114 protein-coding genes and 2 pseudogenes (1 of these 116 only partly in view) are annotated in these 110676 nt (G+C 68.3%); 58 read left to right on the forward strand and 58 right to left on the reverse strand.

All coding sequences use genetic code 11. The annotated features are described in order from the left end of the window. The 5 genes and pseudogenes from ACGF7Y_RS16220 to kstR all read right to left on the reverse strand — a co-directional run bounded on the left by ACGF7Y_RS16220 (position 1) and on the right by kstR (position 6847). Positions 1-837: a metal ABC transporter permease gene (locus tag ACGF7Y_RS16220; RefSeq protein WP_393234666.1), complete on the reverse strand. Its 837-nt coding sequence runs from the start codon at positions 835-837 to the stop codon at positions 1-3. Positions 838-1454: 617 nt separating this feature from the next. Beyond that, positions 1455-2318 (reverse strand): annotated as a pseudogene (locus tag ACGF7Y_RS16225) (metal ABC transporter ATP-binding protein); the annotation flags it as partial. A 4-nt stretch (positions 2319-2322) separates the two neighbouring features. Further along, on the reverse strand, positions 2323-3204 hold the full coding sequence (locus ACGF7Y_RS16230; protein ID WP_393234268.1) for a metal ABC transporter solute-binding protein, Zn/Mn family: 882 nt from the start codon (positions 3202-3204) through the stop codon (positions 2323-2325). Positions 3205-3366: 162 nt separating this feature from the next. Further along, complete coding sequence (gene otsB / locus ACGF7Y_RS16235; protein ID WP_393234270.1) at positions 3367-5940, reverse strand: trehalose-phosphatase; 2574 nt, start codon at positions 5938-5940, stop codon at positions 3367-3369. Between the two features lie 256 nt (positions 5941-6196). Next, a complete protein-coding gene (gene kstR / locus ACGF7Y_RS16240; RefSeq protein WP_040864563.1) occupies positions 6197-6847 on the reverse strand; it encodes a cholesterol catabolism transcriptional regulator KstR in 651 nt (216 codons plus the stop codon). 144 nt (positions 6848-6991) lie between these two features. Here kstR and ACGF7Y_RS16245 point away from each other — a divergent pair, with 144 nt between their 5' ends. The 7 genes from ACGF7Y_RS16245 (at position 6992) to ACGF7Y_RS16275 (ending at position 14546) form a co-directional block, all read left to right on the forward strand. Continuing rightward, on the forward strand, positions 6992-9142 hold the full coding sequence (locus ACGF7Y_RS16245; protein WP_393234272.1) for an acyl-CoA dehydrogenase family protein: 2151 nt from the start codon (positions 6992-6994) through the stop codon (positions 9140-9142). Next, the gene (locus tag ACGF7Y_RS16250; protein WP_393234275.1) at positions 9126-10232 is read left to right on the forward strand and encodes an acyl-CoA dehydrogenase family protein; all 1107 of its coding nucleotides are present in this window, start codon (positions 9126-9128) and stop codon (positions 10230-10232) included. The genes ACGF7Y_RS16245 and ACGF7Y_RS16250 overlap by 17 nt, the downstream gene beginning before the upstream one ends. Further along, positions 10217-11455: an acyl-CoA dehydrogenase family protein gene (locus ACGF7Y_RS16255; RefSeq protein ID WP_393234278.1), complete on the forward strand. Its 1239-nt coding sequence runs from the start codon at positions 10217-10219 to the stop codon at positions 11453-11455. Before ACGF7Y_RS16250 ends, ACGF7Y_RS16255 begins: the two co-directional genes overlap by 16 nt. A gap of 18 nt (positions 11456-11473) precedes the next feature. Next, positions 11474-12409 (forward strand): OB-fold domain-containing protein, encoded by a 936-nt coding sequence (locus ACGF7Y_RS16260; RefSeq protein ID WP_357038203.1) that lies wholly within the window; start codon positions 11474-11476, stop codon positions 12407-12409. Then, entirely contained in the window at positions 12406-12825 is a 420-nt protein-coding gene (locus ACGF7Y_RS16265) for a MaoC family dehydratase (protein WP_393234280.1), read from the forward strand. Before ACGF7Y_RS16260 ends, ACGF7Y_RS16265 begins: the two co-directional genes overlap by 4 nt. Next, positions 12818-13996 carry a lipid-transfer protein gene (locus tag ACGF7Y_RS16270; RefSeq protein ID WP_393234283.1) on the forward strand — a complete coding sequence of 393 codons (1179 nt, stop codon included), beginning with the start codon at positions 12818-12820 and terminating at the stop codon, positions 13994-13996. Before ACGF7Y_RS16265 ends, ACGF7Y_RS16270 begins: the two co-directional genes overlap by 8 nt. Before the next feature lie 112 nt (positions 13997-14108). Beyond that, a complete protein-coding gene (locus tag ACGF7Y_RS16275) occupies positions 14109-14546 on the forward strand; it encodes an NUDIX domain-containing protein (RefSeq protein WP_393234285.1) in 438 nt (145 codons plus the stop codon). A 10-nt stretch (positions 14547-14556) separates the two neighbouring features. On the opposite strand, the gene ACGF7Y_RS16280 is transcribed toward ACGF7Y_RS16275, so the two are convergent. Then, complete coding sequence (locus tag ACGF7Y_RS16280; RefSeq protein ID WP_393234287.1) at positions 14557-15135, reverse strand: TetR/AcrR family transcriptional regulator; 579 nt, start codon at positions 15133-15135, stop codon at positions 14557-14559. Positions 15136-15197: 62 nt separating this feature from the next. Here ACGF7Y_RS16280 and zapE point away from each other — a divergent pair, with 62 nt between their 5' ends. The 6 genes from zapE (at position 15198) to ACGF7Y_RS16310 (ending at position 20554) form a co-directional block, all read left to right on the forward strand. Beyond that, positions 15198-16214, forward strand: a complete 1017-nt coding sequence (gene zapE, locus ACGF7Y_RS16285) for a cell division protein ZapE (RefSeq protein WP_393234290.1) — start codon at positions 15198-15200, stop codon at positions 16212-16214. A gap of 178 nt (positions 16215-16392) precedes the next feature. Continuing rightward, entirely contained in the window at positions 16393-17313 is a 921-nt protein-coding gene (locus tag ACGF7Y_RS16290; RefSeq protein ID WP_393234293.1) for a DUF4129 domain-containing protein, read from the forward strand. Between the two features lie 34 nt (positions 17314-17347). Beyond that, entirely contained in the window at positions 17348-17833 is a 486-nt protein-coding gene (locus ACGF7Y_RS16295; RefSeq protein WP_063049362.1) for a hypothetical protein, read from the forward strand. Positions 17834-17862: 29 nt separating this feature from the next. Beyond that, positions 17863-18825, forward strand: a complete 963-nt coding sequence (locus tag ACGF7Y_RS16300; protein ID WP_063049361.1) for a MoxR family ATPase — start codon at positions 17863-17865, stop codon at positions 18823-18825. Next, entirely contained in the window at positions 18822-20096 is a 1275-nt protein-coding gene (locus tag ACGF7Y_RS16305; RefSeq protein ID WP_393234296.1) for a DUF58 domain-containing protein, read from the forward strand. Before ACGF7Y_RS16300 ends, ACGF7Y_RS16305 begins: the two co-directional genes overlap by 4 nt. Further along, positions 20093-20554 carry a hypothetical protein gene (locus ACGF7Y_RS16310; RefSeq protein ID WP_393234298.1) on the forward strand — a complete coding sequence of 154 codons (462 nt, stop codon included), beginning with the start codon at positions 20093-20095 and terminating at the stop codon, positions 20552-20554. The genes ACGF7Y_RS16305 and ACGF7Y_RS16310 overlap by 4 nt, the downstream gene beginning before the upstream one ends. A gap of 155 nt (positions 20555-20709) precedes the next feature. Here ACGF7Y_RS16310 and ACGF7Y_RS16315 read toward each other — a convergent pair whose 3' ends face one another. Further along, positions 20710-20952, reverse strand: coding sequence for a hypothetical protein (locus ACGF7Y_RS16315; RefSeq protein WP_393234300.1), 243 nt, complete (start codon positions 20950-20952; stop codon positions 20710-20712). Between ACGF7Y_RS16315 and ACGF7Y_RS16320 the strand changes: the two genes are divergently transcribed. Further along, positions 20951-21823 (forward strand): SDR family NAD(P)-dependent oxidoreductase, encoded by an 873-nt coding sequence (locus ACGF7Y_RS16320; protein WP_393234303.1) that lies wholly within the window; start codon positions 20951-20953, stop codon positions 21821-21823. The two genes, ACGF7Y_RS16315 and ACGF7Y_RS16320, sit on opposite strands and share 2 nt — an antisense overlap. A 19-nt stretch (positions 21824-21842) precedes the next feature. Continuing rightward, positions 21843-22316 carry a MerR family transcriptional regulator gene (locus ACGF7Y_RS16325; RefSeq protein WP_393234306.1) on the forward strand — a complete coding sequence of 158 codons (474 nt, stop codon included), beginning with the start codon at positions 21843-21845 and terminating at the stop codon, positions 22314-22316. Positions 22317-22538: 222 nt separating this feature from the next. Here ACGF7Y_RS16325 and ACGF7Y_RS16330 read toward each other — a convergent pair whose 3' ends face one another. The 4 genes from ACGF7Y_RS16330 to kstD form a co-directional block, all read right to left on the reverse strand. After that, complete coding sequence (locus ACGF7Y_RS16330) at positions 22539-23012, reverse strand: NUDIX domain-containing protein (protein ID WP_393234309.1); 474 nt, start codon at positions 23010-23012, stop codon at positions 22539-22541. Beyond that, the gene (locus ACGF7Y_RS16335; RefSeq protein WP_393234311.1) at positions 22996-23763 is read right to left on the reverse strand and encodes an XRE family transcriptional regulator; all 768 of its coding nucleotides are present in this window, start codon (positions 23761-23763) and stop codon (positions 22996-22998) included. The genes ACGF7Y_RS16330 and ACGF7Y_RS16335 overlap by 17 nt, the downstream gene beginning before the upstream one ends. Positions 23764-24772: 1009 nt before the next feature. Beyond that, a complete protein-coding gene (locus tag ACGF7Y_RS16340) occupies positions 24773-25642 on the reverse strand; it encodes a MaoC/PaaZ C-terminal domain-containing protein (protein WP_393234314.1) in 870 nt (289 codons plus the stop codon). Positions 25643-25885: 243 nt separating this feature from the next. Next, positions 25886-27592: a 3-oxosteroid 1-dehydrogenase gene (kstD, locus tag ACGF7Y_RS16345; RefSeq protein ID WP_195066623.1), complete on the reverse strand. Its 1707-nt coding sequence runs from the start codon at positions 27590-27592 to the stop codon at positions 25886-25888. Between the two features lie 105 nt (positions 27593-27697). Here kstD and ACGF7Y_RS16350 point away from each other — a divergent pair, with 105 nt between their 5' ends. The 4 genes from ACGF7Y_RS16350 to dmpG are packed head-to-tail and all read left to right on the forward strand — an operon-like array spanning position 27698 to position 32076. Then, positions 27698-29320 carry an FAD-binding protein gene (locus tag ACGF7Y_RS16350; protein ID WP_393234668.1) on the forward strand — a complete coding sequence of 541 codons (1623 nt, stop codon included), beginning with the start codon at positions 27698-27700 and terminating at the stop codon, positions 29318-29320. Between the two features lies 1 nt (position 29321). Then, positions 29322-30107, forward strand: coding sequence for a 2-keto-4-pentenoate hydratase (locus tag ACGF7Y_RS16355; RefSeq protein WP_393234317.1), 786 nt, complete (start codon positions 29322-29324; stop codon positions 30105-30107). Between the two features lie 10 nt (positions 30108-30117). Further along, the gene (locus ACGF7Y_RS16360) at positions 30118-31026 is read left to right on the forward strand and encodes an acetaldehyde dehydrogenase (acetylating) (protein ID WP_393234320.1); all 909 of its coding nucleotides are present in this window, start codon (positions 30118-30120) and stop codon (positions 31024-31026) included. A 12-nt stretch (positions 31027-31038) separates the two neighbouring features. Further along, complete coding sequence (gene dmpG, locus ACGF7Y_RS16365) at positions 31039-32076, forward strand: 4-hydroxy-2-oxovalerate aldolase (protein WP_393234322.1); 1038 nt, start codon at positions 31039-31041, stop codon at positions 32074-32076. A gap of 147 nt (positions 32077-32223) precedes the next feature. On the opposite strand, the gene ACGF7Y_RS16370 is transcribed toward dmpG, so the two are convergent. Both ACGF7Y_RS16370 and ACGF7Y_RS16375 read right to left on the reverse strand, forming a co-directional pair. Beyond that, positions 32224-32667: a hypothetical protein gene (locus ACGF7Y_RS16370; protein WP_393234323.1), complete on the reverse strand. Its 444-nt coding sequence runs from the start codon at positions 32665-32667 to the stop codon at positions 32224-32226. Between the two features lie 22 nt (positions 32668-32689). Next, positions 32690-33271: a hypothetical protein gene (locus ACGF7Y_RS16375; RefSeq protein ID WP_393234325.1), complete on the reverse strand. Its 582-nt coding sequence runs from the start codon at positions 33269-33271 to the stop codon at positions 32690-32692. A gap of 169 nt (positions 33272-33440) precedes the next feature. On the opposite strand from ACGF7Y_RS16375, the pseudogene ACGF7Y_RS16380 reads away from it, so the two are divergent. Further along, positions 33441-33575, forward strand: a pseudogene (locus tag ACGF7Y_RS16380) (4-hydroxy-2-oxovalerate aldolase); the annotation flags it as partial. Positions 33576-33642: 67 nt separating this feature from the next. Here ACGF7Y_RS16380 and ACGF7Y_RS16385 read toward each other — a convergent pair. Further along, a complete protein-coding gene (locus ACGF7Y_RS16385) occupies positions 33643-34818 on the reverse strand; it encodes a lipase family protein (RefSeq protein WP_393234327.1) in 1176 nt (391 codons plus the stop codon). A gap of 184 nt (positions 34819-35002) precedes the next feature. Next, entirely contained in the window at positions 35003-35566 is a 564-nt protein-coding gene (locus tag ACGF7Y_RS16390; RefSeq protein WP_393234329.1) for a YdeI family protein, read from the reverse strand. A 559-nt stretch (positions 35567-36125) separates the two neighbouring features. On the opposite strand from ACGF7Y_RS16390, the gene ACGF7Y_RS16395 reads away from it, so the two are divergent. Beyond that, on the forward strand, positions 36126-36983 hold the full coding sequence (locus ACGF7Y_RS16395) for a 3-hydroxyacyl-CoA dehydrogenase (protein ID WP_393234331.1): 858 nt from the start codon (positions 36126-36128) through the stop codon (positions 36981-36983). Positions 36984-37015: 32 nt separating this feature from the next. On the opposite strand, the gene ACGF7Y_RS16400 is transcribed toward ACGF7Y_RS16395, so the two are convergent. The 6 genes from ACGF7Y_RS16400 to hsaA are packed head-to-tail and all read right to left on the reverse strand — an operon-like array spanning position 37016 to position 41293. Beyond that, the gene (locus tag ACGF7Y_RS16400; protein WP_393234334.1) at positions 37016-37420 is read right to left on the reverse strand and encodes a type II toxin-antitoxin system VapC family toxin; all 405 of its coding nucleotides are present in this window, start codon (positions 37418-37420) and stop codon (positions 37016-37018) included. Beyond that, positions 37417-37692, reverse strand: a complete 276-nt coding sequence (locus tag ACGF7Y_RS16405; RefSeq protein ID WP_393234337.1) for a type II toxin-antitoxin system Phd/YefM family antitoxin — start codon at positions 37690-37692, stop codon at positions 37417-37419. The genes ACGF7Y_RS16400 and ACGF7Y_RS16405 overlap by 4 nt, the downstream gene beginning before the upstream one ends. Positions 37693-37743: 51 nt before the next feature. Continuing rightward, entirely contained in the window at positions 37744-38316 is a 573-nt protein-coding gene (gene hsaB, locus ACGF7Y_RS16410) for a 3-hydroxy-9,10-secoandrosta-1,3,5(10)-triene-9,17-dione monooxygenase reductase subunit (protein WP_040864689.1), read from the reverse strand. Positions 38317-38336: 20 nt separating this feature from the next. Continuing rightward, entirely contained in the window at positions 38337-39242 is a 906-nt protein-coding gene (gene hsaC, locus ACGF7Y_RS16415; protein WP_357119877.1) for an iron-dependent extradiol dioxygenase HsaC, read from the reverse strand. Beyond that, positions 39242-40120: a 4,5:9,10-diseco-3-hydroxy-5,9,17-trioxoandrosta-1(10),2-diene-4-oate hydrolase gene (gene hsaD, locus ACGF7Y_RS16420; protein WP_062968805.1), complete on the reverse strand. Its 879-nt coding sequence runs from the start codon at positions 40118-40120 to the stop codon at positions 39242-39244. The genes hsaC and hsaD overlap by 1 nt, the downstream gene beginning before the upstream one ends. A 9-nt stretch (positions 40121-40129) precedes the next feature. Next, positions 40130-41293: a 3-hydroxy-9,10-secoandrosta-1,3,5(10)-triene-9,17-dione monooxygenase oxygenase subunit gene (hsaA, locus tag ACGF7Y_RS16425; protein WP_063049346.1), complete on the reverse strand. Its 1164-nt coding sequence runs from the start codon at positions 41291-41293 to the stop codon at positions 40130-40132. A gap of 198 nt (positions 41294-41491) precedes the next feature. Between hsaA and ACGF7Y_RS16430 the strand changes: the two genes are divergently transcribed. The 3 genes from ACGF7Y_RS16430 to ACGF7Y_RS16440 all read left to right on the forward strand — a co-directional run bounded on the left by ACGF7Y_RS16430 (position 41492) and on the right by ACGF7Y_RS16440 (position 44012). Beyond that, positions 41492-42691, forward strand: a complete 1200-nt coding sequence (locus ACGF7Y_RS16430; RefSeq protein WP_393234342.1) for a Rieske 2Fe-2S domain-containing protein — start codon at positions 41492-41494, stop codon at positions 42689-42691. Beyond that, a complete protein-coding gene (locus ACGF7Y_RS16435; protein ID WP_393234345.1) occupies positions 42691-43023 on the forward strand; it encodes a hypothetical protein in 333 nt (110 codons plus the stop codon). Before ACGF7Y_RS16430 ends, ACGF7Y_RS16435 begins: the two co-directional genes overlap by 1 nt. A gap of 170 nt (positions 43024-43193) precedes the next feature. Continuing rightward, a complete protein-coding gene (locus ACGF7Y_RS16440) occupies positions 43194-44012 on the forward strand; it encodes an MBL fold metallo-hydrolase (RefSeq protein WP_357038300.1) in 819 nt (272 codons plus the stop codon). Between the two features lie 6 nt (positions 44013-44018). Here the strand turns inward: ACGF7Y_RS16440 and ACGF7Y_RS16445 are convergent, their stop codons facing one another. Together ACGF7Y_RS16445 and ACGF7Y_RS16450 are read right to left on the reverse strand one after the other, a co-directional pair. Further along, entirely contained in the window at positions 44019-44429 is a 411-nt protein-coding gene (locus ACGF7Y_RS16445) for a cupin domain-containing protein (protein WP_393234347.1), read from the reverse strand. Between the two features lie 7 nt (positions 44430-44436). Further along, complete coding sequence (locus tag ACGF7Y_RS16450) at positions 44437-45507, reverse strand: saccharopine dehydrogenase NADP-binding domain-containing protein (RefSeq protein ID WP_393234349.1); 1071 nt, start codon at positions 45505-45507, stop codon at positions 44437-44439. Positions 45508-45603: 96 nt separating this feature from the next. On the opposite strand from ACGF7Y_RS16450, the gene ACGF7Y_RS16455 reads away from it, so the two are divergent. Beyond that, positions 45604-46521, forward strand: a complete 918-nt coding sequence (locus tag ACGF7Y_RS16455; protein ID WP_393234352.1) for an AraC family transcriptional regulator — start codon at positions 45604-45606, stop codon at positions 46519-46521. A gap of 136 nt (positions 46522-46657) precedes the next feature. Here ACGF7Y_RS16455 and ACGF7Y_RS16460 read toward each other — a convergent pair whose 3' ends face one another. The 4 genes from ACGF7Y_RS16460 to ACGF7Y_RS16475 all read right to left on the reverse strand — a co-directional run bounded on the left by ACGF7Y_RS16460 (position 46658) and on the right by ACGF7Y_RS16475 (position 49842). Continuing rightward, positions 46658-47410 carry a DUF427 domain-containing protein gene (locus ACGF7Y_RS16460; RefSeq protein ID WP_393234354.1) on the reverse strand — a complete coding sequence of 251 codons (753 nt, stop codon included), beginning with the start codon at positions 47408-47410 and terminating at the stop codon, positions 46658-46660. A gap of 91 nt (positions 47411-47501) precedes the next feature. Then, a complete protein-coding gene (locus ACGF7Y_RS16465) occupies positions 47502-48749 on the reverse strand; it encodes an MFS transporter (protein WP_393234357.1) in 1248 nt (415 codons plus the stop codon). Continuing rightward, positions 48749-49204: a MarR family winged helix-turn-helix transcriptional regulator gene (locus tag ACGF7Y_RS16470; protein ID WP_393234360.1), complete on the reverse strand. Its 456-nt coding sequence runs from the start codon at positions 49202-49204 to the stop codon at positions 48749-48751. The genes ACGF7Y_RS16465 and ACGF7Y_RS16470 overlap by 1 nt, the downstream gene beginning before the upstream one ends. A gap of 173 nt (positions 49205-49377) precedes the next feature. Further along, positions 49378-49842: a cupin domain-containing protein gene (locus ACGF7Y_RS16475; protein WP_393234363.1), complete on the reverse strand. Its 465-nt coding sequence runs from the start codon at positions 49840-49842 to the stop codon at positions 49378-49380. A gap of 77 nt (positions 49843-49919) precedes the next feature. On the opposite strand from ACGF7Y_RS16475, the gene ACGF7Y_RS16480 reads away from it, so the two are divergent. After that, complete coding sequence (locus tag ACGF7Y_RS16480) at positions 49920-50513, forward strand: TetR/AcrR family transcriptional regulator (RefSeq protein ID WP_393234366.1); 594 nt, start codon at positions 49920-49922, stop codon at positions 50511-50513. A 1-nt stretch (position 50514) separates the two neighbouring features. Here ACGF7Y_RS16480 and ACGF7Y_RS16485 read toward each other — a convergent pair whose 3' ends face one another. The 6 genes from ACGF7Y_RS16485 to ACGF7Y_RS16510 form a co-directional block, all read right to left on the reverse strand. Continuing rightward, entirely contained in the window at positions 50515-51912 is a 1398-nt protein-coding gene (locus tag ACGF7Y_RS16485) for an FAD-binding oxidoreductase (RefSeq protein ID WP_393234369.1), read from the reverse strand. A gap of 212 nt (positions 51913-52124) precedes the next feature. Next, positions 52125-53180: an acyl-CoA dehydrogenase family protein gene (locus tag ACGF7Y_RS16490; RefSeq protein ID WP_393234372.1), complete on the reverse strand. Its 1056-nt coding sequence runs from the start codon at positions 53178-53180 to the stop codon at positions 52125-52127. Between the two features lie 124 nt (positions 53181-53304). After that, on the reverse strand, positions 53305-54333 hold the full coding sequence (locus ACGF7Y_RS16495; protein ID WP_393234375.1) for an acyl-CoA dehydrogenase family protein: 1029 nt from the start codon (positions 54331-54333) through the stop codon (positions 53305-53307). Next, complete coding sequence (locus ACGF7Y_RS16500) at positions 54330-55472, reverse strand: acyl-CoA dehydrogenase family protein (protein ID WP_393234377.1); 1143 nt, start codon at positions 55470-55472, stop codon at positions 54330-54332. Before ACGF7Y_RS16500 ends, ACGF7Y_RS16495 begins: the two co-directional genes overlap by 4 nt. After that, positions 55472-56377, reverse strand: a complete 906-nt coding sequence (locus ACGF7Y_RS16505; protein WP_051174824.1) for an enoyl-CoA hydratase — start codon at positions 56375-56377, stop codon at positions 55472-55474. The genes ACGF7Y_RS16500 and ACGF7Y_RS16505 overlap by 1 nt, the downstream gene beginning before the upstream one ends. Then, positions 56377-57930 carry a FadD3 family acyl-CoA ligase gene (locus tag ACGF7Y_RS16510; protein WP_393234380.1) on the reverse strand — a complete coding sequence of 518 codons (1554 nt, stop codon included), beginning with the start codon at positions 57928-57930 and terminating at the stop codon, positions 56377-56379. The genes ACGF7Y_RS16505 and ACGF7Y_RS16510 overlap by 1 nt, the downstream gene beginning before the upstream one ends. Positions 57931-58005: 75 nt before the next feature. On the opposite strand from ACGF7Y_RS16510, the gene ACGF7Y_RS16515 reads away from it, so the two are divergent. The 5 genes from ACGF7Y_RS16515 to ACGF7Y_RS16535 all read left to right on the forward strand — a co-directional run bounded on the left by ACGF7Y_RS16515 (position 58006) and on the right by ACGF7Y_RS16535 (position 62848). Further along, positions 58006-59223 carry an acyl-CoA dehydrogenase family protein gene (locus ACGF7Y_RS16515; protein ID WP_393234383.1) on the forward strand — a complete coding sequence of 406 codons (1218 nt, stop codon included), beginning with the start codon at positions 58006-58008 and terminating at the stop codon, positions 59221-59223. Beyond that, on the forward strand, positions 59220-60017 hold the full coding sequence (locus ACGF7Y_RS16520; RefSeq protein WP_393234386.1) for an SDR family oxidoreductase: 798 nt from the start codon (positions 59220-59222) through the stop codon (positions 60015-60017). Before ACGF7Y_RS16515 ends, ACGF7Y_RS16520 begins: the two co-directional genes overlap by 4 nt. Positions 60018-60216: 199 nt before the next feature. Then, a complete protein-coding gene (locus ACGF7Y_RS16525; protein WP_393234388.1) occupies positions 60217-60990 on the forward strand; it encodes a hypothetical protein in 774 nt (257 codons plus the stop codon). A gap of 45 nt (positions 60991-61035) precedes the next feature. Then, positions 61036-61644 carry a TetR/AcrR family transcriptional regulator gene (locus ACGF7Y_RS16530; protein WP_040864602.1) on the forward strand — a complete coding sequence of 203 codons (609 nt, stop codon included), beginning with the start codon at positions 61036-61038 and terminating at the stop codon, positions 61642-61644. A gap of 10 nt (positions 61645-61654) precedes the next feature. Continuing rightward, positions 61655-62848, forward strand: a complete 1194-nt coding sequence (locus ACGF7Y_RS16535; RefSeq protein ID WP_373283843.1) for an acetyl-CoA C-acetyltransferase — start codon at positions 61655-61657, stop codon at positions 62846-62848. A gap of 128 nt (positions 62849-62976) precedes the next feature. On the opposite strand, the gene ACGF7Y_RS16540 is transcribed toward ACGF7Y_RS16535, so the two are convergent. The 7 genes from ACGF7Y_RS16540 to ACGF7Y_RS16570 form a co-directional block, all read right to left on the reverse strand. Further along, positions 62977-63426 carry a hypothetical protein gene (locus ACGF7Y_RS16540; RefSeq protein WP_393234391.1) on the reverse strand — a complete coding sequence of 150 codons (450 nt, stop codon included), beginning with the start codon at positions 63424-63426 and terminating at the stop codon, positions 62977-62979. Positions 63427-63579: 153 nt separating this feature from the next. Beyond that, positions 63580-64359 carry an ESX secretion-associated protein EspG gene (locus ACGF7Y_RS16545; RefSeq protein ID WP_393234393.1) on the reverse strand — a complete coding sequence of 260 codons (780 nt, stop codon included), beginning with the start codon at positions 64357-64359 and terminating at the stop codon, positions 63580-63582. Continuing rightward, entirely contained in the window at positions 64352-65650 is a 1299-nt protein-coding gene (locus ACGF7Y_RS16550) for a hypothetical protein (RefSeq protein WP_393234396.1), read from the reverse strand. The genes ACGF7Y_RS16545 and ACGF7Y_RS16550 overlap by 8 nt, the downstream gene beginning before the upstream one ends. Continuing rightward, a complete protein-coding gene (locus ACGF7Y_RS16555; protein ID WP_393234398.1) occupies positions 65647-66027 on the reverse strand; it encodes a hypothetical protein in 381 nt (126 codons plus the stop codon). The genes ACGF7Y_RS16550 and ACGF7Y_RS16555 overlap by 4 nt, the downstream gene beginning before the upstream one ends. 9 nt (positions 66028-66036) lie before the next feature. Further along, positions 66037-66648 (reverse strand): DUF3558 domain-containing protein, encoded by a 612-nt coding sequence (locus ACGF7Y_RS16560; protein WP_393234400.1) that lies wholly within the window; start codon positions 66646-66648, stop codon positions 66037-66039. A gap of 336 nt (positions 66649-66984) precedes the next feature. After that, positions 66985-67335, reverse strand: a complete 351-nt coding sequence (locus ACGF7Y_RS16565) for a DUF4254 domain-containing protein (protein WP_393234403.1) — start codon at positions 67333-67335, stop codon at positions 66985-66987. Between the two features lie 77 nt (positions 67336-67412). Further along, positions 67413-67997: a DNA-directed RNA polymerase subunit beta gene (locus ACGF7Y_RS16570; RefSeq protein WP_393234405.1), complete on the reverse strand. Its 585-nt coding sequence runs from the start codon at positions 67995-67997 to the stop codon at positions 67413-67415. Positions 67998-68252: 255 nt separating this feature from the next. Here ACGF7Y_RS16570 and ACGF7Y_RS16575 point away from each other — a divergent pair, with 255 nt between their 5' ends. From ACGF7Y_RS16575 to ACGF7Y_RS16600, 6 genes are all read left to right on the forward strand, one after another. After that, the gene (locus tag ACGF7Y_RS16575) at positions 68253-69134 is read left to right on the forward strand and encodes a helix-turn-helix domain-containing protein (RefSeq protein WP_393234408.1); all 882 of its coding nucleotides are present in this window, start codon (positions 68253-68255) and stop codon (positions 69132-69134) included. Beyond that, positions 69131-69337: a DUF397 domain-containing protein gene (locus tag ACGF7Y_RS16580; RefSeq protein WP_393234411.1), complete on the forward strand. Its 207-nt coding sequence runs from the start codon at positions 69131-69133 to the stop codon at positions 69335-69337. The genes ACGF7Y_RS16575 and ACGF7Y_RS16580 overlap by 4 nt, the downstream gene beginning before the upstream one ends. Positions 69338-69392: 55 nt before the next feature. Continuing rightward, on the forward strand, positions 69393-69584 hold the full coding sequence (locus tag ACGF7Y_RS16585; RefSeq protein ID WP_393234671.1) for a DUF397 domain-containing protein: 192 nt from the start codon (positions 69393-69395) through the stop codon (positions 69582-69584). A gap of 382 nt (positions 69585-69966) precedes the next feature. Next, positions 69967-70785, forward strand: coding sequence for an alpha/beta fold hydrolase (locus ACGF7Y_RS16590; protein ID WP_393234413.1), 819 nt, complete (start codon positions 69967-69969; stop codon positions 70783-70785). A gap of 561 nt (positions 70786-71346) precedes the next feature. After that, a complete protein-coding gene (locus ACGF7Y_RS16595) occupies positions 71347-72261 on the forward strand; it encodes a hypothetical protein (RefSeq protein WP_393234416.1) in 915 nt (304 codons plus the stop codon). Next, the gene (locus ACGF7Y_RS16600) at positions 72237-72461 is read left to right on the forward strand and encodes a hypothetical protein (RefSeq protein WP_393234418.1); all 225 of its coding nucleotides are present in this window, start codon (positions 72237-72239) and stop codon (positions 72459-72461) included. Before ACGF7Y_RS16595 ends, ACGF7Y_RS16600 begins: the two co-directional genes overlap by 25 nt. Positions 72462-72964: 503 nt before the next feature. Here the strand turns inward: ACGF7Y_RS16600 and ACGF7Y_RS16605 are convergent. From ACGF7Y_RS16605 to ACGF7Y_RS16625, 5 genes are all read right to left on the reverse strand, one after another. Further along, on the reverse strand, positions 72965-73429 hold the full coding sequence (locus tag ACGF7Y_RS16605; protein ID WP_393234421.1) for a YbhB/YbcL family Raf kinase inhibitor-like protein: 465 nt from the start codon (positions 73427-73429) through the stop codon (positions 72965-72967). A 469-nt stretch (positions 73430-73898) separates the two neighbouring features. After that, positions 73899-74993 (reverse strand): NAD(P)H-dependent flavin oxidoreductase, encoded by a 1095-nt coding sequence (locus ACGF7Y_RS16610; protein WP_393234424.1) that lies wholly within the window; start codon positions 74991-74993, stop codon positions 73899-73901. After that, on the reverse strand, positions 74990-75748 hold the full coding sequence (locus tag ACGF7Y_RS16615; RefSeq protein ID WP_393234426.1) for a CoA-transferase subunit beta: 759 nt from the start codon (positions 75746-75748) through the stop codon (positions 74990-74992). Before ACGF7Y_RS16615 ends, ACGF7Y_RS16610 begins: the two co-directional genes overlap by 4 nt. Then, positions 75748-76623 carry a CoA transferase subunit A gene (locus tag ACGF7Y_RS16620; RefSeq protein WP_393234429.1) on the reverse strand — a complete coding sequence of 292 codons (876 nt, stop codon included), beginning with the start codon at positions 76621-76623 and terminating at the stop codon, positions 75748-75750. The genes ACGF7Y_RS16615 and ACGF7Y_RS16620 overlap by 1 nt, the downstream gene beginning before the upstream one ends. A gap of 12 nt (positions 76624-76635) precedes the next feature. Next, entirely contained in the window at positions 76636-77400 is a 765-nt protein-coding gene (locus ACGF7Y_RS16625; protein ID WP_393234431.1) for an enoyl-CoA hydratase family protein, read from the reverse strand. 62 nt (positions 77401-77462) lie between these two features. On the opposite strand from ACGF7Y_RS16625, the gene ACGF7Y_RS16630 reads away from it, so the two are divergent. From ACGF7Y_RS16630 to ACGF7Y_RS16650, 5 genes are all read left to right on the forward strand, one after another. Next, a complete protein-coding gene (locus ACGF7Y_RS16630; protein ID WP_393234434.1) occupies positions 77463-78245 on the forward strand; it encodes an SDR family oxidoreductase in 783 nt (260 codons plus the stop codon). 161 nt (positions 78246-78406) lie between these two features. Further along, positions 78407-79318, forward strand: coding sequence for an SDR family oxidoreductase (locus tag ACGF7Y_RS16635; protein ID WP_393234437.1), 912 nt, complete (start codon positions 78407-78409; stop codon positions 79316-79318). A 134-nt stretch (positions 79319-79452) separates the two neighbouring features. Continuing rightward, the gene (locus tag ACGF7Y_RS16640) at positions 79453-80691 is read left to right on the forward strand and encodes a hypothetical protein (RefSeq protein ID WP_393234439.1); all 1239 of its coding nucleotides are present in this window, start codon (positions 79453-79455) and stop codon (positions 80689-80691) included. Positions 80692-80702: 11 nt separating this feature from the next. Then, positions 80703-81218, forward strand: coding sequence for an ImmA/IrrE family metallo-endopeptidase (locus tag ACGF7Y_RS16645; protein ID WP_393234442.1), 516 nt, complete (start codon positions 80703-80705; stop codon positions 81216-81218). Continuing rightward, positions 81215-82225: a hypothetical protein gene (locus ACGF7Y_RS16650; RefSeq protein ID WP_393234444.1), complete on the forward strand. Its 1011-nt coding sequence runs from the start codon at positions 81215-81217 to the stop codon at positions 82223-82225. The genes ACGF7Y_RS16645 and ACGF7Y_RS16650 overlap by 4 nt, the downstream gene beginning before the upstream one ends. Positions 82226-82517: 292 nt before the next feature. Here ACGF7Y_RS16650 and ACGF7Y_RS16655 read toward each other — a convergent pair whose 3' ends face one another. Further along, positions 82518-82934: a helix-turn-helix domain-containing protein gene (locus ACGF7Y_RS16655; RefSeq protein ID WP_011207048.1), complete on the reverse strand. Its 417-nt coding sequence runs from the start codon at positions 82932-82934 to the stop codon at positions 82518-82520. A 359-nt stretch (positions 82935-83293) separates the two neighbouring features. Continuing rightward, complete coding sequence (locus ACGF7Y_RS16660; protein WP_062968730.1) at positions 83294-84457, reverse strand: steroid 3-ketoacyl-CoA thiolase; 1164 nt, start codon at positions 84455-84457, stop codon at positions 83294-83296. Between the two features lie 102 nt (positions 84458-84559). Between ACGF7Y_RS16660 and ACGF7Y_RS16665 the strand changes: the two genes are divergently transcribed. Then, a complete protein-coding gene (locus ACGF7Y_RS16665; protein WP_393234450.1) occupies positions 84560-85861 on the forward strand; it encodes a cytochrome P450 in 1302 nt (433 codons plus the stop codon). Positions 85862-85915: 54 nt separating this feature from the next. Here ACGF7Y_RS16665 and ACGF7Y_RS16670 read toward each other — a convergent pair whose 3' ends face one another. From ACGF7Y_RS16670 to ACGF7Y_RS16690, 5 genes are read right to left on the reverse strand one after another with little or no spacing between them, the layout of a single operon-like run. Next, the gene (locus ACGF7Y_RS16670; protein WP_393234453.1) at positions 85916-86335 is read right to left on the reverse strand and encodes a nuclear transport factor 2 family protein; all 420 of its coding nucleotides are present in this window, start codon (positions 86333-86335) and stop codon (positions 85916-85918) included. Between the two features lie 25 nt (positions 86336-86360). After that, positions 86361-87245: a TIGR03619 family F420-dependent LLM class oxidoreductase gene (locus ACGF7Y_RS16675; RefSeq protein ID WP_393234673.1), complete on the reverse strand. Its 885-nt coding sequence runs from the start codon at positions 87243-87245 to the stop codon at positions 86361-86363. 5 nt (positions 87246-87250) lie between these two features. After that, positions 87251-88417: a thiolase domain-containing protein gene (locus tag ACGF7Y_RS16680; RefSeq protein WP_063049306.1), complete on the reverse strand. Its 1167-nt coding sequence runs from the start codon at positions 88415-88417 to the stop codon at positions 87251-87253. After that, positions 88414-89451 carry a thiolase domain-containing protein gene (locus ACGF7Y_RS16685; RefSeq protein ID WP_393234457.1) on the reverse strand — a complete coding sequence of 346 codons (1038 nt, stop codon included), beginning with the start codon at positions 89449-89451 and terminating at the stop codon, positions 88414-88416. Before ACGF7Y_RS16685 ends, ACGF7Y_RS16680 begins: the two co-directional genes overlap by 4 nt. 12 nt (positions 89452-89463) lie before the next feature. Beyond that, positions 89464-90414 (reverse strand): Zn-ribbon domain-containing OB-fold protein, encoded by a 951-nt coding sequence (locus tag ACGF7Y_RS16690; protein ID WP_393234460.1) that lies wholly within the window; start codon positions 90412-90414, stop codon positions 89464-89466. A gap of 130 nt (positions 90415-90544) precedes the next feature. Here ACGF7Y_RS16690 and ACGF7Y_RS16695 point away from each other — a divergent pair, with 130 nt between their 5' ends. Both ACGF7Y_RS16695 and ACGF7Y_RS16700 read left to right on the forward strand, forming a co-directional pair. Further along, positions 90545-91582: an LLM class F420-dependent oxidoreductase gene (locus ACGF7Y_RS16695; RefSeq protein WP_393234463.1), complete on the forward strand. Its 1038-nt coding sequence runs from the start codon at positions 90545-90547 to the stop codon at positions 91580-91582. Positions 91583-91664: 82 nt separating this feature from the next. Then, a complete protein-coding gene (locus tag ACGF7Y_RS16700; protein WP_393234466.1) occupies positions 91665-93203 on the forward strand; it encodes an acyl-CoA synthetase in 1539 nt (512 codons plus the stop codon). A gap of 155 nt (positions 93204-93358) precedes the next feature. Here the strand turns inward: ACGF7Y_RS16700 and ACGF7Y_RS16705 are convergent, their stop codons facing one another. Next, positions 93359-94357: a sigma-70 family RNA polymerase sigma factor gene (locus tag ACGF7Y_RS16705; RefSeq protein ID WP_040864632.1), complete on the reverse strand. Its 999-nt coding sequence runs from the start codon at positions 94355-94357 to the stop codon at positions 93359-93361. A gap of 183 nt (positions 94358-94540) precedes the next feature. On the opposite strand from ACGF7Y_RS16705, the gene ACGF7Y_RS16710 reads away from it, so the two are divergent. Further along, positions 94541-94960, forward strand: coding sequence for a VOC family protein (locus ACGF7Y_RS16710; protein WP_393234469.1), 420 nt, complete (start codon positions 94541-94543; stop codon positions 94958-94960). Positions 94961-95023: 63 nt separating this feature from the next. On the opposite strand, the gene ACGF7Y_RS16715 is transcribed toward ACGF7Y_RS16710, so the two are convergent. Continuing rightward, positions 95024-95806, reverse strand: coding sequence for a crotonase/enoyl-CoA hydratase family protein (locus tag ACGF7Y_RS16715; protein WP_393234472.1), 783 nt, complete (start codon positions 95804-95806; stop codon positions 95024-95026). A 60-nt stretch (positions 95807-95866) separates the two neighbouring features. Between ACGF7Y_RS16715 and ACGF7Y_RS16720 the strand changes: the two genes are divergently transcribed. Next, positions 95867-97516, forward strand: a complete 1650-nt coding sequence (locus ACGF7Y_RS16720; protein ID WP_357953320.1) for an acyl-CoA synthetase — start codon at positions 95867-95869, stop codon at positions 97514-97516. A gap of 57 nt (positions 97517-97573) precedes the next feature. Here the strand turns inward: ACGF7Y_RS16720 and ACGF7Y_RS16725 are convergent, their stop codons facing one another. Together ACGF7Y_RS16725 and ACGF7Y_RS16730 are read right to left on the reverse strand one after the other, a co-directional pair. Further along, positions 97574-97789 carry a hypothetical protein gene (locus ACGF7Y_RS16725; protein WP_393234475.1) on the reverse strand — a complete coding sequence of 72 codons (216 nt, stop codon included), beginning with the start codon at positions 97787-97789 and terminating at the stop codon, positions 97574-97576. A 206-nt stretch (positions 97790-97995) separates the two neighbouring features. Further along, a complete protein-coding gene (locus ACGF7Y_RS16730) occupies positions 97996-99183 on the reverse strand; it encodes an FAD-dependent monooxygenase (RefSeq protein ID WP_393234478.1) in 1188 nt (395 codons plus the stop codon). Between the two features lie 101 nt (positions 99184-99284). On the opposite strand from ACGF7Y_RS16730, the gene ACGF7Y_RS16735 reads away from it, so the two are divergent. Both ACGF7Y_RS16735 and ACGF7Y_RS16740 read left to right on the forward strand, forming a co-directional pair. Continuing rightward, positions 99285-99872 (forward strand): TetR/AcrR family transcriptional regulator, encoded by a 588-nt coding sequence (locus ACGF7Y_RS16735; protein WP_393234481.1) that lies wholly within the window; start codon positions 99285-99287, stop codon positions 99870-99872. Between the two features lie 20 nt (positions 99873-99892). Continuing rightward, positions 99893-100054 carry a hypothetical protein gene (locus ACGF7Y_RS16740; RefSeq protein ID WP_393234484.1) on the forward strand — a complete coding sequence of 54 codons (162 nt, stop codon included), beginning with the start codon at positions 99893-99895 and terminating at the stop codon, positions 100052-100054. A 61-nt stretch (positions 100055-100115) separates the two neighbouring features. Here the strand turns inward: ACGF7Y_RS16740 and ACGF7Y_RS16745 are convergent, their stop codons facing one another. Both ACGF7Y_RS16745 and ACGF7Y_RS16750 read right to left on the reverse strand, forming a co-directional pair. Next, the gene (locus ACGF7Y_RS16745; RefSeq protein WP_393234487.1) at positions 100116-101210 is read right to left on the reverse strand and encodes an acyl-CoA dehydrogenase family protein; all 1095 of its coding nucleotides are present in this window, start codon (positions 101208-101210) and stop codon (positions 100116-100118) included. A gap of 18 nt (positions 101211-101228) precedes the next feature. Continuing rightward, a complete protein-coding gene (locus tag ACGF7Y_RS16750; protein WP_393234490.1) occupies positions 101229-102422 on the reverse strand; it encodes an acyl-CoA dehydrogenase family protein in 1194 nt (397 codons plus the stop codon). A 174-nt stretch (positions 102423-102596) separates the two neighbouring features. Between ACGF7Y_RS16750 and ACGF7Y_RS16755 the strand changes: the two genes are divergently transcribed. From ACGF7Y_RS16755 to ACGF7Y_RS16795, 9 genes are all read left to right on the forward strand, one after another. Further along, positions 102597-102785, forward strand: a complete 189-nt coding sequence (locus ACGF7Y_RS16755; RefSeq protein ID WP_040864641.1) for a ferredoxin — start codon at positions 102597-102599, stop codon at positions 102783-102785. Positions 102786-102828: 43 nt separating this feature from the next. Next, on the forward strand, positions 102829-103731 hold the full coding sequence (locus ACGF7Y_RS16760) for a 3-oxoacyl-ACP reductase (protein WP_393234493.1): 903 nt from the start codon (positions 102829-102831) through the stop codon (positions 103729-103731). Between the two features lie 292 nt (positions 103732-104023). Beyond that, positions 104024-104788, forward strand: a complete 765-nt coding sequence (locus ACGF7Y_RS16765; RefSeq protein WP_040864643.1) for an ABC transporter permease — start codon at positions 104024-104026, stop codon at positions 104786-104788. 4 nt (positions 104789-104792) lie between these two features. Further along, a complete protein-coding gene (locus tag ACGF7Y_RS16770) occupies positions 104793-105644 on the forward strand; it encodes an ABC transporter permease (RefSeq protein ID WP_357119712.1) in 852 nt (283 codons plus the stop codon). Positions 105645-105648: 4 nt separating this feature from the next. Further along, positions 105649-106863 (forward strand): MCE family protein, encoded by a 1215-nt coding sequence (locus tag ACGF7Y_RS16775; protein WP_393234496.1) that lies wholly within the window; start codon positions 105649-105651, stop codon positions 106861-106863. After that, complete coding sequence (locus tag ACGF7Y_RS16780) at positions 106860-107888, forward strand: MCE family protein (RefSeq protein ID WP_393234499.1); 1029 nt, start codon at positions 106860-106862, stop codon at positions 107886-107888. The genes ACGF7Y_RS16775 and ACGF7Y_RS16780 overlap by 4 nt, the downstream gene beginning before the upstream one ends. Next, on the forward strand, positions 107885-108946 hold the full coding sequence (locus tag ACGF7Y_RS16785) for an MCE family protein (RefSeq protein ID WP_393234501.1): 1062 nt from the start codon (positions 107885-107887) through the stop codon (positions 108944-108946). Before ACGF7Y_RS16780 ends, ACGF7Y_RS16785 begins: the two co-directional genes overlap by 4 nt. 79 nt (positions 108947-109025) lie before the next feature. Beyond that, the gene (locus tag ACGF7Y_RS16790) at positions 109026-110297 is read left to right on the forward strand and encodes an MCE family protein (protein ID WP_393234504.1); all 1272 of its coding nucleotides are present in this window, start codon (positions 109026-109028) and stop codon (positions 110295-110297) included. Continuing rightward, positions 110294-110676, forward strand: the beginning of a protein-coding gene (locus ACGF7Y_RS16795) for an MCE family protein (protein WP_393234506.1). It continues 871 nt past the right edge of the window; only the first 383 of its 1254 coding nucleotides appear in the window; the start codon lies at positions 110294-110296; the stop codon falls past the right edge of the window. The genes ACGF7Y_RS16790 and ACGF7Y_RS16795 overlap by 4 nt, the downstream gene beginning before the upstream one ends.

Raw genomic sequence — 110676 nt, forward strand, 5'->3', positions numbered from 1 at the left:
TCAGCGGGCGCGGGCGAGCCTGCGGTTGCGGGCGCCGAGCAGGCGGCAGGCGAGGTAGATCAGAAACGAGATGGTGGTGACGAAGGTGGAGACGGGTACGCCCGGCGCGAGCGACAGCAGGATGCCGCCCACGGCGGCGATCTCCGCGAACAGCACGGCGAGCGCCGTCGCCCGGATCGGGTCCGCGGTGAGCTGGGCGGCCGCGGCGGCCGGAGTGATCAGCAGGGCGAGGACCAGCAGCGCACCGACGATCTGCACGCCGAACGCCGCCGTGATGCCGAGCAGCACGGCGAACACGATGGACAGCGCCCGCACCGGAACTCCGCGCGCTACCGCCACCTCCGGATCGGAACTGGCGAACAGCAGCGGCCGGTAGACGAACGCGAGCACCGCGATCACCCCGGCGGTACAGACGGCGAGCAGGCCGAGGCCGTTGTTGCCGACGCTGACCACCTGACCGGTCAGCAGCGAGAACTTCGATCCCGCGCGATCGGGGCCCAGCCACAGGAAAAGCACCGAGAGCCCCAGGCCGAACGAAAGCACCACCGCGATCACCGAATCGCGCTCGCGCGCACGGGTGCCGAGCAGGCCGAACAACACCGCCGCGACCACCGACCCCGCGATGGCCCCCAGGCCGACCCCCACACCGGCCAGCAGCGCGGCGGCGGCCCCGGTCAGGGACAGCTCACTGGTACCGTGCACGGCGAACGACATCTGCCTGCTGATGATCAGCGGGCCGATCACTCCCGACAGCAGGCCGAGCAGGGCTGCGGCGAGCAGCGCCTGCTGGACGAATCCGTAGGACAGCAGGTTCGCCGTGGTGCCGAAGTCCAGCATCTTGCCGAGGACGCTGGACAACTTGTCGGTCACGAGCGCACTCCACTCTCATCGGGATCCGCGGCCGACCGGTCGCCATTGCCGTTCACGAGGTCCGGTGGCGCGGGAGGCGCCGAGGATGTCGCGACCGAACTCTTGCCGTTGCCGGGAATGGTGCGGCTGGACGCCGAGTCGTCTGTGGCGGGGCGGCTGCCATCCGCGAGGTGCGCCGGAGTGCGAGGTGCCATCGCGGGGGTTGGCGCCGCGTCCTCCGGTGCCGCGGCGCGGGCGGTCGCGTTGCCGTAGCCGCTCGGCGGCCCAGCGGGCGATCGTTCTCCGGCGGCTGTGGAGATCGAGTGCGGAGCCGGTTGGGGCGAGGTCGGGTCACCGGCGTTCGTCAACTGGTCCGAGGCCGGATGAGCGGGCTCCGAAGCAGTCGCCGGGATTCGCTCGGCCGGTGCGGCCCCGTTCGTCGCCGGGTCGGCTGTCGACGATCGGTCGGCCTGTTCGCAGGCTTGCGAGCCGGCCGAGTCCGCGCGCCCCCTCTTCGCCGAGTCGTTCGCGTCGCTCGTCGCCGTCGACCCATCCTGCGCGGAGCCGCCGGGTGCGAACTCGTCGCCCGCGGGTCCGTGACAGTGACCGCCCGCGGTGCCCAGCGCGTCCATGGTGTCGCCGGTGCCGACGACCACCAGGCGGCCGCGGACCCGCAGCACGTCCACCTGGGTGCGGTACAGCTCCGACAGCACCGGCGAGGTCATCACTTCCTCCGGCGTCCCGATCCGGAACCGTCCGTCGACCAGGTACAGCACCCGGTCCACCAAGGGCAGGATCGGATTGATCTCGTGCGTTACGAAAAGCACCGCGGTGGCGTGGGTGCGCCGACGGCGATCGATCAGCTCGGCGACCAGTCGCTGGTTCGCCAGGTCGAGGCTGAGCAACGGCTCGTCGCACAGCAGTACCTTCGGATCACCGACCAGCGCCTGTGCCACCCGCAGGCGCTGCTGCTCGCCGCCGGACATGGATTCCAGCGGCGCGTGGGCGAAGTGCTCCGCTCCGACGTCGGCGATGGCCGCGGCCACCTTGCGTCTGCGTTCGCCGCGGGAGCGCAGACCGAGGCCCCAGCGATGCCCGTCCACGCCGAGTCCGACGAGGTCGACGCCGCGCAACTGCACCCCGGCATCGATCGTCTTCTGTTGCGGCACGTAGCCGATGTCGGGGTTGCCGGTACGCGCGGGAGAGCCCGCGATCCGGGCTGTGCCGGAGCTCAGGCCGACCTGGCCCAGCAACACTTTCAGCAGTGAGGTCTTGCCGGAGCCGTTCGGTCCGAGCACCGCGACGAATTCACCCCGTGCGACGGTGAGATCCAGCCCCTCCCAGAGGGTTCGGTCCCCGAACGACAAGCGGGCGGCCTCCAGTCGCACCGCGGCCGAGTCCGCACCGATGTTCGATCGCCGCCGTTCCACCGCGGCGGTGTGCTCGGTCAGCGCGGCTCCCTCGTTCATCTGCTCAGCCCAGCGCGGCGGCCAGCGCCTGCGCGTTCTTCGTCTGCCACTGAATGTAATCCACGCCCTCGGGCAGGGTCTCGGTCACCTCGACGACGGCGACGCCCGCGTTCTGCGCGGTGCCGCGCAGGTCCTTGGTGATCTTGTCCTCGGTCTGCACGTTGTAGATCAGGGCGCGGACCCGCTTACCGGTGAGCAGGTCCTGGGTCGCCGCGACGGCGGCGGGCGCCGGGTCGGTCTCCTGCTCGATGGCTTCCTGGAACTCGTGCGGAGTCAGGTCATCCGCTCCGGCGGCGGCCACGAGGTAGTGCGCGAGCGGCTCGGTCTGCAACACCGGAGTTCTCGGATGTTCGGCGGCGAGTTTGCCGGTGATGGCGGTGACCGCCGCGAGCCCGTTCTCGAACGTCGTCGCGCGCTCGGCGTAGGCCGCCGCCTTGTCCGGATCCAGTTCGCCGAGCTGGGCGGCGATCCGGTGGGCCACCACGCCGACGGTGCGCACGTCGTACCAGACGTGCTCGTTCTTGTCGCTCTGGTCCACCCGCGAGGCGAACGCGTCCACCGTGCGCTTGTTCGTGCCCGCCACCGCCTTCTCGGCGAACTCGTCGTAGCCGCCACCGTTGTAGACCACGAGGTCGGCATCGCTGAGTTCGGCCGACTCGACGGCGGAGGTCTCGTGCGAGTGCGGGTCGGCGGACGGGTCGGTGATCAGCGACCGGACGGCGGCGTCGGGGCCCGCGATGGCGGCGGCGATATCGCCCCACACGTCGGTGGAGGCTACGACGGACGGCCGTCCGTCGTCGGTCGAGCCGCCGCAGGCGGTCAGCGTCAGGGCGGAGGCGACCCCCACGGCGATGCCCGCGCAGGTGATGGCAAATCCGGTTCTCACGTGGGGGTACTCCTGGCAGTGCTCTAGATCATAATGGAAATCGTTCCCGTTTAACTCTAGCAGGCATCGCCGCAGGCTAGGATGCGAAGCCCTCGAAAAAAGCGAAATACGAAGGGCCCGTGAACGATTCCTCGTTCGCGGGCCCTCGGCGCGATGCGCGGGTCAGACCAGCGCGGCTTCCACCGGCTGGCCGAGCAGCTGCGCACAGCGCAACAGACCGAGATGGCTGTACGCCTGCGGGTGGTTACCCAGCGAGCGTTCGGCCACCGGGTCGTACTCCTCGCTGAGCAACCCCGTCGGGCCCGCGACGTCGACCAGCTGGGCGAACAGCGCCTCGGCGTCGGAGCGCTTCCCGATCAGCAGGTACGCCTCGACCAGCCAGGCCGCGCACAGGTGGAAGCCGCCCTCGCCGCCGGGCAGGCCGTCGTCGTGGTGGTACCGGTACACGGTCGACCCGCTGCGCAGCTCGGCCTCGGTCGCCACGACGGTCGCCGCGAAGCGCGGGTCGGACGGGTCGATCAGGCCGCTCAACCCGATGTGCAGGGTCGCCGCGTCCAGGTCGGTGCCGTCGTAGGCCGCGGTGTAGGACTGCACCTCGTCGTTCCAGCCCTTCGCCTTCACCTCGTCGGCGATGGTGTCGCGCAGCACCGGCCAGGCCGGGTCGATCTCGCGGTCGAATTTCTGCGCCAGGGTCAGCGCACGATCGACGGTCAGCCAGCCCATCACCTTCGAGTACACGTGGTGGCGGGGGTTGCCGCGGATCTCCCAGATGCCGTGGTCGGGCTCCTGCCAGCGCCGCTGCACCGCCGCGACCATGGCGCACACCAGGTCCCAGTCGGCGTCGGGCAGCACGTCCGCGGGAGCGGTGACGCCCCGCAGCTCCCTGGCGTGCGCCAGGGTGGCGATGAGGTCGACGATCGGGCCGAAGACGTCCAGCTGCACCTGCATGTTGGCCGCGTTGCCGACGCGCACCGGGCGCGAGCCCGCGTAGCCGGGCAGCTGGTCGATCGAGGCCTCCGGCGGCAGCGTCTCGCCGTAGAGCGTGTACAGCGGGTGCAGGCGCTCGGGGCCGGGCAACGTCTCCAGCACCCGGTGCACCCAGCCGAGGTAGTCCTCGGCCTCGGTGAGCGAGCCGAGCGAGACCAGCGCCTGCGCGGTGAGCGCCGCGTCGCGCAGCCAGCAGTAGCGGTAGTCCCAGTTGCGCACGCCGCCGATGTCCTCCGGCAGCGAGGTGGTCGCGGCCGCGAGGATCGAACCGGACGGGGCGTGCACCAGGCCGCGCAGGGTCAGCGCGGAACGCTTCATCAGGTCGGGCTTCAGCGGCGGCAGCGTGAGTTTCGAGGCCCATTCCGACCAGTACCGCTCAGCTTCCCGTCGCCGCTCCGTCTCACCCGCGGCGGCGGGATCGAGATCGGTGGTGCCGCAACGTAGTTCGAGCACGATGGGGCCCTTGGACGGGTCGACCACGGCCCGTGCCGATTCGTGGGTGCCGTCCGAGACGATCTCCCACCGCACGCCGGGGGAGCGCAGCACGATCGGATCGTTCGTGCCGTGCACGCGCAGCCCGCCCTCCTGCGCTTCGAGGTTCACCGGCACCTGGCCGAACTCGGGCCGGGGGGCGAAGGTGACCACGGCCTTCGCGTCACCGGTGATCACCCGGGTGAGGTCGGTGCGGTTGGACGCCACGTCGTGCGGCAGGTAGTCGGTGACCTGCAATTTCGCCCAGCGGGTTTCGACGGTCATCGTGCCGTCGACGTAGCGCTGCGAGAGCGGCAGGCCGGGGCGCTCCGGCTCGATGGTGAAGTGACCGCCCTGCGGGCCGCCGAGCAGGTGGGCGAACACCGCGGCGGAATCCGGCTCCGGGTGGCAGAACCAGGTGACCGTGGCGTCCGGGGTGAGCAGCGCGACCGAACGCGGGCTGGCCAGCATGGTCAGGCGCTCGATGCGCGGCGCGCTCGCGCCGGCCAGCCAGGTCCGACGCTCCTCCAGCAGGTAGGCCAGCGCCCAGGCGACGGCCTCGGTGCTGTCCACCCGGAACTTGGCCAGGCTCTCGCCCTCGCCGACCTTGATGCCGACGTCGGGACCCGACAGCACCCGGAACGCCTTCTCGTCGGTGACGTCGTCACCGAAGAACACCGCGGCCGAGGCCCCCGCCTGATGCCGGACGGTGTCCAGTGCCGTGCCCTTGTCGGTCTGCACCACGGCCAGCTCGATGACCGACTTGCCCTCGGTGACCTGCACGCCGAACCAGCACGCCGGACCGAGCCGGACCTGCGACAGCGCGCGATGACCGATCTCCGGGCTGGCGTTGCGCACGTGCAACGCGACGCTGGCCGGCTTGATCTCGACGGTGACCCCCGGATTGTCCGAGGCGACCTGGTTCAGCGCCGTCTGCACCTCTTGGAGCAGATGCTTGGCGTCGTTGTCGATCGCGTGCACGAAGCCCACGTCGAATTCCGAGCCGTGGCTGCCGATCAGTTGCACCTCGACGGGCAGTCGGGACAGCGCCGCGAGATCTCGCAGCGCGCGACCGGAGATCACGGCGGCCGTGGTCCCGGTCAGGCCGGCGAGGGCTCGTAACGCGCTCACCGATTCCCGATGGGGAAAGGCTTTGGCCGGGTCGGACACGATGGGCGCGAGTGTCCCGTCGTAGTCCGATGCGACCAGCAGCCGTGGCACGCGCGCGACCGTCGACAGTGCACGGCGAAGTTCCAGTGGCAGATCCTGTGCGCTCACGCATCCAACCTAGTGATCGGAGGATTTTTTCAGGGGGCGGGCAAAACAATACTGTGTTGAATTTGCCGCACAGAAGCGCGCCGGTCCGCGTGCGCACGATAACGCAGGTGCTGAACCGGTGTCCGGTGGATCTGCCCAGCTAACGGCGACGGGATCGGAGCGGGTGAGCTTCGTCCCAGCACAGGGGAGGTCTTCGGGCCCGGCGGGTGGCCGGGGCCGAATTCGCTCGATGTGCGCTGAGAGATCCCGACAGAGCTTACTGGTTGCGTTCGCCGAGCAGGAGGTCGACGGTCAGTTCGAGTCGTTCGGTGACGTCGGTGGCCGAGGCGCGCCGAGTCAGCCAAGCGACCAGATTCGACAACCACACATCGCTGATCACCCGCGCGATGGCCAGCTGCCGTTCGGTGGGCTCGCCGTCGTTCATGGCCCGCGCGAAGACGCGGTCCATCACCTTGCCCACGCGGTCCACCTCGGCGGCGGCGGAGGCGTCGGCGAACATGAACGCCCGGGTCATGGCCTCGGTGAGCAGTGGGTCGCGCTGCATCATCCGGGTGATCTGGGTGAGCAGCAGGTGCATGCGCTCCTGCGGGGACTGCCCGGCAAGCGGCTTGCGTTTGCCTTCGATCTGCTCGAATTCGCGCGACAGCGCCGAGACCAGCAGGTGCACCTTGGACGGGAAGTAGCGGTACAGCGTGCCGACGGCGACGTCGGCGCGCTCGGCCACCGCGCGCATCTGGACCGCGTCGTAACCGCCTTTGGACGCGAGTGCCAAGGTCGCGTCCAGGATCCGCTTGCGCCGTTCACGCTGCGCCGCCGAACTCAGCTCGTCCTCGCTGAGCGTGGTGACCGTGGCCGCGGGCCGGGCCGCGCTCGAGTCGGCTGGCTGCGATCGGGACGGACTGGCCATTGATGAAAGTCCTTTCCGGAAACGTCGTTTCGTCGGCTGCGTGCGCGGTGTCGCCGCGGCGGGATGGTCTCTTGACTTCCGCCCGGCTAGGATATTAGAACATGTTCTAGGTGTGGGAGTCACGCCGGAAAGGCGGTATGGAGTGTGACCATCGCCACCACTGACGAGCATAAAGCCGTTCAGGAGTCGATGCGCGGATGGGCGGCTTCGGTCCGTCCAATTGCAACAATGCGGACCGGCGCGGCCGACTTCTGGCGCGCCTACTGGCCCGCGCTGGCCGAGATCGGGATCTTCCGGGTCGCGGTGGCCGAGGACGCGGGCGGCGCGGGCGGGTCGGTCGCCGATCTGGCCGTGCTGGTGGAGCAGGCGGCCCACGACCTGGTCGGCGGCCCCGTGCTCGCAACGGCTCTGGCCAATCTGATCACCGCGGGCCGGCTCGATGAGGACCTGCCCTGCGGGGTCGCGCTCGACTTCGTCGTCGGTTCGACGGTGAGCGTACCCGCCGCAAGCGACGGCGTGTTGCTCACGGGTACCTGGGAATCCGTGCTCGGCGCCGCCCCCGGCACCGCCGTACTGCTGCCGATCGATCAGCCGCAGGGGCAGCGGTGGTGCCTGGTCCAGCCCGATGCCGTCGGCCTGCGGGTGGAGGCGCTCGCGCCGCTGGATCCGAGCACGCCGCTGGCCCGGGTGCACTGCGCCGATCTGCGCGTGCCCGGCGAACACGTGTTCGTCGCGCCGCACGCCGCCGGGGATCTCCTGATCGCGCTGGTCGCCGCCGAACTGTCCGGCCTGGCGGGCTGGTGCCTGGAGACCGCGGTCGAGTACGCCAAGGTGCGCGAGCAGTTCGGCCGCAAGATCGGTTCGTTCCAGGCGGTCAAGCACATCTGCGCCTGGATGCTGTGCCGCACCGAGCTCATCCGCGCCGTAGCGGCCGACACCGCGGCCGCCGTGGACGACGGCGGCGCGGAGTTGCCGATCGCCGCCGCCATCGCGGCCGCGATCGCCCTGGACGCCGCGGTCGAGACCGCCAAGGACTGCATCCAGGTGCTCGGTGGCATCGGCTTCACCTGGGAGCACGACGCGCACCTGTACCTGCGCCGGGCGACGGCGCTGCGGCAACTGCTCGGCGGCTCGGCGCGCTGGCGGGCCCGGGTCACCGAGTTGACCCGTCAGGGCCTGCGGCGCACCACCGGCGCCGACCGGGTCTTCGCCGAGGAGGGCGTGGCCGTGGACGGCGACAGCGCCCAGGAGCTGGCCGCCGAAGTCGCGCGGATCGCCGCCCTGCCCGCCGATCGGCAGCGCGACGCGTTGGTCGAGGCGGGTCTGGTCATGCCGCATTGGCCGCGGCCGTATGGACGCGCCGCGGACCCGATGACCGGTCTGGTGATCTCCGAGGAGCTGCGCCGCGCCGGGCTCACCGCGCCGGACCTGGCCATCGGCGGCTGGGCGATTCCGACGCTGTTGCAGCACGGGACCCCGGAGCAGATCGAGCGCTTCGCCTGGCCGACCTTGCGCGGCGAGGTGGTCTGGTGCCAGCTGTTCAGCGAACCCGAAGCGGGCTCCGATCTGGCGGCGTTGCGCACCACCGCGAAGAAGGCGGACGGCGGCTGGGTGCTGCGCGGCCAAAAGGTGTGGACTTCGCTGGGGGACAAGGCGAATTGGGCCATCTGCCTGGCGCGCACCGAACCGGATGCGCCCAAACACCGTGGCATCACGTACTTCTTGGTCGACATGCACAGCACCGGACTAGAGGTTCGGCCGCTGGTGCAGATCACCGGGGAGGCGCGTTTCAGCGAGGTGTTCCTCGACGACGTGTTCGTGCCGGACGACTGCGTGGTCGGGGCGCTGAACAACGGATGGAAGATCGCACGCTCCACCCTGTCGACGGAGCGCGTGGCCATGGGCGGCAACGGGATCGGGCCGGTGCTCGAGGAATTGATCGCGAAATCGCCCGCCACCGGCCCCGGCGCTGAGCTGGTGAACGACCGGCTGGGTGCATTCGTCGCCGAGGCGATCGCGGGCCTGCTGCTCGAGCAACGAGCCGCCGTGAAGATGCTGGCGGGCGGCGACCCCGGCGCGCAGAGCAGCGTGCGCAAGCTCGTCGGTGTGCGACACCGCCAAGCGGTCGCGGAGTTCGCCGCGGAGGCGGCGGGCCCGCTCGGCGCGCAGGACTCCGACGTGACCAAGGAGTTCCTGCTCACGCGTTGTTTGTCGATCGCGGGCGGAACCGAGCAGATCCTGCTCACCGTGGCCGGTGAGCGGATTCTGGGGCTGCCTCGTGACGCGGACAGCTAGCCGTACAGCCAATCGGGAGACAAGCGTGGACTTCACCAGGGACGAGGGCCAGGACGCCGTGGCCGAGGTCGTCGTGAGCTTGCTGGAACGCGAACCGGCGCGCGACATGCGGCTGTGGCCGAAGCTGACCGACTCCGGCTTGCTCGTCGTCGCGCTGCCGGAGCGGTTCGGCGGCGACGGAATGGGGCTGCTGGAGGTGTCGGCGCTGCTCACCGAGCTGGCGACCGACGCGGTGGCGGTGCCGGCACTGCCGACGCTCGGCTTCGGCGTACTACCGCTGGTGGCCTGCGCGCCGGAGCACATCCAGGCGCTCGTGCTGCCCGCGGTCGCCGAGGGCGCCGTGCTCACCGCGGCACTGAGCGAACCGGCGGCTCCCTTCGCGGTGAAGCCGGAGACGGCCGCGGTCGTCCGCGGCGACACGGTGCGCATCACCGGGCACAAGGTCGCCGTGCCGTACGCCGAGGAGGCCAGCTGGCTGCTCGTGCCGACCAACGCCGGTATCGCCGTGGTGGACGCGCAGGCAGACGGCCTGACCCGCACGGCAACCCCGGTCTCCGGCGGCATTCCCGAGTACACGGTCGGGTTGGACCAGGTGGAGATTCCCGCCGACCGACTGTTGCCCGTCGGTCTCGCCGATCTGCACCGGCTGGCGCTCGCTTCGATCGGCTCGGTAGCCGATGGATTGCTCAAAGGCGCGATCACCCTCACCGCCGAGCATCTGCGGACCCGTCACCAGTTCGGCAGGCCGCTGGCCGAGTTCCAAGCGGTGGCCCAGCAGATCGCGGATCTGTACGTCGTCTCGCGGACCCTGCACGTCGCCGCGGTCTCGGCGAACTGGGCGCTGGCGCAGGACGACTCGAGCCGGGACCATCGCGAGCGAACCGACGACGACCTGGAGATCCTGGCCTACACCGTCGCCGCCGAACTGCCCGCGGCCATGCAGAAGTGCCATCACCTGCACGGCGGACTCGGCGTGGACGTGACCCATCCGATGCACCGCTACTACTCACAAGCCAAGGACATCGCCCGCTGGCTCGGCGGCGCGTCGTTCCGGCTCGATCGATTGGGGGCCAGATGTTCATCGACCTGACCATCGAGCAACGTCGGCTGCGCGACGAACTGCGCGCCTACTTCGCCGATCTCGTGACTCCCGAGGAGGAGGCCGAGATGGCGGTGAACCGGCACGGCGACGCCTACCGCGCCGTGGTGCGCCGGATGGGGCGCGACGGTTGGCTCGGCGTCGGCTGGCCCAAGGAATACGGTGGCCAGGGTTTCGGGCCGGTCGAGCAGCAGATCTTCTTCAACGAGGCGGTCCGGGCCGACGTCCCGCTGCCGCTGGTGACGCTGCTGACCGTCGGCCCCACCTTGCAGCAGTTCGGCACCGACGAGCAGAAGCGGCGGTTTCTTCCGGGCATCCTGTCCGGCGACATCCATTTCGCGATCGGCTACTCCGAGCCGGAGGCGGGCACCGACCTGGCCTCGCTGCGCACGTCGGCGGTGCGCGACGAGTCCGGGGACTGGATCGTCAACGGGCAGAAGATCTTCACCACAGGCGCGCACGAGGCCGACTTCGTCTGGCTGGCCTGCCGCACCGGTTCGACCGAGTCACGCCACCGCGGCATCACGATCCTGATCGTGGACACCACCGATCCCGGCTACTCGTGGACGCCGATCATCACCTGCGACGGCGCGCACCACACCAACGCGACCTATTTCGACAACGTGCGCGTTCCGGCGAACATGCTGGTCGGTGAGGAGAACCGGGGCTGGAAGCTGATCACGACGCAGCTCAACCACGAGCGGGTGAGCCTGGGTCCGTCCGGCAAGATCGAGCAGCTCTACGACCGGGTACGCGACTGGGCGCAACCGCGCGGCGTGCTCGCCGAACCGGACGTGCGGCGCGCGCTGGGGCGCATCCACGCGATGGTGCGGCTTAACGAACTGCTGAACTGGCAGGTGGCCGCTGCGTCCGATGGGCGGCGTTCGCGGGGCCCTGCGGGGTCACGCTCCGCTACCGCTTCCGGGCCCGGTGCGCCCGCCGCCGGCGTCGACGGCGATCAGGCCCAGGTGATCGCCGACGCGTCGGCGACCAAGGTCTACTCCACCGAATCGCTTCAGGAGGCGGGCAGGCTCGCCGAGGAGATCATCGGCCGCTACGGCGACCCGGCCGACCCGGCCACCGGCGAACTGCTGACCTGGCTGGACCGCAGGACCAAGCAGAACCTGGTGGTCACCTTCGGCGGTGGCGTCAACGAGGTGATGCGCGAGCTGGTCGCCTCGTCCGGACTGCGGTTGCCGCGAGTACCCCGATAACGAGTGAAGGAGCCGCGCGTGCCGGAAACCACTACTCCGGAAGCGATCATCGCCGCCGCCGAGGCCATTCGGGCGGCGGGTGAGTGCGCGCCCCGTTTCGGGCGTGATCCGGTGAACCAGCCGATGATCAACAACTGGGTCGAGGCGCTCGGCGACGCCAATCCGATCTATGTCGACGAGGAGGCGGCGCGCGCGGCGGGTCATCCCGGCGTCGTCGCGCCGCCCGCCATGGCCCAGGTGTGGACCATGTTCGGGCTCAACGGTTCCCGCCCCGCCGACGACCCGATGGGCGCGGCCACCGAGCTGCTCGACGCGGCGGGTTACACCTCCGTGGTCGCCACGGATTGTCAGCAGACCTATCACCGCTACCTCGAAGTCGGCGAGCAGGTCTCGGTCACCAGCACGCTGTCGGATATCCGCGGCCCGAAGCGCACCGCGCTGGGCGAGGGATGGTTCGTCACCTTCCGGACCAGTTGGCGGGTCGGTGACGAGGTGGTCGCCGAGATGCTGTTCCGCCTGCTGAAATTCGCCCCCGGCACCGCGGCGCCGAAACCCGCCGCGGGTGAGCGGGTCAAGCCGCTGGTCTCCTGGGACACCGAATTCTTCTGGGAGGGAACGAAAGCGGGCGAACTGCGCATTCAGCGGCTGCCGGACGGATCTTTGCGGCATCCGCCCATTCCGGCCATCTGGCAGGACAAGTCGAAGCCGACCGACTACGTCGTCGCCTCCGGGCGCGGCACCGTGTTCAGTTACGTCGTGCACCACGCGCCGAAGGTGCCGGGACGGCAACTGCCGTTCGTGGTGGCGCTGGTCGAATTGGAGGAAGGCGTGCGCATGCTCGGTGAACTGCGCGGCATCGACCCCGCCGAGGTGCGGGTCGGCCTGCCGGTCGAGGTGGGCTTCGAGAAACTCGACGACGAGGCGAGCTTGCCGGTCTGGCAGGTGGTCTCATGACCGCGGCCGTGGAACCGGACGCCGTGCGCGTCGGCGCGGTGCTGCCGGAGCTGGTGATCCACGCCGACCCCACGTTCGTGATCAGCACCGCCCTGGCCACCAGGGACTTCCAGGACGTGCACCACGACCGGGACAAGGCTGTCGCTCGCGGCTCGAAGGACATCTTCGTCAACATCCTGACCGACACCGGTTTGGTGCAGCGTTTCGTCACCGACTGGGCGGGCCCGCGCGCCGTCGTCAAGTCGATCGCGCTGCGCCTGGGCGTGCCGTTGTACGCCGGGGACACGCTGACGCTCACCGGCACGGTGACCGCGCTGGAGGGCGACGACATCCACATCGACGTGGTCGGCAAGGACAGTCTCGGCGACCACATCACGGCCACGGCCGTCATCGCGTTGCGGAGGGCCGATGTCTGAGCAGACCATTTCCGGCCGCGCCGCCATCGTCGGCATCGGGGCCACCGACTTCTCCAAGGACTCCGGCCGCAGTGAACTGCGCCTGGCCGCCGAGGCGGTCACCGCCGCGCTGGCCGACGCGGGCCTGTCGCCCGCTGACGTGGACGGCCTGACCACGTTCACCATGGACACCAACACCCAGGCCGCCGTCGCCAGGGCGGTCGGCATTCCACAGCTGAAGTTCTTCAGCCACATCGGCTACGGCGGCGGCGCGGCCTGCGCCACCATCCAGCAGGCCGCCATGGCGGTGGCCACCGGAATCGCGGATGTGGTGGTGGCCTATCGCGCGTTCAACGAGCGGTCGGTGTCGCGGTTCGGGCAGTTCTCCACGGCGCTGGCCACCGCGCCTACCTCGTCGGGGATCGACGCGGGGTGGTCCTACCCGCAGGGGCTCGGCACGCCGGCCGCGCAGGTCGCGATGGTCGCCCGGCGATACATGCATGTCTACGGGGCCACCAGCGAGGACTTCGGCCGAGTGGCCGTGGCCGACCGCAAGCATGCCGCGGTGAACCCGGCCGCCTTCTTCTACGGCAAGCCGATCACGCTGGAGGAGCACCAGAATTCCCGCTGGATCGCCGAGCCGCTGCATCTGCTGGACTGCTGCCAGGAGTCCGACGGCGGCGTCGCGATCGTGGTCACCAGCGCCGAGCGGGCCCGCGATCTGCCGCAGCGTCCGGCTGTGATCGCCGCTGCCGCCCAGGGCTCTGGAGCCGACCAATACGTGATGACCAGCTACTACCGCGACGCCATGACCGGTCTCCCGGAGATGGGCCTGGTCGGTGACCAGCTGTGGGCGCAGAGCGGACTGCGCCCGGAGGACATGCAGGCCGCGATCCTCTACGACCACTTCACCCCGTTCGTCCTCATGCAACTGGAGGAGCTCGGGTTCTGCGGACGGGGCGAGGCGAAGGACTTCATCGCAGGCGGCGCCATCGAGGCCGGCGGCCGCCTGCCGCTCAACACCCACGGTGGCCAGCTCGGCGAGGCGTACATCCACGGTATGAACGGCATCGCCGAGGCCGTGCGCCAGATTCGCGGCACCTCGGTCAACCCGGTCTCCGACCTGACCAACGTCGTGGTCACCGCGGGCACCGGCGTCCCCACTTCCGGCCTGGTTCTCACCACCGGCTGATCCTCGCTTCGCGTACTCGGGTCTTGCTTCGCACCCGCTACGGCGGGTGCGAAGTGCTGACCGGGTGTCGGTACGCCTCGGGTGAGTCGCGGCGGCGCGTAGGTTGGGGCCGGTGGTGGTCCGGCATGTAGTGGACGTGCATGTGCTGTTGCTGCGCGGCGCGGAGTTGTTGCTGAGCAGGCGACGCAGCGCGGACGAGTTCGACGGGTTGTGGCACCTGCCCGCCGGGAAGTTGGAGGCGGGGGAGTCGGCGCTCGCCGCGGCGGTCCGCGAGGCGGGCGAGGAGGTCGGCGTGCTGATCGACCCGGCGGATCTGCGGCACGTCCATTCCGCGCATGTCGTCGATACCGGGCGAGAAGCCCGGATCGGGTTGTTCTTCGAGACTCGCCGCTGGGCGGGAGAGCCGGTCAACCGCGAGCCCGACAAGTCCTACGAACTGCGGTGGTTTCCGCTCGCGAAGCTGCCGGAGAATCTCATCCCGTATCCGGCCGCCGGTATCCGCGGCTACCTCACCGGCGAGACCTACAGTCAGCGGGGCTGGCCGCGCTGAGCGGCGGCGGTCACGCGCTCAGGTGTGCGGCGAGGATGCGGGCGAGCTGCCGCACGCTTTCCGGTGTGTCCGGGCGCAGGGCGGTGCGGTTGCCCGCGAAGCGGTCGAAGACGGCTCCCTCGACGACGGCGACGAAGTCGTCCGCCCGGGTGTCCGGGTCCGCCGCACCTATCGCGCGGAAGAGGTCTCGGGCCCGGTCGGTGGAGAACAGGCTGCGTACGAGCCGGGGATGCAGGTCGCGATCGTCCAGCAGATCGATGAGCAGAGCGTGCCGGGCGATCAGGTGCGCGCGCCGTTCGGTCAGTAGCCGGTCCAGCCATGCGGCGATGGCCACGGCGATCGATTCCGGCGCCATAGCACCGGGCGGCGCGAGCGCGGCGGCGGCGAAATCGTCGCGGGATCGGGTGGTGATCCGGTCCACGATGGCCTCGATGAGCGTGCGTTTGCTGCGGAAATAGTAGGAAGCCGATCCTGCGGGCAGACCCAGCTCCGCGTCCAGCGCGCGGTGCGTGAGCGCGCGCAGGCCCCTTGCCGCGATCAGTTCGATAGCCGTGTCGACGAGGAGCACGCGCCGGTCGCCTGTGGACATGATCACCCTTCCTGCCGCGGAGCGTCCTCGTCCTCTACAAATGTAGAGGACGAGGAGGTGTCATGGAACCCGAGATCAACCAGTGGGATTCCGATCAGGCGCGGGCGGCGGCGCAGTTACGCGAACTGGTGGATCGGCGCGGCCGGCCGGTCCGGCGCCGCCGCGGCGTCTATCTCCATGGCAGGCCCGGTCGCGGCAAGACCATGCTGATGAATCGGTTCTTCGCCGAGGTCGCCTCGGAACGTAAGCGGCGCTATCACTTTCACCAGTTCTTCGCTGATCTGCACGCCGCGGCGCACACGTCCGGCTCGATCGACGCCGCGGTGGACGCGCTGCTCGGCGATGCCTTGCTGGTCTGCTTCGACGAATTCCACGTGCACGACATCGGCGACGCGATGCTGATCGCGCGACTGCTCGACGCGCTGTTCGCCCGCCGTATCGCACTGGTGGTGACCTCGAATTATCCGCCGGGCGAGCTGTTGCCGAATCCGCTGTTCCACAACCGGTTCGTGCCGACGATCGAGCGGATTCTCGCGAGCATGGACGTGGTGGCCGTCGACGGCGCGATCGACTATCGCTCATCGGGCTCCCGTGGCTCCCGCACCGGATTCGCCGCTGGTCGATATCTCGTGGATCCGGCGGCTCGGAAGACGCTGTCGACGACGACCAATGGCGTCTGGAAACGCGATGCGGCACAACGCGTCGATGAATCACCGGTCGAGATTTCCATCGGCACGCGGAGATTGCGCGCCATTGCCGTAGACGGCGGCGCTCTCGTCATCGACTTCGCCGAATTGTGTGGTGTCCCAACATCCGCGGGGGATTATGTGGCGCTGGCCCAACGATTTTCGCACTGGGAAATACGAGATGTACCCCCGCTGCGCGAAGTTCCGCCCGCCTGGTCGATGCGTTTCGTGAACCTCGTCGACGTTCTCTACGACACCGATTGCGAACTCGTCGTCGTCGCGTCTTCGGTGCTCGATGAGCTGGTGCGGGACGTCCGGGAAGTGCCGGATATCTCACGTTTGGCGAGCCGGCTTTGTGAATTGTCCCAGTCTTCGACCGAAATCGCCCGGTAGTCGCCGCCGCTCCGCAGGGCCCGCCGTGTCCCCACACAGGTGCGGTTTAAGAGGAGGGACTCCGAAGTATTCCATTCCATCCCGAGCGGACCGCCCGGCATGTAACTATGTGGCTGTTTTGTGCAGTCCTCAGATTTGGTGGTAGCCAGTGGCCCGGGCGCGAGCGCCGATATCGCGCGTGATCGTCCTGATCACGCTGCTGGCTTTTGCCGCCATCGCTCTGCACGGATACATCCCAGGAATTACCGAATCCGGGCCGCGCAGGCACGTACCGTCCGCCTTGTCGGTCGCGCTCATGCCGGTGCTGCTGAGCGTGTCGATCGTGATCCTGTTGGCGGGGGTGATCGCCAGTCAGCACCGGTTGCCGCTGGCCATGCCCGAGCCGGAACGGGAGGACGAGCGCAGGCAGTGGCGTCTCGGGCGGACCGGCCTGGTGGTGCTCGGCGCGCTCGCGCTGCTCGGGGTGCTGCTCGCGGCGGCGTCGGCGATCTACTTCATCGGCGCGAGCAGGCCGAGCGAGCCCGCGCGCCCGGCGGCGCCCGCCACCACCACGGGCGCCGCCCCTCAGCCGGGGACATCGGCGCCGCCCACCGAATACGACCCGAGGTCGGCGGAGCTGACCGGGACGGCGCTGGTGCTGGCCGGAATCGCGGCGGCGGGCTTGGTGACGGTGGCGATGAGCGGTTTGGTCGTGGTCGCGGTGTCGTCGCGGCGCAAGCCCGCGCCCGCGGCCGCGCCCGCGGCTCCGGCGGCGCCCACCGTGGCGGACTCGCTGGCACGCGCGGCCGAGATGGGCTTGGCCGCGATGAACGCCCCGGGCCAGGACCCGCGCACCGCGATCATCGCCTGCTACGTCGCGATGGAGCGCGGCTTGGCCTCCGACCGCTCCGCCGCTCCGCTCGCCTCGGATACCCCGATGGAAGTGCTGGCCCGCGCGTTCGAACGCGGCGCGCTGCACGACGCGTCCGCCCGTGAGCTGGTCGCGCTGTTCGAGGAGGCCAGGTTCAGCCCGCACGCAATGCTCGAGTGGCAGCGCATGCGGGCCGAGCAGTTGCTGCGCATCGTGCTCGCCGACCTGCAAGGGGAGGTGCCCGCGTGACCAGCCGGGCGAGGAAGGACGTCCTGTGAATCGGATGGGGGTGGTGATCACCGGCGTGATCGTCGTCGCGGTGATCGAGCTGGTCGCCGTCGAGCGCGCCCGCGGGCTGCTGCTGATCGTCGCCGGGATCCCGGTGGCGGTGGCGCTGGGCTGGCTGGTCTGGTCGCTGTTCGAGCGCTCCGAGGCCGGGGACGACGAGGTCGAGGACATGGAGAACGGTCCGGCGGAGATGCTGCAACGCTGGCACGCCAGGGCGCAGATGCTCGCGGACCGCGCGGACGGCAGCCGTGCCGATTGGGACCGGCACCTGCGTCCGCTGCTGGCCAAGGAGTTCGAACTCTCCAGTGGCCAGCGAGTGGCGAAGAACCGCCGAGCGGTCGAGGCGGCGGGAATCCACCAATTCGGGCCCGAATTGTGGCGCTGGGTGGATCCGGCCAATTCGGCCCTTCGTGATCAGACCAGCAGGGCACCGGGACGTGCGGCGCTGGACGAGATCCTGAGCCGCCTGCAGAGAATGTGAAATGGGTTGAGGCAAGTGCGGGTACACAAATGACCATGCCGATGGACGCGACCATCCAGCGCAGCGAGGCCGTGCTCCGGGAACTGTCCCGGGTCGTGGTCGGCAAGCAGGACGAGTTGCAGTTGATCATGATCGCCGTGCTGTCCGGTGGGCACGTGCTGATCGAGGACTTACCCGGCCTCGGTAAGACGCTCATCGCGAGATCGTTCGCGGCCGCGCTCGGGTTGCAGTTCAACCGCGTGCAGTTCACCCCCGACCTGCTGCCCGCCGACCTGCTGGGGTCGACGATCTACGACATGTCCACCGGCCGGTTCACCTTCCGCCGCGGGCCGGTGTTCACCAACCTGCTGCTGGCCGACGAGGTGAACCGCACCCCGCCCAAGACGCAGGCCGCGCTGCTGGAGGCGATGGCGGAGGGACAGGTCAGCATCGACGGTGAGACGTTCCTGCTGCCGCAACCGTTCGTCGTGCTGGCCACCGACAACCCGATCGAGTACGAGGGCACCTATCCGCTGCCGGAAGCCCAGCTCGACCGGTTCGCCATCCAGCTGCGGCTGGGATACCTGTCCGAGCACGACGAGACCCAGATGATCCGCCGCAGGCTGGAGCGCGGCTCGCAGCAACCGCAGGTCAACCAGGTCGTGGACGCGAACGGACTGCTGGAGATGCGGCAATCGGTCGAATATGTGACCGTGCACCCCGATGTGGTGAGCTATGTCGTCGCGCTGGCGTCGGCCACCAGGGGGCACCCGCAGGTCGAAGTCGGCGCGAGCCCGCGAGCGGAACTCGACCTGGTGCAGATGTCCCGGGCGCGGGCATTGCTGCTCGGCCGCGACTACGTGATCCCCGAGGACGTGAAGGCGCTGGCGATACCGGCCATGGCGCACCGGATCACGCTGCGGCCGGAGATGTGGGTGCGCCGCATCCGCGGCGAGGACGTGATCACCGAACTGCTGCGCCGTCTGCCGGTCCCGCGCGCCACCGTGACATGAGGCACCGCGGCGCCAGCTCCGCGGTCGACGCCGAATTGCGGTGGCGACCCGCACCGCTGGTCTTCATGCTCGCCGGGTGCGCGGCGGTGGCTTTGGTGCTCGCGGTGGTCCTCGGCAGATGGCAGCTGCTCGTGTTCGCCGCGCCGCTGCTCGGCGTGCTGGCCACCGCGCCGTTTCAGCAGTCCTCGACGAGGATCCAGGTCGACGGCGGCGGCACGCTGCGCTGCTTCGAGAGCGAGGAAGTGCTGCTCACCGTCGCCGCCTTCGTCGAGAAGGGGCACGCGCTGCTGCGCCTGAAACCGCAGAGCTCCACCGGGCTGGCGATGCAGATCGAGGAGGCCAGCGATTCCGGAATCGCCCCCGCCGGGTTGCGGCTCGCGCTCTCGGCGAGCAGATGGGGGCAATACCCGGTGTCGGTGCGGGTCTCGGCGCTGAGCCCGGCCGGGCTCGCGGTCGCCACCGTCGTACTGCCCGCGGGCCAGCTGTTCGTCTATCCGATCACCGATCCGCAGCGAATGCGCCTGCCGCGCACCGAACTTCCCGAGCGGCTCGGCACCCACCTGACCCGCAGGCACGGGCCCGGCGTCGAGTACGCCGACATCCGCGCCTACGCACCCGGCGACCAGTTGCGCATCGTGAACTGGCCGGTGAGCGCGCGGCGCGGGCGGCTGTATGTCACCGAGCGGCTGACCAACCGTTCCGCGGACGTCGTGGTGCTGGTGGACACCTCACAGCAGGCGCCGGGACCGGCCACCGACTCGCTGGAGCTGTCGGTGCGCGGCGCGGCGCAGGTGGTGCAGTCGACCTTGCAGGCGGGCGACCGGACCGCGGTGGTCTGCCTCGGACAGGCGCCGCGCTGGCTGCGCCCGGACATCGGACGCCGCCAGTTCTACCGCATCGTCGACACCGTGCTCGACGTCGGCGACGAGCACATTCCGACCACGGGCACCCTCGCGCCGCACGCGGCCGTACCGCTCGGCGCGATCGTGGTGGCCTTCTCCACGCTGCTGGACACGCAGTTCGCGCTCGCGCTGATCGACCTGCGCAAGCGCGGCCACGTGGTGGTCGTGGTGGACGTGCTGCGCGGCACGCCGTTCCGGGACGACCTCGACCCGATCCTGGCCAAGATGTGGCAGCTCGAGCGCGCGGCCATGTACCGGGACATGGGCACCGTCGGCGTCGACATCGTGGCGTGGCCGGAAGACGCGCGCCTGGACCAGATCATGCGGGCGCTTCCCGAACACCGCAGGACCGTGCGGGTGCGCCGATGACCAAATTCCTCGCCGTTCTCTCCGGCGTGCTGCTGGCGACGTCGGTGGCGCTGCTCGAGCCGTGGATCGGCATTCCCGCCCTCGTCCTCGTCGGGCTCGGCTGGTGGCTGCGGCCGCTGGCGGTCTGCGCGGTGCTGCTCGCGCTCAGCGTGCTTGTCCTCGCCGACGCGGGTGTGCTCGCCTCCGCCGCAACGGGATTGGTGGCCACGACCTACCTGCTCAACGCCGCCACGGTGACCGCGCCGCACGGCGTGGTGCCCACCACGATCCCGTCGGTGGCCGGGGCGGTCGGCTTCACGGCGGCCGCCGTCCTCGCCGCCCTCGTCCCCCTGCGCCTGGCCTGGGCGCCGCTGGCCGCACCGGTGCTCGTGCTGGTGCTGTACGCCCTCGTGATCCAGGGCGTCGCCGCCCGACGCGGGCGTGGCGATCGGGAACTACCGGCGTCGGGCGAAGTCTAGGACGCTTGGCCGATAGGCGTTCGTCCGTCCAGGGCTATCCAGTGCCGAACGATCTGCAGATCGGACTCCCGGCCGCTTCTCCGGTAGCGGGTTCCAGTAGTAATCGCGCTGGGGGTGGTCTGGGCCGAGCAGGCTGGTGACGCCGCGCATGGCCGCTACCCGCTGACGTGCACTCCGCCGTGACGACCACGGCGTCCTCGCATCCTGCGTTCCTCGAGCTCGCCGACGGCGGCCACCTGCACCGGCACCTCGCTGAGCGCATCGGCACGCTCCCCGGCGTGCACCGCGCCGAGACCGAGATCGTCGCAGTGGATCAAGCGGGCCGGACCGCTCGTCGCCTCCCGAGCCTGAGCGCGGCTTGCTTTCGAGCGCGCTCGAAGCTTTAGCGTCGGGGCCATGACCACGACGAGCGAGACGAAGACATGGATCATCACGGGTGCGAGTTCGGGCCTCGGCCTGGCGCTCGCCGAGGCGGCACTCGCAGCCGGCGAGCATGTGATCGGGACCGCGCGGCGGGCCGGCCGGTTCGACGGGCTCGAGGCGCGGTACGGGGATCGGTTCCTCGCCATCGAGCACGATGTGCGCGACACGGCGGGAGCGGCTGCGGTCGTGCAGCGGGCGCTGGAGGTGTTCGGGCGCGTCGACGTGCTCGTCAACAATGCCGGTGCCGGGCAGGTCGGTGCCGCCGAAGAGATCACGGATGCCGAGCTGCGGGCCATGCTCGACCAGCACCTGTTCGGCCCGGCCGCCTATGTGCGTGCCGTGCTGCCCCACCTGCGGGAGCGTCGCTCGGGTGCGATCGTGCAGATGAGCAGCCAGGGCGGGCGGATGTCGTTCCCCGCCGTCGGCAGCTACTCAGCAGGCAAGTTCGCGCTCGAGGGCTGGTCGGAGGCGCTCGCGGGCGAGGTCGCACCGTTCGGCATCCGCGTCCTCATCGTCGAGCCCAGTCGCTTCCGCACCGCGTTCAACGCCGCCAACGTGCTCAACACAGCGCAGCAGAGCTCGATCTACGATCAGGTGATCGGTGCCGTGCGCGCGAACATGGCCGAGGCCGACGGCATCCAGGAGGGCGACCCGGCACGCGCCGCCCGGGTGATCCGCGACATGCTCGACACCCCCGGCGCGCCGCTTCGGCTCCCGCTCGGTGCCGAGGCGGTTCGCAATCTCACCCGCGTCTACCGTGGTGCGCTCGAGGACGTCGAGAAATGGGCGTCTGTGAGCGAGTCGGCGGACTTCCCGGGCACGCCGCCCGCGGTGCGCGCGTTCTGATCGCCGTACGCTGTGGGCCATGGCCACTGAAGCGCTGATCGAAAGCATCCTCGCTGCCGGCGACGGGCCATCCGCGTCGGCGATCGACGCGCTGCACGAGCTGCTCGACGACGCCACGATCGAGGCCGCGGCGATGCCCAAGAGTATCGCCGCGGCCGCCAGGCTTGTCGGGCTGTCGACGCACACCCTCCGGTACTACGAGCAGGAGGGACTCGTGCGGCCCGCTCGCAACGCCTCCGGGTACCGCGAGTACTCCGCGTTCGACCTGCGCCGCCTCGTCTTCCTCACCCGGATGCGCCTGTCCGGCATGACCATGACCGACCTCAAGCGTTACATCCTGCTCGTCGAGCAGGGCCCGAGCACCATCCCGGAACGCCGCCGCATCATGCTCGACCAGCGAGACCGAATCACGCGGCAGATCCGTGAGCTCGGCCTGGCGCTGGAGACCACCGAATACAAAATCCGCGTCTACGACGGACACCCGGAAGGCTGACGCCCGTCAACCGCGCCACCACCACCGGCGGCGCAGCGGCCAGCTTGTCCGGCATGAACCCCAGCAAACACGACGCCCCGCAGCCCGAATCTGCCATCGCCGCTGGTCGAGGCAACATCGTTGTTTTTCGCGGGATTACTATCGCATCCCCGTATCGGCCGCGTCGCGACGATATCGAACGCGCGGCCGTAGAAAGTGATCTCTCGGCTGAATGTTTCGCGGTCAACCCAGATACGGAGTCGTGCGCTGTTCGGCGTGGTGCTGCAACCGGAGCCGAACAGTCTCGTGTACGGGCAGCGTCCCGAGTTCTTCGAGTCGTAGGAATTCGACAGAGGTCGATTCATCAGACACGGAGATCCTCCCACCGGTCACTTTGCCGTAGTAGACCACTGCGAACTCTTGCCGGACCTCACCGTCCGCGTGTTCGATCACGTGCTCAGGGTCGGTGTAGATACCGAGCAGGCCGGTGATCTCGATGTCCAGTCCGGTCTCTTCGCGGGTCTCCCGAACCGCGCAACCCTCCAGAGTCTCGCCTACCTCCATGATTCCACCGGGTAGAGACCAGTTACCCGAGTCGCCACGGCGTTGCATCAGCACACGCCCATCCTCGTCGGTCACCAGCGCGGAAGCTCCCGGCTTCAGCGAGTTCGGCCGTGGCGCGTTCGGATCTCGGTAGTAGTCACGCCGTGAGCCCATTGGCGAATCCTTGCGTCGTCGAGTAGGGGGTGACAGTGCCCCATATCTGTTCGAACTGGTCGGCGAACGACTCGAATATCCCGTGCTGCGACAACTGGCGCAGATGCAGCGCCGTGTGCTGGTAGCCACGGGCACGGAACAGGTACGGCGTCACGATCATCTCGGAGTCGAACCGGAACACAGAGTTATACAGATGGGTCGAGTGAAGTCCTACGGTGCAGCCGGGGGTATCCGCAAGCGGTCCCAGCATCGACAGCGCGTTGCGTATCCGGCCAGGGAGCGTCCCGCCCATCTGCTCCAGCGCGTCACGCTCCATGACGTGAGCGCAATCCGGATCGGCGAAGCCTAGCCGGACCTCGCATCCTGCGCGGCACTTGGCAGCGATGATCTCGGCTGCCCTCGGCAGCAGTTCGAACACGAACGGGTACGCATACCCGATAATGTCGATTCGTTCGGTTGCCTTGTGTACCAACGAAATCCATAGGTCGTTGGGAATGTCTGCCCGGTGCGCGTATGCGCCGATGACCTCTGCGGTGGCCGGTGCGCCGGATTGCAGATCCGGCCGCGCCACGGGCCATAGGGTCTCTTCGGTCTCCTGGAGTGCTTCGGCTATCCGAATCCTGGTTCGGCGGTGTGGTACCCGACCGGCAAGCCACCGGTTGACGGTCTTCACGTCCACGCCGGCGATTTCCGCCAGCGCTGCTGAGTCGAGTCCGGCCCTCAGCATCGCGGACTCGAGTCGAGATGTCATACGTACATCTTCCCAAAGGTCCCCCGAGGACGCACGGGACACTTCAAATGTCCGGTAAAACGTCCCCAGCGAAGTTTTGGCGTCCCTTGTCCATCCCTACTTTGAGACGGTGCCCGGCACCGGTCGATTCGTTCCGCAGTGCCGAGTTCGAACCAATCGTCAGGGCAGCGGTGAATGCCGATTGCGCGGGGTCTCTACGACCGTCTGCCGGACGAAGCCCACCCGAAGCCGGTGAACCTCAGGGGGTTCGACGTGAGCCACGACTTGACCCAGCGCGTCCCGAGGACGGATGAAGTTCCTCCAGGCCGGTACGAGCCTCCGCCGCTGTTGATGCTGTGGCTCTTCGCGGACGCTATGGCTGACTGGGCCTACAAAGACTCCCCGGGTACGGGTGATCCGTCCCCGTGCCCGGGTGAGAACCAAGCGCAGGGACGAATGTGACTCTGTTACCGAACGATCGGGTCGTTATCGACCCGGTGCCGTTGTCTCGGTGCCGCTGGTGGAAGACGGCCGACGGCCCACCGAACGGATGGGGGACACTGACCGATGTCCGTTGCCCCGATCGGTTGTTCTGCCTTCACCTGGTCCCGGTCGTAGACGGCCGGATCGGACGGCACCAACGCAGCGACCAGCGTCCGTGCCCCTGGTCCGGTTCCCGGATCGAAGACGACCGGCCGGAGGGTATGCGATGAAGCCGAACCCCTCGCACATCACGACGTCCCCGGATGGCTCAACGTCGGTCGAATGGAAGCTGGTGGCACGCGTGGCGCGTATCACCCACCTGACGACCGGCGAGACCTCCACCGTGTCGTTCATGCCGTGGCCGGATCTATCGGAGGCTCGGGAGCGCTACCCGCGACTTGCTGGACTCTGGGACCGGGTTCGACACGACTACTGGGTCGAGATGCTGAACGCTGGAATGCTTCCAGGAGACGAGCGCCCGGCCACGCAAGACGCCTCGCGGACGCGCGCACCCACATGTGGCGCGCCGTCGTGCGAGGGAGACTGCTCAGGCGGGGCGGATCCGTAGGGAGACGTCGCCGAGGACGGGGGCGTCGTCGCGTTCTACAACGGTCGCGGCGATGGTGAGTACGTCGTCGTCCTGCCGCCAGATCCGGGTGCGGATCGTCTCGCCCGGGTAGAGCACGCCTGCGAACCGGGCGCGGAATCCGATGACGCGGCCGGCGTCGGAGTCGAGCACGGTGTCGGTCGCGGTCTTGCAGACGATGCCGTAGCTGCACAATCCGTGCAGGATGGGCGCGGGAAACCCGGCCGCGCGGGCGAATTCCGGGTCGGAGTGCAGCGGGTTGCGGTCGCCGGACATCCGGTAGAGCAGCGCCTGCTGCGGCAGCGTCGGCGTGGTGACGTCGAAATCCGGTGCCCGGTCGGGCAATTCCGACTTGGTGCTGGGGCCGCGCTCGCCGCCGAAACCGCCCTCACCCTTGGCGAAGATCGAGGAGCGCTCGGTCCACAGCGGCGCTCCGTCGGAGCCGGTGACCGTGTGCTCCTGGACGATGACCGCCGCCGAGCCCTTGTCCCAGACCTCGGCGATCCGGCTGACCTTGGTCGCCTTGCCCGCGGCCGGGATCGGCCGGTGCACCTCGACCTCCTGATGACCGTGCACCACCTTCGCCAGGTCGATCTCGACGCCGGGGAAGCTCACCCTTGGCGGCTCGGTCTCGTGCACCGTCGCCGCCACGGTGGCGAAGGTCGGCAGCACCTGCGGTTCGCGATCATCGAGATAGCGCAGTTCGGCGGGGTCGGTCCAGCGCGTGCCCGCACCGAGGCCCAGCTGATAGAGCTGCACGTCCGAGGGGGTCCAGGCGAACTCCCGGCTCGGCAGTTGCGCGCTGAGCGCGATCTTCGGGTCGATGGGCATCAGTTCTCCTTGTGCATGATTGTGGATGGATCCGGCCCGCCCGCGCCGCGAGCGAGGCCGCGCCGGAACTCGACGGCGCCCGGGTCCGATCCTGCGCTTCCGGGACACCGGCCCGCCAGTGCGTCGTCCGTTCCGCGGGACCGTTCAGCGGCTACGCATCGGCCTGTGGATGGATCGCGAGGCGGGCCGAGCGCATTCCGGCGGGCACTGCCTGTGAGCCGTGGTTCGTACCGCGTTCTCGTCTCACGCCCCCGCGATGGCGGCGGGCTGGTCCTTCTTGCGCTCGACGATATCCAGCACGGCGAGGTAGCCGAAGGCGATCGCGGGGCCGATGGTGGCGCCGGGCCCGGCGTAGGTGTGGCCCATCACCGGTGTGGAGCAGTTGCCGGAGGCGTACAACCCCTCGATGGCGCTGCCGTCCTCGCGCAGCACCCGCCCGGCGGTGTCGGCCACCAGCCCGCCCTTGGTGCCCAGATCGCCCGGCACGATCTGGGCGGCGTAGTACGGACCCTCCACCAGCGCGGCCAGGCACGGGTTGGGCCGCACGGTCGGATCGCCGTAGTACCGGTCGTAGTGGCTGTCGCCACGGCCGAAGTCCTCGTCCTTGCCGGTCTCGGCGAAGCCGTTGAACCGGGTGACGGTCGCTGCCAACTCCTCGGCGGGCACGCCGATCTTGCCCGCCAATTCCTCGATGCTGTCGGCCTTGACGATGAAGTCGTTTTCCATCCACCGGGATGGAAAACGCTGACCGGGCTGTAGCCCGGCGAAGATGTAGCGGTTCCGGTAGCGCTGGTCGAACACCAGCCACGCGGGGATGTTCTCGCCCGGCCCCTCACCCTGCCCGTACTCGCCGCCGTACATGGTGTGCACTGCCTCGACGTAAGGAGCGGACTCATTTCCGAATCGCTTGCCGTCGGCGTTCACCATGATGCTGCCGGGCAGATTCCGTTCGGCCAGCGCGAACCACGGTTTGCCGCCCTTGAAGATGGTCGGCCCCCACCAAGCGTCCTCCATGAAACCGATGGCCGCGCCCGCCGCCATGCCCGCTTGGATGCCGTCGCCGGTATTGGCGGCCGCGCCGGTGGTCCACTCGGTGGTGATGGGCTGGCGCTGGTATTTGGTGCGCATTTCCGCGTTGTGCTCGAAACCGCCGCTGCCGAGGACGACGCCGTAGCGTGCGGTGAAGGTGACCGGCTCGCCCTCGTGCAGCGCTTGGACGCCGGTGACGACGCCATCGGTCACGACGAGGTCGGTCATCGGGGTGTTCAGCAGAAGCGGCACGTTCGCGTCCATGAGCCCCTTGCGCATGCCCGCGATGATGGCCTGCCCCATGCCGACGATGTGTTTGCGGGTGAACTTGGCCCAGTAGGTGCGCGCGCCGACGCGCATCGCGCGGAGCATGCCCTTCGGATGACGCCGGATCAGATTGAGCCGGACGAAGTCGGCCTGCATGACCACTACGTTCAGCGGAGCCTTCGCGTACGGCGGCTCCAGGTTGAACCGCTCGTCGCCCAGGATCTTCGTGTCGAACGGCCTGGGCTCGCACGAGCGACCCTCGGGCCGCCCGCCCGGCGCCTCCGGATGGTAGTCGGAGTAGCCGGGCACCCAGGTCATCTTCAGCGGCGAGTGATCGAGCACGAAGTCCAGCGCTTCGGCGCCGCGATCGATGTAGGTGTCGATCCGTTCGGCGGGCACGACGTCGCCGATGATGCTGTGCAGATAGGTGCGTGCGTCCTCGCGGTCGTCGGGCCGACCGGACGCGCGCAGCGCCTTGTTGCCCGGGATCCACACGCCGCCGCCGGAGCGCGCGGTCGACCCGCCGTAGTGCGCGGCCTTTTCGATGACCACCACGCTCAGGCCGTTGTGGGCCGCGGTGAGGGCAGCGGTCATGCCGGCGGCGCCGCTGCCGACCACCACCACGTCGTATTCCCGATCAGTCATGTAGAACACGTTATAGAATGGACGCGCCATTGGTCTATGTTGTGTGGCAGAAGACTTGCTCGACGTTCCGTTTGTCGAGGAAACTTGTTTCAGTTTCAGACCGGAGTTAAGAACATGGGCCTCGAATGGGACCTGGCCACCGACGTTGTGGTGGTCGGATACGGCGCCGCGGGTGCGGCGGCCGCGCTGGAAGCGACCGCGGCGGGCGCGCAGGTGCTCGTGCTCGAGCGGTTCGCCGGAGGTGGGACGTCGGCGCTGTCCGGCGGCATCATCTACGCGGGCGGCGGCACCTCGGTGCAGCGGGAGGCGGGGGTGGAAGACACCCCGGAGGCGATGTATGCCTACCTGGAGCGCGAGGTCGGCGACGCGGTCACCCCGGAGACGCTGCGCAAGTTCGTCGACGAGAGTCCGCAGCTGATCGAGTGGCTGAAGGCGCACGGCGTCCCGTTCGAAGCCTCGCTGTGCCCATACAAGACCTCCTACCCCAACGACCGCTATTACCTCTACTACTCCGGCAGCGAGATCTCCGGCGCGTTCCGGGACATCCCGGCCGCCCAGCGCGGCCATCGGGTGAAGGGCAGGGGCACCTCGGGCAAGAAGCTCACCGGACCGCTCGCCGCCGCGGCGTCCCGCGCAGGCGTCCGGGTGGAAACCCTCACCCGGGTGACCCGATTGATCACCGACGCGGCGGGCGCGGTCATCGGCGTCGAGTGCAACACGCTGCGTGACGCGCCCGGCCGGGTCCGCGATCGCTACACCCGCATGGCGAAGGTCGCGGCCAAGCCGGGCATCTACTACCCGCCGCTGCGGCGAGCGCTGGAACAGCGGCTGGACCGGCTGGAACGCCGGTACGGCAGCACGATTCGCGTTCTCGCGCGGCGCGGGGTGGTGCTCAGCGCGGGCGGATTCATCGCCAATCGCGACATGGTGCGGCAGTACGCGCCCGCCTTCCACGGTGGTCTCGCCCTGGGCACCACCGCCGACGACGGCAGCGGCATCCTGATGGCCCAGCAGGCCGGCGCGGCGGTGGACCACATGGACAACGTCTCCGCCTGGCGCTTCCTGCTCCCGCCCAGCTCCTTCACCGGCGCGTTGCTGGTGGACGCCGCCGGTCGCCGGGTGATCGACGAGACGCGCTACGGCGCCGCGGTGGGCAACGCGCTGATCACCGAGCACGACGGTAAGGGCTGGCTGCTGGCCGACGACCCGCTGATGCGCACCGCGATCGGGCAGATCGGCGAACAGGGCGCCTGGTTCCAGCGCGGGCAGTTCGAAACGATGCGGCGCACCGCGATTCGCGGCGCCACCTTGGAAGAGGCGGCCGCGAAGGCGGGCATCGACCCCGCCGGGCTGCGCGCGACGGTCGAGGCGCACAACACCGCGATCGAGACCGGAGCCCCCGATCCGGTCGGCAAGCCCGCGGAGTTCACCAATCCGGTCCGCACCGGCCCGTTCTGGCTGTTGGATGTGGGCATCAAACCGAGCCTGACCAACCCGTGCCCCATGCTCACCCTCGGCGGCGTCGTCGTGGACGAGCGCACCGGCGCGGTCAAGACGGCCGAGGGCGACGACATCCCAGGGCTCTTCGCGGCCGGACGCACCGCGATCGGTGTCTGCTCCAGGTCCTACGTCAGCGGGTTGTCGCTGTCGGACTGCATCTTCTCCGGCCGCAGGGCAGGCCGGTCCGCCGCGGGCGAGCAGGTCTCGGCGCTCGAAAAAGCAACGGAAGGAAACTAGCGTGCTGTCCGACGCGGTACGAACCGAACTGGCCGACGAACTCGAGCGCGCCGAGCGCGAACGGGTCGCGATCGATCCGCTGATCGCCCGCCACCCCGACATCGATGTGGTCGACGCCTACGAGATCCAGCTGATCAACATCCGGCGCAGGCTCGACGCGGGCGCGCGCGTGGTCGGGCACAAAGTGGGCCTGTCCTCGAAGGCCATGCAGCAGATGATGGGCGTGGACGAACCCGATTACGGGCATCTTCTCGCGGAAATGGAAGTCTACGAAGATGTTCCGGTCGAGGCGGGCCGCTACCTGTTTCCCCGGGTGGAGGTGGAGGTCGGGTTCGTGCTCGGCGCCGACCTGCCCGGCGCGGAATGCACCGAAGCGGACGTGCTCGCCGCCACGGTCGGCTTCGCACCCGCGATCGAACTGATCGACTCGCGAATCAAGGACTGGAACATCGGCCTGGCCGACACCATCTCCGACAACGCGTCCTCCGCCGGTTTCGTGCTCGGCGCCGAGCGTGTCGCGCCGGAGGACATCGACATCAAGGCCATCGACGCGGTGCTCACCCGCAACGGCGAGGTGGTCGCCGAGGGCCGCAGCGACGCCGTGCTCGGCGACCCGGTGATCGCGGTGGCCTGGCTGGCGCGCAAGGTCGCGAGCTTCGGCGTCCGGTTGAAGGCCGGTGACATCGTGCTGCCCGGCTCGTGCACCCGCGCGATCGACGCCCGTCCGGGCGATGCGTTCCACGCCGAGTTCGCCGGACTCGGCTCTGTCCGTCTGCAATTCACCTAGGGAGGCTGTCGTGTCCAACGGGACCGTCACCGCCGCGATCGTCGGGTCCGGCAACATCAGCACCGATCTGCTCTACAAACTGCTGCGCTCGGAGAAGATCCAGCCGCGCTGGATGATCGGGATCGACCCCGACAGCGAGGGCCTGAAGCGGGCGCGCGGACTCGGGCTGGAAACCTCGCACGAGGGCGTGGACTGGCTGCTCGGGCAATCGGAGCTGCCCGATTTGATCTTCGAGGCGACCTCGGCGTATGTGCATCGCGCCGCCGCCCCGCGCTACGCCGAGGCCGGGATCCGCGCCGTCGACCTCACTCCCGCCGCGGTCGGCCCCGCCGTCGTTCCGCCGGTGAACCTGGGCGCGAATCTCGACGCGCCGAACGTCAACATGATCACCTGCGGCGGCCAGGCGACGATTCCGATCGTCGCCGCGGTGTCACGCGTCGTCCCGGTGCCGTACGCGGAGATCGTCGCGTCGGTGTCGTCGGTCTCGGCGGGCCCCGGCACGCGGGCGAACATCGATGAGTTCACCAAGACCACCAGCCGCGGCGTCGAGACCATCGGCGGAGCGCAGCGTGGCAAGGCCATCATCATCCTGAATCCGGCCGAGCCGCCGATGATCATGCGCGACACCATCTTCTGCGCCATCCCCGACGACGCCGACACCGACGCGGTCGCCGAGTCGATCCACCGGATGGTCGCCGACATCCAGCGGTATGTCCCCGGTTACCGGCTGCTCAACGAGCCGCAGTTCGACGAGCCCTCGGTGGTCTCCGGCGGGATGGCCAAGGTGTCGGTGTTCGTCGAGGTGGAGGGCGCGGGCGACTTCCTGCCCCCGTACGCGGGCAACCTCGACATCATGACCGCCGCCGCGACGCAGGTCGGCGAGGTCATCGCCGAACAGATCGTCACGGCCCGGGTGTAAGGAGCTTTCGACATGGCCTACTCAGCAGAACTCGACATCCGCGTCACCGACACTTCGCTGCGCGACGGATCCCACCACAAGCGCCACCAGTTCACCGCCACCGAGGTCCGTGACATCGTGGCCGCGCTCGACGGCGCGGGTGTCCCGGTCATCGAGGTGACCCACGGCGACGGCCTCGGCGGCTCGTCGTTCAACTACGGCTTCTCCAAGACGCCGGAGCAGGAACTGGTCACCATCGCGGCCGAGACGGCGAAGCGGGCGAAGATCGCCGTGCTGATGCTGCCCGGCGTCGGGGTGAAGGAAGACATCAAGATCTCCCAAGACAACGGCGCGTCCATCTGCCGCGTCGCCACTCACTGCACCGAAGCCGACGTGTCGATCCAGCACTTCGGCCTGGCGCGCGAGCTCGGGCTGGAGACCGTCGGGTTCCTGATGATGTCGCACACCCAGCCGCCGGAGGTGCTGGCCAAGCAGGCGCGCATCATGGCCGACGCCGGATGCCAGTGCGTCTACATCGTCGATTCCGCCGGAGCGCTTGTGCTGGAACAGGTGTCCGACCGTGTCGCGGCGGTGGTCGCCGAACTCGGTGACGACGCCCAAGTCGGCTTTCACGGCCACGAGAACCTTGATCTGGCCGTCGCCAACTCGGTCTACGCCATCCGCGCGGGCGCCACTCAGATCGACGGGAGCGCACGCCGTTTCGGCGCGGGCGCGGGCAATACGCCGGTCGAGGCGCTGGTCGGGGTGTGCGACAAGCTGGGCGTCAAGACCGGCATCGATTTCTTCGCCATCGCCGACGCGGCCGAAGACGTCGTCCGCCCGGCGATGCCCCAGGAGTGCCTGCTCGACCGCCAGGCCCTGATGATGGGCTACGCGGGCGTCTACTCCAGCTTCCTCAAGCACGCCGAGCGCCAAGCCGAGCGCTACGGCGTCTCGGCCGCCGAAATGCTCGTGCGCGCGGGCAAGCGCAAGCTCGTCGGCGGCCAGGAGGATCAGCTCATCGACATCGCGCTGGAGTTGCAGAGAGAGAAGGCGACCGTCACCGCCTGACCGGTCGAACTGAGCGGGCCGCGAACGAAACTACCGTTCGCGGCCCGGTCCGACCACGAGCGAACCACTGACGTTTGGCGTTCTTTCGACTTTGCTTCAGCACCCACCCACTATGGACCGCCAACATACTCCCGACTCGGAAACCAGCTACGTATCAGTGGCAACATCGTCGCGCGGCTCCGGCTGATCAGCGGAGTGTCCGAGTTGTCCGTACTGCACGAGATACGCTCTATTCCGCGAGCTTTGCCATCCGCGTTCGGTCGGTTCCAATGACCGCCCACTGGTGGTCGGGTCCTTGGGCCACGGCTCCCGAATATGGATCTGGATATCGTCCTGCAGAATCAGAGCCAGTTCCATCGCGAACTCCTCTGCGGTCGCGCTGCCTGGTTCGGTGGGGTCGAGGGCCGCGGTAGTGCCGGCATCAGGCACAGCAATTCTCACCAGAGCCTTCGGCGCTGGGCTTCCGGTCCGATCGCTGAACGTGCGCCATTTATCGGTAATTCCGGTGTCTACATGCACCGCAAATCCGAGCGAAGTTTCGATGTCGGAGGCGAGCAGCCTTGCGCCTCGAACGGCGTCATCTATGTCCACGTCCTCTATCCTGCCACTGCTGTTACGGGACTGTGCATTCGTTGAGTGGTGTGATGTAGACGGTCCCATCCGGCGCCGTATGGAGGCCGTCCACATGTAGCACGTCGCCGCTCTTCCAGATGTTCTTTCCGTTACGGTAACGCGCTTGTCCAAAATGGAGCATATCATCCTTCTCTGATTTTTGTATTCTGCTTATCGGCGACCTATTGACGAATAAATGCCACTCGTATTCACCGGGTCGGTGGCTTAAATCTTTGATGAACCACCACCATGTGTAGTAGCCGATTGGATCGCCATTGTATGGCCTGATTTCAGATTTGAGAGTTCCATGCTCGGTTTTTTGTTGGTAGTCGAGGCATAGCGGAGGGGTAGCCTCCGCGACAGCAGGGAGTGCGACTTGACCAGCAATGGAGCAGGCAATCGCCATCGCCGCCAGTGCCAGGGGTCGCCAGCGCCGACGAATGCCTATCCTTCCGATGCTGTCACGGGATGCTGGTTTGATGCGGCGGCTGATACCCGAGTTGAACACGGCTCCTGTGGGTGCTACCTCCGCTGAATTGGGGGTTGTCGAGATGTGTTGGATCGACCGCGCGGCGACGGCCATGTATACATGATTCATCGTGTGTTCCTTGCTTGAAGTCCGAAAGCTCTTCTGTCTGCAAGGCTTTGACGCTTCAAGCACGGGCGCGGTTCCATCGATCCCGAAATTTTCTTGGAGTCGTCCATAACGCTTGCGCGGGATCGCAGGCGAGGTACCCGCCGGACTCGAGCACGCCGAGCGCTACGGCGTCTCGGCCGCCGAAATGCTCGTGCGCGCGGGCAAGCGCAAACTCGTCGGCGGCCAGGAGGATCAGCTGATCGACATCGCGCTGGAGTTGCAGCGAGAGAAGGCGATCGTCACCGCCTGACCGGTCGAACTGAGCGGGCCGCGAACGAAACTACCGTTCGCGGCCCGTGGTGTCTGGTGCGCTTCGGTTAGTTGGGCGGGAGGACACCCGCGAGGAAGGACAGCACGTCGGGCCAAGCGGCGTCGACGATCCCTTCGTGGTCGGCGTTGTAGCTGTGGAACTCGTATTTCGTTCCGGCAATGGTGAATTGAGCGAGCAGCACCTGGGTGAGCGCGAGCGGAACGGTGTCGTCGGCGGTGCCGTGCGCGAGGAACAGCGGCTGGTGATATCCGGAGACCGGCACTCGCAGGTAGCGGGTGAGGGCGTCGGCCAAGGGGCTGCCTGCCACCGGCCGGTCGAGCATCGCCCCGATCGAGACGCCTTCGACCGCGGCGGGCCAGTCGGGTTGGCACCGTCGGTCGATGCGAGCGAGCGCCTGCGTGCCGGCGGGTGTCAGGACGGAGGCCACCGCGTCGGGAGCGCCGAGGCGCACCCCGTCCAACAGAGCGGCGAACACCGCGGTGAAGCCGTCGAAGCCGGGAATCGCGGGTACGTACGGCCCGGCCGCGGCGAGGATCTTCTCGATATTGGACGGCGGCGCGAGCGCCGCCGTGCCGCGGAATTCGAGTTCGGGAGCGTAGTGGTCGGCGATTTCGCCCGTGTTGAGCGCGGCGTGCCCGCCCTGCGAGACGCCGGTCACCGCCCACCTGCGGCCGAGCGCGGGCTCGACGTGCCGGGCGGCGCGCACGAGGTCGACGGTCGCCGTGGCCTCGGTGCGCGAATGGAGGTAGGGGTGCACGGTGGCCGCGCCCGCCCCGAGACCGACGTAGTCCGGTGCGACGACCGCATACCCCTGCTCGAGCAGCCGCCGGACGACGGGCGCGTCGTATCGCGGATTCGTGCTGATCCCGCAAGCCGGGCCGAGGCCGCTGGTCCCGTGTTCCCAGGCGACGATGGGCCAGCCGTCCACCGGCGCGGGCCCGGCCGGTGTCGCGAGCACCCCGGTCGCCGTCGTCGGTGCTCCCGTCGGGCCCTCGGTGACGTACTCGAGAAACCTGGCGGGCTCGATGTCGCCCCACCCGCCCGGGAATTCGTGCGAACCGACCACCGACCCCGGTCCCGCTGTTGTGGCTGCGCTCCGGTCGATTTCGTCGGCATGCGCGGTCGTCTCCGCCGTGGCGATGGCGACCCCGGCGAGCACGAGTGCTATCGAGCGCCGTGGCCTGGGGATCGTGGCCCCACGGCGGAACCAGTTGGTGAGCATCGGCTTCCCTTCGCGGACCCGCCCCGAATAGGCTTGCTGCATAATATATCTCGAGTTCGCCGATGCGCAGGAGCCGACGACGTTACTCACATCCGCGGTTGTGCACGGCTGTGCACAACCCCGCGCGTACGGCAACGGCGGGAGCGCGGAACGCAGTGTGGCCCGCCCGTCACGGCGAGTGCGGTTATCCGCTCAACTCCGTGAGGATCCGGCGCAGCCGGGTAGCGCGCTCTGCGGACGTCCGCGCCTTCATCAGCCGCAGGAACACCGCGTACCGCGCAGTGCGGTCGAGCTGGTCGAAACGGGCTCGTGCGCGGGTGTTCTCGGTGAGAGCGGCCGTCAGATCGCCGGGACAGGTGGCGGTGCGCTGGGGCGCGTAGGCGGCCTGCCAGCGGCCATCGGACCGGGCGGCGGCGATGGCGGCCCACCCGGGTGAACGCATGCGTCCGGCGGCGATCAGCGCTTCGGCTTTGGCGACGTTGACTTGTGACCAAGGACTCTTCGAACGCCGCGGCGAGTATCGCTGAAGGTAGTGGTCGGCGTCGAGGCCGCGGCGGTGACTGTCGATCCAGCCGAAGCACAGCGCGCCGTCGAGCGCCTCGCCGTTGCTGATCGTCGTGCCCGCCGCCCCCTTCTTGGCGATCTTCAGCCAGACGTCGGCAGCCCGGTGGTGATTGGCCGCGAGCCACTCCTCCCACTGCGCGACATCGGCGCAGATAAGAATTCCAGCTTCATCCAACTGACCCATGGTGCCCTCCCGAGATGCGGCGTTGTCTGCACACCCCATCCTCCGACCCAAAGTGCTCATCATGTGAGCACTTCACCCGTCGAGTGCCACGGGAAGGCGCGGTGATCTCGGATTTCGCCGCGCCCAGGATTCGTCGGCCTCTTGCCGCAGCTGGGCGTAAACGACACGCGGAAGTTCGCGATGTCGTTCAACCAGTTCTTCGGCGGTTCGGTGCCGCCCGGCCGCACCTCCGCGACCTCGACCCAGCCGGCCGCGCGGAGGGCGTGCTCGGCCGAAGTTCTTCCCGTCCTGCCGCCGAATAGCTGCGAGCCGAGAACCACGACATCTTCGTAGTCCTCGGTCAGGCGGCCCGGTGTGCACCATTGTCATTCGCGAGACCGGACCCGAGGGTCATCTCCGGCGGCAGGACGGCGCGCCGCCCTCGCGGTCGGCGCGGAATCCGGACGCATGCCGAGGCGGCGGTGATCGTCGAGCGATCGGCGGCGTAGCGTGTTTGCCGTCGTGTATCCGTCGGCGGCCCGGCCCGCGACCGCGGCCACACAGTCGAGAGGAGAAACGTATGACCATCGATATTCGCAAGGTGACCGTCCTCGGCACCGGGGTGCTCGGGTCGCAGATCGCCTTCCAGACCGCCTTCCGCGGTTTCGAGGTGACGGCATACGACATCGATGACAAGGCGCTGGCCGCCGCCGAAGAGCGACTCGACAAGCTCACGGCGGTCTACCGCGAGCAGGTGCCCGGCGGCGGAGACGGCAAGGCGGAGCAGACCGCCGCCGGCATCGCGCTGAGTTCCGATCTGGCTCGGGCGGTGCAGGACGCGGACCTGGTCATCGAAGCCATTCCCGAGGTGCTGAGCATCAAGCGGCAGACCTACGAGAGGCTCGGCCAGGTCGCACCGGAGCGCACGATCTTCGCCACCAACTCCTCCACCCTGCTGCCCAGCGCCATGAAAGACTTCACCGGCCGCCCGGATCGGTTCCTCGCGCTGCACTTCGCGAATCAGGTGTGGCACTTCAACACGGCCGAAATCATGGGCACGACCGACACCGACCCGAAGGTGTACCGAGCCGTGGTCGACTTCGCCTCGAAGATCGGCATGGTGCCGATCGAAATCCACAAGGAGAAGGCAGGTTACGTCCTGAACTCGCTGCTGGTGCCGTTGCTCAACGCTGGCATGAGCCTGGCGGCGGGCGGCTATGCCGATCCCGAAGCGGTCGACAAGACTTGGCAGATCGGCACCGGCGCACCGGCGGGGCCGTTCCGCATCCTCGACATCATCGGTCTGACCACGCCGTACAACATCCTGGTCAACAACGAGGACGCGGACTCCCAGCGGCTGGCCCAGTGGTTGAAGGAGAATTACATCGACAAGGGCAAGCTCGGCATCGCCACCGGCGAGGGTTTCTACAAGTACTGAGCCGGTGCGGGTGACATGCACCGCCTTATGCGCTAGACCGCGACGATCTCGAGCATGCTTTCCAGCCCGCGGAAATCTGCGCTGTTGCGGGTATACAGCGGTAACCCGCGCGCTGACGCGATTGCCGCGATGAGCAAATCCATCCGGCGGGGCCGCGGGTCGCGCTTCGCGGCCGAGGTGAGCGCTACCAGCGTGCCGTAGCGTGTCGCGGCGTCCTCGTCGAACGGCAGTGGATCGAAATCCACGATGGCAGCGCCCAGTTGCTCAGATCGTGCGGCCCGTGTGGCGGTGTCTTTCGCCATGGCAACCCCTTGGTGCAATTCGGCCATTGTGATCGCCGTGATCTCGGGTATCTCCGGCAAAGACGCGGGATCGAGCACGTACAGGTCGATGTAAGTGCAGGTGTCCAATATGCCCGACGCGTGTCGCTCGGTCATGCGCGGGATCCCCAAGCATCGTCGTCGCCGACTCGATCTTCCGTTCCGAAGAACTCGTCCGCCTCTTGCCGCATGCGGGCGTAGTCGACATGTGGAAGCTTGCGATGCCGTTCAACGATTTCTTCGGCGGTACGGCGCCGCTTGCGGCCAACAGGTCGGACCTCGGCGACCTCGACTCCGTTGCGGGTTACGCGGAACGTTTCCCCGGCCTCGACCGCGTTCATGACCGCCGCTGAGTTGTTGCGGAACTCCCGCTGCGTGATCACCTTCATGATCCGAGTGTAGCCCGCTGTAGCATTGGGGGCTACGCACCCATCGAGGGACTACAACCAGGTGTCCAAGGTGGTCGTCGTGAGGAAGTGCTCCAGGTCCGCGCGCCACGGGGCCGGGGTGGTCTTCTCCGGTTCGATGGCGGTGTACTGGCCGCGGTAGAACAGCAGGGGGCGGCCGGTGGTGGTCGTTTCGGAGAGGGCTTGGACCCGGCCGATCACGATGTAGTGGTCGCCGCCGTCGACGACGCTGTCGACGGTGCACTCGATGGTGGCGAGGGCCTCGTCCAGGACCGGGAGGTCGCGGTCGGAGGTGTGCCACGCCGCGCCGGCGAACTTGTCGGGTTCGCGGGAGCCGAAGCGGGCGCACAGTTCGCGCTGCTGTTCGGCCAGGACGTTCACGCAGAAACGCCCGGTCTTCTCGATCGCCGCCCAGGACCGGGACGCCTTGGTGGGGCAGAACAGCACCAGGGGTGGTTCGAGGGAGAGGGCGGCGAACGATTGGCAGGCGAAGCCGACCGGGGCCTGATCGCCGTCGAAGGTGGTGATCACGGTGATCCCGGTGCAGAACTGCCCCAGCACATTCCGGAACTGCCGTGGATCGATCCCGGATCCGTCCGCGGTCATCGTTTCGCTCGCCCTCTCGGTCACTGCTGCCGCTGTCCGACGGTGAAGTCGTGGCCCCACAGGCTCACCGCGGTGGATTCCCGCGCGATCCAGTCGTGGTCGTCCACTTCCAGGCCCTCACAACCGAATTCGACGTCGAAGCCGCCCGGCGTCTTCATGTAGAAGGAGAGCATCTTGTCGTTGACGTGCCGTCCGAGCGTCGCCGACATCTTGACCTTCTTGCGCAGCGCGCGGTCCAGGGCCAGCCCCACGTCGTCGGCGTTCTCCACCTCGATCATCAGGTGCACGATGCCGCTCGGCGTCGGCATGGGCAGGAAGGCCAGCGAGTGGTGGCGCGGGTTGCAGCCGAAGAAACGCAACCAGGCCGGCTCGCCGTCGGCCGGGCGCCCGACCATCTGCGGTGGCAGCCGCATCGAGTCGCGCAGCCGGAAGCCGAGCACATCGCGGTAGAACTCCAGTGCCGCCTTGTCGTCCTTGGTGCTGAGCACCACGTGCCCGAGCCCTTGCTCCTCGGTGACGAACTTGTGCCCGTAGGGACTGACCACCCGGCGATGCTCCAGCGCCGCGCCGTGGAACGCCTCCAGTGTGTTGCCGGAGGGGTCGTCGAACCGGATCAGCTCGTACACCCGGCGATCGGCCAGTTCGGCGGCGGTGCCCTCCTTGAAGGGCACGCCCGCCGCGTCCAGCCGGTTGCGGATGTCTTGCAGCTCTTCGGCATTGGCGGTTTCCCAGCCCGAGATCTGCAACCGGTCCTTCTCGCCGGGGACGATCACCAGCCGGGCCGGGAACTCGTCCATGCGCAAGTACAGCGCGCCGGGGTGGGCGCCTTTGCCCTCGACCATGCCGAGGACCTTCAGGCCGTACTCCCGCCAGGCGGCCATGTCGGTCGCCTCGATGCGCAGATATCCCAGTGAACGGATGCCCATCACTTCTCCTTGACGCCCGCGAGGAAATCGATCGCGAGCCGGTTGAATTCGTGGAACTTCTCCAGCTGTGCCCAGTGTCCGCATCCGCCGAAAACATGCAACTGCGCCCTGGGGATGACCTTGGTCGCCACCAGCGCCCCGTCGAGCGGGTTGACCCGGTCCTCGCGACCCCAGATCAGCAACACCGGCTGGCGCAGCTTGTAGGCGTCGCGCCAGAGCATGCCCTTCTCGAAGTCCGCGCTCGCGAACGACTTGCCCATCGCCCGGGTCGCGGCCAGCGCTTCGGGCGTGCTCGCCGAGGCGAACCGCTCGTCGATCAACTCCTCGGTGATCAGCGACTGGTCGAAGACCATGATGCGCAGGAACGCCTCCAGGTTCTGTCTGGTCGGCTCGTAATTGAACTTGGAAAGCAGCTTCACGCCCTCGGTCGGGTCGGGCGCGAACAAATTGGTGCTCAGCCCGCCCGGACCCATCAGGATCAGCTTGCCTGCCCGATCCGGGTAGTCCAGCGCGAACCGGACCGCCGCGCCGCCGCCGAGCGAGTTGCCCAGCAGGTGCACCCGCGTGGTGATCTCCAGGTGGTCGAGCAGATCCTTCAGGGCCGAGGCGCTGTGCACGAAGTACTGCGGATGCTCGGTCGGCTTGTCCGAGCGGCCGTAGCCGGGCTGGTCCACCGCGATCACGTGGAAGTGCTCGGCCAGCACCGGGATGTTGCGCGCGAAGTTCGACCACGAGGACGCGCCGGGCCCGCCGCCGTGCAGCAGGACGATCGTCGGCCCGTTGCCCACGCCCGCTTCGTGATAGTGCAGCCGCAGGTCGGGCCGCACCTGCGCGTAGCGCGAGGTCGATTCGGCGGTGAGTTCCGCGGTAGAGGTCACGCCGTCCTCCTAGACCATGCCGTCGGTGACGGGCAGGCCGAATTCGTGGGTGCCGTACATCAGGTACGCGCGCTCGGGATCGTTGGCCGCGTGCACCCGGCCCGCGTGCGCGTCGCGCCAGAAGCGTTGCAACGGCGTGCCGTTCGCCAGCGCGGTGGCCCCGGAGCTCTCGAACAGCTTGTCGATCGCCGCGATCGAACGACCGGTCGCGCGCACCTGGTCGCGCCTGGCCCGCACGCGTAGGTCGAACGGGATCTCCTCGCCCGCCACCAGCAGCGCGTACTCGTCGGCGACGTTGCCCGACAGCTGCCGCCACGCGGCGTCGATATCGCTGGCCGCCTCCGCGATGCGCACCTTGGCGAACGGATCCTCCTTGGCCTTCTCGCCCGCGTAGGCCGCGCGCACCCGCTTGCCCTGATGCTCGACGTGCGCCGCGTAGGCTCCGTAGGCCATGCCGACGATCGGGGTGGAGATGGTGGTGGGATGGATGGTGCCCCACGGCATCTTGTAGACCGGGTCCGGATTCTGTTCCAGGCCGGGCGACTTCAGCTCGCTCATGGCACGGAAGCTGAGGAACCGGTGCGACGGCACGAACACGTCCTTCACCACGACGGTGTTGGAACCGGTGCCGCGCAGGCCGACGACGTTCCACACGTCATCGATGCGGTAGTCGTCGCGCGGGATGAGGAAGCTGCCGAAATCCACCGGCTTGCCGTCCTTGATCACCGGGCCGCCGAGCACCGCCCAGGTGGCGTGATCGCAGCCGGACGACCAGGCCCACGCGCCGTTGACCAGGTAGCCGCCGTCGACGACCGTGCCCGCGCCCATCGGTGCGTAGGAGGAGGAGATCCGCACTTCGGTGTCCTCGCCCCAGACGTCTTCCTGCGCCTGCTGCGCGAACAGCGCGAGGTGCCAGTTGTGCACGCCCACAATGCCCGCCACCCAGCCGGTGGACCCGCACGCACTGGCGATCTTGCGCACGGTGTCGTAGAAGACCACCGGATCGGCGGCGTGACCGCCCCACTGCTTGGGCTGGAGCAACCGGAAGAAGCCGGTCTCCTGCAACGCCTTCATGCTTTCGTCGGGGATGCGCCGCAGGTCCTCGGCCTCCTGTGCGCGTTCGCGCAACGTCGGCAACAGCGCTTCGACCCGTTCGGTCACTTCTTGCGTCATCTCGGGACCTGCTCCTGCCTGGTCGGTTGATGTCCGAAATCTCATTTGCCTCTGAGACTAGAACAGGTTCCTATTTATGTCGAGAACCGGTGTTCACCCCTACCCGGACATGCGCTCATGCAGGAAGTGAGGTGAATCGCTGGCGCCTAGAGCGCCAGTTTTGTAACGTGTTCTAGTACAGATGGAGGAGGAATCGCGATGGCAGTTACCCCACAGGGCGGCGGTGCGAAGGTACGGGAGCTGGATGTCGGCACCGCACCCACCCGCTATGCGCGGGGATGGCATTGCCTGGGTCTGGCCAAGACGTTCCAGGACGGCAAGCCGCACGCGGTGAACATCTTCGGCACCAAGCTGGTCGTCTGGGCCGACAGCAACGGTGAACTGCGGGTGCTCGACGCCTACTGCAGGCACATGGGCGGCGACCTGAGCATGGGCGAGGTCAAGGGCGACGACATCGCCTGTCCGTTCCACGACTGGCGCTGGTCGGGCACCAACGGCAAGTGCACCGCGATTCCGTACGCGCGCCGGGTGCCGCCGCTGGCGCGCACCAGGAAGTGGACCACGCTGGAGCGCAATGGCCAGCTGTTCGTCTGGCACGACCACGAGGGCAGCCAGCCGCCGCCGGAGATCACGATTCCGCACATCGAGGGTCCTTACACCGACGCGGACGGCAATCCCACCGAGCAGCTCGACAGCGGCTGGACCGACTGGACCTGGAACTCGATGCTGATCGAGGGCGCCAACTGCCGCGAGATCATCGACAACGTCGTCGACATGGCCCACTTCTTCTACATCCATTTCGCCTTCCCGACGTACTTCAAGAACGTCTTCGAGGGGCACATCGCCACCCAGTTCCTGGAGACCAAAGGCAGGCCGGACATCGGCATGGCCTCCAAGTACGGGGGTGACACACTGCTCAAGTCCGAGGCCTCCTACTTCGGGCCCTCGTACATGATCAACCCGCTGATCAACATCTACAGCGGTTACGAGGTCAAAAGCGTCCTGATCAACTGCCACTATCCGGTCACCCAGGACTCCTTCGTCCTGCAATGGGGCATCACGCTGGAGAAACCCAAGGGCGTCGAGGGCGAGATGGCGACCAAGCTGGCGGAGAAGATGACCGAGGGCATCAGCGTCGGCTTCCTGCAGGACGTCGAGATCTGGAAGCACAAGTCCAAGGTCGAGAATCCGCTGCTGTGCGAGGAGGACGGACCGGTCTACCAGCTGCGTCGCTGGTACGACCAGTTCTACGTCGACCTGGCCGACGTCACCGAGAAGATGACCCAGCGTTTCGAGTTCGAGGTGGACACCACCAAGGCGAACGAGGCGTGGGAGGCCGAGGTCGCCGAGAACCTGCGGCGCAAGCGCGAGTCCGAGGAAGCCGAGGCAAGCGTCTGATGTCGGCCACCTGGGCGAAGGCACCCGATTTCGCCGACCAGCCCGCTCGGCGAGCCGAAGTGCGCGCCCAGACGGTGGTCGACCAGCAGCGCTATCTGGAGGACGGCCTGACCCCGCTGCGGTGTCAGGCCTGCCAGAGTCAGGTGCTGGTGCGCAAGAGCAGCCCGCACCAGACCTCGGTGCAGTGGACCGGCGATCCGGCCGAGCGCTGCCCGGTTTTCGCCGAACTCAGTGCGAGCGGTCACGGACCGGGCCGCCCCGACTCGTGTCCGAACCTCGAGCGCACCATCGCCTGGGCCGTGGACGAGGGCGTGCTCGAAATCCCCGAGTAGGCGGGGTATTCCGGGGCGGTCGGCGCGGCTCGGTTTGCCCGCCGATCGCCGTGGCGGTGACCGTGCTGTCGCGGGCGAGTCGTGCTCGGGCTACGTTGACGGGAACAAAAAGGACCTTCGTGCCGGAACGGACCACGTCCGATCCGGCGCCGTAGGAGGGAGTTTCCGCGATGCTGGTGCGGCATCTGGACTGCGCGACCATGTGCCCGGTCGGCGGGCGCGCGCTGCTGGGCAGCGGTGGGCTGCTGACCGGCGGGCTGGTCGGCCATTGCCTGCTCGTCGAATCCGATGACGGGCTGGTGCTGGTGGATACCGGGTTCGGCATGGCCGACGTGCTCGACCGCGGCCGGCTCGGTGCCGGCACCGCGCAATTGCTGCGACCTCGGCTGCGTCCGGAACTCACCGCGCTGCACCAGATCCGCGGGCTCGGCTATCGGCGCGAGGACGTCCGGCACATCGTGCTGACCCATCTGGATATCGATCACGCCGGCGGGCTGTCCGATTTCCCCGACGCGACAGTGCACGTCTTCGCCGACGAACTCGACGCGGCGATCCAGCGTCCCACCCTCGGGGAGAAACTGCGTTACCAGCCGCGCCAGTGGGAGCACGGCCCGCGCTGGCTTGCCCACGAAACCGGTGCGGACACCTGGTTCGGCTTCACCGCCGTCCCGGTGCTCGAGGACATCATGTTGATTCCGCTGGTCGGGCACACCCGCGGGCACAGCGGCGTCGCGGTCCGGCAGAGCGACGGGTGGTTGCTGCACTGCGGTGACGCCTATTTCCACCACCGGCAGCTGGCAGCGGGAAGGTCGCGCCCGCCGGTCGGGCTCGGCGTCTTCGAGATCCTCGCGAGCACGCTGGGCCGCGAGCGGGTGGAGAATCTGGAGCGGCTGCGCACACTGCGCGCCGACCACGGTGACCGGGTGCGGATGTTCAGTGCCCACGACCCGCACGAACTCGCCCAATTCGCCACCATGCCGGTGCGCTGAACCCGCTCAGTCCAGCCGGAAGTCCGCGAAGTCGAATCCCGGCGCGACGATGCAGCTGACCAGCACGTATTCCGAGCCGGCCGGTCGCGCCGACTGGCTGACGCCACCCGGCACCACGACCTGGAGCGCCTGACCGCGCTCCAGATCGGGGCCGAGGATCACCACCTCCCCGCCGATGTCCAGAGCCAGCGGCCCGCCGCGATGCCAGAGCCACAGCTCGTCGGAGCGCACGGTGTGCGGGGCCGACTGCTCGCCCGGCAACAGCAGGAAATGGATCGCCGTGGCGGCGGAGCGCGGGCCCGGGTAGCCCTCCGGTGTGAATTCCACCGGGCTGCGCCAGGTTTCGCGATACCAGCCGCCCTCCGGGTGCGGCGCGAGATCGAGTGCGACGGCGAGCGGCGGCCGGTTGTCGGTCATCGTTCGACTATGCCCGATCACCGCCGCGATCGGTTTCCTCGATACGCCAGGTGATGCCGAAAGGAGCGAGCGCGTCGAGGAAGTCGGTCGCGTCGAACGCCTCGGCGGCCGCCAGTGCCCCCGGTGCGGCGGCGTCCTCGGTCAGCCGGACGGCTGTCTCCACCGCCATCAGCGCCGAATCGCGGTAGGAGTCGACGCCGCTGAGCACGCCCCGGACGCGATGTCCGTCCGCGCCGAACGCGTCGACGACGAGGTCGTAGCGCAGGTCCGCGCTGGGCGCGTCGGGTAGCGCGTCGATGAGTTCGGCGGTGAACCCGCTGAGCGTGCCGAGGATCGAGGTGGCGAGGACGCCTTCGACGTAGGAGACGTCCGAGTGCCGGGGGATGGTGAGCACGGGGGGCTGCGGAAATTTCGCGACCGCGGTCGGCTCGGTGTGACCGGGGAAGGTGATTTTGTCGTGGCGCGCGGTCGCGCCGGTGCGCAGTTCGCCATCGGCGTAGTGCCAGCCACCGCCGCGGAACCAGTCCAAGCTGGCGAAGACCGTCTTGGCGCTGCCTTTCGAACCGTTGCCGCCGCTGTTGCTCAGGTGGCTCAGCACCACCTCGGCCGGGCCGGTCACCCGGCGCGTGGTGAGGTGAGCGAGCAGATCGCCAGGGAGATTGCTGTCGGTGATGCCGGACACCACGGTGACGCCCGCCGCCGCCGCGCGCGGGCCGAACTCGTCGAAGACCCGTTTCAGGAACAGTTGCTCGCCGGACATGTCGGTGTAGTGGGCGCCGGTGTCGATGGCCGCGGCGAGCACCGCCGCGCCGTGCTCCACGTAGGCGGGCAGGCTGCTGATCACCACGTCGGCTCCGGTGAACGCGGTGACGAGGGCCGCGTGGTCGGTCAGATCGGCGACCCGGACATCGGCGTCGGGCAGGTTCGCCGCATCGGCGGCGGCGCGGATGCGATCGGCATCGCGGCCGACCAGGATCGGGACGAGGTTGCGGCGGCGCAGTTCCTCGAGCAAGTAACCGCCGGTGTGTCCGGTAGCGCCGTAGACGGCGATGACGGGGGAGGCTTCGGTTGATGTCATGAGAACGAATCTATTGCCATCAGTCGAGTAGACCAATGTTTATAAAGCGCAATAATTTGTCCAAAACGCTCACGGCAAGAGTGTTACGGTATACAAGTGGACATCCTCAGCGAGGCCATCGCGGCGATCCGCACCGGCAGCCCCACCTCCGGCCTGTTCATCCGGCACGCGCCGTGGGGCCGCCGATATCCCGTGGTGCCCGGCGCGGGTTTCCACGTCGTCTTGCAGGGCTCGTGCTGGGTGGTGCCGACCGACGGTGAGCCGATGGCGCTCGGTGCGGGGGACGTGTTGTTCATGCCGCGCGGGGCCGACCACGACCTGGTGGACAGCATGGACAGCCCGGTCACCGAGACCGCGCTGCCCGGCGAGCCCAGGGAGATCGTGGGGCCCGGCGTCCGGACCGCGCTGCTGTGCGGCGCCTATGAGCTCGGACGCGGGCGCAGCCACCCCATCCTCGACGAGCTGCCCGAGTTCATTCATCTGCCCGCGCGGCCGGGGCGTCATCCGGCGCTGCGCGGCGCCGTCGACCTGCTGGCCGCGGAGATCGCCGAGCCGCGTCCGGGCAGCGACGCGGCCGTGCCCGCGATCCTCGAGACGTTGCTGCTGTTCATTCTGCGCGCCTGGTTCGACGAGCAGGCCGATGTGCGATCCTCCGGCTGGGCGGGCGCTTTCGCCGACCCCGCGGTGGCCGCGGTGCTGCGCGCCGTGCACGAGCAGCCCGCGCGAGCATGGACCGTGACGGATCTAGGTGACATCGCGGGCGTCTCCCGCGCGACCCTCGCCCGCCGCTTCACCGCGACGGTCGGCGAACCGCCATTGGCCTACGTCACCCGCTGGCGCATGCTCACCGCCGCCCGCCTGCTCCGCGACACCGACGGCAGTCTCGGCGCCGTGGCTCGCCGGGTCGGTTACACCTCCGAATTCGCCTTCGCGAAAGCCTTCAAGCGCGAATACGGCTTGGCGCCGGGGCAATACCGCCGCATGGGTGAGGACACGCCTCTGGTCGCGGTGTGACCGACCTGTCCGCACTCAGGTGTGTGAGGGGCGCCGTCGTACCCGACCGGACCATGTGGTCTGCCCGGCGCGGATCGAAGCCGACACTCCCGCATGCCCTTCGGGCGCGAACGAGCCGGGCGGGCTGTCGCCGAACTCAGCTGAACGGCGAGCGCGGGCGTTCCTGGAGTTCACCGTCCACGTAGATGTCGACCTTCTCGTTGTAGAAGCAGACCAGTCCGGCGACCTTCTGGCTCTCCGGAAGCGGCGTGCGGTAGCCCCAGACGTAGTCGGGATACTCCTTGCCCTCGACGCGGACGGTCCAGTAGTCGGCGGTGCCCTTGTACGGGCAGCTGGTGTGGGTGGCCGACGGGTGCAGCAAGTCCATGCGGACATCGGTCATCGGCAGGTAATACCGTGCGGGCAAACCGGTTTCGAAGAGGATGCGCGGCGCACGGGAGTCGGCGACGGTGACGCCGTCGATCTCCACCCGCACATGCCGTGAGCTGGCCAGGATGTCGACGCGCGAGTACGGGTTGCGCGGATGGACGTAGATCGGCTCGTCCTCCTCGAACCACTCGTCCATCGCGTTCCACTCCAACCGCACCAGATCGCGCAATTCGGTGAGCGGCGAGTCGTGATATCGCAGCGCAGCGCCGCCCGCCGTCGTGCCGTCGACCATGACGTCGTAGACGGTCGCGTCGCCGCGGCTGGCGGAGTGCTGGGTATGTCCGTTCGGTTCCAGCTTCGCGCGCAGATCCGCGACCGGCAGATAGTAGGCGGGATAGTGCGGGTTCTCCCACACGAGCACCGGCCGCGCGCTGTCGGCCACGAGATGACCGCCCAGATAGACGCGCACCCGCTTCTGACTGGTCTCGACGCTGACGCGGCCCCGCTTCGCTTCGGTCATATTTCTCGACCGTACTCCTCGCACCGGCAGGCGCCAGGGGCGGAAACGCCGGAGGCAGCCACGGTGGTGGCTGCCTCCGGCGGGTATCGGGTCAGTCGTCGCCGACCGTGATGGCCTGGGCTTCCTCGACGCTGTGCGGTGCGGGATCGTGGTCGTCGAGGTGGGCCAAGGCGGTGCGCCCGGCCATCAGCACGACCACCGCGGCGGCGGTACATGCCGCGCCCACCCAGAACGGCAGTGCGATGCTGTGCTCGCCGAGCTTGCCCGCGAGGTGGGGCGCGGCGGCGCCGCCCGCGAAGCGGACGAAGCTGTAGGCCGCCGAAGCGGTGGACCGCTCGACCGGCGCCGAGATCATCACGGCCTCGGTGATCAGCGTGTTGTTCACGCCGAGGAACAGGCCCGCCAGCACGGTGCCGATGATCAGCACCGGCTTGTGCTCGGCGAAGACGGCCATCATCGCCAGATCCACCGCGAACAGCCCCAGGGAGAGTCCCATCATCGGCAGCGAACCGAACCGGCGCTGCAAGCGGGGAGCCAGGAACACCGACGCGATCGCCAGCAGCACTCCCCAGCCGCAGAAGATGAAGCCGATCGCGTAGGTGCCCATGTCCAGCGGGAACGGGGTGTAGGCGAGCAGCGTGAAGAAGCCGAAGTTGTACAGCAGGGCGGTGATGCTCACGATCAGCAGACCGCGGTGGCGCAACGCGCGGAACGGCGCGGTGATCGAGGTGCGCTGGGCCGGCCTGGGGCCTTCCGGAAGCAGGACGACGATGCTGACCAGCGCGACGGCCATCAGCGCCGAGACACCGAAGAACGGTCCGCGCCAGCTGATTCCGCCGAGCACGCCGCCGACCAGGGGGCCGGTCGCGATGCCGATGCCCAGCGCCGCCTCGTACAGGATGATCGCGCGGGCCACGCCGCCGCTGGCCGCGCCGACGATGGTGGCCAGCGCGGTGGCGATGAACAGCGCGTTGCCCAGACCCCAGCCCGCGCGGAAGCCGACGATCTGCGCCACCGTGTCGGACATGCCGGCCAGCGCGGCGAACACGATGATGATCGCCAGGCCCGCCAGCAGCGTCTTCTTGGCGCCGAAGCGACTCGACACCACGCCGGTGATCAGCATGGCCACGCCCGTGACCAGCATGTAGCTGGTGAACAGCAGCGACACCTGGGAAGGTGAGGCGTGCAGTTGTTCGCCGATCGGTTTGAGAATGGGATCGACCAGGCCGATGCCCATGAACGCGATCACGCTCGCGAACGCGACCGCCCAGACGGCTTTCGGTTGCTTGGTGTCGTCCGCGGCAGGGGCCGCGGCGCGGGTGGGAGCCAAGGTGCTCATCAATGTCCCCTCGAGATCGGATCGTGCTGTCGCGTAGCCGTTTTCAAGGCCTCCAGCAAGTCGTGTAATTCGGTGTCCAGCCGCGCCAGGCGTTCGGCGTCGAAGCCGGGAAGATGTCCGCCGATCGCGGCGGCGAATGCTCGGCGGAACTCGGCCAGACGGGCCCGCCCGGCCGGGGTGAGTTCGACGATCACGGCCCGGAAGTCCTCCGGGTCCTTGCGCCGGCTCGCGAAACCTTCCGCGACCAGCTTGCCGATCAGCGCCGTTGCCGCAGGCTGTGAACATCGGTCGATCCTGGCGAATTCGCTGACCCGCAGCGCTCCGTGTTCGTCGAGCACCGCCAGTGCCCGCAACATCGCGCGCGGCAGGTCGTCGCCGCTGATCACCCCGGCCAGCCGAGTGAGCCTGCCCGCGGTGACGAGAAGGTCGACGACGATGTCATCCGCTGCGTTCACCTGAGCTTGCTGCACAGGAAATATTATTACATAGGCTAACTATCTATTGGCGGTGAAGTCGGCCACATGATCCGAAGCGGGGTGCCCCGGTGGAGCGACCGGCTCCATCGGGGCTATCGCAGGTGAACCGCACTGGCGTCGAAGGTGTTGTCCGACAGGCGCGATCGAACGGATCAAGCCGTTTCCTCGTAGCGGATGTCGAATTTCGCCGCGATCGGATTGATCTTCACCGGGTCCAGCGCTCCATCGGTCAGCACCGACGCACCGGCTTCGAAGAGGTCCTCCAGGTAGCACTCCCAGCCGCCGGGGGAGGAGATCTGGAGTACTCGTGGCGGTGGCTGCGACCCGCAGCGCAGGGCGTGGGGCACGCCGTGTGGCAGCAGTGCGAACATGCCTCGGGTCGCGGAGAGCGTCCGATCGTCGAATTCGACGTCGAGGGTGCCTTCGAGTACGTAGATGCACTCGTCGGCGACGTGATGGGTATGCCGGGGGATATCGCGCGCGAGGGTCACCTCCAGCAGGGAGAACCTGCCTTCGGTGTCGGCGGTGGTGGCTTTCACCGCGAAGGCGGGCGGCAACGGCACCCGCCCGGCCCGTGCCTCGCCTGGGTTCAGGACGCGGAAACGTTTGTGGGACATGAACTGCTACCCTTCGATGACATGAAACGGAATCGGATTCCGATTCCGGTTGAAGGGTAAACATGGAAGGATCGCCGGTGTCAAGGCCACCATCGCCCCGCCCGCGACGCGCGGACGCCGCGCTCAACCGCGCCCGCATCCTGGCTGCGGCTCGCACGCTGTTCGCCGAGCGCGGCAGTGCGGTGCAACTGCCCGAGATCGCTCGCGCCGCGGAGGTCGGTATCGGTACCGTCTACCGCCATTTCCCCACCCAGGCCGACCTCATCGAGGCAGCGGCGGCGCAGCGCTTCGCCGAGATCGAGGATTTCGCCCGCACCGAATGCCTGCGTGCCGAGCCGGGGGAAGGGCTCGCCCGCTATCTGCGCCACGTAGGGGAGGTGCTGACCGCCGACCGGGGCTTGTCGGCGGCCATCGAGGCGGCGCGGCAGTCGGCGGGCAGCGCGCCGCGTGGCGAATCGCGCAGCAGGCTCGAGGAGGTGATCGGCGAGCTCGTCGAGCGGGATCGGGCGGCCGGGACGGTGCGCGACGACTGCACGGTGACGGACGTCTACATGATCGTCGGCGCGATGTCCGCGACGATCGGCAGCGGTAGCGGTGATTGGCGGCGGTTCGTGGAGATCGTTCTGGACGGCCTGCGCCCCGGCGCGGCCGGTAGACGCTCGAACGAGTGAGTCAGCCGGGGGCTATGTTGGCGTTGCGGTGGAAGACGTTGCACGGATCGTAGGCGGCCTTGATGCGGGCCAGCTTCGCGTATTTGACGCTTCCGTAGGATTCGCGGACCCGGTCGCGGTCCGTGTCCGCCATGAAGTTCACATACCCGCCGCGGTTGGAAGCCATGGGGCGCAACGCTTCCCACGTTCTGCGCACCCAGTCCCGGTCGAGGGCGAACGTCTCGGCGTCGGGAGCCATCGCGGTGATGTTGCACCCGTAATGTGGGGTGCGCGCGCCGCCGAATGCCGTGTCGTCCTCACCGACGGTGCTGAACGCGCCGCTGAGCGGAAAGATCGGCATGAACGACAGCGGCGCGGTCTTCTCGGCGGCGTTCGCGGTCAGGACCGCGATCACGTCGTTCGAGAAATCGCCGAGGTCGAGTGCCTTCTCGTATCCGCGCAAGCCCCACGGCGCCGCGCCGTCGAGCATCCGTTGCAGCCCGGCGTACGGGACGGGGCCGAGGAATTCGAACAGCGGCGGCAGTGCTTCGCGGATCGGCGCCACCGCGGCGGTGTGCTCCTCGGCTGTGCCGAAACCCGCGACGATCAGGGCGTGCCCCGCTCGGCCGTGGTATCGCTCCGGAACGAAAGGCGCCGGCGGCGCCGACATCGCCAGCGCTATCAACGCGCCCGACCGACGCGGCAGAGTGGGAATGAACTCCCGGATCAGGCGCAGCGCATCCGTCCCGTCCGGCATGTCCCAGAAGAACAGGCCGAGGTGCACTTCCGGCCCGACGTGATGCAGGCGGTATTCGAATTCGGTGACGACGCCGAAATTGCCGCCGCCCCCACGCAATGCCCAGAACAAATCCGCGTTCTCGTTCTCGGACGCGCGCAGCACCTGGCCGCCGGCGAGAACCACCTGCGCCGAGACGAGGTTGTCGATGGCCAGCCCGGCCATGCGGGTCAGCCAGCCCATGCCGCCGCCGAGGGTGAGGCCGCCGACGCCGGTGTCGCTGACCACTCCGCCGGTCACCGCGAGCCCGTATGCCTGGGTCGCGGCGTCCAGATCCGCCATCGTCGCTCCGCCGCCGACCCGGGCTCGCTCGGCCTCCGGATTCACCACGACGCCCTTCAGCGCGCTGAGGTTGATCATCAGGCCGCCCTCGCCGACCGCGGTCCCGCTGTAGGAGTGGGCGCCGCCGCGAACGGATATCTCCAGCCCGCGGTCCCTGCCGAAGGCCAGCGCCGCGGCCACGTCGTCGGACGACACGCACTGAGCTATCACCGCGGGGTGCCGGTCGATGTCGGCGTTCCAGATGGCGCGAGCCCGGTCGTACCCGGTGTCGCCGGGGCCGAACACCGGCCCGTCCATCGTGGAACGTAGTACCTCGAGATCGGAATTCACTGTTCGCGTCATGGCATCCTCCCAGCTGGTGGGCCCCGACGACTTGTTGGGTGACGAGCCGACAGTTCGACTCGTGACGGCACCGATCCCGACCTGCGGTGCCACTGGAAAACGCATCCCCGCCTATGCGCATGTGGCGCGTGTCACATCTTAGTTCATCGGCTCAGCCGCTGACAGCCACTCGGGACAGGGCGCGCCATCGCCCCGGCGCGCCCTGCCCCGGCTCAGGCCGGCTGCGCCACCGGACGGTGTGCGGCGCCGAACAGTTGCGCGTCCCCGTGGGCACGCTTGAAGAACAGATGCGCGTCGTGCTCCCAGGTGATCGCGATGCCGCCGTGCAGCTGGACGGTCTCGGCCGCGATCGCGGTGAGCGCCTCCGAGCAGTGCACGCGGGCGGCCCAGACGTCTTCGGCGGCCGACGGGCTGTCCGCCGCCACCGCCGCGGTCGCCGCGATGGACGCGGACCGGGCTGATTCCAGCAGCACGTACATGTCCGCCATCCGGTGCTTGAGCGCCTGGAAGCTGCCGATCACCCGGCCGAACTGCACCCGGGATTTGGCGTAGTCCACCGTCATCTCGAGGCAGCGATCGGCGGCCCCGACCTGCTCGGCGGCCAGCGCCGCCCACGCGATGCGGCGCAGCCGGGCGACGGCCTCCGCCTGGTCGCCCGAGCCGAGCCGTCGGGCGGGCACGTCGGCGAAATCGACTTCGGCCAGCTTGCGGGTGGGGTCCATGGTGGGCGCGGATCGCCGGGTGACACCCGGCGCGGCGGGCTCGGCCTCGAACAGGCCGGTCCGGGTGACGACGACGAGGGTGTCCGCCGACATCCCGTCGAGCACGTAGTGCGCGGTCCCGGTGAGGGCGCCGTCCGTCGCGCGCACGCCCGGTTCGTCCCAGCCGCGCTCGTCCGCCCAGCAGACCGCGATCGTGCGCGTGCCCTCCGCCGCCTCGGGCAGTAGCCGCGCGCAGGCTTCGGCGTCGCCCGACAGCAGCACGGCCTGCACGCCGAGCACGGCCGAGCCGAGCATCGGCACCCCGGCGAGCGTGCGGCCCAATTCGCCCACCACCAGCGAGGATTCGACCAAGCCCGCGCCGAAGCCGCCGAACTCCTCTGGGATCGCCAGCGCGGCGACGCCGATCTGCTCGCACAGCAGCCGCCACAGGGCCGGGTCGTAGCCGAGTTCGGTGTCCATCGCGGCACGCACCGCCGCCGACCCGGCGTGCTTGGTCAGCAGCGCCCGCACCGAGGCGAGGAATTCCTGGTGTTCGGCGGTGCTCATCGGTGTCCTTTCGCGCATGAGCGGGAGCGCTGTGTGGCGGCGCTTCGCTGCTTTCTCGGAGCCTTTCCGGCATGAGCGAGATCCCGTGTCGGCATGCTTCGCCGCCGCCTCCCGGTTCGACCGCTCATGCGATGCCTCGCGCGGCGCGATCGGAGTCGGTGTCCTCCCGCAGCGCCCGTGCGATCCGGGCACGATGCACATCCGGTGTGCCCCAGGCCGAACGCAGTGCGGTCACCTTGGTCAGCCACAGGGAGAGGTCGTACTCGGCGGTGTAACCGATCGCGCCGTGCACCTGGAGGGCGGCGCGAGCCGCGCGGTATGCGCCGTCGCCGCAGGCGATCACGGCGGCCGACACGTCCCGGCTCCGGGTGGTTCCGGCCATGGTCAGCGCGGCACGGTGGAGCAGTGGCTCGGCCAAGTCCAGCGCGATCAGCACGTCCGCGAGCTTCTGCTTGACGGCCTGGAACTCGCCGATCGGCTTGCCGAACTGCTTGCGTTGCTTGGCGTATTCGGTCGACGCGTGCAGCAGCGCCTTTCCGGCGCCGAGCAGCTGAGCCGCGCAGGCCAGCGCGCCGGTGTCGAAGCCGGCGGCGGCGGCCGCGCGGACCTGATCGCCCTCGGCGACGGTCTCGGCCGCGGCGACCGTGAACAAGCGGCGGGCGGGATCGACCGAGCGCACCAGGCCGGTGCGGTTCCCGGTGGACAGCTGATTCTCGCCGGCCAGCAGGACCACCTCGGCGGTGTCGGCGTCCAGGGCGACGCCGGGGCCGGGCGGCGCGAAGGCGACGGTGCCGAGCGCCGCGCCCTCGGCGAAGCCGGGCAACCACCGTGCCGCCAGATCCTGGTCCGGAAGCGCTTGCAGCAGGGCCGGAATCGCCGCGGCGGTCTCCACCAGCGGTCCGGGCACGGCTGCGCGCCCGAGTTCCTGGAAAGCCACGACCAGATCGATCGGCTCGGCGCCGATGCCGCCGTGCTGCTCCGCGACGGCCAGCCCGAGCACGCCGGCATCGGCCAGCTGCCGGATCAGCGCGCGACCCGGCCCGCTGTCGCCCGATGCCCACGCGCGCACGGCGGCGGGCGCGCGGCCCGCCTCCAGCAGTTTGCGCAGGCTGGCGCCGAAATCGAGTTGTTCGGGGCTGAGCGCGAATCTCATCGGCTGCTTCCTCTCGGTAGTCCGAGCAGCCGCTCGGCGATGATGTTGCGCTGGATCTCGTTGGTGCCCGCGTAGATCGGGCCGGACAGCGCGAACAGGTATCCGTCGGTCCACGGCCCGGAACGTTCCGCGGACGCGCCGAGCACGTCGAGCGCGGTCTCGTGCATGGCGATGTCCAGCTCGGACCAGAAGACCTTCGTGATCGAGGATTCCGCGCCCAGCTTGCCGCCCTCGTCCAGGCGGGTGACCGTGCCGAAGGTGTGCAGCCGGTAGGCCTCGCTGCCGATCCAGGCGTCCACCACGGCGTCGCGTTGCGCGGTATTGTCCTCGTCACCCGCCTCGCGCCACAGATCGATCAGCCGCTGGGCGGTGGCGCTGAACCGGCCGGGGCTGCGCAGCGAGAGGCCGCGTTCGTTGCTGGAGGTGCTCATCGCCACCCGCCAGCCCTCGCCGGGTGCGCCGATCACGTCGCGGTCGGGCACGAACACGTCGTCGAGGAAGATCTCCGCGAAGCCGGGTTCACCGTCCAGCTGCGGGATCGGGCGTACCGAGACGCCGTCGGCGGTCAGCGGGAACATGACGTAGGTGAGTCCCTTGTGCCGCTCGGCCTCGGGATCGCTGCGGAACAGCCCGAACGCCCAGTCCGCGAAGGCGGCGCGCGAACTCCAGGTCTTCTGGCCGCTCAGCAGCCAGCCGCCGCTGGTGCGCCGGGCCGTCGATCGGATACCGGCCAGGTCGCTGCCTGCTTCGGGCTCCGACCAGGCCTGCGCCCAGATGTCGTCGCCGCGCGCCATCCGCGGCATGATCCGCTCCAGCTGTTCGGGCGTGCCGTGTTCGAACAGCGTCGGGGCCAGCAGGAATATGCCGTTCTGGCTGACCCGCCCCGGCGCGCCCGCCGCGTAGTACTCCTGCTCGAACAGCACCCACTCCAGCAGCGAGGCGTCGCGCCCGCCGAACTCCTCCGGCCAGGCGACCACCGAGAGCCGGGCGTCGGCGAGGGTGCGCTCCCAGGCGCGGTGCGCCTCGAATCCGGCCTTCGTGTCCATCGAGGCCAGCGGTTTCGCAAGTTTGTTCGCGGCGAGGAATTCGCGGACCTCCCGCTGGAATTCCCGGGTCGCCTGGTCGAGATCCAGATCCACTACGTCGTTCCGTTCTGTTCTGCGGTGCCCGCCGACGCCTTCATCGACTTGGCGTTCATGCCGCCGAGGGAGTCGGCGCCGACTTCGGCGTTGTGCGCGTGCGCGAAGTGGTGCAGCCCGAAGACCGAGTCCATGCCCGACCGCATGCCCATCAGGTCCTCGGCCTGGTTGACCGCCTTCTTCGTCAGCGCGAGACCGAACTGCGGCATGGTGGCGATCTTCTCGGCCAGCGCCAGCGTCTCGGTCTCCAGCTCGGCGCGGGGCACCACCCGGTTGACCATGCCCCATTCCTTGGCCTGCGCGGCGCCGAACCGGTCGCCGGTGAACAGGAATTCCTTGGCCGCGCGCGGACCCATCACCCACGGGTGCGCGAAGTACTCGACGCCCGGAATGCCCATGCGGACCACGGGATCGGAGAAGAATGCGTCGTCGGAGGCGATGATCAGATCGCACACCCAGGCCAGCATGAGCCCGCCCGCGATGCAGGCGCCCTGCACCATGGCGATGGTCGGCTTCGGAATCTCCCGCCAGCGCCTGCACATGCCGAGGTAGACCTCGAGCTCCCGGGCGAAGCGCTGATCGCCACCGGCCCGGTCCACGTGGTCCCACCACAGCGCCGCTTTGTTCTGGTACCGCACATGGTGGTCGCGGCCCGGCGTGCCGATGTCGTGCCCGGCGCTGAAGTGTTTCCCGTTGCCCGCCAGCACGATCACGCCGACCTCGGGGTCCTCCACGGCGCGCTCGAAGGCGGCGTCGATGGCGTAGGTCATCACCGAGTTCTGCGCGTTGCGGTAGTCCGGCCGGTTCAGCGTGACGATCGCGACGCGACCGCGCCGCTCATAGGTGACGACTTCACCTTCGTCCGGGATCGCCGGACCCTCGTTCGGGGTTGCCGGTTCCGACATTACGACTTCTCCTCACGTAGTTGACGCTTGAGCACTTTCCCGGCGGCGCTGTAGGGCAGCTGGTCGCGGAATTCGACGACTCGCGGCACCTTGAAGTTGGCCAGCACGGTCGCCGCGTGGGCGCGCACCTGCTCCTCGGTGAGCGCCGAGCCGGGTTTGCGCACCACGTACGCCTTGCCCACCTCGCCCATCCTCGTGTCGGGCACGCCCACCACCGCCGACTCGGCCACGCCGTCCAGCCGGGCCAGCGCCTGTTCGACCTCGGCGGGATAGACGTTGAAGCCGCCGGAGATGTACATGTCCTTGAGCCGGTCGGTGATCTTCAGGTACCCGCGCTCGTCGATCGTGCCGATGTCGCCGGTGTGCAGCCAGCCGTCGGCGTCGATCGTCTGCGCGGTGCTGTCCGGGTCGTCCAGGTAACCGAGCATCACGTTCGGCCCGCGCAGCAGGATCTCGCCCGCCTCGCCGAGGCGCAGCTCGAATTCCGCGATCGGCCTGCCGCAGGTGTTCGCGATGGTCTCGGCGTCGTCATCGACCCGGCACATGGTGCCGAAGCCGGCGCTCTCGGACAGGCCGTAGGCGGTGATGACGACGTCGAAGGCCAGCTCCGAGCGCATCCGCTCGATCAGCACCACCGGCACCGTCGCCGCGCCGGTGACGGCCACCCGCAGCGAGCTCAGATCGAATTCGGCGCGGCGCGGGAAATCCAGGATCGTCTGGTAGATCGTCGGCGGGCCGGGCAGCACGGTGACCCGCTCCGCGCCGATCAGCCGCATCGTCTCCGGCACGTCGAAGGTGGCCTGCGGAATGATCGTCGCACCGGTGATCAAGCAGGCGAGAATGCCCGCCTTGTATCCGAAGTTGTGGAAGAACGGGTTCACCACCAGATACCGGTCGTCGCCGCGCAAGGTGGAGCACTCGACCCAGGCCCGCACCACCGACAGCGCCTGCCGGTGTGAGACCAGGGTGCCCTTGCTGCGGCCGGTGGTGCCGGAGGTGAACAGGATGTCGGAGATGTCGTCGGGACGCACCGACTCGGCGCGCCGCTCGGCCTCGGCCGCCGTCACCGGCGCGGCGACGGTCGCGAGTTCCGACCAGTCCAGCGCGGCGATGTCGGTGTTCTCGGTGCCCGGCTCGACCGGGATCACCACCACGGTATCGATGGCCAGGTCCGGCGCGGTCGTGCGCAATTCGGCGAGCCGGTCGCGGCCGAGGAACGGCCCCGCGATGAACAGCGCCTTCGCGTCCACTCGTCCGAGCACGTCGGCGGCCTCGTCGGCCACATAGCGGGTGTTCAGCGGTACCAGTGCCGCTCCGGCGTAGTGCGCGGCCAGCGCGGCGACCACCCAGTGGTGCGTATTGGGCGCCCACATGGCCACGCGGTCGCCCACCCGCACGCCACGCGCGATCAGCGCCCGCGCCACTTCCTGGACCGCCTCGAACAATTGGGTCCAGTCCAGCCGGACCTCGCCGTCGGCGATCGCCGGGGCGTCGCCGAAGGTCCGGGCGGCGTGGTGCAGTGCCATCGGTGTCGTCTGTGCAGGGGTTGTCACGGTTGTCCTCACCGTCCGCGAGTCACTTATGCGAGTGCTCTACAAAGCAAGTGCTTGGTAGGTTATCCTACCGGCGTGGGTGCGATCCAGACCTCAGAATCCGACACCGCCGCTCCGGACGGGCGGTTTTCCGCTGCGCAGGACGAGCGATTCGCCGCCGAGGTGCGCGAGTGGCTGGAGGAGAACCTCGACGGAGACTTCCGCGAGCTGCGCGGCCTCGGCGGTCCAGGCCGCGAACACGAGGCGTTCGACGAACGCCTCGCCTGGGACCGGCACCTGGCCGCGGCCGGGTGGACCTGCCTGGGCTGGCCGAAGGAGTACGGCGGCCGCGAGGCCACGGTGCGCCAGCAGGTGATCTTCCACGAGGAGTACGCCAAGGCGAACGCGCCCGCGCGGGTGTCGCACGTCGGCGAGGAACTGCTCGGTCCGACCCTGCTCGCGTTCGGCACCCAGGCGCAGAAGGACCGGTTCCTGCCGGGCATCCGCAATGTCAGCGAACTGTGGTGCCAGGGCTATTCGGAGCCGGGTGCGGGCTCCGACCTGGCCGCGATCACGACCGCCGCGCACCTGGACGGCGACGAGTGGTCGATCAACGGGCAGAAGATCTGGACCTCGCTCGCGCACGTCGCGGACTGGTGCTTCGTCGTCGCCCGCACCGAGCGCGGGTCCGCCAGGCACAAGGGCCTGTCCTACCTGCTGGTCCCGATGAAGCAGCCGGGCATCGACGTGCGCCCGATCATCCAGCTGACCGGCACGTCGGAATTCAACGAAGTCTTCTTCGACAACGCCCGCACCGCGGCCGACCTAGTGGTCGGCGAGCCGGGCGACGGGTGGCGCATCGCCATGGGCACGCTCACCTTCGAGCGCGGCATCTCCACCTTGGGCCAGCAGATCCGGTTCGCCCGGGAGCTGGCCGACATCGAGGCATTGGCGCGCCGCACCGGCGCGGCCGACGACCCGCTGATCGCCGACCGGATCGACCGGGCCTGGGTCGGGCTGCGAGTGCTGCGCGCGCACGCCATGCGCACGATGGAAGGCGCGGGCGTGGACGACGGCGCGGGCCAGGCCTCGGTGGCGAAACTGCTCTGGGCCAATTGGCACCGCGGCCTCGGCGAGCTGGCGATGGCCGTGCTCGGCGCCCGCGGCCTGGTGGCGGGCGAGGACGATCTCAACGAATGGCAGCGGCTGTATCTGTTCACCCGCGCCGACACCATCTACGGAGGTTCGAACGAAGTGCAGCGCAACATCATCGCCGAGCGCGTGCTCGGCCTACCCCGCGAGGCGCGCCCGTGACCGGCCCGCTGTCGGTCGCCCCCGCGCCCGTCGCCGGGCACGGCCTGCTGACCGGGCGCGCCGCCGTGATCACGGCGGCCGCGGGCACCGGCATCGGCTCGGCCACCGCGCGCAGGCTGCTGGCCGAGGGCGCGGACGTGGTGGTCTCCGACTGGCACGAGCGGCGTCTGACAGAGACCGCGACCGAGCTGGCCGGCGAGTTCCCGGACCGGCGGGTCGCCTCGATCCCGTGCGACGTGCAGAGCACCGAACAGGTGAACGCGCTGGTCCGCGGTGCCGCCGAAGCGCTCGGCCGGATCGACATCATGGTCAACAACGCCGGGCTCGGCGGGGAGACGCCCGTGGTCGACATGACCGACGAGCAGTGGGACCGAGTCCTCGACATCACCCTCAACGGCACCTTTCGCTGCACCCGCGCCGCGCTCGGCTACTTTCGCGACGCGGGCCACGGCGGCGTCATCGTGAACAACGCCAGCGTGCTGGGCTGGCGCGCGCAGCACGGTCAGGCGCACTACGCCGCCGCGAAGGCGGGCGTCATGGCGTTGACCCGATGCAGCGCGATCGAGGCCGCCGAACTCGGCGTGCGGATCAACGCGGTGGCCCCGAGCATCGCCAGGCACGCTTTCCTGGACAAGGTCAGCTCCACCGAGCTGCTCGACCACCTGTCGGAGCGGGAGGCGTTCGGCCGCGCGGCCGAGCCGTGGGAGGTCGCCGCGACGATCGCCATGCTGGCCAGCGACTACACCACCTACTTGACCGGCGAGGTGGTCTCGATCAGCAGTCAACGCGCCTGAGCCGCAGCGATTCCCGGGCTCGTCCGCGCCGCGCCGGGCGGACGAGCCGGCCCGGCGACCACCGAGCAGCCGGTCGCCCGCCGTCGCGGGCGAGTCTCCGCGCGCCGTATTGCGATCGCCTTCTCGCATCGCGCACGTCACCCCGAATGAGCGGCTGATCAGGTAGAAAAGGGCAAGCCGCGAGGGGTCGGGGTGTGCCATGCTGGATGAGATCGGATCCGCGCTCGACAAGGGGGCGATGGCTATGGGCCTGGATCGCCCACCTGCCCGCGAACAACTGGAACTCGATGTGGTGCGCGAAGTCGTGCTGGCCAGGCGACGGCTCGACAGCCTCGTCCTCTCGGCGCTGACCCTCGGCGCCGAACTCATCGAGCACACTTCCGCAAGGGCCGTCGCCACGGCCGCCATGCGCATTCTCGCGCAGCACGCCGTCGACGAGGGGGAGGTCGCCCGCGACCCGCGCCGCGCGCTGCGCGCCGATCTGGCGCGCGATCGCGAGCGTGCCCGGCGCATCGGCCTCAGCGCCGACGGTACGGAGACCGAGCAGGAGCGGCGCAGGCAGCGCCAGACCGCCCTGCTGTGCGAGGTGCGCTCGGATCTGCTCGCGGTGGTCGCGAAATGCCGGAAATTCCGCTTCGACCAGGTGACCTTCGCCGACGAGATCGCGCAGGGCCTGTGCGCGGCCACCGACAAGCTGGTTGTCGAGGCCGATATGGACGCCTACCACGCCTGGCAGCGCGGCATGGTGCTCAAGTTGAGCGAGGAACCCGTGCGCGGCGGCCCGCCACGGGTGATGGCGACGGTGGACGCCGGTCCGGATCGCGGTCAGCTCACCGTGGAATGGGACAGTTGCGAACGCCGTCTCGCGCTCGTCGCGCGAATGGCGCGGGCGGGCGTCTCGCCCGTGATCATCTGCGATCGCCTGCTGGCCGATCTGTCGGTCTCCTCGCCGCTGCGCTACTCGGAGCGCTGAGCAGTACCTCTCGACCAAGCAAATGCTTGGTTGTATGATGGCCGTGTGCCCGCAACAGACGCCTCTAAATCAGCTCGGCGCAGTGAGTTGCTCGCCTTGGCGGCCGAATTGTTCGCCGAGCGGGGATTGCGCGCCACCACGGTGCGCGACATCGCCGACGCGGCCGGAATCCTCTCGGGGAGTCTCTATCACCACTTCGATTCCAAGGAGTCGATGGTGGACGAGATCCTGCGCGGGTTCCTCGACGAGCTGTTCGGCCGCTATCGCGAGATCGTCGCCTCCGGCCTGAGCGCGCGAGACACCTTGGAAGCCTTGGTGCTCGCCTCCTACGAGTCGTTCGACCGCTGGCACGCCGCGGTGGCGATCTACCAGACCGAGGCGAAGCGGCTGCGCGATTCGGAGCGGTTCACCTACATCGCCGACTACAACCGCGAATTCCGCGAGCTGTGGCACCGAGTGCTCACCAACGGCGTGCGGGACGGCGCCTTCCGGCCGGAACTCGACGTCGAACTGGCCTACCGCTTCCTGCGTGACACGGTCTGGGTCGCGGTGCGGTGGTACCGGCCGGGTGGGCCGATCACCGTCGAGAACCTCGCAAAGCAGTACCTGACCATCGTGCTCGACGGGCTCACCGTCCCCGAGCGCACCACGTAGGAGTCCTTACATGTCAGCACCTTCCGCGTCCCGTCGTCCGTATGCCCCGCTGCGGGACGCCTACGTGATCGATGCGGTACGCACCCCCGTAGGCAAGCGCGGCGGCGCATTGGCGAGCGTGCATCCGGCCGATCTGGGTGCGGCCGCGCTGCGCGGCCTGCTGGACCGCACCCCGATCGACCCGGGCGTCGTGGACGACGTCATCGTCGGTTGCGTCGACAATGTCGGCCCGCAGGCGGGCAACATCGGCCGCACCATGTGGTTGGCCGCCGGATATCCCGAAGAGGTTCCCGGCGTCACCGTGGACCGGCAGTGCGGATCCAGCCAGCAGGCCATCAATTTCGGCGCGCAGGCCATCATGAGCGGTACGGCCGAGGTGATCGTCGCGGGCGGCGTGCAGAACATGAGCGCGATCCCGATCTCCGCGGCCATGCTGGCGGGCAAGGAGTACGGTTTCGACACCCCGTTCGTCGGCGCGCAGGGCTGGGACCACCGCTACGGCACCGGTGAGGTGACGCAGTTCCGCGCCGCCCAGCTGATCGCCGAGAAGTGGGGCATCAGCAGGGAAGAGATGGAGCGCTGGGCGCTGCGCAGCCACGAGCGGGCCCGCGACGCGATCAAGAACGGCCGCTTCGACAACGAGATCGTGCCGGTCGGCGACTTCTGGATCGACCAGGGTCCGCGCGAGACCAGCCTGGAGAAGATGGCTTCGCTGCCGCCCCTGGCCGAGGGCAGCCCGCTCACCGCCGCGGTGGCCAGCCAGATCTCCGACGGCGCCAGCGCCACCCTGCTCGCTTCGGAGTGGGCGGTGCAGGAGTACGGCTTGACCCCGCGAGCGCGCATCCACCATGTGAGCGCGCGCGGCGCGGACCCGATCTTCATGCTCACCGCACCGATTCCGGCGACCAAGTGGGCGCTGGAGAAGACCGGCCTCACTATCGACGACATCGACGTGATCGAGATCAACGAGGCGTTCGCACCGGTGGTGCTGTCCTGGCTGAAGGAGACCGGCGCGGACCCCGAGAAGGTGAACGTCAACGGTGGCGCCATCGCGCTGGGCCACCCGCTCGGTGCGACCGGTGCGAAACTGTTCGCCACGCTGCTCAACGAACTCGAACGGATCGAGGGCCGCTACGGCCTGCTCACCATCTGCGAGGGCGGCGGCACCGCCAACGCGACCATCATCGAGCGCCTGCCCCGCTGACCGGCACCGAGCGGCACGTCGGCGAATTCGCGTCGCCCGACGTGCCGCTCGGCATGCGCATCGTGGGTGCCGGGGGGGTCAGTCGGATTGCACCTTGTGATCCGACTGTCCTTGTGACGGAACGTCGTTCATGACGCTCGGCTCGTAGATCCGTCGGTGGATTCGCTCTCTCCGTCTCCGGGAGCGTCCGGTTTCGCGGATGAGTCGGTGTCGGCGTCGCGGGCGGTGGGGCCTGTCGATGAGTCGGTCTGTTCATCGCCGCGCATGTCGGGTTCTGCGGACGACTGCGGCTCGTCGTCGCCGAGGGCGGTCGGCTTGCCCTCGCTGCCCTTACCCTTGCCTTTTCCCTTGCCCTTTCCCTCGGACTTGCCTTTTCCTTTGCCCTTTCCCTTGCCTTCGCCTTGGTCGGCGTCACTCGCGTCGGAGGGTTGACCCTGCTCTTCGTCCTGCGCCAGGTAGGCGACCGGATCGCCGCCGATCGTCTCGCTCGTCGCGGGCTGTGCGACGAGACCCATCGTCAACGTGCCCGCGGCGACCGCCGCTGCCGTCACGATGGCCCGAACGGTTGTCTTTCCCACTACCAAACCTCCCTGGTGATCGGTTTCGTCGGTGGAGCAGCGCGAAGTTAGCACCGGGAACGAGCCGCGCATCCGGGCTCGCCGCGCCCGAATGCCCTCGTGACGAGGCCGACATCCCGCTGTGACGTAGTCCCGGAATGCTCGGATGGTCCGCTATCGCTGCGACCGCAGGTATTCGTCGTGTTCGCGATCTTCGCGGTAGTAACGCTGGGTCAGAGCGGTGAGCCGGTTGATCTCGGCCGCCATCGCGGAAGGTTCCAGCGGTTTGGCGACGATGGGGTCGCCGGTCTTGACGTAGTAGCGGCCGTCCGCGTAATCCATCCACCAGAAGCCGCGTCCGAAGCTCGGGCGCGCATCGACGGCCGGACCGGCGAGCACCGTGATCTCACCGAGGCCGAGGCGTTCGCGTTTGAAGATTCGGTCCAGTTGTGCGACGACGCCGACCTCATACGGCTTGCGCACCGGCCGATCCCGGTCGGCGCTCACTTCTTCCCGCCGCGCTTCGATCGGCGGATGTGTGCCCGCAGGCATCTTGGGCAGCGCGGCGACCGCTTTCGCGGCCACTCGTTGCGCGGCGCACGAACTCACGATCACGTCACCGCCGGTGTCCGGCGCGGTACCGGGAAGCTGGACCAGGGTGGCGCCGATCTGCCCGCGTACGGCCCCGTGGAAACGGAAGACGATCGACATGTCCGGGCCGCCCATCCCTTTGGACTCGACGCGCGCCTCCGGTTCCAGCAATACATCGAGCGCCCGTTCCAGTTCGACGGCGTATCGCCCGAGTAGCGCGTCCACCGCTGCCTCGCGCTGACGCTTCAGGTCGGCGAAATCCATCTCCTCCGGCCGGTATTGCAGCGGGTAGGGCAGGCGGTCGCGACCGTAGGCTGCCCAGAGGATTTCGAATTCCTGCCCGGTGAAGCGCCAGTCAGCCATTCGGGTTGTCTCCGATGACCGGAGGGACGGACTTCGGCAAGGCGTCCAGACCGGTGAGTTCCTCGCCGTTGTGCTGGTTGATCAGGTAGTCCTTGACGCCGGAGGTCTCCCGATCGTCGTCCTTGCCGCGAGCCCCCATTCCGGGGGCCATGCCGGTCGTGCCGGCCGGGCCGGATCGAGCCGCCTGGCTGCCGGTTGCCGTGGCGGCCGGAAGGGCGTTCGGCTGCTGCGGACCGGCGGGAACGTTGCGGCCCGGCACCGGCGTGGCGGTGGAATTCGGCGTACCGGGACTGCTCGGGCTGCCGGATCGCCGGGGAGTGCTCGGGCTCGTGGTATCGGGTCGACCCGGTGCGGCGGTAGTGATGTTCGGGCTCGGTGAGGTGGTGCTGCTCGGCGTCGTCGACGGGGTGGTCGAGGTGGTCGGTTGCACGCTGGTCGGCTGGTTCACCCCCGCCGGGGTGACCGACTGGGGTGTGGTGGCTGCGGGGTCGGTCCGGGGCGATTCCCGCGGGTCGCCGTCGGACGGTTCGGTGGATTCCGGTTCCGCGCCTGCGGGATCGCCCGAGTCGGAAGTCACCTGTGGCGCGGCGGAATTCGAGGTACCAGGTGACGACGGACCCGGCTGCCCGCTATCCGCCACGATCCGCGGAGCGGTCGGCAGGACAGGTACGCCGTGGTCGGTTTGAGTGGCGACCTGCCCGTACACCGTGCGAAGGATCCGCCGCGCTTCCTGCGTTGCCTCCTCCTCGGTGTAATCACCCGCCTTCATGACGCCGTCCTGCGGCAACGTCTTACCCATCAGGTCAGGGCGTTCGGTGGCCTGCGGCATCAACGCCTGCGTCTGCTCGAGACCGGTATGCATCTCCGACAGCTTGAAACTCACCAGACAAGCGGCATCGGCCAGATTCCCCGACTGGTTCCGGTAATTCGTGACCGCCTCGGCCGCCGCCTTACCGGATTGCCCCGTCCACCCCGGATTCGTGCCGTCACCGGTCACGGTGCGGACGAACTGCTCGTTGAACGCCTGAATCGCCCCGGTCAGGTTCATCCCGATGTTCAGCCACGCCTCGGACGCTTCCCGCACCGTCCCCGGCCGCATCGCGTTCACGGCATCGACCATCTGCGCCAACGTCATACTGTCGTAGTTGTCCGGCCCGGGAATCCGCGGCGGCTCGTATTCCCCCTGAAACGACGTGCCCAACCGGCTGGTGAAGTCGTAGATCGTGTCGCGCTCCCGATTCCACTGCTCCTGCGCGGCGATGATCCGGTTCCGGTACTCGTCGTAGGTCATGGTTGGGTATCCAGACCGGTGAACTGGTCGGCCCTGGACTGATCCAGCTCGACGAAGTTCGCAATAGCCTTGGCCACAACCTCTTTCGCGATCTTCACCGCGTCGATGTGCTGCATGAGGACGGCGTCCAGGGATTGCTCCGTACCGCTCGACTTCAGCCTGAACTTCTCTTGTAGCGCGACCCCGGACGGGAACGGGCCGAACCCGGTGACATCGATGAGCCGGTCGGCCATCCGCATGATGCCGTCGAGGCGGTCGAGGTAGTTATCACACGCCGTATCCAGACCTCTGCCGACATCAGGATGCAGCATCAACTCGCCCGCATTCGCCTGGTCCAGCAGTCCGCGCCATTCCGCCGGATCGACACCTATGGCCATCGCCCCTCCTCAGTTCGCGGGCAGGTACCGCACCAGGTCGTCGGCATGACGACCAGCCTCCTGGCAAGGCTCACCTTGCTTTCCGATCGAATAGCGCGTCGTAACCTTGAAAATCACTGTGCCGTACGCATTTTCGACCGCGACACTACATTTGAGCCGCCTGCTGTCACCGACGTCCAGGTATTGCAGGGCGCGGTGCGAGCCCACCGTCAAGGGGGTAAACGATTCCTTGTCCTGACGTTGACGAACTTCGTCCAGGGCGAAGGCTCCGGACAGTACACCGAGGTCATACCAACGTGCAGCCGCCTGCCAGCCACAAACCTTCCACCCGGTGAAGTCCACTCCGGCGACATCTTTCTCCCTGGTCGCCTGATTGAGACCCGTGCCAGAAATAGCTGATTCAGGCAACGTGCATGGATCCCACAGAGCCGCGTCGGGGTCACCGGACTTTGACGTCGACGTCGAGGCGGCGGCCACGGGGGTGGTTGTCGTTGGCGTGGGTGTGTCCGTGGCGTCATTGCATCCCGCGGCAACAAGAGTGGCGCCGAGCACGAGCGCGGCACCACGCAGGAACTTCCCCCAGCTCGTCATCGGTTCCTCACCGCCGGTGCCGTAACGCATCGACGGGGGCCGGACCGGCTTATCCGCCCCCTGCAAGCTGGGATCGACGCTACTGGCCGGTCCCCACGGGTGCAACCAGGTCGGTGCTGATTCACGCCATCGCAGTTGTGAAGTTGTGCAATACACCTCACCAGCCACGATCGGGTGCAACGGTGAGCGCCTCACGCCCTCAGTGCCGTCTACGGCTCGGGCGGGCACTGGCCTTCTTCGGTGCGGGCACCGCCGCAGGCGGCATCAGCTCCAACCTGCGCGATAGGCGAGTTCCCCCGATACGGCTCGGCGTGAGTTCGGTGGTTTGTGGCCAGCCTCCGCCGACCCGCTGGGAGCCGTACCGCGCTACGGCCCGCCCGGCAGGCGGCGTTGTCCCGTTCCCACTTCGTCCTTCAAGTCTTCGTAGCCGACCGCCAGTTCCGCCAGACGTTCCCATGCGTCGCCGAGGACCCGATTCGAGCTGCTTGCCAACGCCGCGTAGGCGAGTGCGGTGTACTCGGCGAGGCGGTCTACCACCGAGCCGACCGTCTCGGTGTGGACGCGTGCCGCGCCGAGAGATGGTCGTAGCTGGGCAGTGACCCAGCGGTCGATGTCGCGGATCAGGCGGGCGCGGCATTGATCGATCGACTCGGCTTGCGCCAGTCCGGCGGAGAGACGGCTTTCGTGTAGGGCGGTGAGGTCTCGAGCTGCGGTCAAGAGGGGATGGTCGTCTCGAGCGTCGCCGCGACAAGCGGCCAACAGGCGGTGTTTGGGGGGTAAAGGTCCCGGTGTCATCACGCACCGCCGAGGGAGGGCCGGTCCATCTGCGGATGGGCGATATGGCGAAGCGGGAAGGTCACGCGCTCAGCCCCTTTCCGGATTCGCCGTTCGGCACCGTGCTCCGGTTGCGTCGGGTGTCGAGTGGACGCTCCGAGTGTCAGGTGCCGGATCGACGCCAGGACCAACTGGCCGGACGGACGGTACGCGGAGCGCGGAGGTTCGATCCAATGGCGGAACAGGGCACATCGGTCGGTGGGGGAAGGGAGCGCGATTTCACCGCCCGCGCGCACTATCGAGACGTCGAGGCGGAACATCTCCGCGAACAGGCTGTCGTCGTTCGGCAGATCGGGACGCACCAAGTAGCTCCACCGTTGTGAACGCGGGTGGGGCACGATCGGGCCGATATCGTGCCCACGGCGCTGTAGGTAGATCTTCACGAGTTGCCCCAGGTGGGCGGGCATCATCAGCGCCCGGACGATTCCGGCCCGAATCACGATGCGGCCCAACTCGGGTGGGTCGACGATCGCGGGCAGGCCGCACACCTGCCGGTAATACCGGCAGCGGGACACAGGCGTGTCCCCGAACTCCGATTGGTTCATTTCCAGACCTCTGCGCGAGTCGGTGAGCTAGGGTGCGCCCAGCCCTGGAAGTCGGCAGAACCCAGGGGCGGGGGCGTGGTGGGAGATCGGGGTGGCCCCCTGCTGGGCGCGAAGTCAGCAAAACACCTTTGACCTGCGCGGAGTTCGAAGTCTGGGTTTCCCAGCCGAACTCGGCCGAAGGTCCAGAGCAAATCCCGTGCCGGGTCGTAGTCGTCACCCGGTACGGGTCGAATTCGCATGAGGAAGGGGACCACTGTGACCGATACCGGCTCGACCCTGCCGAGGCGCCAGCTGGGGCGTTATCTACGGGAGGCGCGGACGGAGCTGGACATGTCGCTCGAACGAATGGCGGATCTAACAGATCTGAGTTCGTCTGGACTGCAACGACTCGAAACCGGCCAGCCGACGCGGCTGAAAGTGCGCGACTTGCAGGCGATTTGCGAGGTGCTCGGCTTGTCTGAAGAGATAGCCGCAGCGATGATCGGGCTATTGCGGCAGAGTGCGGAGCCGAACTGGTGGCACGAATACGGCAATCTGATTCCCGCAACCTTTGATGTCTATGTCGGACTGGAGACGGCAGCACAAAAGTTGACCACCTACCAGCCCTCCCTGGTGCCGGGTCTGCTTCAGACAGCTGACTACGCCGCTGCGCTGATTCAGGCTGGTACGCCAGAAGAAAGTGGCGCCGAGCTGAGGCGACGCGTGGAACTGCGGATGAAACGCCAGACGATCGTCACCAGGAAACGGCGGCCGATTGTGCTGGAGGTCCTGCTGCATGAGTGCGCTCTTCGAAGCACAGTCGGGGACCACCGTGTTATGGCGGCGCAGCTTCACTACCTCGCCGAGATCGGAAAGATGCTGAACGTGACCATACGAGTGCTGCCGTTCGGCGCGGGTGCGCCGATAGGTCATCCCGTAGGGCAATACGCGATCCTCGAGTTCGGGGACGCTACCGATGGCAGGTCGGTGGAACCTCCGGTCGTGTACTTGGAGAACTTCACCGGTTGCATGTATCTCGAAAAGCCGCAAGACATTCGGCGGTACGATCGAGTGCACGATTGTCTCCGGCGGGCCTCGTTGGACGAGGCTTCTAGTAGAAGCCTGCTCCGGCAGGTGGCGAAGGAGTTACAGGCATGACCGCTGACCTATCAAAGGCCGATTGGTTCAAGAGCAGCCACAGTGCGACTCAAGCGGATTGTGTCGAGGTCGCCTTCCTAGCAGACGGTCTCGTCGGGGTGAGGGATTCGAAGAACACAGCCGGTCCGGCGCTTGTGTTCCCGCCTCGCGTGTGGGACTCGTTCACCGAGAGCTTCGTCTCTGGTGAGACTGACCGACACTAGGCGTCGCTTTCCTATCAGCGAACCGAACGAAGAGGGGGCGAGTGTGACAGCGGAGATGGTCGAGGCCCGGTGGTTCAAGAGCAGGCACAGCGCCACTCATTCTGATGGCGTCGAAGTCGCTTTCCTGGTCAGACGCCGAATCGGCCTGCGGGACTCCACAAATCCGAGCGGACCCGCGCTCGTCTTCGCGACCAACGAGTGGGATGCCTTCACTGCGGCGGCCCGGTCTGGGGAGTTCGCTTCATAGCAAAGCTTGAACGGATAGACCTGGACGGACTTCGGTCAGCGGAGCGATGCCTCAGAATCCGGGCGGTTCTGGGGCATCGGCCCCTGCGGGCGCGGCAGTTGACAACTCCTAGCCGTGTCCGTTGGGGTCGCGCATGTAGGCCCCTCGTCCCCTCCGGCATGTGATCCGTCGATGTCTGCCGTTTGCGGGCCGCTCACGGCGAAGTACCGAGTTCTTACGCGCGTTCCGGCGGTGGGTGCCGCGGCTCTTCGCTCGCGTGTGCAGTGCGTTCCAATGCCCATCTGGTGCCGCTTTATGTGCTGCGACCAGGCCGAACACCGTGTCAGTGGTCGTGTCAGGTCGGTATCAGTCCGGTATCAGCTGGTCTGGCGACAGTATTCACATGAACAGCGCAGCCAACATCAGCAGCACAGCGAACGACTCGACCTGGACCGGCATGGTGCCGGTGGACGACACCGCCCTCGCCGTGACCGACACCGGCGGCCCTGGCCGTCCCATCGTCTATCTGAACGGCGCCTATGCCAGCCAGCGGCCCTGGCGGCCCGTGATCGCCGAACTCGGCAGCGGCTACCGCCACATCACCTTCGACGAGCGGGCTCGCGGCAAGTCGAAGCGGTCGGCGGATTACTCCTTCGAGGCGTCCTTGCGGGATGTCGATGCCGTGCTCGCGGCGCGGGGCGTGGACCGGCCGCTGCTCGTGGGCTGGTCCTACGGCGGGATCCTCGCGTGGCACTGGGCCGACCGGAACCCGGATCGCGTCCTGGGTGTGGTGACCGTGGACTCCGCGCCATACGGCTTGACCGGAGAGGAGGGCCGGGAGCGGATCCGGAAGCTATTCCACAAGATGCGGTTCGTGCTGCCGCTGGCGCGCCCGTTCGGCTTGGCCGCGCGGATGACCGCGGCCCAGCACGCCGAGGTCGGCATCGATGCCAACGAGGTGGCCGCCGCCAGCGCGCCGGTTCTCGAGCGCCTGACCTGCCCGGTGCGCTTCGTCCTGGCCACGGGCAACAGCCTCGGGAGCGAGGACGGGGAGATGGAGCAGGTGCGGGCCTCACTCGATCCGGTGCTCGCGCGCAATCCGAACGTGAAGCTGAGTGCGAAGGTCGCGAGCAACCACTCGCACATCCTGCGCAAGGACTTCCGAGCCGTCGCCGAAGCCGTACGGGAGACTGCGGCCGCCCATCCTCAGCAGGTCCATTGAGCCATGACTGCCGAGCGCACGATCCGGCCGGGCGGCGTCGAGCCGCAGCCCGCCACCATCCGTCCGTCGATCAACAATTTCGACAGGCGTCACGCGAGTCGGATGCACACGAACCGCGGGATGTAGCGGCGGCCTCGTCGCCATCCTGGTCGAGTGGTCCGACCTGTTCACCGGAGGCCGCTCCATCGACACGGTGACCTGTTCGAGGCGCGGGGTGATTTCGACGAAACCGAAACCTGGTACCACCCCGCCCTCGACACCGACCGTGCTTACATCCTTCGCAGATTCGACCGCTTGCTCGAGAAACGCGGGAGCTCGATGACGCCGAATTCGAAGTTCTACGTATTCGAAAATGTTCGTAACGTTCGACTGTTCGATTATTGGTGATCATCCTTTTCTGTACAGTTCGGGTGTGGCGAACAGCGTTGTGCTCGAACCGCTTCGGCTCGATGGTGCTGCCCTGGATCCGGTGGGTGGCAGTGGAGCGCTGATCCGGTGAGGGGTCCGGGGGCCAATGCTGTCAGGGAGTTGTTCAGGCGACTCCGTGACGATTTGCGCGGAATGCTGCGTCGCCAGGCCGAGGGCCACAATGCCTGGATACACGGCAAGGCCGAAGGCGTCAGAGAAACCGACCGCGTCATCCGGAGAAGCGACCAGGACGGATACGACCGGATCGCGGCCACCCGAAAACCGAGCGATGCCGCGGGCGGTTCGGCTCCTGTCGCCGCACGCTCCGGGCGGACACCGCTCACCGATCTGTCGCATGTGCGGCCCCTGGGTGACCTCTTCGACGGCGCTCGGCGCGGCGATCTCGACGACTACGACCTGACCCGGGAGCTGAGAGGATTACAGCGCAGGTACGGCCCCTATCACCTCGAGGATCTCGGCGCCTGGTACGAACGGTCTTGGGAACGCGAGGACGGAAGCATTCACCCCGACAACGTGGGGTTCACCGCGAAGATCTCCGGCCCCGGCGGAGAAGACGCCGGATCGCTGCTCTACAGCTTCACGCGCGACAACGACGGGAGGCTCGTAGTCACCCATGATTTCACCGAACTGAACGAAGGCTTCACCGGCAAAGGATTCTCCACTGCCTTCGCCGCATCCACAGAGGACTACTTCCGCCGATCGGGCGTGGACAGAATAGAGCTGACCGCCACGAGACTGCGGCAAGACGACTCACTCGACGGCGCGGTCGCCTGGGCCAAGGCCGGCTACGACTGGAATCCGGATCCCGGGAAACTGGCGAAGTCCGTCAACAGCATGAGATCCAGGATCGACTCACTGCTCGACGGGGAAATAGGCACGCTGAGCCCCGCCGACACAGCGCTACTTCAGGACATGCGCACACGATTCGACGGATCGCCGGTGGGATTTCCCTCACCCCAGGAACTGGTCATGCTCACCGGTGACAACCTGAAGCTCGGCGAGGAACTGATGAAAGGATCGACATGGCACGGGATGAAGAAGCTGTGACTCCCACCCCGGAAGAACGTGAGTTCATCGAGGCCCGCGGCAAAGCCAGCTCCACCCACTTCATGCGGTTCGTCACCGAACGCGGCCTCGACACCGACCCCGATACCTGGCCCGCGGCCGACCGGGAAGAATTCGACCGGCAAGCACGCCGACTCATCGAGGAATGGAAAAACCGCGCACGCGAAACCTTCGGCCTGTGAACGCTGCCCGGCCCGCGTACCGCGTGGCGCCCCACCGTAAGTGACGCACGAGTTCGCTCACCGCACGGCGGTGAACAACTCGTAGCCGAGTACCCGGATCTGATGCTCCGGTTCACAGCGCGCCCATAGATACGGCCCAGCGCGCACACAAGTTTCTCTTCGAGGATTCTCTCGCCGGTCCGGAAGCCGCGCAGCCGCGGGGCCCCGCCCAGCCGCCCTGCCCACCGCAGTAGCGGACGGATTGATCACGACGTTCGACAGACGGGAGAGTTGCGCATGTTCCACTGGTTGCCGCCCACGGGCAGCTGGTTGCCCCCCGACGGGCGGTTGGCTGCCCCTGCTGATGTCGATCTGGCCACCGCGTCCGATCTGACCTACGGCGACAGTGGCCGGAAAGCGGCCGAATCCGAGTTCCGGAGCAGCGCCTGGCACGGCCTGGTTCGAACGCGCTCCGTGTCAGCTGTTGTCGACGGCCGATGGGTGTTGGAACCGGATTCGGGCTGCTACCCGTCGACGGCGTAGGTACCGATGAGTCGGCCGTCTCCCATGCTGGCGTCGACGATGGCGGATCTGGCATCGGCCGGTGACGTCCGGGAGTCGACCCGCACGGGGTGGGAGAGGGCGTACACGATGAAGCGGTAGTGGTGGGTGCCGGTTCCCGCGGGTGGGCACGGGCCGAAGTATTCGGCTCGGTTGGCGCTGTTCAGGCTGACCACCCCGCCCGCGGGCGTCTGCCCCTCCGCTGTGGACGTGGTGGCCGGTGGGATATTGCTGACCACCCAGTGGGTGAACAGGCCGCTGGGGGCGTCGGGGTCGTCCACGATGAGGGCGAGACCGGCGGCCTGCGGGGGAGCTGTCCAGGCCAGCGGGGGCGACTCGTTTCTGCCCTCGCAGGTGTAGACCGCCGGGATCGGATCGCCATGGTTGAAAGCGGCACTACGCACCGAGATCTCGGTCGTCGCTGGCATCGCGGCCTCCGCTCGGGTCGAGGATGGGAGTCGAGTCCTGCGATTCGCCTGTCCCGGTCCGTGCGGACGAGCCCGGCGCGCGACGGCGGCGGATACCAGGCGAACCCGGTATGTCGTTGTCAGTCCAGCGTAAGCCGATGAGGTCCGACCGGCCAGGCTCGGCCGCGAACATGCCGTCATCGGTGGTCTTCCGGCGAGTTTTCATGGTCATCGCGCCGAATCGGCTTACTCGGACTCGAGGCGCGATCGTTCCGCGTGAGCATGAATCGCCGACAGCGGGTTCGGCCGCCGTTCGGATGGTCCAGGCACGCGCCGCGGTGGCTGGTCGGTTCGAGATGAGTCGCCGAGAGCCGTGCGGATGGGGCGCGAACGGTGACCGGCTCGCCGATCGCGGGTCGTCAGCTGTTGTGGCACTTCTGCCCCGATGCCGATAGAAGATGACGGCGGCCGCCATCGCGGCCGCCATTCATCAGTCGGACCCCGTCGCCGCCGCTTGTTTCGTTCCGGCGAGCGCCGCGATCGTCTCGATCCGCCCCACCGCGTCGGTGACGATCCTGTCGATCAACTCCTCGCACGTCGGCAGGTCGTCGATGATCCCGGTGACCTGACCCGCGGCGAGCACGCCCGCCTGGGTGTTGCCCTCGACCAATCCGGCGCGCAGCAGCATCGGCGTGTTCGCGGCCATCACGACCTGGGACCAGCTGAGGTCTTTGGTCTTTCGCATGGCCAGGCCGTCGCGAATCATGGTCGACCACTTCATGCCGGTCATGCTCTTGAACCGGGCCGCGTTGCCCACGGCGGCGGTGAGCCCGCGCCAGCGGCCCGAATGCTCCAGCCGCTGCACCAATTCGGTGTTCAGCACGCGGTGCGGCATGCCGTCGACCTTGAGTGACACCACCGTGTCCTGGAGCTGTCGCCGCAGGTACTCCTGCTTGACCGCGTCGGGAACGGTGCTCTCCTGGGTGAGCAGGAACCGGGTGCCCATCGCGACACCCGCCGCGCCATAGGCCAGGGCGGCGGCCAGGCCGCGCCCGTCGAAGAACCCGCCCGCCGCGACGACGGGGATGTCCACCGCGTCCAGCACGGAGGGCAGCAGCAGGGTGGTGGCGACCGGGCCGGTGTGCCCGCCGCCCTCTCCGCCCTGCACGATCACCGCGTCCGCGCCCCAGGACGCCACTTTGACCGCGTGCTTGGCCGCGCCGATGGACGGGATGACCACCACGCCCGCGTCTTTCAATTTCGCGATCAGGTCTTGCTTGGGCGCGAGCGCGAACGACGCGACCGCGACCTTCTCTCGGATCAGCAGATCGATCCGCTCGGGCGCGTCCGCCGCGTCGGCGCGGATGTTCACGCCGAACGGCTTCGCGGTGTGCGATTTGGTCTTCGCGATGGCCGCCTCGAGCTCGGCGAAGGTCATCGTGGCGGAGGCGAGGATGCCGAGCCCGCCCGCTTCGGCGGTGGCCGACACCAGGCTCGGGCCCGCGACCCAGCCCATGCCGGTCTGCACGATCGGGTGTTCGATGCCGACCAGATCGGTCAGCGCGGTGCGCAGGCGCGGGCTCATGACGGGACCTCTGTCTCACGAATCTTCTTGGGGTCGAGCACCTCCCGGATCAGCCGCAGCTCCTCGGCGCTGGGCTGCCGGGTCTCGCCCGCCTCGGCGAGACCGGCGATCTCGAACGAGGTGTTCTCGGCGACCTCGTCGGCGGTGACGCCGGGATGCAGGCTGCGGGCGCGCATGGTGTGGCCGGGGCCCTCGAAATCGAAGACGCCCAGATTGGTCACCACGCGGTGCAGGTGGTGGAAGCGGTAGGCCGGGTTCGCGGCGTCGACCTTGTCGTAGCCCACCCCGGAGACGATGTCGACACTGTCTGTGAAGACGCGATTCGTGTGCCGCGCGACCCAGTAGCTGGTGGCGTGGTTGATCGTGTTGCCCGGCGCGCCGCGCACGCCGAACATCTGCCGGGTCGGCTGCTGGAGCGAGCCGAACGCCGAGAGGTTCTGGTTGCCGAACCGGTCGATCTGGTTGGCGCCCATCACCACGTGCCGCCGCCCGGAGGCCACCACGTCGAAGACCCTCCGGAACGGAATCCAGCCTTCGATCGGTGCCTTTCCGCCCAGCGGGGGCGTGTCGGCGAACAGCAGCGCCTCGCCGTCGGACAGCAGCAGATCCGGTTCGGTGGTGAGTTTGGCCAGGCGCGCGCCGATGATCGACATCGGCGACATCGGGCTGGCCATGATCTCCCCGGCGCCGCTGAAGATCTCGGCGCAGGCGACGGCGCAGATCTCGGCGCGGGTGACGGTTTCGGTGCTGGTCATCACGCCTCCTCGGCGAATCGGCGGACGGCGGCCTGGTACTGCTCCTCGGAGCCGGCCAGGTAGGTGTCGACGAACCGCTGCCACGCCTCCGGCGTCTTCGCGGATTCGACGTAGTGCTTCTGGAACTTCTCGTCCCGGCCGTAGTCGTCTCCGGCCAGGGTGAAGTGCGCGCCACCCGGCGCCTCGACCACGCCGTCCACCATCATGCGGTTGAGCAGCAGCGCTTGCAGCGGAACTGTTTTCACCAGCTCATCGGTCTCCACCACGCGCTCGACCGAGACGTAGCGGCGCTGCGCGGCCAGGCAGAACAGGTCGTCGAAGTACGGGTCGACGCCGGTGTAGGCGGCGTTGCCATGCGCGTCGCCGAGGTTCAGGTGCACCAGCGCGGCATCGAGATTCAGCGCTGGCATGGCGATCAGAGTCTCGGGCGCGCCGTCGACGGAGTAGGGCGATTCGACCGTCTTCAGTTCGCCCTCCCAGAAGTTCGGCACATCGGAGCCGAGCCCGGCGCGGATCGGCAGGAACGGCAGTCGCGCCGCGGCCGCCTCCAGCCCGCACTTGAGCATGCCCTCGTCCATCTCGCGGGCGGTCAACGCGCCGGAGGTGCGCGCCTTGGCGAACCACGGGTCGTAGAACGGCGGCGAATCCAGCGACACGAAGCCGTAGTACGCCTTGCGAACCTTCCCCGCCGAGCACAGCAGCCCGAGGTCGGGCCCGCCGTAACCGACCACGGTCAGATCCGTGATGTCCGAACGCAGGATGGCTCGCACCAGCGCCATCGGCTTGCGCCGTGACCCCCAGCCGCCGATGCCGATGGTCATCCCGCTGCGCAGTTCGCCGACGACCTCGTCGAGCGACATCCGCTTGTCTCGCATGGAAATTCCTCTCTACTGCCCGCTCTTGCGCGCCGCGAGATCGTCGTCGAACCGGGCGCGGATCTCGTCGGCGACGCCGGCGAGGTTGAGTTCGAAGGTGAATCCCTGCTCGTACCGGTAACTGCGGTGCACGTCCTGCACGTCGATGCCGTTCAAGGCCCGCTTGGCCGCCCGGATCACCCGGCCGTCCTTGGCCGCGATGTTCTTGGCCAGCTCCAAGGCGGCGGCGTCGAGTTCGGCGCGCGGCACCACCTGGTAGACCGAGCCGTAGTGGTGCAACTGCTGTGCGGTGATGGTGCTCGCGGTGTAGAACAGCGCCCGCATCAGGTGCTGGGGTACCAGCCGTGCGAGGTGGGTCGCCGCGCCGAGGGCGCCGCGGTCGACCTCGGGAAGCCCGAAGGTGGCGTCGTCGGAGGCGATCACCACATCCGCGTTGCCCACCAGTCCGATGCCGCCGCCGAGGCAGAAGCCCTGGACCACCGCGATCACCGGCACCTGGCACTCGTACACCGCGGCGAACGCCTCGAAGCAGCCGTGATTGGCGTCGATCAGCGCCTGGTGGCCCGGCTTGCTCTGGATCTCCTTGATGTCTACGCCCGCGTTGAACCCACGGTTCTCCGCGCGCAGCACCACCACCTTGGTGTCCGGATCCCGGCCCGCCGCGCGCACTTCGTCGGCGATGGCGAACCAGCCGTCGGTAGGGATGGCGTTGACCGGCGGATAGTCCACCGTGACCAGGCTGATGCCGGTCGATTCGGAGTGGCGGTTGATCCCCATGGCACTTCCCGTCGTGTGTGAACGCATTGGCAAAGCAAGCAGTTGCTTGGTAGGTTAGCACGGTGGCACTCGAAATCGATCTGGCCGAGCGCGTCGTTCTGGTGACCGGCGGCGTGCGCGGCGTCGGCGCGGGCGTGAGCAAGGCGTTCCTGACCGCGGGCGCGACGGTCGTGGCGTGCGCGCGGCGACCGGCGGAGACGCCCGTCGAAGTCGACGGGCGCGCGATCGAGTACATGCCTTGCGATGTGCGGGACGCGAACGCGGTGCGCGCGCTGGTCGAGGGGATCGTCGAGCGCCACGGCCGCCTCGACCATCTGGTCAACAACGCCGGTGGCGCTCCTTTCGCGCTCGCTGCCGACGCGAGCAAGAACTTCCACACCAAGATCGTCGAGCTGAACCTGCTCGCTCCGCTGCTGATGGCGCAGGCCGCCAACGCGGTGATGCAGCGGCAGGACGAGGGCGGCTCGATCGTGAACGTGTCGAGCGTCAGCGGGCACCGTCCGTCGCCGGGCACCGCGGCCTACGGCGCGGCCAAGGCGGGCATGGACAGCCTGACCGGCTCGCTCGCCGTCGAGTGGGCTCCGAAAGTGCGGGTGAACTCGCTGGTGGTTGGCCCGGTGGACACCGAACTGAGTCAGCTGCACTACGGCGATCAGGACGGTGTCGACGCGGTGGGCCGAACCATCCCGCTGGGCCGCATGGCCCGCCCCGACGACGTCGGCCGCTGCGCGGTGTTCCTGGCCTCGCCGCTGGCCGCATACGTCAGCGGCGCGACTCTGCTGGTGCACGGCGGGGGTGAGCGGCCCGCCTTCCTCGCCGCCTCCACCGCCGACCAGCAGTCCTGAACACACCGGAGGGGAGCAGTGCGGTCGGTCGCGGTGGCGGAGCGTGATCATGGCAGGCCTCGCTCATATCGGAAAGGGAGACCGGGCATGAACGTCACGCCCGGAGGCGGCAGCGGAGCGTGACCACCAAAGGCCCCGCTCACATCGGAAAGGGACAAAGTATGGACACCGAGCAGATCTGCGCGGGGCGCGTCGTCATCGTCACCGGCGCGGGCCGGGGCATCGGCCGGGCGCACGCTCTCGCCTTCGCCGCGGCGGGCGCCCGCGTGGTGGTCAACGACATCGGTTCGACGCTGGACGGCGCGGCCACCGCGGAAACGCCCGCCGCTCAGGTGGTCGCGGAGATCGAGGCGCTCGGCGGCCAGGCCGTGGCCAACGGAGACGACGTCGCCGACTGGGAAGGCGCCCGCAATCTCGTCCGCCAGGCCGTCGACACCTTCGGCAGGCTGGACGTGCTGGTCAACAACGCCGGTTTCGTGCGCGACCGGATGTTGGTCAACCTGAGCGAGGACGAGTGGGACGCCGTGGTGCGCGTGCACTTGAAGGGGCATTTCGCCACCATGCGGCATGCGATCGAGTACTGGCGCGCGGAGGCCAAGGCGGGCCGTCCGGTCGACGGCCGGATCATCAACACCAGCTCCGGAGCGGGTCTGCAAGGCAGCGTGGGGCAGAGCAATTACGGCGCCGCCAAGGCGGGCATCGCGGGCCTGACGCTGACAGCGGCGGCCGAATTCGCGCGCTACGGCGTGACGGTGAACGCGATCGCCCCGTCCGCGCGCACCAGGATGACCGAGACGGTGTTCGCGGACATGATGGCCAGACCGGAGGACGGCTTCGACGCGATGGCGCCGGAGAACGTGTCTCCGCTGGTGGTGTGGCTGGGCAGCACCCGGTCGGCGGCGGTGACGGGACGGGTGTTCGAGGTCGAGGGCGGCAAGGTGGCGCTGGCCGACGGCTGGCGGCACGGGGTGGCCGTGGACCGCGGCGCGCGCTGGGATCCGGCCGAACTCGGCCCCGTCGTGGCCGATCTGATCGCCAAGGCGACTCCGCCGGAGCCGGTGTACGGGGCCTGATCGGCTTCGCCCCTTCCGGGGCGCGTTCACGGAACGGGGTCTAATATGGGCACCCATCCGTTCGGAAAGTCCCGTGTGAGAGTGGCGACCGGGCACAGAACTGCGCTTCGACTGATGAGGGGAAGGCTCGGCGCATGGCAGGAGGTCGCGCATTCCGTGCGCTGGCAGCAGCCTGCGCCGTCGCGGGTTGCGCGCTGCTCGGCAGCCCAGCCGTCGCCGCCGCGCAACCTTCCTGCCCCTCGTGCGTCGCGGACCCCGTCCCGCCGCCCTATGACAGCGGTGATCCCTGGTATTCGCTGACCGTGCCCGGGCAGGAGGCGGAGGTCAGCGCGGCTCCGGCCCATCCGACCGCCGGAAGCGACTCGGCCGCAGCGGGTTCGGCGGCGGCTGGTTCCGCCGGGTCGGGTTCGGTGCTGGGTTCCGGTTCGGCTGGTCTCGGGGTGGTGCTCGGTTCCGGTTCGGCCGGTCTCGCGCTCGTCCTCGGTTCCGGTTCAGCCGGTCTCGGCGTAGTGCTCGGAGCCGGGTCGGCGGCCCTCGGCTCGGCCGCGGCCGGCTCCGCGGTCCTCGGTTCCGGTTCGGCCGCACTGGGTGCCGGTTCCGTCTTGCTGGGCGGTACCGGCTCCGCCGCGTTGGGTACGGGCTCGGCGGTTGTGGGTGGCACCGGTTCCGCTGTGTCGGGTACGGGTTCTGCCGCGTTGGGCACCGGTTCCGCCGCGACCGGTTCGGCCGCAACGGGTTCTGCCGCGTTGGGTGCGGGCTCGGCGGTTGTGGGTGGTACCGGTTCGGCTGTGTTGGGTACGGGTTCTGCCGCGTTGGGTGCGGGTTCCGCCGTCCTCGGCGGCACCGGTTCCGCCGCGGTCGGTTCGGCAGGCCTCGGTTCCGCAGGTGTCGGATCCGCCGCGACCGGTTCGGCCGCAACGGGTTCCGCCGCCGTGGGATCGGCGGCCGCCGGTTCCGCGAGTCCCCTACTGCTGTTGTTGATTCCACTCCCGCAGGCGACCGCTCCGCCCGCCCCCGCGCTGCCACCGGTGACCGTTCCTCCGGCAGCTACGCCCGGCGCACCGAAAATCTCACCGATTCCGGTGGCCGCGCCGACGATTCCGCAGCTCGCCGCACCAGCGCCCGACTTCTCCGCACCAGCGCCCGGCCTTGCCGCCCCCGCGCCGCCGCAGGCGCGGCAGCCCGCGACTCCAGCGCTCCTCCCGACCAACTCCACCGACGCCCTTCCCGCGACGGAACCGCTGCCGGTGATCGGTGGCCTGATCGCGCTCGGCCTCGCGGGAGCGGGATCCGGCGTGATCAGCTTCCGGAGCGCGGCGGCCGCGCAGGCCAGGATCGACACCGCCCGTGCCCAGTTCTTCCCGAGGCCGTGAGGGGGCAGCAGATGAGCGTGAGCCGCATACGCGGTGACCTGCGGTCCTACCGCCGAGTCGCCGCCGCCGTCGACGCGGTGTGCGCGGTGGCGGCCGACTTCGACGCGACCACCCTCGACGAAGTCGTTCACGCGATCGCGGGCGAGCGGCGTCGTGAGATCGAAATCGCCAGTGCGCGATTGGGTCCCGGAGTCTGCGGGCAGCGCCGTCGCTATCCCGACCGCGACGTGATCGTGCTCGCCGAGACACTGCCGAGCCGCGAGCACACCCTCGCGCACGAACTGGGTCACATCGTCTTCGACCATGAAGGCGTGCCGGCGCCGGAAGTGACGCTGGAGGCGAGCGACGACCTGATCGCCTACATGCTCAGCCGGCGCGCGTATCAGCGGATCGTCGACGACGGCGCCGACGAGCTCGCCGAATGGGAGGCCGAGACGTTCGCCGCCATGCTGATGACCCGATTGCGCGTGTTCAACAGCCGGGGCGCGGGTGTCTCGGTGCTCCGATTCGACGAGGCGCTCGGATGACCCTGTGGTCGACTGCTCTGCTGGTCTGGATGGCCGCCGGCGCTCGGGTGGGTCGCGTCCTGGTCAAGCCCGCGACCACGGCCCGGGTGGCCATCGTCGTCGCGGTCGCCGCCGTCGCGCTCGCCGCGACCTTCGCGGTGCCCGAGATCGCTGTCGCGCTGGATAATCTCGTCCCGGGCGGCGTGCCCGCGGGCCGACTGTCCGACGGCGTCGTCACCGCGAGCTGGATCGCCTTCACCACGGCCACCTCGGTGGTCGCCTCGGCCGCCTGGCCGGTGGTGTCGCGGCGCAACCTGCGGCAGGTCGCCCTGGTCGTCTACGGCGTCGGTCTTTGCGCGGTGATGGTCACGCTGACCTGGTCGTACACCTTCGGGTGGTCGACGGTTTCCGCGGGGAGCGTGTTCGTCGTCGTCACCGGTCTGCGCACTCTGGACTGGACCGCGCTGGGTCGTGGTATCGCGTTCTACACGGCGGGCACGGCGGTGGTCGCACTGCTCGCGGCGGGTCGGGTCCGGCGCGCGTTACAGCACGCGCCCCCGGCCGCGCCCGGTACTCCCTCTTGGGCATGGTCGCTCTGGGGACTCGCGAGCCTGCTCATCGCGCTCGGCGCGGTGTGGATCGTGGTGGAACTCTGGGTGCGCGCGCGGGTGCTGCTGCGCCGGATCCGCTCGCTGCACCGGACCATGGTCGGACGCTTCCCCGAGGTGGTCGCCCACGAACAGAGTGGATTCTCCACGCAGCTCAAAGCTTCCGACCAGGTGGCGCAGATCATCGACGCGTTGTATCTACAGTCCGGCGGGGGTCTCGTGCTGGCGGAACTGGCGTCGCCGCCTTCCTCGGTGGCGGACCGGGCCGCCCGGGTGGCGCGGTGGGCGCACGACCCGGCGGGGGAGACCCTTGTAGACGCACGATGGATTGCTCCGCCCGAAGGCATTAGTCCCCGCGGGTGGGTCCAGGCCGTAGCACGGGCCTATCGGGCGAGCGCATCCGCACCCGCGCGAAATTGATCAACTTCGCGCGAATCCGATCAATCTGACGCAAATGTGCGCGACCGATCGGACTATTCGGACAGACCGGTTGGATCGGAAATCTCCTTCAGGGCGAAGCGCGGCCGACGAACCACCCCCGAATGTACTTATCCGACGCCCGATCCGAAGCGCAGCGCTAACCGACGCGCGTCCGTGCCCCAATTTCTCGGGGCACGGACGCGCGCCGGTTGTGTGCTGTGCCCGCATACGCGCGCATAACACAGCACAGTGCGACCCCTAGGGGCCGCACTGTGCTGCCGTGCAGGAGAACCTATTCGGTGCCATCCGGAGGAATTTCGGGCAAGCCCTCGCTTGCCCGCAACTTCTCCGCCATAGACGTGAGCAGATTCTGTGATTCTTCGGACAAGTCGAACGCTCTACTCGACAGCCGTCGCAGTCCATAGCCCTGCAGCTGGGACAGCAGCTCCAGATCGTGATCGATCTTGGCGGCATAGATGTCGTTGAAGAAGTAGTCCGGCTTGACTTTGAAGAACTTCGCCAGGGCGGCCACCGTCTCATCCGACGGGTTCGTCCGTTGTCCCGACCGCAACTGCGACAGGTACGGTTTCGAGATCGGATGTCCGGAGGCCGTCAGCGCCGCCGCAACCTCCGCGTTGGTGTGCGGCTTACGCCCCGGGGGATGCACGGTTTCGAACAGCTTGTTCAGCCGCGCCGCGAAATCAGCCATTGTGAGCCGCCCAATTCCCTTCGCTGTACTAACAGTCGTTATCTCGGATACGTATCATTGATATTAGCGGCTCAGTAACTGAAAACCTACGCCTGATTCCGGATTTCCTTGAAGCTTCTAGGTCGGATGGCGGCGAAGGGGCTGGGACGGTCGGGTTTGCGGGTCACCCCAAGGCCTCTCGAGAACCCGCGGTACGAACCGGTTCTGGCCCGTCGCTGCGGTCTCGGGAGAGGGGGTCTTGATAGCCGCAAGATAGCTGACATCTCATGAACTGGGCGGTACATGGGTTTGTGTGGCGTACGACACGTTTGCGCCCGTGGGGGATGAACGTTCAACCAACGCACGCGAAATGGTTGAAGTCACAAACGTTCGATGATCGTTCCTGTCGCGAGTGCGCCACCGGCACACATGAGAACCATTGCGGTACTGCGATCGGAGCGCTCCAGTTCGTGCAAAGCCGTTGTGATGAGACGCGATCCGGTGGAGCCGACCGGATGTCCGAGGGCGATGGCACCGCCGTTGACATTAACCCGGTCCATGTCCGGCTGGTGTACAGAGGCCCACGAAAGTGCGACCGACGCGAACGCTTCGTTGATCTCGAAAAGGTCGATGTCGCCGATATTCATGCCGGACCGCTCCAGCAGCCTGCTGCACGCCTGCACCGGGCCGTCGAGGTGGAACTCCGGCTCCGCGCCGACCACCGCTTGGGTGACGATCCGCGCTCGCGGCCGCAATCCGGCTCGCTGCGCTGCCTTTTCGTCCATCAGCAGCACGGCGGCGGCGCCGTCGGAGATCTGCGAGGACGATCCGGCGGTGTGCACGCCGCCCTCCAGCACCGGCTTCAGCTTCGCCAAGCCCTCGACGGTGGTCTCGCGCAGACCCTGATCTCGCGACACATCGAGCTTTTCGCCGGTCGGGTTGCCTTCCTTGTCGACGGCGGGCGCGGTGACGGTGAGCACCTCGCGATCGAACCGGCCTTCCGCCCATGCCTGCCCGGCCAGGCGCTGCGAGCGCGCGCCGAACGCGTCCACATCCGCGCGAGTGATACCGCGCCGCTTGGCGATTCGTTCGGCCGCCTCGAACTGGTTGGGCAGGTCGATGTTCCACGAGGCGGGCCTGCGCGGCCCGGCGTTCTCGCCGACGTTGGCGCCCAGCGGAACCCGGCTCATCGCCTCCACGCCGCAGGCCATGCCGATCTCGATGGCGTCGGCCGCGATCAGGCCCGCGATCAGATGGTTGGCCTGCTGGGCCGATCCGCACTGGGTGTCGATCGTGGTGGCACCGACCTGCCAGGGCAGGCCCGCGTGCAGCCAGGCGACCCGGGTGACGTTGTTGGACTGCTCGCCGGCCTGGGTGACGCAGCCGCCGATGACCTGTTCGACCAGTGCCGGGTCCAGATGTGCGCGCTCGAGCAGCCCGCGCTGGGCCGCGCCCAGCAGTTCGGCCGCGTGCAGCCCTGACAGCCAGCCGCCGCGCTTGCCGATCGGGGTGCGTGCGGCCTCGACGATCACGGGTGTGCCCATGTCCAACCTCTCTTTACGGGACAGAAAACTGAAACGCGTTCATAGCACTTGCCAGGGGCGGATCTGTCCGGTTTCTTTCCTCATTCTCGCGCCTGTGCTTCAATGATTATAGAACGTGTTTCAGTTTGTCGAAGGAGACATCTGGTGGTAGACACTCGGAATGCCCGGCCGAATCTCCCGGACGGGTTCGACGTTACGGACCCGGACATCTACGCCGAGCGTGTTCCGGTCCAAGAGTTCGCCGAACTGCGCCGGACCGCGCCGATCTGGTGGAACCCGCAGTCGCCGGAGGTCAGCGGCTTCCACGACGACGGCTTCTGGGTGGTGAGCAAGCACGCCGACGTCAAGGAGGTCTCGCGGCGCAGCGATGTGTTCTCCAGCTACGAGAACACCGCGATCCCGCGATTCAACGACGACATCGCCCGGGAGCAGATCGAACTGCAGCGGATCGTCCTGTTGAACATGGACGCGCCCGAGCACACCAAGCTGCGCAAGATCATCTCTCGCGGCTTCACCCCGCGCGCCATCAACGGCCTGCGCGCGGAGCTGTCGGCCCGCGCGGAATCCATCGTGAAGGCGGCCGCCGAGGCGGGCTCCGGTGACTTCGTCACCCAGATCGCGTGCGAACTGCCGCTGCAGGCCATCGCCGAGCTGATCGGCGTCCCGCAGGAAGACCGGATGAAGGTCTTCACCTGGTCGAACGACATGACCGGCTACGACGACCCGGAGAGCACCGCCGACCCGGTCGCGGCGTCCGCCGAGATCCTGGGTTACGCCTACCAGATGGCGGCCTCCCGCAAGCAGTGTCCGGCCGACGACCTTGTCACCACGCTGATCGAGGCCGATGTCGACGGTGACAAGCTGAGCGAGGAGGAGTTCGGCTTCTTCGTGATCATGCTCGCGGTCGCGGGCAACGAGACCACCCGCAACGCCATCTCGCACGGCATGATGGCGTTCCTGGAGAACCCGGACCAGTGGGAGCTGTTCAAGAAGGAGCGCCCGGCCACGGCCGCCGACGAGATCATCCGGTGGGCCACGCCGGTCACCTCGTTCCAGCGGACCGCGCTGGAGGACACCGAGCTGGGCGGCGTGCAGATCAAGAAGGGCCAGCGGGTGGTCATGCTCTACCGCTCGGCCAACTTCGACGAGGACGTCTTCGACCACCCGGAGAAGTTCGACATCATGCGCACGGACAACCCGCACCTGGCCTTCGGTGGCACCGGCGCGCACTTCTGCATCGGGGCGAACCTCGCCCGGCTGGAGATCGACCTGATCTTCAACGCCATCGCCGATCATCTGCCCGACATCAGCAAGATCGCCGACGCGAAGCGGCTGCGTTCGGGCTGGCTGAACGGCATCAAGGAGTTCCCGGTCGACTACAAGACCTGCCCGGTCGCGCACTGAGACACGAGAAAGGGCCCTCGCACCAGCACGGTGCGAGGGCCCTTTCGTATGACCTCAACCGACCGGACGCGCGGTCTTCATGGCGCGATCGACCTCCCAGAACGCGCGCAGCGCGGTGATCTTGCCGTCGTCGTCCACCCGGTAGGTGAATACGCCGTCGGCGTCGATCAGGTGACCGCCGATGGTGCTGCGGATGGTGCCGGTGAAGGCGACTTCGTTGCCGCAGGCGAACGAGTCGTCGAACAGGAACTCGATCAGCTCGGTCTTCGCGATGGCCATGTCCCAGAACGCGGCGATGGCATCCGTGCCGCGGTGGCCCTTGCCCTCCGGATCGAAGCCGGATGGGCCGATCGGGTCCTCCACGATGCCGTCGGTGGCGAACAGCGCGACCCAGGCCTGCTTGTCCCGTGCTCGCACGGCGGCCTGTGAGGCCAGGCCGGCAGCCCTGGCCGGATGCTCGGTTGCGGTGGTCATACGGCCTCCCTTGGCCAGCGGGTCGTCATCGTTCGGCGAGGACGGGTTCGGCGATGTACTGCTCGGCGAATTTGCGCAGCGAGTCCTGCTTGGCGGACAGTTCGCCGTCGAATCCGATGCCGTCGGCCAGCCAGGGCACCACGATCGCGTCGGTGACGCCCGCGTCGGCCAGGTCCTGGTAGCCGGAGCGGCCGAACCGGTCGACGCACACCGCCTGGATCTCGAACGGCTCGCCGGATCGGCCGAACTCGACGCGCAGCGCGTCGAGCTTGCCGATGGTGCCGCGCAGCTCCTCGTAGGTCATCATCGCCGAGGTCCAGCCGTCGCCCACCCGCGCCGCGCGCCGCAGTGCCGCGTCGGTGTGCCCGCCGATGTAGAACGGCACCGGCTCGCTCGGCGCCGGGCTGATCTGCAACGGATCGAAGTCGAAGAACTCGCCGTGATACTCGGTCATGCCACCGGCCAGTACCAGTTTGATGACCTCGATCATCTCGTCCACCCGGGCGCCGCGCCGCGCGAAGGGCACCCCGCACCACTCGAATTCCTCGGGCGCCCAGCCGATTCCGACTCCGAAGCCGAAGCGGTTACCCGACAGGTTGGCCACCGAGCCGACCTGCCGGGCCAGCAGCAGCGGATTGCGGGAACCCAGCTTGAGCACGTTCGTGTAGAAGCGGATGCGGCTGGTGACAGCCGCCATGGCGGTCGCGCCGATGAGCGGGTCGACCCACGGCGTGTCCGGGCCCCAGAACCTGCTCCCGTCGGCGGTGTAGGGGTACTTCGCCGCCGCCGACTTCATGTAGAACAGCGAGTCCGGCAGTGCGATCGACGAGAACCCGCACTCCTCGGCGGTTTTCGCGAGTTCGGTCAGCTGGTCCAGTGGACTCAGCGCGATGCCGACGGTGAACTTCAGCGGCGTCACCGCCGCTCCGATCCGACCACCCACATCGAGAAGTACTGCGACCCGCCGCCGTAGGCGTGACCGAGCGCTTTACGCGCACCCTCGACCTGATAGTCCCCGGCCCGCTGCATGACCTGCTTGGCGGCCTCGGCGAACCGGATCAGTCCGGAGGCGCCGATCGGGTTGGACGAGAGCACGCCGCCGGACGGATTGACCGGAAGAGCGCCGCCGATCTCGGTCTCGCCCTTGTCGGTGAGCTTCCACCCGTCGCCCTGCGGCGCGAAGCCGAGGTTCTCCAGCCACATCGGTTCGAACCAGGAGAACGGGACGTAGATCTCGGCCACGTCGATCTCTTCGAGCGGGTTGGTGATACCCGCCGCCTCCCACAGCGCGGCGGCCGCGTCCCGGCCCGCTTGGGGATTGACCTGGTCGCGTCCGGCGAAGGTGGTCGGTTCGGTGCGCATCGCGGTGGCGTGCACCCAGGCGACCTTGCGGCCGGTGGCCTCGACCGCCTCGGCGGCCTCCGCGTCGCCGAGCACGATCGCGCACGCGCCGTCGGAGGAGGGGCAGGTCTCGTCGAAGCGGATCGGATCCCACAGCATCTGCGAGGCGAGCACCGATTCCATCGTGATGTCGGGCTGCTTCAGATGCGCGAGCGGATTCTTGGCGCCGTTGCGGCGATCCTTCGCCGCGACCATGGCGCCGATATGGCCCGGTGCGTTGGAGCGCCGGATGTAGGAGCGCACGTGCGGAGCGAAGTACCCGCCCGCGCCCGCGCCGACCGGCATGGTGAACGGGACCGGAATCGACAACGCCCACATGGCGTTCGACTCCGACTGCTTCTCCCACGCCACCGCGAGCACGCGCTTGTGCACGCCCGCCTGCACCAGATTGGTCGCGACGATGCCGGTGGAGCCGCCCACCGAACCGGCGGTGTGCACCCGCAGCAGCGGCTTTCCGGTGGCGCCGAGCGCGTCCGCCATGAACAGCTCGGGCATCATGACGCCCTCGAATCCGTCCGGCGCCTTGCCGACCACGACCGCGTCGATATCGGCGATGGTGAGACCGGCGTCGGCGAGCGCACGATCGATGGCCTCGCGGCACATCCCCGCCATGGACACGTCGGTCCGTTTCGTCACGTGATGGGTTTGTCCGGTGCCGAGCACCGCCGCTGGCAAGCTCATCGGTTCTCCGATCCCAAGACGGTCACAAGGTTCTGCTGAAGCGCCGGGCCGCTGGTGGCATGGGCCAGCGCGCGATTCGCCGAGCCCGCGATGATCGCTTCGGCCGCGAAGCCGATGCGCTCCAGGCCCGCGGCGAACATCGGGTGGGCCGCGAGCGCGCCGCCGGACGGATTCACCTTCGTGCCGTTCTTCAGCCCGATCGCCTCGGCGAGGATCAGCTGCTGATGACTGAACGGCGCGTGCAACTCGGCGATATCGAAATCGCTGACGTCGCCGCCGGTGACCGCCTTGGCCGCGGCCGCTGTCGACGGCGAGACGGTGAGGTCGCGCGCACCGAGCACGGGAGTATCGATTCGATGCGCCATGCCGGTGATCCACGCGGGGCGCTCGCACAGTTCGCGAGCGCGGTCGCCGACAGCGAGCACGATCGCGGCCGCGCCGTCGGTGATCGGCGCGATGTCGTGCGCGCGCAGCGGATCGGCGACGTACGGCTGGTCGAGCAGGCTGTCGGCGTCACCGGACTCGCCAGCTGCCACGGCCGCCATGTCGCGCTCGGTCCAGCGGCCCGCGTCGAGACCGGCGCGCGCTTGCAGGCCCGCGATGGACCATGCGTCCGGCCACAGCGGCGCGACGACGTACGGGTCCAGCTGCATGGTGAGCACCTGGCGCAGCGTGCCCGCGGAGGACTTGCCGAAGCCGTACACCAGCGCCGTCTTCGCCTGTCCCGAACGCAGTTTCACCCATGCCTCGTACAGCGCCCAGGCCGCGTCCATCTCCACGTGCGATTCGTTGATCGGCGGCACCGCGCCGATGGCGTCGATCGCCGAGATGAACGAGAAGGCCCGTCCGGCAAGGTAATCGGACGAGCCGGAGCACCAGAAGTCGATATCGGACTTGGTGATGCCGAGCCGGTCGTAGAGCTGCTGGAAGCAGGGCACCAGCATCTCGACACCGTTGGTGGTGCCGAAGGTCTCCGGCACGTGCGGCGCGTGGGCGAAACCCACGACCGCGATGTCGGTGGCGTTGTCAGTCAACGTGCGCCTCTCTCAGAGGTGATGGGAGTAGGTCTCGTAATCGGCGTCCGGCTCGCCGGTGGGACGGAAGTGGTCCACGTTCTCCAGGCCGTAGCCCCACTCCTCGCGCGGCTTCCACACCGCCTCCACCCGCATGCCCATGCGCACCTCGCTCGCGTCACAGCCGAGCACCAGGTGCAGCACCGGGATGTCCGCGCCGTCCAGCAGCACATAGGCCGCGACGTACGGCGGCTTGATCCGCTGCCCGAGGAACGGCACGTTGACGATGCAGAAGGTGGTCACCGTGCCGCGGTCGGACAACTCGATGTACTCGTCGGTCGGCCTGCCGTCGGTCGGGTTCGCGCCGCGCGGCGGGAAGTAGACCTTGCCCCCGGCGTCGGTGCGCGCGCCGATCAGCTTGCCTTCGGCGAGTCCGCGCAGGTAGACGGTCTCCTGCGGCGAGGCGGTGTGCTTGTAGGACAGATCGACCGGCGTGACGAGCATGGTGACCGGCTCGGCCCCGGCGGACGCCACCGGCGCGGCGGGCTTCTCGCCCGGCTCGAAGCAGACGATGTCACGGATGCTGCCCTCGGTCTGCTCGGCCCACCGGGCGGTGACCCGCAAGCCTTTCCGAATGTCCTCGGGCCCGGCCACGTCGACCGCGTGCAGCAGCGTCGTGTCCGCGCCGTCCAATCGGATCAGCGCCCAGGCGAAGGGGCGGTCGAACGGCTGGCCGGGCAGCGGCTCGCGCACCCAGGTCCAGGATTCGACGGTGCCGGTGTCGGCGACGTCGACGAATTCGGTCAGCGGTTCGGCGGTGATCGGATCGTATTCCGGCGGCGGCACGATCACCCGTCCGTCCGAGCCGCGCGCGCCGACGATCTTGTGATCGCGCAACCGGGTCAAGAATGTCCCGATGGTGGAGCCGACGGAGCGGGTGTAGTCGAAACGCACCCGTAGGGGCGCGCTGAGTACATCGGGCACGGCCGCTGTGTTCAATGCCGTGCCGCTACCACCAGCGATTGCCGTGGATGCAGTATTCCCCTGAGTCACGATATCGAGTAGAACAGGTTCTAACTCTGGTGGCAAGCAGTTGACTGGAAAGGGGTCCGGTGTGAGGTTCGGATTGCAACTCGGGTACTGGATGGCCCAGCCGCCCGCGAACGCGGGGGAGTTGGTGGCGGCGGCCGAGGAAGCCGGGTTCGACGCCGTGTTCGCCGCCGAGTCGTGGGGGTCGGACGCCTTCGGCCCGCTCACCTGGTGGGGCTCGTCGACGCGGCGGGTGCGCCTCGGCACGTCGGTGGTGCAGATGTCGGCGCGCACGCCCGCGGCGACGGCCATGCACGCGCTCACCCTCGATCACCTCAGCGGTGGCCGCGCGATCCTGGGCCTGGGCGTCTCGGGTCCGCAGGTGGTGGAAGGCTGGTACGGCCAGCCGTTCGCCAAGCCGTTGCAGCGCACCCGTGAGTACGTCGGGATCGTGCGTCAGGTGCTGGCCCGGCAGGGGCCGGTCACCAACGACGGCCCGCACTACCCGCTGCCCTACACCGGGCCGGGCTCGATCGGGCTCGGTAAGCCGCTGAAGCCGATCGTGCATCCGCTACGTGCGGATCTGCCGATCTGGCTGGGCGCTGAGGGGCCGAAGAACGTCGCGCTCACCGCCGAGATCGCCGATGGCTGGCTGGCCATCTATTACGCGCCACGGCTGGCCGGGATGTACAACGACTGGCTCGACGAGGGCTTCGCGCGGGCAGGGGCGCGGCGTAGCCGGGACGATTTCGAGATCGCCGCCAGTTGTCAGGTGGTGATCACCGACGACCCGGCGAGTGAGCTCGAGCGGATGCGCTGGATCATGGCGCTCTACATCGGCGGCATGGGCGCGCCCGAGCTGAACTTCCACGCCCAGGTCTACCGGCGGATGGGATACGAGCGCGAGGTCGACGAGATCGGCCGGCTGTTCCAGTCCGGCAAGAAGGCCGAGGCGGCGGCGGTGGTGCCGGACGAGCTGATTCTGGACACCGCGATCATCGGCGACGAGGAGCATGTCCGCAAGCAGCTGCGGGTCTGGGAGTCCGCGGGCGTCACCATGATGCTGGTGTCGGTTCCCGATGTCGCGCAATTGCATCGGCTGGCCCCCCTTGTCGAACAGTAGAACACGTTCTAGATTCAATGGGGTGACTGCCTCACCCGCCCCGTCGGCTCCGCCTCCTCACCATCCCCCCGCGCAGGAGTCAGTGAAAATTCTCGGTCTGTGGAACATCGCCGAAGCCGAGCCCGATCGGATCGCGATGGTCGATCCCTGGGGCCGGGAGGTGACGTATCGCGAATTGGCCACGCTCGCCAATCGCTACGCCACCGGCCTGCGTGGGCTCGGCCTGAAAACCGGTGACGTGCTGGTGAGCATGGTGCACAACTGCGTGGAGGCGATCGCGGCGTATTTCGCGGCCTACCAGTCCGGGTTGTACATCGTCGCGGTGAACTGGCATCTCACCGGTCCGGAGGTCGCCTACATATTGGCCGACAGCGAGGCGAAGGCGTTCATCGCCAGCGATCGCTTCGCCGCCGCCGCCCAGGCCGCCGCCGACGAGGCGGGGCTGCCCGCGACGGCGCGCTTCGCGGTGGGCGAGATCGAGGGTTTCAAGTCGGTGGCCTGGCTCGGCGCCGCGGACACCGGGCGTCCGTCCGACCGCAGCACGGGCGCCCCCATGCTCTACACCTCCGGAACCACCGGGCGGCCCAAGGGAGTACGGCGGCCGCTCACCGGCGCGGACCCCGATGTCGTCCCGCCGCACACCACCGCGTTCTTCGGCCTGTTCGAGCTCGCGCCCTACGACGACCACGTGCACATCTGCGGCTCGCCGCTGTATCACACGGCGGTGCTGAACTTCGCCACCATCTCGATCCAGCTGGGCCACAAGCTCGTTCTGATGGATCGCTGGGACGCCGAGGACATGCTGCGGCTGATCGACAAGCACCGAGTGACGCACAGTCACATGGTGCCCACCCAGTTCCACCGCCTGCTGGCCCTGCCGGAGGAGGTGCGCGCCAAGTACGACGTGTCCTCGCTGCGCAGCATGGTGCACGGCGCGGCCCCCTGCCCGCAGGAGACCAAGCGGCAGATGCTCGAGTGGTGGGGGCCGACGGTCACCGAGTACTACGCGGCCACCGAGGGCGGCGGCACGGTGATCAACGGCGCAGAGTGGCTGCGCAAGCCGGGCTCGGTCGGCAAGGCGTGGCCGTGGTCGGTGATCAAGGTGCTCAGCGAGGAAGACGGCTCCGAGGTGCCCGCCGGCGAGACCGGCCTGGTGTACATGCGGATGGGCGCTTCGAGTTTCGAGTACCACCACGACAAGGCCAAGACCGACGACTCGCGCGTCGGTGACCTGTTCACCGTCGGGGATATCGGGCACCTCGACGAGGACGGCTACCTCTACCTGCACGACCGGCGCTCGGACCTCATCCTGTCCGGCGGCGTGAACATCTACCCGGCGGAGGTCGAGAACGTCTTGATCACCCACCCGAAGGTCGTCGACGTAGCGGTTTTCGGTGTGCCGCATCCGGATTGGGGCCAGGAGGTGAAGGCGGTCGTGCAGCCGGCCGCCGGAGCGGAGGGCGGCGACGCGCTCACCGAGGAACTGCTGGCCTTCGCCGCCACGCAATTGGCGAAGTACAAGATGCCCAAGTCGATCGACTATCTGCCGGAACTGCCGCGCGACCCGAACGGGAAGCTCTACAAGCGCAAGCTGCGTGAACGGTACATCCCCGCGTCCTGAGGGGTGCCGCCGGACAAGATCGGACGGAAAAGTCCGTTTCGGGTCCGGCGGAGACGAGGCGGCTGTGTAGCCGGTCCGCTGGGGCTGCGACCCGCCGCGCGGCGACGCCGAAAGCGAATGCGCCCTTCACGAAGGGCGCATTCGCGCGTTCGGGGTCAGATGCTTTCGCGCAGTTCGGGCGCGAGGCCGAAGAGCGGGAACAGCTTCTCGGTGTCGAGGAAGAAGTTCAGCCCGGCGATGGTGTCGCCGTCGAGTTCCAGCACGGTGATCGACCACGGCACCCACACGCCCGGCTCGTCGCCCGGCTTGTAGTGGCCGAAGGCGGGTAAGCCGTTGGCGCCCTCCAGGCGGACCAGCCGCGAATCGCGGCAAGCGCTTCCGTGGCCGAGCATGAACGCGGCCACGTTCTCCGGGCCCGAGATCCACAGCTCGATCGGCGGCATGGACAGTGCCACATCCGCTTTCAACAGGGTGGTGAGGGTGTCCATGTCGTAGGACTCGAACGCCTTGACGAAGTTGTCCACCAGTCTGCGCTGATCCTCGTCGGACTCGTCGAAGGTGTCGGTGGCCGCGGGCTGGACCTTGGACATGGTCGCGCGCGCCCGTTGCAGCGCGCTGTTGACCGACGCGGGCGACATGGTGAGCGCCTCGGCGGTCTCGTTGGCGGAGAAGCGCAGGACCTCGCGCATGATCAGGATCGCGCGCTGGGTGGCGGGCAGATGCTGGCAGGCCGCGACGAAGGCCAGGCGCAGGGTGTCTTTCGCGCTGGCGTGATCGGCCGGATCGGCGCCGAAGGCCAGCGCGTTCGGGATGGGCTCGATCCACACGTAGTCCGGCTGCGGTGCAGGCAGCGGCGAATCCGGCCGCGACGGACCGGACAGGTCCATCGGCCTGGCCCGGCGCTGCGGGCCGTCGAGCATGTCCAGGCAGACGTTCGTGGTGATCTTGTACAGCCAGGAGCGGAGGCTGGCGCGGCCCTCGAACGAGTCGTAGGACTTCCACGCCCTGGTCAGGGTCTCCTGCACCGCGTCCTCCGCTTCGAACGAGGAACCGAGCATGCGGTAGGCGTACGCGCACAGCTCTCTGCGATGGGTCTCGAACGCGGCGAGCACCTCGGGAGCGAGGCCGGCGGAGGAGCCGGGCGAGTCGTTCATGCGTGTCACCATGCCACAGGCCACCGACACAGAACAGGACCGCGAACTCGGGGGCGGCGCTGATCAAGATCGATAAACCTGCCCGGCGTGTGGGATGCGACACCGACGCTTCCGCGATGAGTTCGCCGTCCGGGGCACGTCCTATCCAGTGACACGAACGGACTTGCTCGAGAGGAAGAGGCCATGAGCAGCAAGATGATCTTCATCAATCTCCCGGTCGACGATCTGAACCGGTCGAAGGCGTTCTACGAGGCGCTGGGCTGGAAGGTCGACCAGGAGTTCACCGACGACAACGCGGCCTGCATCGTGGTCGACGACAACATCTGCCTGATGCTGCTCATCAAGGATTTCTTCACCACCTTCAGCAAGCGGCCGGTGGCCGATACCAAGACGGCGATCAACGCCGCGTACGCGCTCGCGCTCGGCAGCGCCGAAGAGGTCGACAGCCTGACCGAAGCCGCTGTCGCGGCGGGCGCGACCGAAGAGGTGAACGAGGACAAGCGGGCGCAGGAGGCGCAGGTCGGCATGCATGGCCGCACCTTCATCGACCCGGACGGCCACCAGTGGGAGTCGTTCTGGATGGACTACCCGGGCGCCAACTGAGCCCGGCGAGGGGTCGCCCCCGATGCGGGTGCGCATCGGGGGCGTCGGGCTCCGCCGGGATTCTCAGTTTCCGGTGAAAGAGGGCTTGCGCTTCTCCGCGAACGCCCGCGGCCCTTCTTTGGCGTCCGCCGAGCGGAACACCGACATGCCGAGCTTGGCGTCGATCTCGAAGGCGTCCTCTTCCGGCATGGCTTCCGTCTCCCGGATGGTGCGCAGGATGGCCTGCACGGCGAGGGGTCCGTTGGCGGCGATCTGCCCCGCGATCTCCAGCGCCTTGACCAGTGCGGTGCCGTCCGGGACGACGTGCCCGATCAGGCCGATCTCCTTGGCCTCGGCGGCGGTGAGGTGCCGGCCGGTGAGCAGGATTTCCGCGGCAACGGTGTAGGGGATCTGGCGGACCAGCCGCACCGCCGAGCCGCCCAGCGGGAACAGGCCCCACCGTGCCTCGGACACACCGAATTTCGCGCTCTCCCCGGCCACCCGGATGTCGGTGCCCTGCAGGATCTCGGTACCGCCCGCGATGGCCGGGCCCTCGACCGCCGCGATCAGCGGCTTGGTCAGCCTGCGGCCCTTGAGCAGCGCCTCCAGCTTGGCCGGATTCCAGCCGCCGCCCTCGATGGTGTCGCCGGGGTGCTCGGAGGTCATGCCCTTGAGATCGGCGCCCGCGCAGAACGCCCCGCCCGCGCCGGTCAGGATCGCGACCCGGATCTCCGGATCCTCGTCCACCTGATTCCAGGCGTCTTTCATGATCGCCATCATCTCCCCCGACAGCGCGTTGCGCGCCTCGGGCCGGTTCATGGTGACGATGAGGACATGGTCGCGCTTCTCGACGAGACAGTGCGGCATCGCTGATTCTCCTGACTTCGAGCCTTGTCAGAAACAGTAACACGTTCTATTTTTATGGCTGTGAGCTACAACATAGCGGACCTTGTCGAACATGCCATCGACCTGATGCCCGACCGCGTCGCGCTGGCCGACGACGGCCGCGAGGTCACCTACGCCCAGTTGGAGGAGCGGGCCAATAAACTCGCTCACTACCTGCAAGAACAGGGAGTCCGGCCGGGTGACAAGGTGGGTATCTACTCACGCAACACGATCGAGGCCGTCGAGGCCATGGTCGCGATCTTCAAGGCGCGGGCCGTGATGATCAACGTGAACTTCCGATATGTCGAGAACGAGTTGCAGTACATCTTCGACAACTCGGACATGGTCGCGCTGATCCATGAGCGGCGCTACAGCGACAAGGTCGCTGCCGTCCGGGCGAAGACGCCGCAACTGCGCACGGTCGTCGTCGTTGACGACGATACGACCGGCACGATCGCCACCGCAGCCGATTCGGTGGATTACGAGACGGTGCTCGCGCAGTCCTCGGGCGAGCGCGACTTCGGCGAGCGTTCCCCGGACGACCTGTACATGGTCTACACCGGCGGAACCACCGGCATGCCCAAAGGCGTGATGTGGCGTCAGGAGGACGTCTGGCGCGTGCTCGGCGCGGGCATCAACTTCATCACCGGCGAATACGTCCAGGACGAATGGGAATTGGCGAAGGTCGGCGCGGGCAGCCCGCCGATGGTGCGGTTCCCGATCCCGCCGATGATCCACGGCGGCGCGCAGTGGGCCACGTTCCACAGCCTGTTCGGCGGCGGTAAAGCCGTGATGATCCCGGAGTTCTCCGGGCACGGCGTGTGGCGGGCGATCGACAAGCACAAGATCAACCTGATCTTCATCACCGGTGACGCGATGGCGCGCCCGATGCTCGACGCGCTCATCGAAGGCAACCCGGAGACCGGTCAGCCCTACGACCTCTCCAGCCTGTACGTGATGGCCAGCAGCGCGGCGCTGTTCTCGCCCTCGCTCAAGGACCAGTTCCTCGAGCTGCTGCCCAACCGGATGATCTCCGATTCGATCGGCTCCTCGGAGACCGGTTTCGGCGGTATCGCCATCGTGGCCAAGGGCGCGACGCACACCGGCGGGCCGCGGGTGAAGATCGACGCTTCCACCGATGTGCTCGACGAGAACGGCAATCCGGTGCGGCCCGGCTCCGGTGAGGTCGGCATCCTGGCCCGCCGCGGGCACATCCCGCTCGGCTACTACAAGGACGAGGCGAAGACCGCCGCGACCTTCAAGGAGTTCAACGGGATCCGCTACGCCATCCCCGGCGACTACGCGCGCGTCGAGGAGGACGGCACGGTCACCATGCTCGGCCGCGGTTCGGTCAGCATCAACAGCGGCGGCGAGAAGATCTACCCCGAGGAGGTCGAGGGCGCGCTCAAGACGCACCCCGAGATCTTCGACGCGCTGGTGGTGGGCATCGAGGACGAGCGCTGGGGCCAGCGGGTGGTCGCGGTCGTGCAATGCCGCGGCGCGTCCCGCCCCACCCTGGAGGAGCTGCGCCCCATGCTCACCCAGGAGATCGCGCCCTACAAACTGCCCCGCAGCCTGTGGTTCGTCGACGAGATCAAGCGCTCCCCGGCGGGCAAGCCCGACTACCGCTGGGCCAAGGAGCAAACCCAGTCCCGCCCCGCCGACGACCACACGGTGGCGAGCGCGAAGTAGGAACCCGGCCCCATGGTCGGCCATCGTTCGTCGGACAGTGGCCGACCATGTGCAGCTTCACTCCGTTGTTCCGGGCCGGGAGACCTCGGTGAATTCCTCCGGGTCGAACGGCCCGGTCAGTCGGCGCGCGAGTTCCGGCTGAGCGTAGATCTCGGCGGTACTGCGCCAAGCGATCAGATCGCGGGCGAACGGGATGAACAGTCCGGTGTCGGCCCCGGCGATCAACTGATCCAGCAGTTCGGTCACTGCTTCGGTGCGACCGGTCTCGGGCAACCATTTCAGCCACGGGAGTTCTTCGGCGGACCTCCTCCGCGAGAGATCTGTTCGACCGGGCGATGATGGCGAGGGTACGGGCGAGCAGTCGCGTCGCCGTCTCCTTGGCCTCGAAGCGCTCGGAGCGCGACAGCACCAGATTCTCGGTGTCCCGGCGCTCCAGGATGACGTCGGCGTCGTCCGGCTCGCTCGGGCATCGCGGAACTTCAGCGGTTGGCGAGTTCGGCCAGCTGGTAGGCGAGGCGGTGGCGGAAGGCGGGGATGCGGGACAGGGTGGTGAGGATCAGGTTGCGCGCGGTGCGGGCGGGGCGGCGGCGCAGGGTCGCCATCTTGGTCATGCGGTCGGTGAACGAGACGACGCCGAGGGCCACGGGGCGGCGGGTGGTCTCGTACTCGTCCAGCAGGGTGTCGGGCTCGCCCGCGATGACTCGCGCCAGCAACGGGCCGAGGGCGGCGGCGTCCTGGATGCCGGTGTTCATGCCCTGCCCGCCTGCCGGGCTGTGCACGTGCGCGGCGTCGCCCGCGAGCAGGATGCGGCCGTTGCGGTAGTGGTCGGCGACCCGGTGATGCACGCGGAAGCGTGAGCTCCACAGCACCTCGCGAACCCGCACCGCGCCGCCGGGGCCGCGGGCGTCCAGGAGGGCCTGGATCTGTGCTGCGGTCGAGTGCTCGGGCGCGGTTTCCAGAGTGGCGACCACGCGGTAGCGGTTCGGCTCGGCCTCGTCGGGCAGCGGCGCGACCACGGTGACACCCTCCGGTGAAAGGTGCAGGGCCACCTCGTCGCGCGCGATCGGCCAGTCCATCCGCACATCGGCGAGAACGAAGGACTCCGGGTACGACGCGCCGGTGAATCCGATGCCCGCTTGCTCGCGGACGACGCTGTGCATGCCGTCGGTGCCGACGACGTAGTCGGCGCGGATGCTGCCGGCGGTGCCCGCGGCGTCGGTGTATTCGACCGTGACGCCGTCGCCATTCTGGGCGACCCGGCTGACCTGGTAGGGCCGCCGCACGTCACCGCCCGCCTTCCGCAGCCGCTTCAGCAGCACCGCCTCGGTGGTGTCCTGCGGCGTCATCAGGGTGTAGGGGTAGCGCGTCGGGAGACCGTCGAAGTCGATGGTGGCCAAGGTTTTGCCGCCGTCGTGGACGGTGAAGCGCGCGACGATGTCGCCGGTCGCGACCAATTCGTCGGCGATGCCGAGTTCCTCGAGCACCTCGAGCGTCCTGGCGTGCACGACCGCCGCGCGGGACGTGTTCGCGCCTTCGCTCTGCCGGTCGAGCAGGACGAAATCCACACCCGCGTCGGCCAGCGTGATGGCGGCGGTCAGCCCGGCGGGTCCTGCGCCGACGATCACGACGGAAGCGGTGGCGGGCAGCGGGTTCGGTGTGGCGTTCATCGGAACTCCTCATGTCAACGTTTGTAGGCCAACGTTTGTTGGCACAACCGTAGCCCCACTCCGGCTAGGAAGTCAACAGTTGTTGGCCTACACTCGTTGGCATGACCGTAGAGCCTGATCAAGCCCCCGCCCGCCGCTCGGACGCGACGCGTGCGGCGATTCTGGACGCGGCGCGCGCGCGGTTCGCCGCCGAGGGATTCCGCAAGGCGACCATTCGCGCCATCGCCGCCGACGCGGATATCGACCCATCCATGGTCATGCGGTATTTCGGCAGTAAAGACGGGCTCTTCGCAGCTGCGGTCGACGTCCGGTTGGATCTGCCCGACCTCGGGTCAGCCGAGCCGGACACTCTGGGGGAGCTGCTGGTGCGCCGCTTCTTCGAGATCTGGGAAGAGCAGCCGAACAAGGAGGTGCTGCTGACCCTGCTGCGCTCCTCGATCACCGACGAGGCGGTCGCCGAACGCGTCCGCGCCATCTTCGCCCAGCAGATCCTGCCCGCCGTCCTGCGTTTCGGCGACCCCGCCGACGCTCCCCGCCGGGGCGGCCTGATCGTCACCCAGATGCTCGGCCTCGCCCTGTGCCGCTATGTCCTGCGCCTGCCCCCGGTCGTCGCCCTGACCCGCGACCAGATCGTCGCCGAGGTCGGCCCCACCCTCCAGCGCTACCTGACGTCGATCCCAGCAGACTGAAAGCGCGGTACGTTCGACTCATGGCCGACCTCGATCCCCGCTACTCTGCGCCGCGGCGAGACGGCTGCGCCCGCGTTCAGGACACCGGCGCGAATGCGATCGACTCGCGCCGCGCAGCTTTCGAAGACGCAGCCGGGCGTGTGCTGCGGGTCAGCGGCGAGCTGAACCGGCGACTGGTCTGAGCGCAACGCGATTCGGCCCGCATGGCATGGTGCCGTGCGGGCCGAATGTGCTCGGGTGCGGTTACGTGGCCAGCAGCGCGCCGAGGGCGCGCAGGTGGTCGGTGCTCGCGCCGAGGGCGAACTCGTTGTGTTTGGCGGCGGTGAAGTAGTTGTGCGCGATGTGGTCGCGGTCGATGCCGACGCCGCCGTGCACGTGGACCACGGTGTGGGCGACGCGATGGCCCGCGTCGGCGGCCCAGAACTTGGCGGTGTGCACCGCCTCGGCGGCGGGCAGGTCCTCCGACAGCAGCCACGCCGCCTGGGTGACCGCCAGGCGCAGGCCCTGCACGTCGATGTAGGCGTCGGCGAGCCGTTGGGCGACGGCCTGGAAGCTGCCGACCGCCTTGCCGAACTGCTCGCGCTCCCTGGCGTACTCGGCGACCAGCTCGAGCGCCCGTTCCAGGGTGCCGAGCTGGAGGGCGCTCAGGCCGAGCCAGGCACGGGTGAGGATCCAGTCCAGGATCTCCGCCCCGTCGGCCACGGCCCCGATCAGTTCGGCGGGCGCATCGGTGAACTCGACCGCGAACTCCGGGCTGCGGTCGACCACCTGCTGCGCGGTCACCGTCGCCACCGCGGGATCGACCAGGAACACCGCGGTGGTTCCCGAGACCGTGGCGGGCACCAGGATCCGCTCGGCCCGGTTCGCGAAGGGCACGGTGGTCTTGGCGCCGGTCAGCCGCCAGCCGTCGGCGGTCTCGACCGCGCTGGTGGTCGGCGCGGCGGGTTCCCAGTTGCGCTCCTCGGCCGGCGCCACCGTGAGGATGACGCTGCCCGCGCCCGCCCGCGTGGCCAGATCCTGTTGCGCCGCATCGCCGAACCGTGCCAGCGCACCCGCGCCGAGCACGATCGACCACAGGTACGGCACGGCCGCGAGGTGCTTGCCCAGCTCGCGCAGGACGGCGGTCTGCTCGAGCGAACCGAGGTCGCTGCCGCCGACCGATTCGGGCAGCGCCGCCGCGAGCACGCCGGTCTCGGCCAGCGAACTCCACAGCGGCCGGTCGAATCGCTCTTCGGCAGTATCGAGTTCGCGCAACCGGTCTGCGGTGACCAATTTCCCGCACACCTCGCCGGTCAGCCGGCCGAGATCGAGTTGGGCTTCGGTGGGGGTGAAATCCATGGTGTTTCTCAGCTTTCGTCAGCGCGCGGCGGCAGGCTGCTTCAGGGCGGTCATGGCGATGATGTCGCGCTGCACCTCGTTGGTGCCGCCGCCGAAGGTGAGGATGAGCGCGGCGCGGTGCATCCGCTCCAGCCGGCCGCGCAATTGCGCGCCCGGGGAGTCCTGGCGCAGGTAGGCCTGCGGGCCGAGCACCTCCATGAGTGACCGGTAGGCCTCGGTGGCCAGCTCGGTGCCGTACACCTTGCAGGCGGAGGCGTCCCACGGACGCGGAGCCGCGTCGCCGCCCGCGTCGGCCCGGCTGGCGATCTCCCAGTTCAGCAGCTTGAGGTATTCCACCTTGGCGTGCACCTTGGCCAGGATGAGCTGCACCCATTCGCGGTCGATCACGCGGGAGCCGTCGCTCGCCTTGGTCTCGCGCGCCCATTCGACGGTCTGGCGCAGCGCCAGCGCCAGCGGCGCGGCCGAGGTGAGCGCGACGCGCTCGTGGTTGAGCTGGTTGGTGATCAGCGCCCAGCCACCGTTCTCCTGACCCACCAGCGCGCTCGCGGGCACGCGAACGTCCTGGTAGTAGGTGGCGCTGGTGTCCGGCCCCGCCATGGTGTGCACCGGCGTCCACGAGAAGCCCTCAGCGGTGGTCGGCACGATGAGCATGCTGATGCCCTTGTGCTTCTTGGCGCTCGGATCGGTGCGCACGGCCAGCCAGACGTAGTCGGCGTAGGCGATCAGGCTGGTCCACATCTTCTGGCCGTTGATCACGTAGTCGTCGCCGTCGCGCACCGCGGTGGTGCGCAGGCTGGCCAGGTCGGTGCCGGCGCCCGGCTCGGAGTAGCCGATGGAGAAGTGCAGTTCACCGGCCGCGATCTTGGGCAGGAAGAACTTCTTCTGTTCCTCGCTGCCGTAGTGCATGATCGTCGGCGCGACGGAGTTGATGGTCAGGAACGGCACCGGCGCGCCGGCGATCGCCGCCTCGTCCGTGAAGATCAGCTGGTCCATGGTGGGGCGGTCCTGGCCGCCGTATTCCTCGGGCCAGCCCAGCGCCAGCCAGCCGTCGTGGCCCATCTGCTGCACCACCTCGCGGTACACATTGCCCTGCCCGTACTCGCCGGTCTGCGCGCTCAGGGCCTCCCTGCGCTCAGGGGTGATGAGTCGCGCGAAGTAGTCGCGCAACTCCGCGCGCAGCTGCTCCTGTTGCGGCGTGTACGCAATGCGCATGGCGAAACCTCTCGGCGGGGTGGGTGGGACGAGCCTTCGTCGGATCGGGTTTCCCCGATCATTGCATATGGACTGAAACATGTTCCAGTATTGATAGCGAATCCCCCCGATGACGCCCCAGTGGAGCGGATCGGCTTGTTAGGCTTCGGCCAGAGTGGTGGTAAAGGAGTTGCCATGAAGATCAGTGTCGATCCAGACCAGTGCGAAGCGAATGGAATCTGTGTCGGAATCGCCCCCGACGTGTTCGAACTCGATGACGAGGACGTCCTGCACATCGCGAACGCGGACGTGCCCCCCGATCGGCTCGCCGATGTCGAGGACGCCGTCGCGCAATGTCCGAAGGCGGCGTTGCGGTTGCAGTGAGCGATGCTTGCCGTAAGTTGGAACACGTTCTAGAGTCGGCCGCGTGAGCAATGATCTGAGCCTTGCGGGCCGTGTAGCGATCGTGACCGGCGGCGGCGCCGGACTTGGGCGGGCCGAAGCGCTCGCGCTGGCCGGAGCAGGTGCGTCGGTGGTGGTCAACGACCTCGCGGAGTCGGAGGCGGTCGCGAACACGCTCGGTGAGATCCGGGCGCTGGGCGCCAAGGCGGAGTTCGTCGCGGGCAGCATCGCCGAGCGCGCGACCGCCGACGCGCTGATCCGCACCGCCGAGGAGTCGTTCGGATCGGTCGACATCGTGGTCAACAACGCGGGCATCACCCGCGACCGGATGCTGTTCAACATGTCCGACGAGGACTTCGACGCGGTGCTCGCGGTGCATCTGCGCGGCCATTTCCTGCTCTCGCGCAACGCCGCCGCCTATTGGCGGGGCAAGTCGAAGCAGGCGGGCGCGCCGGTCTACGGCAGGCTGATCAACACCTCCTCGGAGGCCGGATTGCTCGGCCCGGAGGGGCAGGCCAACTACGGGGCCGCGAAGGCGGGCATCACCGCGCTGACCCTCTCGGCCGCCCGGGCCCTGTCTCGCTTCGGCGTGCGCGCGAACGCGATCGCGCCGCGGGCGCGCACCGCGATGACCGAGGCGGTGTTCAGCCCCGCCCCGGACGGCGAGGCCGACCCGCTCTCGCCCGACCACGTGGCCCGGCTGGTCGCCTATCTGGCCTCGCCTGCGGCCGACGCGGTCAACGGACAGCTGTTCGTCGTCTACGGGGGGATGGTGGCGCTCATGGCGGCGCCGGTCGTGGAACGCCGGTTCGACGCGGCCGCGGGGGAGTGGTCGGCGCAGGATCTGGCCGACACGCTGGGCGGCTACTTCGCCGATCGCCCGGAGGGGCGCACCTTCTCGGCGTCTTCGCTGGCCGAGCTCGGCTGAGTCGCGGCGGCCCGCCGCGGGTGCGCTACTGATCAGCTGTCCAACTGTTGATCATGGGATCGGCGCTTGGTAGACATAGGGACGGGTTATGTCCTACCTCACAAAGGTGGGATCATCACCCGATGACACCGGTTTCAAATTTATATGCCGACTTTTCGGGAAATTGCACTTCAAAAGTGTGAAAAGTGCTACCGGCAACACGGTGAACGTGTTCTAATCGTTCCGGCGGTGCGGCCACGGTGGAGATTCGCGCCGTGGGCTGTGTACGCCGGTTGAGCAAGGAGGATCGTGGATGAACGAGGTCCTTGCCGTGCCGTTGCGGGCCGTCGGTGGATTCTTCGAACTCACCGCCGATGTCGCACGCGCCAGCGTGCGCAGGCCCTTTCAATGGCGGGAGTTCATCGACCAGTCCTGGTTCATCGCGCGAGTTTCGATCGTGCCGACATTGCTGGTGGCCATTCCGTTCACCGTTCTGGTGAGCTTCACGTTGAACATTCTGTTGCGGGAGATCGGCGCGGCCGACCTCAGCGGGGCGGGCGCGGCATTCGGCGCGGTCACCCAGGTGGGGCCGATCGTCACCGTGCTCATCGTCGCGGGGGCGGGCGCCACCGCGATCTGCGCCGACTTGGGCGCGCGCACCATTCGCGAGGAAATCGACGCCATGCGGGTACTGGGCATCAATCCGGTACAGCGCTTGGTGGTGCCCCGGGTGCTCGCGTCGATGTTCGTCGCGCTGATGCTCAACAGCCTGGTGTGCACCATCGGCATCGTCGGCGGATTTCTGTTCTCGGTGTATCTGCAAGATGTGAACCCCGGCGCGTTCGTCAATGGCATCACGCTGCTCACCCATCTGCCCGAGCTGATCATTTCGGAGGTGAAAGCCGGATTGTTCGGGCTGATCGCCGGACTGGTCGCCTGCTATCTGGGCCTGAATGTCAAAGGCGGACCCAAGAGTGTCGGTGATGCGGTGAATCAGACCGTAGTCTTCGCTTTTATGGCCCTATTCGTCGTGAACGTGGTGGTCACCGCCGTCGGCATCAAGTTCACGGCGCGGTGACGCGATGGCCTTCGTAATCGAATCCCGCTTTCCCCGCACGGTCCGGCGAATGCGCAGGGTGTCGGACTCGCTCGATTCGGTCGGCAAGCACGCGGTGTTCTATGCCCAGGCGCTCGGGTCCCTGCCGCGCGCGCTGGTGCACTATCGCACCGAGACCATCCGGCTGATCGCCGAGATCAGCATGGGTACCGGCGCGCTGGCGGTGATCGGCGGCACGGTGGTGATCGTCGGGTTCCTCACCCTGTTCGCGGGCGGCACCATCGCCGTGCAGGGCTACAGCTCACTGGGCAATATCGGCGTCGAGGCGCTGACCGGTTTCTTCGCGGCGTTCATCAACGTCCGCATCGCGGCGCCGGTGATCTCCGGCATCGGCCTGGCGGCTACCATCGGGGCGGGCTCGACCGCGCAACTGGGCGCGATGCGGGTCGCCGAGGAGATCGACGCGCTGGAGTCGATGGCGATCCGGCCGGTGCCCTACCTGGTCGGCACGCGCGTGCTGGCCGGGATGATCGCGATCGTCCCGCTCTACGCGCTCGCGGTGATCGCGTCGTTCCTGGCCAGCCGGTTCGCCACGGTCGTCATCTACGGTCAGTCGGCGGGCGTCTACGACCACTACTTCTCCACGTTCCTCATCCCGACCGACATCCTGTGGTCGTTCGCCCAGGCGATTCTCATGTCCTTGGCGATCATGATGATCCACACCTACTACGGCTACAACGCCGCGGGCGGCCCGGTCGGCGTGGGTGTCGCGGTGGGCAACGCGGTGCGGACCTCGCTGGTCGCGGTCGTCACGGTGACCCTGCTGGTCTCGCTGGCCATCTACGGCACCTCCGGCAACTTCCACCTCTCCGGATAGCGACATGGCGGAATCGAAGCAAACGGAAAGCCGCCTGGGGCGGGCGCTACGCGGCGGGCTCGGCCTGAAACTGGCCGGCATCACGATGGTGCTCGCGCTGGTCGCGATCGTCGCGATCGCGATGATCATGTTCGTCGGCGGGTTCACGCCCACGGCCACCGTGACGGTGGACGCGCCGCGCAGCGGCCTGGTCCTGGACCCGGACGCCAAGGTGAAGGTGCGCGGGGTGGAGATCGGCCGCGTCGCGTCCGTCGACCACACCGCCGAGGGCGCGAGGCTGAAACTGGCCCTCGACCCGGACCTGTTGAAACTGGTCCCCGCCAACGCGGACGTCGACATCCGGTCGACCACGGTGTTCGGCGCGAAGTACATCAACTTCATCGTTCCGCAGCAGCCGTCGTCCACCCCGCTGCGGCCGGGCGCGACCGTGACGGCGCAGCGGGTGACCGTCGAGTTCAACACCCTGTTCCAGCACCTGTCGGACGTGCTGGCCAAGATCGAGCCGGAGAAGCTGAACGCGACGCTGTCCGCGCTCGGCACGGCGCTGCAGGGCCGGGGGCAGAAACTCGGTGAGCTGCTCACACAGAGCGACGCCTATCTGCGCGACATCAACCCGTATCTGCCGACACTGCGGCAGGATCTGGCGAAGACCGGCGAGGTCACCGACCTGTACGCGGACACGGTGAACGACCTGCTGCGCACGGTGGACAACTTCACGGTCACCAGCAAGACCCTGGCCCAGGAACAGGACAGCCTGGACAACGTTCTGGTGAACCTCACCGGTCTGGCCGACACCACCGGATCGGTGTTGCGCGACAACGAGAATCAGCTCGGCACCGCGCTGGATCTGCTGCGCCCGACCACCGGGCTGCTCGACGAGTACGCGCCCGCGCTGTACTGCCTGATCGGCGGCCTCGGTAAGGCGCTGCCCATGGGTGAGGCGGTCTTCGGCGGGTTGCAGGAAGGCGTCGCGCTGAACACCGGCTTCATGTACGGCGCGAAGCCGTACACCTACCCGGAGGACCTGCCCAAGGTCAACGCGACCGGCGGCCCGCGATGCGAGGGCCTGCTGGACCGGGTGCCGGGCAGCCACTCGGACTATGTCGTCACCGATACCTCGGAAGGCCACGTGTACACACCGTCGACGACGCTGAGTGTGAACCCGCCGAAGATCTTCCAGCTCCTGTTCGCCGGACTACCGGGGGTGCCGCGCCCGTGAAGAACACCGCGACCACCGTCAAACTGGCGATCTTCACGCTGGTGATGGCGCTGATCTTCGCCGGTCTGGCGGTTGTGTTCAGCCAGATGCGCTTCGCCAGGGAGAACGGCTATCACGCCGTGTTCACCAGTTCCTCGGGCGTGCTGCCCGGGGCGAAGGTGCGCATCGCGGGCGTGCCGGTCGGCTCGGTGACCTCGGTGAAGGTGGGCAAGGACTACCTGGCGCACGTCGAGTTCGATGTCGACCGCAAGTACCGGCTGCTCACCAGCACCCGGGCGGCGATCAAGTACGAGAACCTGGTCGGCGACCGCTATCTCGAGCTGTCCGAGGGACCCGGCTCGAACCGCGTCCTGCAGCCCGGCGGCACCATCGTCAAGGAACAGACCGCGCCCGCACTCGATCTGGACATGCTGCTCGGCGGTTTCCGGCCGCTGCTGCGCGGCCTCGACCCCGGCCAGGTGAACGACCTGACCAACGCGCTGCTGCAGATCTTCCAGGGCCAGGGCGGCACGCTGGTGTCCCTGCTCAACAGCGGCGGTTCGTTCGCCAAGACGCTCGCCGACCGGGACGCGCTGATCGGCAGCGTGATCAACAACCTGAACGCGGTGCTGCAGACCATCGATCAGCGCGGCGACCAGTTCGCCACCACGATCGCCGAACTACAGCGCCTGATCAGCGGACTGGCGGCCGACAAAGACCAGATCGGTGACGCGATCCCGCGGATCGCCGGGGCCACCGGCGACCTGACCGACCTGCTCGCCCAGGCGCGCCCCGATCTGCGGGGCACCATCGAGCAGACCGGACGACTGGCCACGAACCTCGACGCCGGGTCGGACACGGTGCAGTGGGTCCTGGAACGGCTGCCGTCGACCTATCGCCAGCTGATCCGCATCGGCTCCTACGGCTCCTTCCTCCAGCTCTACGTCTGCTCGACGAACTTCCTGGTGGACGGCCCGAACGGACAGACGATGAAGATCAACATGCCCGGGGCGCAGACGACCGGAAGGTGTGCGGACAACCGATGAAAGAGCAGCGATCATCCGCCATCACCATCGGCATCGTCGGCCTCGTGCTCGCGGTGGCGGTGGCGTTGTCGGCACTGCAATTCGACCGCCTGCCGTTCATTCGTTCCGGCGCGACGTTCACCGCCTACTTCGCCGACGCGGGCGGACTGCTCCCCGGTGACGCGGTGCAGGTCGCGGGCGTGCGGTCCGGACGGGTGGAGGAGGTCGGCCTGGACGGCGCGAAAGTGCTCGTCCGATTCACCCTCTCCGAGTCGATCGTGCTGGGCGAGAAGACCTCGGCGGCGATCAAGACCAACACGGTGCTCGGACGCAAATCGCTGGAGGTGACGCCGTCCGGCCCCGGCGCGCTGCGCACCGACGACACCATCCCGCTGGAGCGCACCACGTCGCCGTATTCGCTGAACGAGGCGCTGAGCGACCTGGCGGGAACGGTGCACGACCTGGACCTGGACCGGGTCGACCAGACCCTCGACGCGCTCTCGGCGACCTTCGCCGACACCCCCGCGCCGTTGCGCTCGGCGCTCGACGGCGTCACCGCGCTCTCCCGCAGCATCAACGCGCGCGACCAGGCGCTGACCGATCTGCTGAAGCGGGCGCAGAACGTGACGAAGATCCTCGCCGACCGCGGCAACCAGATCAACGCGCTGATCCTCGACGGCAACGAGCTGCTCGGCGAGCTGGACCGGCGGCGCACCGCGCTCGGGCAGCTGATCGTCTACGTCAACGGACTCGCCCAGCAGCTGTCCGGCTTGGTCGCCGACAACGAGGCACAGCTGAAACCCGCGTTGGACAAGTTGAATTCGGTACTGGCGCTGTTGCAGCGCAACAAACAGAACCTCGCCGACGCGCTGGACGGTCTCGGCCCGTTCGCCGCCGCGCTCGGTGAGCAGGTGGGCAGCGGCCCCTACTTCCAGGCGTACGTGATCAATGCCGCGAGCAAGACGCTGCAACCGCTGGTGGACGCGCTGGTGTGGCCGCAGCACCTGCCGAACGATCTGCAGAGCTACCTCACGCCGTCCCCGTCGATCGAACCCGCGATACAGGAGCCGCCGCGATGAGTGGGCATTACCCGTCCATCCTGTACCCGTCTCGAGCCGTCGATGGCTCGGCGACGACGGCGGAGTCGCGTCCGGGGGGATGCGCATGCTGAACGTCGTACGGAAACTGCCCCGCTGGGCGCTGGTGCTGGCCGGAGTGGTCGTCGCGGCGCTCGTGGTCGCGGTCGCGTGGACCGGTATTACGCGGATCGGGACCACCAAGGTCACCGCCTATTTCCCGTCCACCTCGGGCCTGTACGCGGGTGACGACGTGCGGGTGCTCGGCGTCAAGGTCGGCCGGATCGACTCGATCGAGCCCGGTGCCGACCGGGTGAAGGTGACCATGACCCTCGATCGCGGAATCGACGTCCCCGCCGACCCGAAGGCGGTGATCATCTCGCCGTCGCTGGTCTCGGCGCGTTTCATCCAGATCGCGCCCGCCTACACCGGCGGACCGAAGCTGAAGGACGGCAGTGTGATCCCGATCGAGCACACCGCGGTGCCGGTCGAGTGGGACGACATCAAGGCCGAGCTGTCCAAGCTGGCCACCGCCCTCGGTCCGGTCGGTGACGACAAGCAGGGGTCCTTCGGCCGCTTCGTCGACACCGCCGCCGACAACCTCGACGGCAACGGGCAGCGGTTCCGCGACACCCTGCGGGAACTGTCGGCCACCTTGAGCACGCTCTCCGACGGGCGCACCGACCTGTTCGGCACGGTGCGCAACCTACAGAAGTTCGTCGACTTGCTGTCGGCGAGCAACGAGCAGATCGTGCAGTTCGGCGGACGGCTGGCGTCGGTGTCCTCGGTGCTGGCCGGGGTCTCGGCCGATCTCGGCGCGGGACTGGACAATCTGGACGCCGCGATCGTCGACGTGCGCCGGTTCATCGACGGCAGCGGCGCCGAACTCACCGAAGGCGTGCAGCGGCTGGCCGACGCCACCCAGGTGCTTGTCGACAAACGGCCCGAGCTGGAACGCGTACTGCACTCCGGCCCGACCGCGCTGGTGAACTTCTACCAGATCTACAAGCCCGCCCAAGGCACTCTGACCGGCGCGATCGCGCTGAACAACCCGGCCGACCCGCTCGGGTTCCTGTGCGGCTCGGTCCGCGCGCTGGAGACCAACGACGCCGATCGCAGCGCCGACCTCTGCGCGCAGTACCTCGCGCCGGTCATCAACAGCCTGAGCATGAACTACGTACCGATCATGACGAACCCGGCCAGCGGCGTGACCGCGTTCCCCGACCAGCTGGTCTACACCGATCCCAGCCTGGCCGATCGGGTGCAGAGCCAGACTCCCGCGCAGCCGCAGCCCGCTCCGGTGAGCGTGCCCAGCGGTCTCGCCGGACTGGCCATTCCGGGAGGAGTGCGATGACGTCGACGCGGCGATTGCGCCGCACCGCCGCGGTCGCGGTGGGGCTGGCGGTGGCGCTCGGCGTCTCCGGCTGTGCGTGGGACGGACTGAATTCGCTGCCCATGCCCGGCACCGAGGGCACCGCGCCGGGATCCTACGAAGTGCGTGTCCAGATGCCGAATGTGACCACGCTGACCCGGAATTCCCCCGTCCGGGTGCACGACGTGGCGGTCGGCACGGTGTCGAGGATCGAGGTGGAGGACTGGCACGCGCTGGTCACCGTCACGCTGAACCCGGACGTGCAGCTGCCGGCGAACGCCGTCGCCAAGATCGGGCAGACCAGTTTGCTCGGGTCGAACCATCTCGAGCTCGCCGAGCCGACGGATCAGGCTCCCGAAGG

Origin of the sequence: Nocardia sp. NPDC047654, assembly GCF_043205035.1 — a bacterium.
Taxonomy (GTDB): Bacteria; Actinomycetota; Actinomycetes; order Mycobacteriales; family Mycobacteriaceae; genus Nocardia.

What these genes read in the sequence shown, in the direction of transcription:
- ACGF7Y_RS16405 (WP_393234337.1), bottom strand. Translation starts at nt 37,692, where the DNA reads ATGAAGGTGATCACGCAGCGGGAGTTCCGCAACAACTCAGCGGCGGTC.
- ACGF7Y_RS16450 (WP_393234349.1), bottom strand. Translation starts at nt 45,507, where the DNA reads ATGACATCAACCGAAGCCTCCCCCGTCATCGCCGTCTACGGCGCTACC.
- ACGF7Y_RS16770 (WP_357119712.1), top strand. Translation starts at nt 104,793, where the DNA reads ATGGCCTTCGTAATCGAATCCCGCTTTCCCCGCACGGTCCGGCGAATG.
- ACGF7Y_RS16650 (WP_393234444.1), top strand. Translation starts at nt 81,215, where the DNA reads ATGACCCTGTGGTCGACTGCTCTGCTGGTCTGGATGGCCGCCGGCGCT.
- ACGF7Y_RS16775 (WP_393234496.1), top strand. Translation starts at nt 105,649, where the DNA reads ATGGCGGAATCGAAGCAAACGGAAAGCCGCCTGGGGCGGGCGCTACGC.
- ACGF7Y_RS16330 (WP_393234309.1), bottom strand. Translation starts at nt 23,012, where the DNA reads ATGGGCTCACGGCGTGACTACTACCGAGATCCGAACGCGCCACGGCCG.
- kstR (WP_040864563.1), bottom strand. Translation starts at nt 6,847, where the DNA reads ATGGCCAGTCCGTCCCGATCGCAGCCAGCCGACTCGAGCGCGGCCCGG.
- ACGF7Y_RS16710 (WP_393234469.1), top strand. Translation starts at nt 94,541, where the DNA reads ATGAGCAGCAAGATGATCTTCATCAATCTCCCGGTCGACGATCTGAAC.
- ACGF7Y_RS16765 (WP_040864643.1), top strand. Translation starts at nt 104,024, where the DNA reads ATGAACGAGGTCCTTGCCGTGCCGTTGCGGGCCGTCGGTGGATTCTTC.
- ACGF7Y_RS16660 (WP_062968730.1), bottom strand. Translation starts at nt 84,457, where the DNA reads ATGGGCACACCCGTGATCGTCGAGGCCGCACGCACCCCGATCGGCAAG.
- ACGF7Y_RS16300 (WP_063049361.1), top strand. Translation starts at nt 17,863, where the DNA reads ATGACCATGCCGATGGACGCGACCATCCAGCGCAGCGAGGCCGTGCTC.
- ACGF7Y_RS16570 (WP_393234405.1), bottom strand. Translation starts at nt 67,997, where the DNA reads ATGAACCAATCGGAGTTCGGGGACACGCCTGTGTCCCGCTGCCGGTAT.
- ACGF7Y_RS16640 (WP_393234439.1), top strand. Translation starts at nt 79,453, where the DNA reads ATGGCAGGAGGTCGCGCATTCCGTGCGCTGGCAGCAGCCTGCGCCGTC.
- ACGF7Y_RS16670 (WP_393234453.1), bottom strand. Translation starts at nt 86,335, where the DNA reads ATGACCACCGCAACCGAGCATCCGGCCAGGGCTGCCGGCCTGGCCTCA.
- ACGF7Y_RS16550 (WP_393234396.1), bottom strand. Translation starts at nt 65,650, where the DNA reads ATGACCTACGACGAGTACCGGAACCGGATCATCGCCGCGCAGGAGCAG.
- ACGF7Y_RS16605 (WP_393234421.1), bottom strand. Translation starts at nt 73,429, where the DNA reads ATGCCAGCGACGACCGAGATCTCGGTGCGTAGTGCCGCTTTCAACCAT.
- ACGF7Y_RS16545 (WP_393234393.1), bottom strand. Translation starts at nt 64,359, where the DNA reads ATGGCTGACTGGCGCTTCACCGGGCAGGAATTCGAAATCCTCTGGGCA.
- ACGF7Y_RS16625 (WP_393234431.1), bottom strand. Translation starts at nt 77,400, where the DNA reads ATGGGGATCAACCGCCACTCCGAATCGACCGGCATCAGCCTGGTCACG.
- ACGF7Y_RS16485 (WP_393234369.1), bottom strand. Translation starts at nt 51,912, where the DNA reads ATGACGCGAACAGTGAATTCCGATCTCGAGGTACTACGTTCCACGATG.
- ACGF7Y_RS16310 (WP_393234298.1), top strand. Translation starts at nt 20,093, where the DNA reads ATGACCAAATTCCTCGCCGTTCTCTCCGGCGTGCTGCTGGCGACGTCG.
- ACGF7Y_RS16665 (WP_393234450.1), top strand. Translation starts at nt 84,560, where the DNA reads ATGATTATAGAACGTGTTTCAGTTTGTCGAAGGAGACATCTGGTGGTA.
- ACGF7Y_RS16610 (WP_393234424.1), bottom strand. Translation starts at nt 74,993, where the DNA reads ATGAGCCCGCGCCTGCGCACCGCGCTGACCGATCTGGTCGGCATCGAA.
- ACGF7Y_RS16645 (WP_393234442.1), top strand. Translation starts at nt 80,703, where the DNA reads ATGAGCGTGAGCCGCATACGCGGTGACCTGCGGTCCTACCGCCGAGTC.
- ACGF7Y_RS16395 (WP_393234331.1), top strand. Translation starts at nt 36,126, where the DNA reads ATGACCATCGATATTCGCAAGGTGACCGTCCTCGGCACCGGGGTGCTC.
- ACGF7Y_RS16505 (WP_051174824.1), bottom strand. Translation starts at nt 56,377, where the DNA reads ATGTCGGAACCGGCAACCCCGAACGAGGGTCCGGCGATCCCGGACGAA.
- ACGF7Y_RS16440 (WP_357038300.1), top strand. Translation starts at nt 43,194, where the DNA reads ATGCTGGTGCGGCATCTGGACTGCGCGACCATGTGCCCGGTCGGCGGG.
- ACGF7Y_RS16555 (WP_393234398.1), bottom strand. Translation starts at nt 66,027, where the DNA reads ATGGCCATAGGTGTCGATCCGGCGGAATGGCGCGGACTGCTGGACCAG.
- ACGF7Y_RS16335 (WP_393234311.1), bottom strand. Translation starts at nt 23,763, where the DNA reads ATGACATCTCGACTCGAGTCCGCGATGCTGAGGGCCGGACTCGACTCA.
- ACGF7Y_RS16580 (WP_393234411.1), top strand. Translation starts at nt 69,131, where the DNA reads ATGACCGCTGACCTATCAAAGGCCGATTGGTTCAAGAGCAGCCACAGT.
- ACGF7Y_RS16635 (WP_393234437.1), top strand. Translation starts at nt 78,407, where the DNA reads ATGGACACCGAGCAGATCTGCGCGGGGCGCGTCGTCATCGTCACCGGC.
- ACGF7Y_RS16785 (WP_393234501.1), top strand. Translation starts at nt 107,885, where the DNA reads ATGAAAGAGCAGCGATCATCCGCCATCACCATCGGCATCGTCGGCCTC.
- ACGF7Y_RS16465 (WP_393234357.1), bottom strand. Translation starts at nt 48,749, where the DNA reads ATGAGCACCTTGGCTCCCACCCGCGCCGCGGCCCCTGCCGCGGACGAC.
- ACGF7Y_RS16535 (WP_373283843.1), top strand. Translation starts at nt 61,655, where the DNA reads ATGTCAGCACCTTCCGCGTCCCGTCGTCCGTATGCCCCGCTGCGGGAC.
- ACGF7Y_RS16475 (WP_393234363.1), bottom strand. Translation starts at nt 49,842, where the DNA reads ATGTCCCACAAACGTTTCCGCGTCCTGAACCCAGGCGAGGCACGGGCC.
- hsaC (WP_357119877.1), bottom strand. Translation starts at nt 39,242, where the DNA reads ATGGGCATCCGTTCACTGGGATATCTGCGCATCGAGGCGACCGACATG.
- ACGF7Y_RS16350 (WP_393234668.1), top strand. Translation starts at nt 27,698, where the DNA reads ATGGGCCTCGAATGGGACCTGGCCACCGACGTTGTGGTGGTCGGATAC.
- ACGF7Y_RS16615 (WP_393234426.1), bottom strand. Translation starts at nt 75,748, where the DNA reads ATGACCAGCACCGAAACCGTCACCCGCGCCGAGATCTGCGCCGTCGCC.
- hsaB (WP_040864689.1), bottom strand. Translation starts at nt 38,316, where the DNA reads ATGACCGCGGACGGATCCGGGATCGATCCACGGCAGTTCCGGAATGTG.
- ACGF7Y_RS16265 (WP_393234280.1), top strand. Translation starts at nt 12,406, where the DNA reads ATGACCGCGGCCGTGGAACCGGACGCCGTGCGCGTCGGCGCGGTGCTG.
- zapE (WP_393234290.1), top strand. Translation starts at nt 15,198, where the DNA reads ATGGAACCCGAGATCAACCAGTGGGATTCCGATCAGGCGCGGGCGGCG.
- ACGF7Y_RS16620 (WP_393234429.1), bottom strand. Translation starts at nt 76,623, where the DNA reads ATGCGAGACAAGCGGATGTCGCTCGACGAGGTCGTCGGCGAACTGCGC.
- ACGF7Y_RS16750 (WP_393234490.1), bottom strand. Translation starts at nt 102,422, where the DNA reads ATGCGCATTGCGTACACGCCGCAACAGGAGCAGCTGCGCGCGGAGTTG.
- ACGF7Y_RS16655 (WP_011207048.1), bottom strand. Translation starts at nt 82,934, where the DNA reads ATGGCTGATTTCGCGGCGCGGCTGAACAAGCTGTTCGAAACCGTGCAT.
- ACGF7Y_RS16595 (WP_393234416.1), top strand. Translation starts at nt 71,347, where the DNA reads ATGCTGCGTCGCCAGGCCGAGGGCCACAATGCCTGGATACACGGCAAG.
- ACGF7Y_RS16375 (WP_393234325.1), bottom strand. Translation starts at nt 33,271, where the DNA reads ATGGCCGTCGCCGCGCGGTCGATCCAACACATCTCGACAACCCCCAAT.
- ACGF7Y_RS16220 (WP_393234666.1), bottom strand. Translation starts at nt 837, where the DNA reads ATGCTGGACTTCGGCACCACGGCGAACCTGCTGTCCTACGGATTCGTC.
- ACGF7Y_RS16705 (WP_040864632.1), bottom strand. Translation starts at nt 94,357, where the DNA reads ATGAACGACTCGCCCGGCTCCTCCGCCGGCCTCGCTCCCGAGGTGCTC.
- ACGF7Y_RS16460 (WP_393234354.1), bottom strand. Translation starts at nt 47,410, where the DNA reads ATGACCGAAGCGAAGCGGGGCCGCGTCAGCGTCGAGACCAGTCAGAAG.
- ACGF7Y_RS16255 (WP_393234278.1), top strand. Translation starts at nt 10,217, where the DNA reads ATGTTCATCGACCTGACCATCGAGCAACGTCGGCTGCGCGACGAACTG.
- ACGF7Y_RS16280 (WP_393234287.1), bottom strand. Translation starts at nt 15,135, where the DNA reads ATGTCCACAGGCGACCGGCGCGTGCTCCTCGTCGACACGGCTATCGAA.
- ACGF7Y_RS16340 (WP_393234314.1), bottom strand. Translation starts at nt 25,642, where the DNA reads ATGCCCATCGACCCGAAGATCGCGCTCAGCGCGCAACTGCCGAGCCGG.
- ACGF7Y_RS16295 (WP_063049362.1), top strand. Translation starts at nt 17,348, where the DNA reads ATGGGGGTGGTGATCACCGGCGTGATCGTCGTCGCGGTGATCGAGCTG.
- ACGF7Y_RS16305 (WP_393234296.1), top strand. Translation starts at nt 18,822, where the DNA reads ATGAGGCACCGCGGCGCCAGCTCCGCGGTCGACGCCGAATTGCGGTGG.
- ACGF7Y_RS16600 (WP_393234418.1), top strand. Translation starts at nt 72,237, where the DNA reads ATGGCACGGGATGAAGAAGCTGTGACTCCCACCCCGGAAGAACGTGAG.
- ACGF7Y_RS16445 (WP_393234347.1), bottom strand. Translation starts at nt 44,429, where the DNA reads ATGACCGACAACCGGCCGCCGCTCGCCGTCGCACTCGATCTCGCGCCG.
- ACGF7Y_RS16585 (WP_393234671.1), top strand. Translation starts at nt 69,393, where the DNA reads ATGGTCGAGGCCCGGTGGTTCAAGAGCAGGCACAGCGCCACTCATTCT.
- ACGF7Y_RS16745 (WP_393234487.1), bottom strand. Translation starts at nt 101,210, where the DNA reads ATGGATTTCACCCCCACCGAAGCCCAACTCGATCTCGGCCGGCTGACC.
- hsaA (WP_063049346.1), bottom strand. Translation starts at nt 41,293, where the DNA reads ATGACGCAAGAAGTGACCGAACGGGTCGAAGCGCTGTTGCCGACGTTG.
- ACGF7Y_RS16320 (WP_393234303.1), top strand. Translation starts at nt 20,951, where the DNA reads ATGACCACGACGAGCGAGACGAAGACATGGATCATCACGGGTGCGAGT.
- ACGF7Y_RS16430 (WP_393234342.1), top strand. Translation starts at nt 41,492, where the DNA reads ATGGCAGTTACCCCACAGGGCGGCGGTGCGAAGGTACGGGAGCTGGAT.
- ACGF7Y_RS16390 (WP_393234329.1), bottom strand. Translation starts at nt 35,566, where the DNA reads ATGGGTCAGTTGGATGAAGCTGGAATTCTTATCTGCGCCGATGTCGCG.
- ACGF7Y_RS16590 (WP_393234413.1), top strand. Translation starts at nt 69,967, where the DNA reads ATGAACAGCGCAGCCAACATCAGCAGCACAGCGAACGACTCGACCTGG.
- ACGF7Y_RS16495 (WP_393234375.1), bottom strand. Translation starts at nt 54,333, where the DNA reads ATGAGATTCGCGCTCAGCCCCGAACAACTCGATTTCGGCGCCAGCCTG.
- ACGF7Y_RS16735 (WP_393234481.1), top strand. Translation starts at nt 99,285, where the DNA reads ATGACCGTAGAGCCTGATCAAGCCCCCGCCCGCCGCTCGGACGCGACG.
- ACGF7Y_RS16680 (WP_063049306.1), bottom strand. Translation starts at nt 88,417, where the DNA reads ATGAGCTTGCCAGCGGCGGTGCTCGGCACCGGACAAACCCATCACGTG.
- ACGF7Y_RS16740 (WP_393234484.1), top strand. Translation starts at nt 99,893, where the DNA reads ATGGCCGACCTCGATCCCCGCTACTCTGCGCCGCGGCGAGACGGCTGC.
- ACGF7Y_RS16400 (WP_393234334.1), bottom strand. Translation starts at nt 37,420, where the DNA reads ATGACCGAGCGACACGCGTCGGGCATATTGGACACCTGCACTTACATC.
- ACGF7Y_RS16315 (WP_393234300.1), bottom strand. Translation starts at nt 20,952, where the DNA reads ATGGCCCCGACGCTAAAGCTTCGAGCGCGCTCGAAAGCAAGCCGCGCT.
- ACGF7Y_RS16385 (WP_393234327.1), bottom strand. Translation starts at nt 34,818, where the DNA reads ATGCTCACCAACTGGTTCCGCCGTGGGGCCACGATCCCCAGGCCACGG.
- ACGF7Y_RS16325 (WP_393234306.1), top strand. Translation starts at nt 21,843, where the DNA reads ATGGCCACTGAAGCGCTGATCGAAAGCATCCTCGCTGCCGGCGACGGG.
- ACGF7Y_RS16270 (WP_393234283.1), top strand. Translation starts at nt 12,818, where the DNA reads ATGTCTGAGCAGACCATTTCCGGCCGCGCCGCCATCGTCGGCATCGGG.
- ACGF7Y_RS16525 (WP_393234388.1), top strand. Translation starts at nt 60,217, where the DNA reads ATGCTGGATGAGATCGGATCCGCGCTCGACAAGGGGGCGATGGCTATG.
- ACGF7Y_RS16435 (WP_393234345.1), top strand. Translation starts at nt 42,691, where the DNA reads ATGTCGGCCACCTGGGCGAAGGCACCCGATTTCGCCGACCAGCCCGCT.
- ACGF7Y_RS16560 (WP_393234400.1), bottom strand. Translation starts at nt 66,648, where the DNA reads ATGCGTTACGGCACCGGCGGTGAGGAACCGATGACGAGCTGGGGGAAG.
- ACGF7Y_RS16755 (WP_040864641.1), top strand. Translation starts at nt 102,597, where the DNA reads ATGAAGATCAGTGTCGATCCAGACCAGTGCGAAGCGAATGGAATCTGT.
- dmpG (WP_393234322.1), top strand. Translation starts at nt 31,039, where the DNA reads ATGGCCTACTCAGCAGAACTCGACATCCGCGTCACCGACACTTCGCTG.
- ACGF7Y_RS16730 (WP_393234478.1), bottom strand. Translation starts at nt 99,183, where the DNA reads ATGAACGCCACACCGAACCCGCTGCCCGCCACCGCTTCCGTCGTGATC.
- ACGF7Y_RS16715 (WP_393234472.1), bottom strand. Translation starts at nt 95,806, where the DNA reads ATGCCGCACTGTCTCGTCGAGAAGCGCGACCATGTCCTCATCGTCACC.
- ACGF7Y_RS16790 (WP_393234504.1), top strand. Translation starts at nt 109,026, where the DNA reads ATGCGCATGCTGAACGTCGTACGGAAACTGCCCCGCTGGGCGCTGGTG.
- ACGF7Y_RS16490 (WP_393234372.1), bottom strand. Translation starts at nt 53,180, where the DNA reads ATGAGCACCGCCGAACACCAGGAATTCCTCGCCTCGGTGCGGGCGCTG.